The organism is Salinimicrobium gaetbulicola (assembly GCF_042676025.1).
In the GTDB taxonomy this organism is placed as follows: Bacteria; Bacteroidota; Bacteroidia; order Flavobacteriales; family Flavobacteriaceae; genus Salinimicrobium; species Salinimicrobium gaetbulicola.
The window spans coordinates 346029-458913 of sequence record NZ_JBHTJP010000035.1; the positions used below are offsets into that span (position 1 = coordinate 346029).

Here is a 112885-nt window from a genome sequence, read left to right on the forward strand (position 1 = left end):
AGGAGTTTAGATCAGGATAATATTTAAATTCATATTCGACTCCCAGCTTTTCATTCACAAGGTTCCATGATGAAATGCTGAGACCGTCAAAATTGCCATTTTTTCGCATTACAAAAGGTGGTGCCTCTGTCACTCCTATGACCAGTTTTTTAGCACTTGCCTTCGTGGTGTCCTGTGCCGGGGAATTTAAACTGAAAAATGCGACGATAAGGAGAAGGAATACCTGCTTCATGAATTGAATTTTAAAGTTTAGGACCAAACCTACGAAATGTCAGAAAAAGATCTGGTATGGGGAGGGGAAAGCGATTTTTTCTGCCTTCCTTTATTTATAAGGGTATTTATATGAGAAGAGAATTTTTTATTTTATATTTTTGAATATTACAAAGTAATGAGTTAATATAAAGGTGATTCGGAAAATTCTCCCTATCCTTATGACCTGATTAGGCGGATATTAGTATGACGAAAAAAATACTTTACATTTTTCTTGCAGTATCACTAAGTATGGGAGTTTATGGTTTTCCTGTCCAGGAACCGCCCCAACCGGGGACTAAATCACATAATGGTGCTGCTGGGCCTAATCCTTGTGGCCGTCCCGATCGTGGACAGGGAGTTCCTCCTCCTGTAGGTCTTTGTTTGCCTATCAATGATTACTTATTGCCTCTTTTGATCATGGGAATTGTTCTTGGTGCCTGGAAAGTGAGGCCTTTGGCTAAAAAGGAAAGCTGATTTAACGAAGGGCGTTTCTCACAAGAATATCGATGAAATACACAATATAATCGTTAAAATGCACTTTTAACTTTTTTAACTCAAAAATTCACCATACTTTTCCGACGTTATGGTGAAGCTGAAAAATGTACTATTTGGGGTCTTTTTACTACTTAGTAGTGAGGCGTTCTGTGCAGACCCGCCTGCTCCTGCTATGATGAGTTCTGGTCCCCCTCCTCCTGTGGGGCTTCCACTTCCTATAGATGATTATCTTCCAATCCTTATAATTGCCGGAATTCTTTTAGGGAGTTTTTACTTTCAGAGATCGAGAAAGCTTAGCTGATATTTAACTCGGTAAGACGCTTGACGTATTTTCCTACAACATCAAACTCAAGATTAACAATGGTTCCCTTTTGAATGATCTTGAAATTTGTGTTCTCAAATGTGTAAGGGATGATCGCTACACTAAACTCATTTCGTTTTGAGTTCACCACCGTCAAACTTACCCCGTTGATGGTGATAGATCCTTTTTCAATGGTGATGTTCTGAAGCATTGGATCATATTCAAATGTAAATTCCCAGCTTCCATTATTTTCTATCACGTTGTTGCACACAGCAGTCTGATCCACATGCCCCTGTACGATATGACCGTCCAGTCTAGCACCCAATTTCATGCCTCGCTCCAGGTTAATCAGGTCGCCTACTTGCAGTTGCCCTAAATTTGTCTTTGAAAGTGTTTCTTGGATTGCGGTAACCGTATAGGTATTATCCTCAATATTTACTACCGTAAGACAAACTCCGTTATGGGCTACACTTTGATCTATTTTCAGCTCGGGGGCCAATTTTGCCTCTACGGTAATATTAAGGTTATCACCTGTTCTTTCCAGTCCTTTAATTTCCCCCAGTTCTTCTACGATGCCTGTAAACATTTTACTTTATATTGGTTACCTTTGTGGGTCTAAAATTAAAATAAAAACGGGGAACGCTTATGAAGTCAGCCGAAAAAATAAAAGTAGGAATCAGTATTGGAGATCTTAACGGGATTGGGAGCGAGATTGTGTTGAAGACCTTTGAGGATTCAAGGATGCTCGATTTCTGTACCCCGGTGATCTTTGCCTCGGCTAAGACGGTGTCTTTCCTTAAGAAGAAATACAATATTGATATGTTCATCCAGGGGGTGGAAGAAGCTTCTCAGGCTATTGACGCAAAAGTAAATGTGGTGAATATCTGGAAAGAGAATGTTTCCATTAATTTTGGGGAAGAAGATAAAAAAGTAGGGGAATACGCTTTTAAATCCCTGCAGGCCGCTACCCAGGCCTTGAAAAATGGGGAGATAGATGTATTGGTTACCGCACCTATTAATAAACATACCATACAAAGTGAGGATTTCAAGTTTCCGGGTCATACAGATTACCTGGCACAGGAACTTAATGGGGAAAGCCTCATGTTCATGATCACCGACACCCTCAAAGTGGGATTACTTACAGATCACGTCGCGGTGAAAGATGTTGCGCAAAACATCACTCCGGAACTTATCGAGAAAAAGGTCAATATCATTTACAAGACTTTAAAACAGGATTTCAGAGTGCAGGAGCCAAAAATTGCCGTTTTGGGAATCAATCCTCATAGTGGTGACAATGGCGTAATTGGAAAGGAAGATGAGGAGGTGATGAAGCCTACTTTAGAGAAAATGAGAAACTCCGGAAAACTGGTTTTTGGGCCATATTCTGCAGACAGCTTTTTTGGCAGCGGGAATTATAAGAACTTTGACGCTATTGTTGCGGCATACCATGACCAGGGACTTATTCCCTTCAAGACCCTTTCTTTTGGAAGCGGAGTGAACTTTACCGCAGGACTTGATAAGGTAAGAACGTCTCCAGATCATGGAACGGCTTATGAGATCGCGGGCAAGAACGAGGCAGACCATCACTCTTTCAAAGAAGCTGTTTTTAAGGCAATTGACATTTTTAGAAACCGTGAGGAATATATGGAACTAACCAGTAACGTGCTTAAAAAGCAAAGCAAAAAGATATAAACAAAAATTTGTTTATAAAGAAGTTACAATTCATTAATTTTTATATCTTTGCACCCGCCTTATCCTGAGGGGTAAGCACTCGAAACTGATGATGAAATGAGGAAACTAAAGGAGTTTACGATCCCATTCGTGGGGTTAAAACTAGGACAGCACCGGTTTGAGTTCAGTATTGATAATAGGTTCTTTGAACATTTTGAATATGATGAATTTAATAGTGCCGATATCAAGGTAGACCTTCTTTTAGAGAAGAAAACTACTATGATGGAGCTCACTTTTAAAGCATCGGGAACGGTAAACATTCAGTGTGATCTTACAGATGAACCTTATGACCAGCCAATTCAAAGCGAATTGTTTCTGGTTGTAAAGTTCGGAGAAGAATACAACGATGATAATGAGGAGTTGCTTATTCTTCCGCATGGAGAATATGAAGTAAATGTGCAACAGTATATTTACGAACTTATTGTTTTATCTGTACCCTCAAAAAGAGTTCACCCGGGGGTTGAAGATGGAACCCTTCGGTCCGAAGTCCTAGAAAAGCTGGAAGAATTAAGTCCGGGAGAGAAAGAAGTAAAAGAAGAAGAGGATATTGATCCTCGTTGGAACAAATTGAAAAATTTATTAAACGATAAATAATACGCAGCCATGGCACATCCTAAGAGAAAGATCTCAAAAACGAGAAGAGATAAAAGAAGAACGCATTATAAAGCTTCTGTTCCGCAAATAGCGACAGATCCTACTACAGGAGAAGCTCATTTGTACCACAGAGCTCACTGGCACGAAGGTAAATTATACTACCGCGGGCAGGTATTAATTGACAACACAGAAGAAGTAGAAGCTTAGTAATTAAGAGCTTTGAAAATTATACAAAACTCTCACATTGTGAGAGTTTTTTGTTTTAAGTTGATAAAGTGCTAAAAACACCTTAATTTGCACCGCTGTAAAATGAAGTTTTGGCATATTCTGATTTTCAGGTGATGTTAAGCTTTTGATTACCAAGGGCATAAAATCCTTTTTTATGAATAAAAGAACAGCAGCAATTACAGCTGTAGGCGCATATGTACCTGAGTTTGTATTATCCAATAAGGTCCTTGAGACCATGGTGGATACTAATGATGAATGGATCACCTCGAGAACGGGGATCAAAGAGCGCAGAATCCTTAAAGACCCTAATAAAGGAACTTCTTTTCTTGCAATAAAAGCAGCTGAAGACCTTATTGAAAAAGCCAATATTGATCCGGCCGAAATTGACCTGGTGATCATGGCTACTGCTACGCCCGATCTTCCCGTGGCGGCAACTGGTGTTTATGTGGCTACCCAAATTGGGGCCGTAAATGCCTTTTCTTATGACCTGCAGGCGGCTTGTTCCAGTTTTCTATACGGAATGTCAACAGCTGCCGCTTACATAGAATCTGGGAGATACAAAAAAGTACTTTTAATAGGAGCCGATAAGATGTCTTCTATTATTGATTATACAGACAGGACTACCTGTATCATTTTTGGAGACGGTGCCGGCGCTGTTCTCTTTGAACCTAATGAAGAAGGTTTAGGATTACAGGATGAGATCCTTAAAAGTGATGGAGCCGGAAGAGAATTCCTGAAGATCACGGCCGGTGGTTCTATACTTCCTGCTACCGCTCAAACCGTTGCTGATAAACAACATTTTGTTCACCAGGACGGAAAAACAGTTTTCAAATTTGCAGTTTCAAATATGGCCGATGTGAGTGCCAAAATAATGGAACGCAATGATCTTACTAATGAAGACGTAGATTGGTTGGTACCACATCAGGCCAACAGACGTATTATCGATGCTACTTCCAATCGTATGGGCCTTGAAGAATCCAAGGTACTTATGAACATTCAACGCTATGGAAATACCACTTCGGCCACTTTGCCGTTATTATTAAGTGATTTTGAAAAGCAGTTGAAAAAAGGAGATAATCTTATTTTTGCTTCATTTGGAGGAGGGTTCACCTGGGGCTCTGTCTATCTGAAATGGGCATATAATTCTTAAAAAAAACACACCCAACACTTAACATTATGGATTTAAAAGAAATTCAAAATCTAATTAAATTCGTGGCCAAGTCCGGCGCCAGTGAAGTAAAACTGGAAATGGACGATGTGAAGATCACTATTAAAACAGGATCTGAAGACAAAGAGACCACGATCGTTCAGCAGGTTCCTATGGGAGGAATGCATGCGCAGCCGCAAATGCCGCAGCAGTCACAGCAGCAACAGGCTCCCGCAGCTCAGCCTGAAACTCCTTCTGCAGGAGAAGACAAATCTGCTGATGACAATTCGAAATACATCACTGTGAAGTCTCCAATTATTGGAACTTTCTATAGAAAACCTTCCCCGGATAAAGATGCGTTCGTAGAAGTGGGAGATTCTATAAAGACCGGAGATGTACTTTGTGTGATCGAAGCAATGAAACTTTTCAACGAGATTGAAAGTGAAGTTTCAGGAAAGATCGTAAAAGTATTGGCTGATGACTCTTCTCCTGTAGAGTTTGACCAGCCGTTATTCTTAGTAGATCCATCTTAATCTAATAATACCCAACAACAGCTGTAAGAAGTTTTACCCTACAGCCAAAACTATACAGGTATGTTCAAAAAAATACTAATTGCCAACAGGGGTGAGATCGCCTTGCGCGTTATTCGCACCTGTAAGGAAATGGGCATAAAGACCGTGGCGGTATACTCTACTGCCGATGCCGAGAGTTTACACGTTCGGTTCGCCGATGAAGCCGTGTGTATTGGCCCTGCTCCCAGCAACCTTTCGTATCTTAAGATCTCCAATATAATCGCCGCAGCAGAGATCACCAATGCAGACGCGATCCACCCGGGTTACGGATTCCTGGCAGAAAATGCCAAGTTCTCCAAGATCTGTGCTGAGCATGACATCAAGTTTATTGGTGCCAGCCCAGATATGATCGATAAAATGGGAGATAAGGCAACCGCTAAGGCAACCATGAAAGCTGCCGGTGTACCTTGTGTTCCCGGGTCTGAAGGAATTCTTGAATCATATGAACAGGCAGAGAAGATCGCTGTCGATATGGGATTCCCGGTAATGTTGAAAGCAACTGCCGGTGGTGGTGGAAAAGGAATGCGTGCCGTTTGGAAGAAAGAGAACCTTCGTGCCGCATGGGATTCTGCCCGCCAGGAAGCCGCTGCTGCCTTTGGTAACGACGGGATGTACATGGAGAAACTTATTGAAGAGCCGCGCCATATCGAGATCCAGGTAGTTGGGGACAGCTCAGGAAAGGCATGTCACCTTTCAGAAAGAGATTGCTCTGTTCAACGTCGTCACCAGAAACTTACAGAAGAAACACCATCTCCATTCATGACCGATAAGCTTCGGAAAGAAATGGGAGACGCGGCCGTGAAAGCAGCCGAATATATCAAATATGAAGGAGCGGGAACCGTGGAATTCCTTGTTGACAAGCACAGGAACTTCTACTTCATGGAAATGAACACTCGTATCCAGGTAGAGCACCCAATCACCGAACAGGTAATTGATTATGACCTCATCAGGGAACAAATTTTAGTCGCTGCAGGAATTCCAATTTCAGGAAAGAACTATTTCCCGCAGTTGCATTCCATAGAGTGTCGCATCAACGCAGAAGATCCTTACAATGACTTCAGGCCGTCACCGGGAAGGATCACCAACCTTCACGCGCCGGGAGGTCATGGAGTAAGAATTGACACCCATGTTTACAGCGGTTATGTAATTCCGCCAAACTATGACTCGATGATCGCCAAATTGATCACCACTGCGCAAACCCGTGAAGAGGCCATCAGTAAAATGAAGCGCGCCCTTGACGAGTTCGTGATCGAAGGTGTGAAGACCACTATTCCTTTCCACAGACAATTGATGGATGAGCCCGATTATGTAAGCGGGAACTATACCACCAAATTCATGGAAGACTTCAAGATGAAACCCATCGAAGAGAATTAATACAGGAGCCCCTTTTAAAAGGGGCTTTTTTTATGTCTTTTTTTTTGGGCGTTGCCCTACTTCGGCTGCGCCTTTAGTAGTGCCGGGCTATTCGTTTCTAGTTTTTAAAAGCGGCTGCTTTTAAAAAGCTATCCCCTGCTATCCCTAACGCATAAATTCCTAATTTAGGGCGGTAAGAAAACTAACTTATATATATGAATTTTTCCTTCTGGGAGCAGGACACCTGGTTTAATAATATAGATTTTACGATCATAGGAAGTGGAATCACAGGACTTAACTGTGCCTGGAGATTGAAACAACGCTTTCCGGCTGCGAAGGTTCTTGTGTTGGAACGCGGATTGTTGCCCAATGGAGCCAGCACTAAAAATGCTGGATTTGCCTGCTTCGGAAGCCTAAGCGAGATCCTGGATGACCTGAATTCCCATTCCGAAGAAGAAGTGGTGGAGCTGGTGGAAAAGCGTGTAAAAGGCCTGGAAATGCTTCGGAAGAATTTGGGAGATACCAACATTGGATTTCATAAGTTCGGGGGGTACGAACTCTTTACACACCAGGATAAAGAACTGTTTCTGGAATGCGTTTCAAAAATGGCTGCTGTGAACAGGCTTTTGAAGCCGGTTTTCAAAGAGGAGGTGTTCAGCCTGCAGCCAAATAAATTCGGATTTAAGCAAATTGGCCCGCAATTGATCTTCAATAAATTTGAGGGACAATTAGATACCGGGAAGATGATGAGCACCCTTTTGCATAAAGTACAAAGTTGCCGGGTGAAGATCCTGAACAATACGGAGGTCATCGGGTTTTCTGAAACTGGTACTTCCGTAGAAGTAAAGACAGAGAACTTTAGTTTTAAAACAAATAAACTGCTGATCGCGACCAACGGTTTCGCTTCGCAGTTGGGACTTTCAGAAGTAAATCCCGCCAGGGCCCAGGTTTTGATCACCAAACCTATTGAAAACCTTGAACTCAAGGGCACTTTTCACCTGGATAAAGGGTATTACTACTTCAGAAATGTGAATGACAGAATCCTTTTTGGCGGTGGCCGAAACCTTGATTTCAAGGCAGAGGAAACTACAGAACTTGAGTTGACAGAACTTATTCAGGACAAACTGGAAGAATTGCTTCAAGCTACCATCCTTCCGGGTAAAGACGTGAAGATAGAACACCGCTGGAGCGGGATCATGGGCGTGGGAGCTCAAAAGAAACCTGTTCTAAAACAGATTTCAGAAAATGTATTTTGCGGCGTTCGCCTGGGGGGAATGGGCGTTGCTATTGGAAGCCAGGTTGGTAGAGAACTGGCAGATCTTATTGATTGATATATGATAAAAAAACTATTCCGGTTTATATTTAAGATAATAGGCTGGTTCCTGCTGATAAGCTTTTTGTTGGTGCTGATCTACAAATGGCTGCCGGTGCCTTATACACCGTTGATGGCAATCAGGTACTTTGAACATCCCGAAGAAAAGCTCAGGCATGACTGGGTGCCCATGGAAAAGATCTCCCAAAACCTTCAACTGGCGGTTATTGGAAGTGAAGACCAAAACTTCCTGAACCATAACGGATTCGATTACAAGGCGATTCAAAAAGCGATAGAATCAAATAATAAAGGAAAACGAACCCGCGGTGCAAGTACGATTTCTCAGCAAACAGCCAAAAATGTGTTCTTATGGCCGCAAAGGAATTGGTTTCGAAAGGGGATGGAGGTGTACTTCACCTTTTTGATCGAACTTACCTGGAGTAAGGAGCGTATCCTTGAGGTGTATCTCAACAGCATTGAAATGGGGAAAGGCATTTATGGAGCTGAAGCTGCGGCACAGGCCTGGTTTGGAAAAAGTGCTGCGAAACTTAGTCCGCATGAGGCTGCAGCAATTGCCGCGATCCTTCCGAACCCAAGAGAATATCGTGCAAACCCGGCCAGTAATTATATTCAGCAGCGAAAGTCCTGGATCGTCAGACAAATGTATAATCTTGGAAAATTGAAATTCTAATGGAGAAGAAACAGCTTTTATGGGATGCCTGCATGAATTATGTGGAAGAACGGATCAGGAGGATAGAAACTGCGATCAAGGATCTGGAAGACGCGCTCAAGCTGGAGACCAAATGCTCCATGGGTGACAAATATGAGACCGGAAGGGCCATGTTGCATCTTGAATTCGAAAAGCTTTCTGGACAGCATGAAGAATACAGAAAGCTCAAGAAGACCCTCAGAATGATCGAACCTAAAAAAGTATTCGAAACTGTTAGTTTCGGGGCAGCAATTAATACTGACGGACCAAACTATTTCATATCTATTCCGGCGGGAGAGATCAAGCTCAGAGATGAAGTTTTCTACGCTGTGGGAGCGAGTGCTCCTATCGCTAGGGCTTTAAGCGGGAAGAAATCGGGTGAATCGGTTACATTTAATGGAAAAGCGATCTTTATAAAATCTGTTTTTTAATTACTGATTTTGCTGTTACCGCAGGCGTTTGGTAAAAAGTTCTTCCGGAATATCCAGGCTAACAATACTTCCAATTTTTAAAGCCTCAGGATGTTCGAATAGCAGAAATTCCTTTCCAACTTGCGCTTCAGTTAAATAATGACTCCCTCGGAAAAAAGAATTTGTGACCACCCCTTCAAATCCTATATCTTCTGATAACTTAATTTCATGTGGATAGATCACCAGCTTTTTGCGACGATCAACATCGGGAATGAACTGGTCTGCCGGTAATTCATTCACCTCTCCAAAAAGGGAAGCCACATAGGCGTTTTTGGGATTCTTGTACAACTGCTCGGGGCTTCCTTTCGCGATGATTCTCCCGGCTTTCATGGCCAGGGTCGTGTCGGCATAAGAAAGCGCATCTGTACTGTCATGGGTGGCGATTATGACCGTAATATTATTTTTCTTTAGATAAGAAAAGAGATTTCTACGAAGCTTATTCTTTCTGAAGTGATCAATATGGCTGAAAGGTTCGTCCAGCAATAATACTTCCGGAGGCTTGGCAAGCACTCTTGCCAGTGCTACCCGCTGTTGCTGGCCACCACTCAGAAATTTGGCCTTTACCTTGGCGAATTTCTGCATCTCGACCAATTCCAGTAATTCACTTACCCGTTGCTGTTTCTTGCGGGGATACATATTGGAGAGATGCTTCCCGATATTTTCGGCTACGGTAAGCGGTGGCATAAGGTCAAAATCCTGAGTTAGGTATTTCATAAATTCCTCTCCCGGGACCAGGTTGAAGTTGGGTCCCAGCAATTGCTTGTCATCCCAGAAGATCCTTCCGTCTACATGATGTAGTCCATAAATGGATTGTAGTAACGTACTTTTTCCGGAGCCACTTGCCCCGATGATCGAAACATTTTCACCTTTTTGAATAGAAAAACTAAGGTTCCTTAAAATTGGTTTTTCGGTGTACCCGAAGGAGAGATTCCTGACCCGTAACATAACTGGCGGTTTAGTTCTTACAAAATTAAAGTTTAGAAAATGAAAAAGCCTTCCGAAGAAGGCTTTTTTATAGAATATTTTGAAGGTTTGTTATTGTACCTCCTTTGAATTAGGTAACGCTTCAAAACCCATGTTATACAAAGTGAATCCAAAGATATCTGCATACTGCTCAATGGTCTTGCTCACAGGAGTACCCGCGCCGTGTCCGGCATTGGTCTCGATCCTGATCAATACTGGGTTGTCACCGGTTTGCTTATCCTGAAGCTCGGCAGCGAACTTGAATGAATGTGCAGGCACCACGCGATCATCGTGATCACCTGTGGTAACCATGGTCGCTGGATATTCCACTTCTTCCTTCACATTGTGAACAGGAGAATAACCTTTAAGGTATTGGAACATTTCTTCGTTATCCTGTGCGGTACCATAATCGTAAGCCCATCCTGCACCCGCAGTAAAGGTGTGGTAACGCAACATGTCAAGCACACCTACCGCAGGTAAGGCGACTTTCATAAGTTCAGGTCTTTGGGTCATGGTAGCACCAACTAACAAACCTCCGTTAGAACCACCGCGAATAGCAAGGTAATCGCTGGAGGTGTAATTGTTGTCGATAAGATATTCAGCTGCAGCAATGAAATCGTCAAAAACATTTTGCTTTTGAAGCTTGGTTCCCGCATCGTGCCATTCTTTTCCATACTCTCCACCCCCGCGTAGGTTTGGAACCGCATAAATACCTCCCTGTTCCATCCAAACAGCATTCGCGATGCTGAAAGATGGCGTAAGGCTAATGTTGAATCCGCCGTAACCGTAAAGAATGGTCGGGTTTTTCCCGTTCATTTCAAGACCTTTTTTGTGCGTAATAATCATTGGAACTTTTGTCCCATCCTTAGAGGTAAAGAAAACTTGTTCGCTGGTGTACTCCTCCGGATTAAAATCGATAGCCGGTTTATTGTACAGTTCAGAAGTACCTTCTTCGATCTGGTATTTGTAAATACTTCCCGGAGTTACGTAGTTCGTAAAGCTGTAGTATAGTTCTGTTTCTTCTTTTTTAGCGCTGAATCCTCCTGCAGATCCTACTCCCGGAAGTTCTACTTCTCTAACCATCTTACCATCGTAGTCGTACTGCATCACTTTTGATACGGCATCGATCATGTACTCGGTAAAGAAATAGCCACCTGCGGTAGACGGGCTAAGTACATTCTCTGTTTCAGGAATGAATTCCTCCCAGTTTTCTGGTGTTGGATTAGCAGCATCAACCGTTACGATCTTGCGGTTTGGCGCATCCAGGTTTGTTACTATATACAATTTGGAACCTACATTTTCGATCACAAAACTGTCTGATTTCTCGTGATCAAGAATGGTCACCAATTCAGAATTTTCCTTTGTAAGGTCCATCATGAACAATTTTCCTCCTGAAGTTGAATTTCTGGCAGAAATGAACAGGTAATTGTTGTCTTCGGAAACGCTTCCTCCTACATATCTGTGTTTTTGGTCAGCAGTACCACCGAAGACAAGTTTGTCTTCATCCTGGCTGGTGCCCAGCTCATGATAGTACAACTTATGCTGATCTGTCTTGGCAGAAAGTTCACTTCCTTCAGGCTTGTCATAGCTTGAATAGTAGAAACCTTCATTCCCTTTCCAGGAAAGTCCGCTGAATTTGACATTCTGGATGGTGTCTTCTTTGATCTCTCTGGATTCGGCATCCATAACGATCACCTTTCTCCAGTCACTTCCGCCTTCAGAAATGCTGTAGGCCACCATTTTTCCATTTTCAGAAAAGTTCATACCTCCCAAAGAAGTAGTTCCATCCTCGCTGAACTTGTTGGGATCAAGGAAAACTTCCGGCGTGTCATTTTCAGATTTCTTACGGTAGAGAACGTATTGGTTCTGCAACCCGTCGTTTTTGTAGAAATAAATATAGTCCCCTTCTTTAAACGGAGCGCCGATCTTCTCGTAGTTCCATAGTTCAGAAAGGCGATTTTTAAGCTCCTCTCTAAAAGGGATATTTTCAAGGTATCCGAAAGTGACCTCATTCTGGGCTTTTACCCAGGCTTCGGTTTCGGCACTACGGTCGTCCTCCAGCCAGCGGTACGGGTCTTTGACATCGGTTCCGAAGTAAGTATCGACGGTATCCACTTTTTTAGTTTCAGGATATTCCAATGATGTTGTGTTTTTTGTTGTTTGACTTCCGCAGGAAACAAGAGCTCCGGCTGCGAAAAGACTCATAATTATTCTTTTCATTAGTGAGTGTTTTGTGAAGAACCTAAAAGTAAATAAATTCTTTCAAATTATGAACCCACCCCAATAAATAAAGCCGCCCATAAAAGGCGGCTTATATTTGTCATTTTCTGAAGCTTACACCAGCTTGTTCTCAATAAGATATTCTGCGATTTGCACGGCATTTGTAGCAGCCCCTTTCCGAAGGTTGTCTGCCACGATCCACATATTCAGGGAATTTGGCTGTGAAAGATCCCTGCGGATCCTTCCGACGAACACATCATCCTTACCTTCTGCGTAGATAGGCATAGGATAAGTATTCACATCAAGGTTGTCCTGCACGGTAATTCCCGGGAAATCGCTCAATAATCTTCGCAGCTCATTGATCTCGAAGTCATTTTCAAAAGTGATGTTCACGGCTTCGCTGTGTCCGCCAACCACGGGAATACGAATCGCAGTAGCGGTTACCGCAACCGTATCATCCTGCAAGATCTTTTTGGTTTCATTGGTGAGCTTCATTTCTTCCTTGGTGTAGCCGTTCTCCTCAAAAACATCGCAATGCGGGATCGCGTTTCTGTGAATTGGGTATGGATATGCCATTTCTCCCTGCTCACCTTTATATTCGTTTTCCAGTTGCTGAACAGCTTTCACGCCTGTACCGGTAATAGATTGATATGTGGAAACTACTACCCGTTTTATCTTATATTTCTTGTGAAGTGGTGAAAGAGCCATCACCATTTGAATGGTGGAACAGTTAGGATTGGCAATGATCTTATCTTCGGAAGTCAGTTCGGAAGCATTGATCTCAGGAACCACTAACTTATTGTTCGGGTTCATTCTCCAGGCCGAAGAATTATCGATCACCGTGGTGCCGGCTTCAGCAAATTTAGGAGCCCACTCCAGGGAAGTATCTCCTCCTGCCGAAAAAAGGGCAATATCAGGTCTGGCTGAAACTGCCTCCTCCATGCTTACCACTTCATATTCCTTTCCTTGAAATTCAAGCTTTGTTCCAACAGATCTTTCTGAAGCCACCGGAATTAATTCGGTAAGCGGGAAGTTCCTTTCTGCCAGTACTTTTAACATAACCTGCCCTACCATCCCGGTAGCGCCAACTACTGCAACTTTCATATGAATATTTTTAATTCCGTCTGTATAAAGGACGGGTTTTTCTATTGTTTGAATGGATGTATCAAGAAGCGTTCCCTGATTTCCAGTGGCAAAGGTATTGTACTGGTATTAATTAAAAGAAGACGATTATCATAAAAGTTATAGGAATAAATAATTTATAACCACTTTGTACAATTTGTTAAAAATGGAGCATTAGAAAAAAAGACCCCGCCTTTTGAGCGGGGTTTTATTATTAAAATATGTAGCGTAGCGGTTACTACGAGCGTTAATTCATTTTCAATACCTGAATTTCAGGTCCAACAAAAATAAGGAATTAAGATAAACTGGGACTAAACGTTGTTTTGTTTCTTCAGTTCATCCCTTATTTCCGTAAGTAACTGTTCCTGGGAAGGGCCTTTTGGTTCTACCAGTTTAGGAGCTTCTTTTTCTTTCTTGGTCTTTTCATAAGCGCGTAGCACCAGGAAAATAAAGAAAGCGACAATTATAAAATAAATGATCGCCTGGATGACATTTCCGTAAGTGATCACTGCCGCTTCGGCTTCTTTTGCCGCATCTAAAGTGTCATAATGAGTGCCGTCAAGAGAAATGAATTTTTGGGAGAAATCTACCCCTCCCGTAATCACCCCAATGAGGGGCATGATAATATCGGCCACCACAGATGAAACGATCTTATTGAAAGCAGCTCCCACAACAACTGCTGTTGCCAAAGCAATGATATCTCCCTTTAAAAGGAAAGACTTGAAATCCTTTATGAATCCCATATTATAAAGTGTTGGTTAGTTGATTAAATGTAGGTATTAATTTTCAACTATCACTCTTTTAACTCTTTGTGAGATACCTGTGATCAATTCGTAGGAAATAGTATTTCCTTTTTCAGCGAATTTGGTGGCATGTTGAGGTCCGCCGAATATGATGACTTCGTCTCCTTCCTCGCAGTCAATTCCGGTGATGTCGATCATTAGCATGTCCATACAAACATTCCCGATAATAGGTGCGTAGGATCCGTTCACGATCACCCCTGCACGGCCGTTACCATATTGCCTGTTGATCCCGTCAGCATGCCCAATGGGAAGAGTGGCGGTCTTTGTGGGTTTCATTGCTTTAAAAGCCCTGTTATATCCTACCGTCTCGCCTTTTTCTATTTTATGGATCTGGGAAATTATGGTTTTAAGAGTACCTATTGGTTTCAGCTTGCTGTCTTCCAGGGCTTCATTTCCAAAACCGTAAAGTCCTATTCCCGATCTCACCATATCAAAAGCAGCTTCAGGGTAATTGATTAGTCCGGAGGTGTTACAAATATGGAGCAAGGGACGATAACCGAGTTCGTCAAATAATTTAAGGGCTATCCTTTTGAAAGTGTGGATCTGCATGAGGGTGAATTCCCGTTCTTTCCAGTCTTCGCTCGCGGCGAGATGTGAAAAGAAAGTTGCGGCCTTAATGCTTTCGGTTCCTTTCAAATAATCACGAACCATGTCAGTCTCAGTTTCAGAAAAACCTAGCCTGTTTAAGCCTGTATTAAATTTAAGGTGGACGGGATAATTCTTTTGTTTCAGCTTTTCAGCGGTTGCAATAAATTCCCTAAGAACATATTCGCTATAAAGACTGGGTTCGAGACAGTTTTCGATCAGGTCTTCAAAATTGTAAGATTGCGGGTGTAATACCAGGATTGGAAGTTCGATCCCTGCTTTTCGAAGGGTGATCCCTTCCGAAGTATAAGCCACAGCAAGATAGTCGGCACCAAGATCCACCAGTTTTTTCGCGATACCTACCACATCACTCCCATAACCGTAAGCTTTCACCACTGCCATGAACTTAACGCTCTGGTCTACTTTAGAGCGCAAATAGCGATAATTGTGCTCGAGGGCATTAAGATCTATTTCAAGTACGGTCTCCCTGGCTTTCGGCATGCTCACTGCGTTTTTCTGCATTTAATTCTTCCGGCTCGGTAACTTCAAAATTCTTTAATTTTTCCTTCAGGCGGGCTTTGTAATAAGCTGCACGACTCAGTGGCTCATACTCTTCGGTTTCCCCGAGCATGACCAGGTCTTCATTTGATGTCTTACGGTAACTGTATTGCGCGAGGTTTCCGGTGCGTGTACAGACTGCGTGTACCTTGGTGACATATTCGGCAGTGGCCATTAAATTTGGCATTGGTCCAAAAGGATTTCCTTTAAAATCCATGTCCAGTCCGGCTACGATCACCCTGATCCCTTTGTTGGCGAGATCATTGCAAACGGTCACGATCTCATCATCGAAGAACTGAGCTTCATCAATCCCAATGACATCGCAATCATCTGCCAGCAACCTGATATTAGCTGCTGCCGGTACGGGGGTGGAACGAATTTCATTCGAGTCGTGGGAGACCACCATTTCCTCATTATACCTGGTGTCTATGGCAGGTTTGAAGATCTCCACTTTCTGTTTGGCAAATTTGGCGCGTTTGAGTCTGCGAATCAGCTCCTCGGTCTTTCCGGAGAACATCGAACCGCATATAACCTCTATCCACCCAAATTGCTCCTTGTGATTTACTGTATTTTCGAGAAACATTTTGTATTTTTCAAGACCAAAAAAGCGAACTTCGCTTTTTTATAAAGGTGGTACAAATTTATCAAAAATACAACCGCAATTAATTCCTAAGCATGAAAGTTATGAAAAAGCAATTGACAGAGGAACTGGTAGCTTTGGCCGAAAAAATAACACTTCTAAAGGAAAAGAAGGAGGTTGCTACGGGCGAGTTAAAGAAGCATGCCCGCAACTTATACGAGAAGCTTACGCTGCTTGAATTTACTGAGAAAAGCATCTTTTCTTCGGAAAAAGAATCCAATCCGGAGGTGGTGAAAACTGCCGTTAAAGTGACAGCTTCCGCAAACGGCACCCCAAAAAAATCTCCTGAAAAGCAGGAAGAGGATAAATATGCTCCCACGGGAATGGAGTACAATTCTTCCGAAGCTATTACGGAACCAAATACTGAGAAGATAAAGGATATCGTGGCTCAAATGCCGCCTGAAACCCAACAGGTAGATGACTTATTTGCCAACATTGAGCCTGAAAAATATCAAAAGAACGATATGGGAAATATTGGCGGGGTTCATTATGATCACCTTCCCAAATTTGAACCGTTAAGTCAAAGCAGCGACTCTCAACAGGATAAACCGAAATCTTTGAATGACCGATTAAAAAAGGGAATTCATATTGGTGTCAATGATAGACATGCCTTCATAAAACACCTTTTTGAAGGAAGCGCTACCGATTATAACCGGGTGCTTTCTCAATTGAATACTATTAAATCTAAAGAAGAAGCTTTCAATTTCGTTGCCAACATGGTGAAACCCGATTACAATAACTGGGAAGGAAAAGAGGAATATGAAACCCGATTTTTAGCCATTGTTGAAAACAAATTTGAATAACCGTCCATGTCAAAACTTTATCTGGTGCCAACTCCCATTGGCAACCTCGAAGACATCACCTTTAGAGCTATCAGGGTTTTAAAAGAAGTTGATCTTATCCTTGCGGAAGATACCCGCAACAGCGGAAAGCTCCTGAAACATTTTGAGATCAATACCCACATGCAGAGCCACCATATGCATAATGAGCATAAAACGGTGGAAGGTATTGTGCGTCAAATTCAGAACGGGAAGACCGTAGCTTTGATAAGTGATGCGGGAACCCCGGCCATTAGTGATCCCGGCTTCTTACTTACCCGTGCCTGTGTGGAAGCGGGCATAGAAGTAGACTGCCTGCCCGGGGCTACGGCTTTTGTTCCGGCCCTTGTGAACAGCGGATTGCCAAACGATAAATTCGTTTTCGAAGGTTTTCTTCCGGTCAAAAAAGGACGTCAGACGAGGCTGCAATTCCTGGCGGAAGAAACCAGGACTATCATATTATATGAGTCACCACATAAGCTGTTGAAGACCCTTGCCCAGTTTGTGGAGTACTTTGGAGAAGACAGGCCTGTTTCGGTTTCCAGGGAGATCACAAAGCTTCACGAAGAAACGGTTCGTGGCACCGCAGCCGAGGTCCTCGCTCACTTTGAAGCTAAACCTCCAAAAGGAGAAATAGTGATAGTAGTAGGTGGTAAAAAAAATTAGCACCTCTCGAATACTAACTTCTTAAAAAGCAGAATTTTCCTCATTTCTTACTTTTTCATCTTTTTGTAAGTGAAAAATTAACCCAAAACAATCTTACTTTTGGCAAAAAATACTTCCATGCGCTGGACCCTGAAACCCAAACCAAATCCTGAGACCGCAAGTCACCTTGCTGAGGTCCTGGGTGTTGAAAAGCCGATTGCGTCCTTACTGGCTCAGCGGGGAATAAGCACTTTTGAGGAAGCTAAAAAATTCTTCAGGCCTTCTTTGAAAGATCTTCATGATCCTTTTCTCATGAAGGATATGGACCTGGCCATCGACCGGCTGGAAAAGGCTATTTCAGAAGGGGAAAATATAATGGTATACGGGGATTATGATGTGGATGGAACCACCAGTGTGGCGCTAGTATATTCCTATCTGAAATCTTTTTACCCGAATGTCGCCTCTTATATTCCCGATCGTTATGATGAAGGGTATGGGGTCTCCTATAAGGGGATAGATTTTGCTTCAGATAATGATATCACTTTGATCATCGCTCTTGACTGCGGAATAAAGGCCATTGAAAAGGTAGATTATGCTAAAGAAAAAGGAGTTGATTTTATAATTTGTGACCACCACAGGCCCGGTGCCGAGATCCCGAAAGCCGTAGCTGTACTGGATCCAAAAAGAGAGGATTGCGGTTACCCTTATAAAGAATTGTGCGGATGCGGTGTTGGTTTTAAATTGTTGCAGGCTTATGCGGAAAGAAAACAGGAAAAATTTGAAACCCTGCTTCCTTACCTGGATCTGGTTGCGACAGCGATAGCTGCCGATATTGTCCCTATCACCGGAGAGAATCGAATTTTGGCCTATCACGGACTTCGGGTCATAAATGCCGCCCCAAGGGCCGGGTTTAAAGCCATTTTGGAACAGGTCAAAAAGCAAACCATTACAATAACCGATGTGGTTTTTATCATTGCTCCAAGGATCAACGCAGCAGGAAGAATGAAGCACGGCTTGCATGCCGTCAATCTCCTCACCGAAGAGAATGAGGAAAGAGCGAAGATCGCAGCTTCAGAGATCGAAGTTTATAATTCAGATAGGCGGGATGCAGATAAAGCCATTACTCTTGAGGCGCTTAACCAGATAGAGGAGTTAAATGAGCAGGAAAGGCTTACCACAGTAGTATACCAGGAGAACTGGCATAAAGGGGTGATCGGGATCGTAGCTTCACGTTTAACGGAAACCTATTACAGGCCGACCTTAGTATTTACTCGAAGTGGCGAGAAACTGGCTGCTTCGGCAAGATCTGTAAAAGGTTTTGATGTTTATGATGCCCTGGAAGGATGTAGTGAATACATCGAGCAATTCGGCGGTCATAAATATGCGGCAGGACTAACCTTGCTGGAGGTACAGTATGAGAATTTCAAAAGAAAATTCGAGGAAGTGGTGGCCTCAACTATTGATAAGCATCTGTTGACTCCGGAAATATCTATAGATGCAGAAATTGATCTCAAAGAGATCACCCCGAAGTTTTACAGGATATTGCAGCAATTTGCTCCTTTCGGCCCCGGGAATATGAGTCCGGTTTTCATGGCAAAAGGATTAAGAGATACTGGTTATGCTAAATGTGTGGGTGCCGATCAAACTCATTTAAAATGTCGCTTTCAGCAGAAAAACTCTAAGCTAAGTTTTGGAGCTATTGGATTTGGATTAGGTGAAAAATGCGACCAATTATCTAATGGGCAGCCCGTTAGAGCGGCTTTCGCGATCGAAGAAAATGAATTCAATGGCAATATTAGTTTACAATTGAAATTGAAAGATATTGAGGTGGAGTAATATTATTTTATAAACCTGATTTCCAGTTTTTTAATAGGAAAAGTTTCTACGGGTTTTCCGCACTTATTTTATTATCGGTCTCTTTAACTAATATCCTCGTAGTTGGTCTAAAAAAGTTTTTGGAAGCTGAATGTTTACATATATTAGCAGAGCCATAACATAAGTAGGTTAAGTTCATGGTAGATTTGGGGCAAAAAAAGGTGGAGCTTTCCACCTTTTTTTATGCGGTATCGTCAACGAAACAGGAGAAAATAAAAAAGCTGTGAAAATCATTTTTCACAGCTTTTTCTATATAAGAGAATGTACGCTAATTATTTAGCCTGAGCATATCTTTTTGAAACTTCATCCCAGTTGATCACATTGAAGAACGCTTCAATATAAGCCGGTCTCTGGTTCTGATACTTTAGGTAGTAAGCGTGCTCCCACACATCCATTCCAAGGATTGGAGTTCCTCCGCATCCTACACCCGGCATTAATGGGTTATCCTGGTTGGCAGAAGAACAAACTTCTACTTTACCTCCTTCATGAACACAAAGCCATGCCCATCCTGATCCAAACTGAGTTGCACCTGCTTTAGAGAACTCATCTTTAAAAGATTCGAAAGAACCGTAAGCCTTGTCAATTGCTGCTAATAATTCCCCATCTGGTTTTCCACCACCTTCAGGAGACATGATCTCCCAGTACAGGTTGTGGTTGTAATAACCTCCACCGTTGTTACGAACGGCTTTATTTTGCATATCAAGGTTATGAAGGATATTCTCGATGGTCTTACCTTCAAGATCGGTTCCCTTAACCGCGTCGTTCAACTTGCTGGTATAACCCGCATGGTGTTTATCGTGATGGATCTCCATTGTTCTAGCGTCAATGTGAGGTTCCAGTGCATCAAATGCATATTTTAAATTAGGTAACTCAAAAGCCATAATGTTTTCTTTTTAGTTGTTATTACTTTAATCAACCCCAAATTTAGTCATTCAAAGATTTATTAGAAATTATAATGTGTTATAAAATCCTTAAAGCTATTGGTTTTTTGACATATTTTTCCAACATATAGAAAATGATTTAAGGAACTCCTTGAAAATAAGGCAATTTATTACGCATTTTCCTTTTTACCTAAAAACCAATTTTTACAGTTGCATTTCCTATTTTAGTAAAAAATTTCATTGAAAAAATCCAACTCCTTTACCATTTATAACGCTTCGGCAGGATCTGGAAAAACCTTTACCCTGGTGAAGGAATACCTTATTCTTTTACTTACTGCCCAAAACAAGGACAGTTATAAACATATTCTGGCCATCACCTTTACCAACAAGGCCGTCGCCGAAATGAAATCCCGGATCATTGAAAGCCTTCATTTACTTTCTGAAGAAAACCAAACTTCAAAAGCTATTAGCCTTCTGAAAATATTGGTTGATGAAACCGGTTTATCTGCGGAAGAGATCAGGGTGAAAAGTAAGGCCATCCTCAAGAGTATCATCAACAACTACGCAGCCTTTGAAGTTTCAACCATAGATGGATTTACTCACCGGGTTTTGCGCACCTTCGCTAAAGACCTTGACCTGCCGCTTAATTTTGAGGTGGAACTTAATACAGAGGAAGTGCTTACCGAAGCTGTGGACCGTCTTATAAATAAAGCCGGGGAAGATGAAAAACTTACCAAAGTACTGGTGAGTTTCGTGCTAGGAAAAACAGATGAGGATAAGAGCTGGGATATTTCAAGAGACCTGTTGAGCATCGCCGGATTATTGACCAAAGAAACGAGCAGGCCGTTTCTGGAACTGCTGAAAAATAAAAGCCTGGAAGATTTTCAGCAACTGGCCAATGTTCTGAAAACTGAAAAAAAGGCGAATGAGGAATCCTGTGTGGCTTTGGCTGAATCCTTTTTTGAACTAATACAGAGCAGGGGTATTGAAGATACTGATTTTACAAGAGCTTCATGCCCTAAGTTCTTCCGAAAGACAGCTGACAAGGATTTCTCTCAAAAATTGGATAATCAATGGCAATTAAATATCGAAACCCAGAACCTGTATGCTAAGAGCCTTGACGCTGGGAAAAAGGATATTCTGGACGAGTTGCAGCCACAAATTGCAAACATGTTCCATGAAGTAGAGAACAATATCCTGAGACTTCAATTTTTGCAGGCGATAGAAAAGAACCTGGTACCATTGTCGTTATTGAGCGCCATTCAAAATGAGGTGGAAGAAATTAAGAAAGAGAACTCGGTAGTACTGATCTCAGATTTTAACGCTACCATCGGGAAGGCGGTGAAAGATCAGCCTGCTCCATTTATATATGAACGGCTTGGAGAAAGATACAGGCACTACTTCATTGATGAATTTCAGGATACTTCAGAATTGCAGTGGGAGAATTTAATTCCTCTGGTTGATCACACGCTTTCCGGAGGAAATCTTTCCGAAGAAACTGGGAGCCTTACCCTTGTAGGTGATGCCAAGCAATCCATTTACAGGTGGCGTGGCGGAAAAGCTGAGCAGTTCATGGAACTTTGTTCACAAAAGAATCCTTTTAATATTGAAGAAAAGCAGTTGGTGGTGCTGCCGAAGAATTACCGTAGCGCGCAGCACATCGTTAATTTCAATAATTCATTTTTCAATTTTTCAGCCTCGGTTTTTGAAAGTTCAGAACACAGGGATCTTTTCGAAAACTGCGATCAGGAGCCGGTTAGCGATCTGGAAGGATATGTGAACATATCGTTTATCGAGGCCGATAAGGTGGAAGAAGAAATGGAAGCTTACCCGCAACGGGTTTTAGAGATTGTCAAGGATCTGGATTCACAGGATATTCCTAAAAGCAGTATTTGTATTCTCACCAGAAAACGGAAGGAGAGTGTTGCGGTTGCAAATTTCCTTAGTGAAAATGGCATTTCGGTGATCTCTGCGGAAAGCCTATTGCTAAGCAGATCTCCGGAAGTATTGTTCATAAATTCAGTGCTTGCCTGCGGACTTGATACTAGCGATCAGGACCTGAAGTTTGGGATCCTGGATTTTCTGTTGAAGGGAAAAGTGGAAGTAGATCATGATTACCTTTTTATTAAGGACCGGCTGAACCTGGAGGGCCAGGCTTTCTTTGATTCCCTGAAACCTTTCGGGATTGATTTCAATATTGACCGGCTGAATGCACTTTCTGTCTATGAGGGAGCCGAATACATAATAAGAAGTTTTGGGCTCATTAAAGATTCCAACGCGTACCTGCAGTTTTATCTGGATTTTGTATACGAGACCTCGCATTCTAAAGGCTACGGAATTTTTGATTTTCTCGAACTCTGGGATCGAAAAAAAGATTCCCTCAGTATTATAGTTCCGGAAGGAGAAGATGCGGTGCAGATCATGACCATACATAAAGCAAAGGGGCTGGAGTTTCCGGTAGTCATATTTCCTTTTGCTAATAGTCCGATAAAAGATACAGCACGGGAGTCATTTTGGATGAATCTGCCTGAGAGTTTGCAATCTCAAATAAATGTAGCTTATCTCCAGGCTTCAGAAAAGATGAAGAATTGGGAAGGTGAGGCACCCTCTTTATATGAAGAACTTTGTTTCAACAGTCAGCTGGATGCCCTAAACGTGCTGTATGTGGCTTTAACGCGACCCGTGCAGCGACTGTATGTTATTTCGAAACTTGAAATTGATAAAAAAGGAAATGAGAATTTAAATAAGTTTTCGGGCCTCTTCATTTCTTATTTAAAACATCTGGGAAAATGGGATGGAAGCACCGAGTATGAAATAGGAAATGGGCAGGAACCTTTAGAAATTGAGTCTGCAACCGGAAATTCGCTGGAACAGGAAACCTTCTTTTCTTCTCCAACAGAAGCAAACGGGATCTCAATTATTACCAGATCTGGCATGTTGTGGGATTCAAAACAGGAAGCCGCCATCGAAAAAGGTAAATTGGTGCATGAACTTTTCGCCCGTATCAATTCTGAAAAGGATGTGCAGCAAGTGCTTTTAGAAGCGCGTGAAGAAGGCCTTTTTAAAGATCAGGAAGAAGAGGAGATCGAAAAGGTCATTTTAGAGGTGGTTCGTCACCCTGAGCTGCATCATTATTTCACGGAAGGGGTGAAGAACTATAATGAAAGAGACATGATCTCCGGATCGGGAGAAATACTACGACCCGACAGGCTGAACTTTCAGAATAACACTGTGAGTATAATAGATTATAAAACGGGAGCAGAAGACCGGAAGCATGCCGAACAGATAAACTCATATGCCCTGGTTCTGGAAGAAATGGGATATGAGATTGATAAAAAAGTATTGATTTATCTAAATGAACGTCCCGCAATAAAGAATGTTTAAAAGAAATGTAATTTTGTAAAAAATCAACAAATATGTACGGAGCTATAAAAGATCACCTGAATAAGGAAATAGAACAAATAAAGGAAGATGGCCTTTTTAAAAAGGAACGAATTATTACTTCTCCTCAAGGGGCAGAGATCACTATTGAAGGAGGAAAGAAAGTAATCAACTTCTGCGCGAACAATTATCTTGGTTTGTCCTCGCATCCTGAAGTAATACAGGCTGCAAAGGATACTATGGATACCCATGGATTTGGGATGTCAAGTGTGCGTTTCATTTGCGGTACTCAGGATATTCATAAAAACCTGGAAAAGACCATCGCCGATTTCTACGGAACCGAAGATACCATTCTATATGCGGCGGCTTTTGATGCTAATGGGGGAGTATTTGAACCTCTCTTGTCTAAAGAAGACGCGATCATTTCAGATTCTTTGAACCACGCGTCTATCATTGACGGGGTAAGGTTGTGTAAAGCGGCCAGATACCGTTATGAGAACAATAATATGGAGGATCTGGAAGCTCAATTGAAACAGGCAAACGAAGATGGTGCGCGTTTCAAGATCGTGGTTACTGACGGTGTTTTCTCAATGGATGGTCTGGTAGCGCCTTTAGATAAGATCTGTGACCTTGCTGAAAAATATGACGCTTTGGTAATGATCGACGAATGTCATGCCACCGGATTCATTGGAGAGCAGGGAATTGGAACGCTGGAGGAGAAAAATGTTCTTGGAAGGATCGACATTATTACAGGTACCCTTGGAAAAGCCCTTGGTGGCGCCATGGGAGGTTATACTACCGGAAAGAAAGAGATTATAGAATTATTACGTCAAAGATCTCGGCCTTATTTATTTTCAAATTCCCTTGCCCCGGCAATTGTGGGGGCTTCTATCAAGGTATTTGAAATGATCTCGAAAGATGATACGCTCAGAAATAAAGTAAAGGAAAACACCAAATACTTTAAGAAAGGTATGGAGGATGCGGGATTTGATATTATTGACGGAGATTCTGCGATTGTTCCTGTGATGTTATATGACGCTAAATTATCTCAGACCATGGCAGATAAACTTTTGGATGAAGGTATTTATGTCATAGGTTTCTTTTATCCGGTGGTTCCAAAAGGAAAAGCCCGTATAAGAGTTCAATTGTCTGCAGCTCACACCAGGGAGCATTTAGATAAAGCTATTGCCGCCTTTACCAAGGTAGGAAAAGAGCTGGAAGTTGTTTAAAATCAGTATTATTTGTAGTTGAAATTGAAAAAAAAACCTCCTTTTTGGAGGTTTTTTTAGCTTATATCCGGGAGGTTCGTTTATGTGAGCGAATTCCTACTTCGACATATGGTTTTACTGGGCTTAGCAATTTCGAGATTCCTGAATTTTTAGCAAAATTTTAAATAAAAACCGCAGTTTTTTTTCATATATATCCCCTCATAACGCCAGTGTTTATAGACTTATTAAGAAAACTTTATTATATTGGCCTTTGTTAATAATATTTAACCGTATACTTTTGTTTTAACTAACTAATTAAAATTAAACTCTTCAATATGAAACATCTTAACAGATTTTTATTAGCTACATTATGCATTTTGAGCTTTAGCACCATGCAGGCTCAGGATGAAAACAACCCTTGGGCGATCTCCCTGGGAGTTAATGCGGTTGACCTGTATCCAACCGGAGAAGGTGACGGTGGTGACGCCATCAGTAGTACCTATTATAACGAATTTTTCAACGCCACAGATCACTGGAACATTTTACCGGCTCTTTCAAGAATTTCTGTAGCCCGTTATATTGGAAGTGGTTTTAATTTTGAATTAGCTGGATCTTTAAATCAGATCGATAAGATTGGAGATGCTCCAGCAAATGATTTAAGTTATTATGGCCTTGATGGTACTTTTAACTACAGCTTCAGAAGCCTTACCGGAGACGGATGGTTGGATCCTGTAGTTGGAGCAGGTGCTGGATATACTTGGGTTGATGACGAAGGTGGTGCAACTTTAAACGGTACAGCCGGATTCAATATCTGGTTCTCTGATAACCTTGCATTCAACGTACAACTTGGATACAAGCATTCTTTTGATCAAGACCAACTTCCTAAGCACTGGCAACATACTGCCGGTCTTAAATTTGCCTTCGGAGGTAAAGATACTGACGGTGACGGGATCTATGATAAAGATGACGAGTGTCCTGAAGTTCCTGGTCTAGCTGAATTCAACGGTTGTCCAGACTCTGACGGTGACGGAATCGAAGATCGTAACGATGAGTGTCCTAACGAAGCTGGTTTAGCTGAGTTCAACGGATGTCCTGATACTGACGGTGACGGTGTTGCTGATCCTAAAGATGAATGTCCTACTGTAGCCGGTCTTAAAGAAATGAACGGTTGTCCTGATGCTGACGGTGACGGAGTAAAAGACAGCGATGACGAATGTCCAAACGAGGCAGGTCCTGCTGAGAACAACGGATGTCCATGGCAAGATAAAGACGGTGACGGAGTACTTGACAAAGATGACGAGTGTCCTGAAGTAGCTGGAACTGCTGCTAACAACGGATGTCCTGAGCCTACTGTTGAAGTTATCGAGGAATTGAACGAGTATTCAAGAACTATCCTTTTTGATCTTAACAAAGCAACTATCCGTAAGGAATCTGAAGAAACTCTTCAGTCTATCGCTGATATCATGAAAGAATACCCACAAACTATCTTCCACATTGAAGGACATACAGATAGTACAGGTAGCGCTTCTTACAACGAAAAACTTTCAAGAGAAAGAGCTGCGTCTGTAAGACAGTGGTTGATTGGTGCTGGTATTCCAGAAAAGAGAATGACTTCTGAAGGTTACGGTGAAACTCAACCTATTGCTTCTAACAACACTGCTAAAGGAAGACAAGAAAACAGAAGAGTTGAGATCTCTTTGGATAAGGACAGAGAAATGAAAGAAACTGAGCAAGACACTACTGATATGTAGAAAAAGAAAAATAAATTCTTTCAAAAAACGCTCCGATTCGTCGGGGCGTTTTTTATTTTTAGGGCATGACATCATTTATCAATCAGGTTTTAACTGACATCCTTGCACGTCCAACGTCCATTTCGGATTATACTTTTATTCTACCCAGTAAAAGAGCGGGATCCTTCTTGATCCATGAACTGGGAAGATTGTCGAAATCACCCGCCTTTGCTCCGAAAATACTAAGCATTGAAGATTTCGCTGAAGAGATCGCCGGATTAAAATCGGTTGATAATGTTACCGCCCTGTTCGAATTTTACAGTGCCTATAAAAAGTGTACTCCGGCAGAGCAAACAGAAAACTTTGATACTTTCGCTTCCTGGGCGCAGATCCTGTTATACGACTTCAATGAAATTGATCGATACCTTATAGATTATAAATCTTTTTTTGGGTACCTGGCAAACATTCAGGAAGTGAACCACTGGTCCCTGAATGACGAGAAAACTCCGCTCATGGAGAATTATCTCACTTTCTGGAATAAACTTCCGGAATATTACGAACAACTTCAGGAGCAGTTACAAAAGAAAGACTTGGCCTATCAAGGAATGGTCTACCGTAGAGCTTCAGAAAGGATCTCAGATTATATTCTGAAGAATGAAAGTCAGCATATTTTTATTGGTTTCAATGCCTTAAATAATGCCGAACAGGAGATCTTCCAGAGAATGCTCGAAGCAGAACAGGCTGAAGTGTTCTGGGACGCCGATGAATCCTTCTTTAAGGACGAACAACACGATGTTTCCCTGTTTCTTAGGAATTACCTCAAGACCTGGCCTTTTTACCGGGAAAAGCCTTTTAAAAAGGTTTCCGCAGAATTTCAAAAGGAGAAGAACATCAAAATGGTGGGAATCCCTAAAAATATTGGGCAGGCTAAATATGTGGGGGAATTACTTTCCAAGATGCCGCCCGAAGAGATTCAAAGAACCGCTGTGGTGCTGGGCGATGAAAGCCTGCTATTGCCGGTATTGAATTCCCTGCCTCCCAATATTGATGAGGTGAACGTGACCATGGGATTTGCTTTGAAAAATGCTCCGGTAACTTTCCTTTTTGAACACCTGTTAAAAATGCATTCCTCTCCTCAGGGAGATTGGTATTTCAAAGATATTACCGCCATTATAAATCACCCGGTCATACAAAAGATCACCCGGCGTGCTTCCGGAAGTCTTTCTGAAAAGATCAAAAAAGACAATCTGATATATGTTTCTTCGGAAACTATTTTACAACAGGCTTCAGAAAATACAAAACGACTCTATGAACTGTGTTTCGAAGACTGGGGTAATGATCCTCGCAAAGCCGTCGACCAATTGCAGGAACTTGTCTATTTCCTTAAAAGTGGCTTAGATCCTGAAAAAGATAAGATCACCCTGGAGTTTTTATACCAAATACATCTTTTATTCAACAAGCTGAACAATCTCTTGTTAGAATACAAGCATATTAGTTCCATAAAATCACTCTTTACAATTTATAAAGACCTAGTTTCTGCTCATACGGTAGACTTTAGAGGAAAGCCTTTTTCAGGATTGCAGCTTATGGGGGTTCTGGAATCCAGGGTTTTGGATTTTCGGAATGTCATTTTGCTTTCAGTGAACGAAGGAGTGCTACCGGCGGGAAAAAGCAGCAATTCCTTTGTGCCTTTCGATCTTAAAAGCGCTTATAATTTACCGACTTTTAAGGAGAAGGATGCGATCTATTCTTACCATTTTCACCATCTCCTCCAGCGGGCCACGAACGTTCATTTGATCTATAATACGGAAAGTGACGGACTGAATGCAGGGGAAAAAAGCCGTTTTTTGCTGCAGCTTGAAATGGAGAAGCAACCACTTCATAATATTGAAAGTTATACGGTCATCCCGAAAGTTCCTGCAATTACCGGCGAACTGAAAGTTATTCCTAAGACTCCAGAAGTGCTTGAACGCATAAAGGAACTAGCTTACCGCGGATTTTCACCATCTGCCCTTACTACTTACATTAGGAATCCTCTTGATTTTTACAAGCAGTATATACTTGGAATTAAGGAGCGGGATGAAGTGGAGGAAACCGTAGCCTACAATACCCTGGGGACCGTGGTCCATGATGCCCTGGAAACTTTTTATAAAGGCTGGGAGGGGAAAGAGATCAGGCTGGAAGACCTTGAAAAAGCCGTTCAGGATGTCCCTTCTGAAATCAAAAAACAATTTAGGGAACATTACACTTCCGCTCCTTTGAAAAATGGGAAAAACCTGCTGATTTACGAGGTAGCAAAAAGATATGTAAATAATTTTCTGAAAACCGAGATCAGGAATATTCAAAAAGGTAATTCCATAAGGATCCTTCAGGTCGAGAATAAATTGACTTGTCCTTTTCCTGTTGAGGAGCTTCCTTTTCCGGTTAACCTGAAAGGAACCGTAGACCGGGTTGACTCATTGAATGGTAAGGTCAGGATCATTGATTACAAGACCGGAAAAGTGGAACAGAATAAGGTTGAAATTGTAGATTGGGAGGACATCAGTTCAGATTATGACAAGTATAGTAAACCGTTTCAGATTCTGATGTATGCATGTTTGTTAGATCATCATCAGCCTATTTCTGAACCGGTTGAAGCAGGAATCATTTCCTTTAAAAATCTGCAGAACGGATTTTTAAAATTCTCCAAAAAGGATAAAAGTGGCAGGGGAGCAGTGAAAAATTCAGATATTACAAAAGATTTACTCGAAGATTATAAAATTGAACTTAAGAAATTGATCGTAGAGATCTGTGATCCTAACATTCCTTTTGAGGAAAAAGAAATAAAACAAAACGCATGGTAGTCAGAAAGTATTTAAACAATCCGCTAAAAGGAAAACATGGAAGACCGGTCATAACCGATGTTTTTTATTCAGATGAAGGAGAGAATAAACCTATTTTGATCTTCTGCCACGGGTATAAAGGATTTAAAGATTGGGGCGCCTGGAATTTAATGGCTGAAGAATATGCCAAGAGAGGATTTTTGTTCGTGAAGTTCAATTTTGCTTTTAACGGCGGAACTTTGGAAGAGCCAATTGATTTCCCCGATCTGGATGCTTTCGGAGAGAACACTTATACCAAAGAATTGGATGATCTGGAGGTTTTATTGGATTGGATGTTTTCTGAAGAATTTCCCTATTCTAACATTGCAGACCTGTCTAATATTGGATTGATGGGGCATTCACGCGGTGGTGGAGTCGTGGTCATTAAGGCTGAGGAAGATCGCCGTATTAAAAAGCTGATTACCCTTGCCGCGGTAAGTGATTTCGGAGATCGTTTTCCACAGGGAGAAGAATTAGCCGGCTGGCAGCAAAAGGGGATCGCTTACATTGAAAACACCCGTACCAAGCAACAAATGCCTCATCTCTTTGATTTTTATGAAGATTTCAAAGCCAATGAAGAACGGTTGACCATTTCCAGGGCTGCTAAGGCCTTAAGGATTCCAACCCTTATTATTCACGGCACGCAGGATGAAACGGTTGCTCTTGAAGATGCTTACGATCTCAAAAAATGGATAAATGATTCGGAATTAATTCTTCTGGAAGGTAGTGACCATGTGTTTGATATTTCCCATCCCTGGGACAAAGATCGTATGAGTCCTGCGATGAACAAGATCGTAGAAAAGACATGTGAGTTTCTGGAAAATTAACGGGAATTATAAACTTCCTATCACAAACCCACCGGTCGCCGCGGCAATCAACCCTAAGATCCAGGTAAGGGTTTTGTCCTTGGGCTTTTTAGCTTTTTCAACTTCAAGCTGGACCTTTAATAGATCGTAGTTTTGGGTAAGAAGTGAATTCTGTTGCTCCAGATTTTCTACCAATTCCTTTAGGTCAGCGACTTGTAGCTTGTATTCTTCTATCACAAGGTGTTGGGCTTGAAGGGCAGATTCCAGTTTCTCCACCTGTCGTTTGGCTTTAATTGCTTCTTTCGCCTGTCCGGGACTTATCTGGATAGTACTTTGCGAATAGGAAAGCGATGCTGTCAAGATCGCGCAAAGTATCAATATTTGCTTCATTTGGGTTGGTTTTTAAAAGGGAATCCACATAAACCAGCAGTTCATCAATTTTCTGATCACGAGAAAGAATTCTTTTTCTGCCTTTATCTTGTTGGTATTTCAGGCTGTCGATAATGTGGAAATTTTCAGCTTTCAGCTTTTCAATATCTTTTTCAAAGATTTCGAGACTTGCTTCCAGGGATTCACTTCTTTCATTTGCCAGGTAGAGTGAATATCCCAGTATGCCGGTGACCGTTATTAAGAAAATGATAACCCCTGAGAGTATCAGAAGCCATTTTTGAAGAGTCAGGTTGAACATAATTTGTAGTGACTTTGACTATCAGGCAAATTAGTGAAATTTTACAGAATAATCCTACAATCCATAAAGAGCTATAATTGAGGGAAATCTTGAGGATGGGGTAAATTATGCGGAATAACAACCCTTCGAGGGAAGGTGGATCTTTTTTGAGTTTTTTTAGGAGATTGCTCTTTCTGTAACCTGGAAATGTTCAGAAATAAAAAAAACCACTGCTTTCACAGTGGTTTTGGTGGAGAATATCGGAGTCGAACCGATGACCTTTTGGCTGCCAGCCAAACGCTCTAGCCAGCTGAGCTAATCCCCCTTCCGGCGCTGATTGTAAAAATCAACGGGGCAAATGTAACTAATTTATTTATACGAGTAAAGAGATTATTTTGTTCTGTAAAAAATTATTTTTGTGCTTCTCAAACCATTAAATGATACGAAAAGCCACTCCCGCCGATCTTGATGCAATCAAACAATTGACAGAATCTTGCGCAAAAGCGCTTCAGGAAAAAGGCATTTTTCAATGGAATGAATCATATCCTTCCAGGGAGCGACTGGCAAAAGACATTGACCTGGGAGAACTGTTCGTATATGAAGAAACTTCAGAGGTTGTAGGGATCATAGTCCTCACCCCGGTCATGGACGAGGAATACATTCCTATTAAATGGTTGACCTCAAACAAGAACAACCTTTACGTTCACAGGCTGGCGACTCATCCCGTGGTTTGGGGAAATGGTTACGGTCAAAAATTGATGGATTATGCGGAAGCTTTCGCTTCTGAAAATAAATACCAATCAGTGAGACTGGATACTTTCAGCCAGAATCAACGGAATCAGAAATTTTATGAAAGCAGGGACTACAAAAGGCTTGGAAACATCTATTTTCCGAAACAAAGCGAGCATCCCTTCTATTGTTACGAAAAAGTATTAGCCTGATATGTCCAGAGTTTCATTTAAAGATATCAACAAGATCGCGATTCCGGCCATCATAGCGGGGATCGCCGAACCTCTTATTTCTTTAACCGATATCGCTGTGATAGGAAACGTGGATCGTGACCCTGTGGAAGCGCTCGCGGCAGCCGGGATAGTGGGATCTTTCCTTTCGGCCATTATCTGGATCCTGGCACAGACCAAAACGGCAATTTCTGCCCTGGTTTCCCAACATTTAGGAGCAAGCAGGTTGCATGCGGTTAAGACCCTTGTTCCGCAGGCTATTTATTTTAACCTGCTGTTGAGTCTTTTGATCTACGTGGTGACGGCCTATTTCGCGGCAGCCATTTTCCGGGCTTACAATGCTGAAGGTCTTGTCCTTAACTATGCAGCCGATTATTACCAGATCAGGGCTCTAGGTTACCCGTTGACCCTGGTCACTTTTGCTCTTTTTGGAGTATTCAGAGGTTTGCAGAACACCTTGTGGGCCATGAAATGCAGTTTGACGGGAGCTTTTTTAAATGTCGGCCTGGATTACCTGCTCGTTTACGGAATTGATGGATTGATCCCAGCCATGCACTTGAAAGGTGCAGCAATCGCAAGTGTACTGTCACAATCGGTCATGCTTTTAATGGCCCTGTACTTTTTCTTTAAAAAGACGCCTTTCGGGCTCAGGTTAAGTTTCAATATCAATCCACAAATGCGTGGCCTTTTGTTGATGAGCGCTAACCTTTTTGTGCGCACCACAGCCCTCAATTTCGCCATTTACCTGGCTAATGCCTACGCTACAGGTTATGGTAAGAACTACATCGCCGCTCAGAGTATTCTCATGAATATCTGGCTGTTCTTTTCCTTTTTCATTGACGGGTACGCGAATGCTGGAAATGCCATTTCCGGAAGGTTGCTGGGTGCGAAAGATTACAAGCGATTGTGGAATCTCAGCATCGATATCAGTAAATACGCCATTATCATTGCCATGACCTTGATTGGTATATGCAGTCTGTTCTATGAGGAAATTGGAGCACTATTCACTAAAGAAACGTCGGTTTTGGTGCTGTATTCTTCGGTTTTCTGGATGGTACTCTTCATGCAGCCCGTCAACGCAATTGCTTTTATGTTCGACGGAATCTTTAAAGGTCTGGGTGAAGCAAAATATCTTCGGAATGTGTTGCTCTTTGCCACTTTCCTCGGATTCACTCCTGCGCTTCTTATAGGAGATTACTTCGGATGGAAGCTCTATGCTATATGGTTTGCTTTCTTTGTTTGGATGCTCATCCGAAGCAGTGCTCTGGTGATCAAATTCCGAAGAAAATACCTGCATCAATAAGTCGGAGGTTTTACCGCTTTGATTTTGCGTTCTAAAGTGTAACTTTACAGAAACGCTTATTTTATGACGACTACCCGAGAGGACGGAAGCCTGTATACTAATATTGACAACGGAATCGCAACGGTTGAATTTGGCCATCCTGCCAGTAATTCATTCCCCGCGGTATTACTTGAAAGACTTGAGAAGGAATTTGATAAGCTGTCAGAAGATGACTCGGTTAAGGTGATCGTCCTAAAATCTGAAGGCGATAAGGCTTTTTGCGCGGGTGCCTCTTTTGATGAACTACTGGCAGTTGAAAATATGGAACAGGGGAAAGTGTTCTTTTCCGGTTTTGCCAAGGTGATCAACGCCATGCGAAAATGTAAGAAACTGGTAGTTGGGAGAATTCACGGGAAGACTGTGGGTGGCGGAGTAGGCCTTGCTGCTGCGTGTGACTATTGTTTTGCTACAGAACAGGCGGCAATAAAATTATCTGAATTAAGCATTGGAATAGGTCCTTTTGTAATAGCCCCTGCGGTAGAACGAAAAATGGGAGTCGCGGCACTGGCCGAATTGACACTGGCTGCACATGATTGGAAGAATGCCTATTGGGCGCAGGAAAAAGGCCTGTATGCCCGGGTTTTTGAGAAGACCGATGAGATGGACAAGGAGTTACAATTTTTCACCGAAAAACTTGCAGGATATAATCCTGAAGCCTTGTTTGAAATGAAAAAAGCTCTTTGGGAAGGAACAGAGCACTGGAGCACACTTTTATCTGAAAGAGCTGCTGTTTCGGGTGAACTGGTTCTTTCAGAATTCACCAAAAATGCATTAGCAAAATTTAAAAAGTAACATATGAGTTTTTTATTGATTCAAGCCACCGAAGAAGCTTCCAAATCCACAGCTTACCAAATAGGATATAATATTGGTTATTTTGTTGGGTCTCATTTTTATGAAACCCTCGCAGCAGCTGTAATTATTGCGGCAACGATCATTTATTTTGCCTTTTTCAGAAAAAAAAGAAGAAGCATTGAAGATTAAAAAATTTAAAGGGAATGTATATGCAACAGGAACATCTGCCTAAGGACAAACCTGCCACCCGGGAGGAAGAATGGGGATATTCCCTGGAAAACTTTCTTGAAGGTAATTGGGAATATATCCTGGCTATCATCTTTGTGCTTGCTGTTTTCCTCTATGCCAGATATAGCTGGAGAAAAAGGCATCAAAAATAATGCAAAAAGGTGTACCAATAGACGACCAGACTTTTGACTTGTTAAGGTTTTTAAGTGGTCATGGATGGTGGCTGTTGATCGCAATCGCCCTGGTATTTCTTGTTATCTACAAGAAGGTGAAAGATAAGTGATCATCGTGTCTTCAACCAGCCTGTAATACTTAGTCTTTCGGTTTTGACGGGTTTTACCTCGTGCTCTAAGATCTGACTTTCAAAGATCACCACGCGACCCGGAAAAGGGTAAATCGTAGTTTCTACTTCATTGCCGTTCTCGTTCTTGTAAATAACAAGCTCGCCCCCATATTCAGGTTTCCAGTCCTGCTCGTTGAGGTAACAAACCAGGGAAAGTTTACGTCTGTCGTCATTCTGGAAAGTGTCCAGGTGGCGTTTGTAGAAGGTTCCCTCGGGATATAAAGCGTAATGGAACTCTTTATGAAGGATCCCTAAATAACAGGTGCGGTTAAGGTATTCTACAAAGTCATTTATCTTTCTAAAGAAGGTCTTTTCAGCTTCTCTAGCTTCAGATTCGTTGAGCCACAAAATAAAATCTCCACGGATCGATTTTTCAATCAATTCGTTCGTGCGGTTTCCAATGGCTGCCTTTTTGAAATTATCCTCTTCAAATTTTTCCCAGAGAGAGTTTCTCAACTGGGCCACTTCAGGCAGATCAAAGAAATCTTCAATTATAGAATACTGCTTTTCGAGCAGGTCTGATATGATTTTTTCGTAAACCGGAACTTCTACAATTTCTACCATTATATTTTTTAAAAGCCCACAAATGTATATTGAAATCGAATACGTTGAGCGATTTTTTTTCGTTCAAAAGTTAATTTTTCAAGTGACTTTTTTGAGGTTTTCCGGAGGAATGAGGCCAACAAAAAACCCGTATCTTTGCAAAAATTTGTTTTATGGGTTTAATCAGGATCACCAAGAAGTTTTCATTTGAAACCGGCCATGCGCTGTATGGATATGACGGAAAATGTAAGAATGTGCACGGGCACAGTTATAAACTGGACGTAACTGTGATTGGAGAACCCATTTCTGATAAGAAAAATGTCAAGTTAGGAATGGTGATCGATTTTGGAGACCTTAAGAAGATCGTGAAACAGGAAGTTGTAGATGTGTTTGATCACGCTACGGTCTTCAATAAGAATACTCCCCATGTGGATTTAGCAAAGGAACTGGAAGACAGAGGTCACACGGTGATCCTGGTAGATTACCAGCCAACCAGTGAAAACATGATCCAGGATTTCGCAGCTAAGATCCAAAAAAGGCTTCCAAAGCATATTAAGTTATTCTCCTTGAGATTACAGGAGACTGAGACTTCTTATGCTGAATGGTATGCTTCAGATAATCGCTAGGCTTTTTTTGCTTTTCCCGGGTATCCGAAGATAAAGTTGTTCGCAACTCCCAATTCCCCCGGCAAGATAACATGACCCGCATCTTTGTAGATACGAAACTCTACTCTGGCATTTTTATTCTTCAGGATCTCGGCGGTTTGCTCCACCCTTTCTAGCGGGACATGCGAATCGGGGTCGCTGGTGCCAAGATAGATTGGGGTTTCCTGAAAGTCGGTAATATAATTTCCGGTATTGATATTCTTTCCGATCAACCCTCCTATGATCGCGATTATTCCACCGTATTTTTTAGCATTTCGGGTTGCATATTCCAGCGCCAGGCATGCACCCTGGGAAAATCCGAAGAAATAGATGTTCTCTGAAGGGATTCCCTGTTTATTTAAATCCAGCTCTAAGTCATGCAACAATTCTAACGCTGAATCTAGCCAGGGTTGGTTTTGCTCGTCAGGCGCCATAAATGAAAGCGGGTACCAACTGTTATTATAGGCCTGTGGTGCTACCAATGCAAACTCTTCATCTATTTTAAGATGATCTGCCAGACCCAGAATATCTTCAGCAAATCCACCTCTTCCGTGGATCATTACCAGGACTTTTTTTGCTTTTTCAACCGAAGTTCCGGCATATTTGAAGTTTTTCTCGTGAAGCATCATTTAAATTTTAATGGGTTAGTTTGTACGGGCTTGACAGCCTTTTCGATCAGATCTCTCTTGGGCTCATATTGAGGTGGAAGTTTTAATTCCTCTCCAAGCTTGTCAGGAGCTTCATCCACATCAAATCCCGGCTTGGCGGTAGCAACTTCAAAAAGTACTCCGCCTGGTTCCCTGAAGTAAATGGACTTAAAATATTGACGATCTAAGGTCATGGTAGGTTGTAGTCCTTGCTTGAAGATCTTTTCCCTCACTTTAGCCTGAGTATCCTTATCGGGAGTATTAAAGGCGATGTGATGAACCGTTCCGCCACCACCAATGCCCTTAGATGCGTTCGGGGTTGCGAGGATATCAATGTAATTTCCCGGTGAGTCTGTAGCTGCAAATCTAAACCTGTTACCTTTTTCAGCGATCAGCTTATGGTCCATAACCTCGGTGAGTAAACCTCCCGTGCGCTCATAGCCGTCCTGCCAGATCTCTACACCGTAAAATCCTTTTATTGAATGCTCAAGAGGAATTGCACCATATGAAAATCCTTTTCGGGTATCATTTTCACTGAATACCAGTTCCAGACCCAGTCCGTCAGGATCTTCAAAAGATATGACCACTTCTCCATTAAATCTTTCCTGGGCAGGTTTATGAGTTATGTTGTATTTTTTCAGGCGTTCTTCCCAATAGGAAATTGAAGCGTAGGGTACAGAAAAGCTGGTGACATTGAGCATTCCTTTACCGTGTTTTCCTTGGATGATACCTTCATAAGGAAAAAAGGTTAAGATGGAACCGGGAGAACCGGTCTCATCCCCGTAATAGAAATGGTAAACATCTGGGGCATCAAAATTGACCGTTTTTTTCACCATCCTCAATCCCAGAATTCCTGTGTAGAAATCAATGTTTTGCTGAGGTTCACCTGCAAGTGCAGTGATGTGATGGATCCCCGAAATCAATTTTTCCATAGCCTTGTTTTTTCTAAAGATACAGCTCTTTGTCAAAAATTCAAAGATGGCGGTTAGCCACTAAAAGATCAGTTTTAAGGGTAGTGTTTTATCTTAGAATATTTTAACTATATCTTTACGGCAAATTTGTACAATGGAAATTCCTCAAGGGAAAAAGATCTATTTTTCAAGCGATAATCATTTAGGCGCGCCTACCGCGGAAGAAAGCAAACCCCGTGAAGAGAAATTCGTGGCCTGGCTGGATCACGTGAGCGAAGACGCTGCGGCTATTTTTTTGCTGGGAGATCTTTTTGATTTCTGGTTCGAGTACAAACATGTAGTTCCTAAAGGCTTCGTTCGTGTACTGGGGAAACTCGCTCAACTGAGAGACCGCGGAATTCCCATCTATTTTTTCGTAGGGAATCATGACCTGTGGATGAATGATTACTTTGAAAGGGAACTTAATATTCCGGTTTTTCACAAACCGAAAGAATTTGTCTTTAATAATAAAAAATTCCTGATTGGTCACGGCGACGGGCTGGGTCCCGGAGATAAAGGTTATAAATGCATGAAAAAAGTGTTTACAAATCCTTTTGCGAAATGGCTTTACAGGTGGTTGCATCCTGATATTGGTGTTCCCCTGGCGCAGTATTTTTCAGTAAAGAACAAGGCGATTTCCGGGGACGAAGATGTAGAGTTCCTGGGAGAGGAAAAGGAATGGCTGGTACAGTACTGCAGACGTAAACTTGAATCAACCCACTTCGATTATTTCGTATTCGGTCACAGGCATCTGCCATTGAACATCAAATTGACGGAAAGGTCTACCTATATTAATTTAGGAGACTGGATCAACTACTACACTTACGGAGAATTTGACGGGAAGGAACTTCAGCTGAAGGAATGGTAATTCTTTGAACTTGAATACTATCATTTTTCGACTTTAAGATACCTTTTTTGGTGACTACAGGAATTGTGGAATTCTTCGGTCATAAAATCTTTTAAAAAACAGGATATTTTTAACCTCTTAAACTTCAATCGTTTTCGCGGGTTTAATGTTAATTAGTTTCAGCTTTTCACTGATATATATCATAAATAGGGGCTTTGTGTAGGGATACCTTTATAGGGCAAATAGGAATTTCATTTTTCACCTATACAAGTTCATATCATGAAAAACCTCCTTATTCCCTTCGATTTTTCTGAAGTAGCCAAAAATGCTTTAGATTACGCAGTAAAATTTTCCGAGCCCGATCCGTCAATTACAATACATCTACTTCACGTTTCTGATGGAAGTATAACTAATAAAGAGATCAACGACAGATTTGAAGAAGTTCTGGCAAAATATAAGTCACACTTATATCCAAGGCTCTATCCCTTTGTGAAGAAAGGAAAGTTGATTCCTACTATTTTAGAAATGCAGGAGGAATTAAACGTTGACCTGGTTATCATGGGTACCAGTGGTGCCGAATTGGATGAAGAAGATCTGGTAACCCGTACCTCTTTATTTGTTCAAGCGGCAGATCTACCAATTTTGGTGATCCCTGAAAAACATAAAAAATTCAGATTAGACACTATTATTCTTTCCCTGGGCCAGGAGGAGATCGCAGACAGGTCTCCGCTTTATAAGTTGTTGGAAGTTTCAAGGAAGTTTCAGGCAAAAGTACATGTTCTTACTGTACAGAACACGCCAGTCCTTGTGGCTCATTCTGAAGTGGATGAAAGCAATGAAAACACCCTTCAATATTTCCTTGATATGTTCTATTCGCATCACTCCTTTACTGAAAATGAAGATATAGAAAAAGGTATTCTAGGGTATATAAAAAAGAATGACATGGATATGTTGGCGATCATGCCAAGGACGCACCTTAAGAACGGTGAAGCCTCGCAGGGCCGTCTGACACATTATTTAACACTTCACACAGAGGTTCCGTTACTCGTTCTAAACTAAAAGAATAGCAAAAATCTGTACTTAGATGAAAATCTCTCTAAGACGTTACGCCAACCTAATTGATTATCATCATAAAGTGCCTATAGGCTTATCTAAAAATTTAAATCTCAGGGTCAAAACCGTTAAAAAGCGGTTTTGCCTGTAAATAAATCAGCTAACATGAAACCTACTCATATTGAACATATAGGAATAGCAGTAAAGGATCTTGAATCTTCCATCCAGTTTTATGAAGAGAAAATGGGACTGTTCTGTTATCGGGTAGAAGAAGTGCCGGAACAAAAAGTGAAAACCGCCTTTTTTAAAATTGGTCAGACAAAAATAGAATTACTTGAATCAACTTCCCCCGATGGTCCCGTTGGAAAATTTGTAGAAAAGCATGGAGAAGGTTTACACCACCTCGCTTTTGCCGTTGAAGATCTTCAGGAAAATCTAGCAGAACTGGAAGAAAAGGAAGTGGGGCTTATAGATCGTACGCCAAGGATTGGTGCGGAAAGTTTGAATATAGCCTTTCTTCATCCAAAATCAACTTTTGGGGTATTAACCGAATTGTGCGAACAAACTAAATAATTACCTAATTCAGGACAGGATAAAGTCAATGAATTGATAAGTAAGCGGGAAGCCGCACGGTTAGGAGGAGGTCAAAAAAGAATTGATGCCCAGCACGAAAAGGGAAAATTAACTGCCGGAGGACTCATTTTCGCTAAGGTGATGAACCTGTTCCTTAGAAAGAACAATAAGATAAACCCACTTATTGGTGCTGCCTGAGTTTCGGCGGTGCCTGATAGTGCCAGAGTTGTTCAGGTAGAAGGTATTAAAAGTGATCCTTCCAATCATTTATTGATGCATGCAATGGCTCCGAATGTAAGTGGTGTGATAGGCTCTGCGGTGGCCGCAGGTATTATGATGAGTTTCCTGAGTTAGAAAAGTATGGAAAATAAAAAAGGTGGATAGCTCCACCTTTTTTGCCCCAAATCTACCATGAACTTAACCTACTTATGTTATGGCTTAGCTAAGGTAAATAATAATATGAGTCTGGCATATACTTTTAGATTAAGTGCATAAATAATAGTTAAACTACACTTCTAAAATATTAACTGTCAGAAAATCAGTGTTATATTAATAAGCCCGGTCTGTATTACCTTCGTAGAAATTCATAAAGGCCCTGTTAACCACCCTGTTACCTCCAGGGGTGGGGTAGTTTCCAGTGAAATACCAGTCCCCTAAATTATGAGGGCACGCCTTATGCAAATTCTCAACTGTCTGGTAAATGATTTTGACCTCTGCCTTTACACTTTCCTCACTTAAAAGTTCAGCGATCTTATCTGATATTTGCTGATCTGTAAAGGGTTCATAGATCTCTTTTACGAAGTTTTGAACTTCCTTATCGTCAAGATCCACCTGCTTTTTACATTTTTCGTAGACTTCTTCTATAATATCATATTTGCCGTTCTCTTTAAGCAACTCCAGGGTCGCCTGGAAAGCTACCAGGTTTTCAAGACGGGCCATATCAATACCATAACAGTCTGGATAACGGATTTGGGGAGCAGAGGATACCACTACAATTTTCTTAGGATTGGTGCGGTCCAGCATTTTAATGATACTCTTTTTAAGAGTTGTTCCCCTTACTATACTGTCGTCGATGATCACCAGGCTGTCTTCAGGTTTTACAACACCATATGTAACGTCGTAAACGTGAGCTACCAGATCATCCCGACTGCTGTCTTCAGTGATGAATGTTCTTAATTTCGCATCTTTGATAGCGATCTTTTCGGTGCGAAGACGGTGTGCAAGTATTTCCTGTAAGCGGGCATCGGTAAGGGTTTCCTTTTCAGCGAGGATGGCTTCATTCTTTTGCTTGTTCAGCTCATCCTGGGCCGCTTCCACCATTCCGTAGAAAGAGGTTTCGGCAGTATTGGGAATAAAGGAGAAAACCGTGTTGATGGTATCGTGATTGATGGCCTTCAATACTTCAGGCATCAACAATTTCCCCAGGTTCTTACGTTCCTGATAGATCTCAGCGTCACTTCCGCGGGAGAAATAGATGCGTTCAAAAGAACAGGCCTTTCGTTCTAAGGGCTTAAGTATCTGTTTAATGCGAACCTCGCCACTTTTCTTAGTAATAATAGCATGTCCCGGAGGAAGCTCCTGAACGGCATCAAAAGCAACATTGAAAACGGTTTGAATTACCGGTCTTTCCGAAGCGACTACTACCACTTCATCATCCTGGTAATAATAAGCGGGCCTTATTCCTGCAGGGTCTCTAAGCACGAATGAATCTCCGTGTCCAAGAAGTCCTGCCATGGCATAACCCCCGTCCCAGTTTTTAGAAGACTTTTTTAGGATCTTTCCTACATTTAATTGTTCGGCAATTATTGGAGAGGCTTCTACTTTAGTGTAGCCTTCCTTTTTAAGTTTTTTGTACAACTTTCTAACCTCGTCATCCAGGAAATGACCGATCTTTTCCATTACGGTTACCGTATCGGCTTTTTCTTTAGGATGCTGCCCAAGTTCGACCAGGTTGTTGAAAAGCTGGTGCACGTTTGTCATATTGAAGTTTCCGGCAACAATAAGGTTCCTGTGCATCCAGTTGTTCTGGCGAAGGAACGGGTGAACGCTTTCCACGCTATTCTTTCCGAATGTACCGTAGCGCACGTGACCCAAAAATAATTCCCCTAAATAAGGAATATGCTTTTTTTGTAGAGCCACATCATTGGCATAATCCGGATTTGCTTTCATCTCCTCATTGATGCGGGCATTGATCTGGGCGAAAATATCCTGGATGGGCTGGGCGGCATTGGATCGAACCCTGCTAATGTAGCGATCTCCCGGCTGAGTGTTCAATTTGATGCTGGCAAAACCCGCACCGTCCTGACCACGGTTGTGCTGTTTCTCCATCATCAGGTACATTTTATTCACTCCGTAAAATGCGGTACCGTATTTCTCCTTATAATATTCAAGGGGCTTGAGAAGCCTGATCTGTGCGATCCCACATTCATGTTTTAAAGCGTCACTCATATTTTTTAACTTCCTTAGGGTATTACTTTCAAAAAGTTGGTCACAAAAAAAGCCCTGAAATTACAGGGCGTTGTTTTAAGTCAAATTTATCTGGAACTGCGTAAGAGCTCTAAACTCCTCCAGCCGCTCATGAACATCGTCTTTACTTAGATCCTGCATTCTCTCTGTGCCAAATTTCTCTACACAGAATGAAGCAAGATTCGAGCCATATATTACAGCGTTCTTCATGTTCTCAAATGATATGTCACCGGTATGTGCAAGGTATCCTGTGAAACCACCTGCAAAGGTATCGCCAGCACCGGTTGGATCAAACACTTCTTCTAATGGTAAGGCCGGAGCAAAGAAGATCTTTTCATCATGGAATAATAAAGCACCATGTTCCCCTTTTTTGATCACCACATATTTTGGTCCCATTTCAGCGATCTTGCGAGCCGCTTTCACTAATGAGTATTCGTTGGTCAATTGACGGGCTTCTTCATCATTGATGGTCAATGCATCTACTTTAGCGATCACTTTCATAAGATCGTCCCAGGTGTTGTCCATCCAGAAGTTCATGGTATCTAAAACCACCAGTTTAGGGCGCTCAATTTGTTCCAACACGCTAAGTTGTACCAGCGGGTGTAAGTTACCAAGCATTACGATATCTGGAGATTTGAAATCTTCAGGCACCACCGGATTAAAATCAGCTAGAACATTGAGTTGGGTATCCAGGGTGTCCCTGGAGTTAAGGTCGTTGTGATATTTACCGCTCCAGAAGAAAGTTTTTCCTCCCTTTACGATCTCGGTTCCTGTTACATCGATATTCCGGTTCTTTAATAGATCAAGGTATTCCTGTGGAAAGTCTTCCCCTACTACCGATACGATTGAACTATCAATATTAAATTGTGAAGCAGAAAGACCTATATATGTCGCTGCTCCACCTAAAATTTTATCTGTTTTACCAAAAGGGGTTTCAATCGCATCAAAAGCCACCGTGCCCACTATCAATAACTTACTCATAGTATTTTTTAAGAATGAGGTGCAAATATACGGTTTTGTTTTTCAAGCCATAAACTAAGCATGTAAAAAACAGTGGTTTAAAAAAGCCCTTTTTCCTGGTCTTCAAATCCGGTGTCAATTCGCAGGCGCTTTCCTTTAGAAGCTTCTACCGCCAGTTGATCGCATCTTTCGTTTTGAGGATGGTCGTTATGACCTTTTATCCATTTGAATTTTACCTTGTGCTTTCGATATTCCTTCAGAAATTCTATCCACAGATCGGTATTTTTGCGATCCTTGAAACCTTTTTTTTCCCAGCCAAAGACCCAGCCTTTCTCTACGGCATCTGCCACATATTTAGAGTCGGTAAAGACCACGGCTTTCGTATCGAGGTTTTTAAGCTTTTTAAGGGCGACGATCACAGCTAGCAATTCCATGCGGTTATTGGTGGTGTGTTTAAAGCCTTCGGAAAATTCCTTTTTATAAGGTTTTCCTACCCATTCCATTACGATACCATAACCTCCGGGCCCCGGGTTTCCTCTTGCGGCACCGTCTGTATATATATGAACCTTTGGATCAGTCATTCTTCTTCGGGAATAATAGGTTTTCGATCACCTTCGGAAAATGTTCATATTCCAGCTGATGTATCTTTTGCGCGACCTCCTCTGCTGAATCATTCTCATCTATAGGAGTGGTGGCCTGAAAGATGATCTCACCCTCGTCATATTTCTCATTGACAAAGTGGATGCTGATCCCAGTTTCTAATTCTTTATTTTCAAGTACGGCACGGTGTACATTCATTCCGTACATTCCTTTTCCGCCATACTTCGGAAGAAGGGCAGGATGAAGATTGATCACTTTATTCGGAAATTCTTTCAGAATAGTATCGGGAAAGATCCACAGGAATCCGGCCAGCACGATGATGTCTGGCTTCATGTCTAATAAAACATTAAGGATCTTGTTGGAATTGTAAAGCGCATCCCGGTCAAAGAAAAGGGCTTTCACATGATGATCATGGGCTTTCCTAAGGACTTTAGCGCCTTTTTTATTGGAAAAAACCGCTTCCACTTCCGCTTTTTCAGACTCCTTAAAGTATTTTATGATGTTTTCGGCGTTTGTTCCTGAACCGGAAGCAAATATGACGATCTTCTTTTTCGCGGATTTTTTTGAAGTCAGCAATGTGGCGGTGTTAACAATTATTAGGAGGTAAAATTAAATGCTTTCATTGAAAATTACGTAATTTACCTTCACATTTTTAAAGTAAAAACAGGTTTTAAAATAAAGTTTTTTATTTTTGCCACTTAATTAAAATTAAAAACACAAGTTATGTCAGACATTGCATCAAGAGTAAAAGCGATTATCGTTGACAAATTAGGAGTTGACGAGAACGAAGTAGTAAATGAAGCTAGCTTCACCAACGACTTGGGCGCTGATTCATTAGACACTGTAGAGTTGATCATGGAATTCGAAAAAGAATTTGATATCCAGATTCCAGATGACCAGGCAGAAAACATTGCTACAGTAGGCCAGGCAATTTCTTATATTGAAGACGCAAAAAAATAAAAAGTAACACACCCTTATGGAGTTAAAGCGAGTTGTAGTAACTGGATTAGGAGCCCTCACCCCCATTGGTAACAATATTCAAGAATATTGGGACGGATTAAAAAACGGGAAGAGCGGTTCGGCACCTATTACATATTTTGATACGGAAAAGTTCAAAACTAAATTCGCTTGTGAGATCAAAAACTTTAACGCCGAAGATTTCTTCGACCGTAAAGAGGCCAGAAAATTAGACAAATTCGCCCAGTATGCTATCGTAGCCTCAGATGAGGCTATTAAAGACTCGGGAATTGATCTGGATAAGGTTGACAAACTTAGGGTAGGTGTTATCTGGGGAGCAGGAATTGGAGGACTTGAAACTTTCCAGGATGAAGTTCTTTCATATGGAAAAGGAGATGGTACTCCTAGGTTCAATCCTTTCTTTATCCCTAAGATGATCGCAGATATCGCCCCAGGGCATATCTCTATCCGCCACGGATTTATGGGGCCGAACTATACAACAGTTTCGGCTTGTGCTTCCGCAGCAAACGCATTGATTGATGCTTTGAACTACATTAGGTTGGGTCACAGCGATATCATTGTTTCAGGAGGATCTGAAGCGGCAGTAGCTCCGGCGGGAATGGGAGGTTTTAATGCTATGCATGCCCTTTCTACTCGTAACGAAAGTCCTGAGACTGCTTCCAGACCATTTGATGCAACCCGCGACGGATTTGTACTTGGTGAAGGTGCCGGTTCTCTTATTCTTGAAGAATATGAGCATGCCAAAGCACGCGGAGCTAAGATCTATGCTGAAGTAGTAGGAGGTGGATTGTCTTCGGATGCTTATCACATGACCGCACCACATCCTGAAGGGATTGGGGTAGTAGCCGTGATGCAGAACTGTCTAAAGAACGCTGGTCTAAAGCCTGAAGATGTTGACGCGATCAACACCCACGGTACATCAACTCCGCTGGGAGACGTTGCCGAGCTGAAAGCTATCAAAAAAGTTTTCGGGGAGCATGCTAAGAATATCAATATAAACTCAACTAAGTCCATGACCGGACATTTATTGGGTGCTGCCGGTGCAGTAGAAGCCATTGCCGCCATACTTTCTATGGAGCATGGTATCGTACCACCGACCATCAACCATGAAACACCAGACGAGAATATTAATCCTGAGTTGAACCTTACTCTTAACAAGGCGCAACCGCGCGATGTTAAAGTAGCTATGAGCAACACCTTTGGTTTTGGAGGTCATAACGCCTGTGTCCTGTTTAAAAAACTGGATGAGTAAACTTTTCCATGAGTGTTATTAGAAACATATTAAATTCCCGCTCTTTTAGAGGCGGGAATTTTTTTATGGAGTTAACTAAAATAATGGGGTTCAAGCCACGGAACATTTCCCATTATAAAAAGGCATTTACCCATCGTTCTCTCAACAAAAAAGATGAGGAAGGAAATGCTGTCAATTTCGAACGAATGGAATTCCTTGGTGACGCTATGCTAAGTGCGGTGATCGCCTCTCATTTGTTCAAAGAAGTTCCCGGAGGAAATGAAGGCTATCTTACCAAAATGCGATCAAAGATCGTGAGCCGGAAACACCTTAATGAACTGGGAAGAGACCTTGACCTTATAAAATACATTCAGACCAACATCCCAACTGACCAGTTTGGGGGCAACATACATGGAAATCTTTTTGAAGCTTTAATTGGTGCCATCTACCTAGATAGAGGTTACCGTTATTGCCGCAAATTCATTTTTGAAAGAGTAATTGTTCCTTATGTAGATATTGAACAGTTGGAAGGGACCGTCATCAGTTATAAAGGACTACTGATAGAATGGTGTCAAAAGGAAAAAAAGGACTTCAGTTTTGAAATTTATGAAGATACAGGAGTTGATGAGCAGAAACATTTTGCCGTAAAATTAAGGATAGATGACCGGGTGGTTGCTAAAGCGAGAGCTACCTCAAAGAAAAAAGGTGAAGAGAAGGCATCAAAACGGGCATATTATGCACTCCAAAATAAAATAGAGCCATCTTAAAGGATTTCTTGAAACTATAACGTTTTCGTAAATTATTCCTAAAAATCCAGCCAAAAAACTTAGTTTTCTACTGTACAATCTTTATCTTTAACCTCCGATGAAAAGATAAGTATGCCGGCGTATAAACTGGTTTTAGATGAAGTTTTTGAGGAGTCATATAAGCTTATAGCGATCCATTGTTCGGTAGAAGAATATAAGTTGGCTTTCCTCTTAAATAAATATTTAAATCTAAAGCTCGCCAGGTCACGAAAGGATATTGATTTTCAAATTGAAGGGATGCGTATTCTTTTTGCTCTCTACACTTATGAAGATCAATTAAAGTATTGCACCTTTAGCCTGGTCAGTAATGTTTCCAAAGCCGAATTTAAATCAAATGCGAATTCAAATTCGTTGTTTGGAATCAAAGAGACGACTTTTAAAAAGAGTTATTTGCTGCCTGAATTTAAAAAGGTAGATTTTTTCCTGAAGATAGAAGAAGAAATAGAAGGTGTTTCTGAAAAGCTTCTTCTGGAAAAGATAAAAGAGATCCCCCAGGTATCATTGGCATATTCTATTGAAGCTCATCAAATAAAATCAAAGGAAAATTTAATTTTTGACTAGATGCCAAATACAAAAAAGACCAAAATAGTAGCAACTCTCGGCCCTGCAACGAGTACTAAGGAGGTTTTAAAAAATATGATGCAGGCGGGAGTAAATGTTTTTAGAATAAACTTTTCTCACGCAAACTATGATGATGTAAAGCAACGTATCAACATGATTCGTGAGCTGAATGAAGAGCATGGTTTTTCAACAGCTATTCTTGCTGACCTTCAAGGTCCTAAACTAAGGGTCGGAAAAATGAAGGAAGAAGTGGTAGTTTCTGAAGGAGATGAGATCACTTTCGTAACCGGAGAGGAATTCGAAGGAACTTCAGAAAGAGTTTACATGAACTACGACCAGTTCCCTAAAGATGTAAAAGCCGGAGAAAGAATCTTGCTTGACGATGGGAAACTTATCTTCGAGGTTGTAAAGACCAATAAAGAAGATGAAGTTCTTGCTAAGGTAGTTCAGGGAGGACCGTTGAGATCCAAAAAAGGGGTCAACCTTCCTAATACCAATATCTCACTTCCGGCGCTTACTGAAAAAGATGTCGAAGATGCTATTTTCGCGGTAAGTCAAAATGTTGACTGGATCGCGCTTTCTTTCGTAAGACACAGCGAAGATCTTATCGAACTTCAAAACCTTATCAAGGAACATACAGATCATAAAATTCCAATCATCGCTAAGATCGAAAAACCGGAAGGTGTTGAGAATATCGACAAGATCGTAGCGTATTGTGACGGACTTATGGTTGCGCGTGGTGACCTTGGTGTGGAGATCCCTGCACAAGAAGTTCCCCTTATTCAAAAGCAATTGGTTCTTAAAGCCAAGAAAGCGAGAATTCCTGTTATCATCGCTACTCAAATGATGGAGACCATGATCACCAGCCTTACGCCTACAAGAGCAGAGGTGAATGATGTGGCAAACTCTGTTATGGACGGTGCAGATGCTGTGATGTTGAGTGGAGAAACTTCTGTAGGGAAGTATCCGGTACAAGTTATCGAGAAGATGTGCCAGATCATTATGAGTGTTGAAACTTCACCTCTTATTAAAGTTCCGCATGAACCACCACACGTGCGTACAAAACGTTATATCACTAAAGCGATCTGTTATCACGCTGCCGATATGGCTAATGAGATCAAAGCTCAGGCGATCTGTACTTTGACCAATAGTGGATACACCGCTTTCCAGATCTCTGCATGGAGACCTGAATCTAACATTCTTGTGTTTACCTCAAATAAGAGAATCGTGAACCAGCTGAGTCTGTTGTGGGGAGTTCGTGCTTTCTATTACGATAAAATGGTGAGTACAGATGAGACGATCGATGATGTGAACAGAATCGCACTGGAAAACAAGTTCGTTGAAAAAGGAGATTTCATTATCAACCTTGCTGCTATGCCTATCACAGAAAGAGGTATGGTGAACACACTACGTGTTTCTGAAATACACTAAGAAATTTCATAAATATTGAATGAAAGCCATCGGAATTTCCGGTGGCTTTTTTTATAGATCAAATTTCAGTTGTACAGCGATCTCTTTTTTATCGCCTTTTTCAGCCTCCTTATCAGTATTTAGGTTGGAAAGAGAGATGCCTAAAAGCCTGACCGAATTCTTCATTTTTTCCTGGTATAGCAACTCCTTGGCGGTTTCCATTATAAGATCCTTTGAAGAAATAAAGTAATTCAAGGTTTTGCTGCGCGTTTGCAAGGTAAAATCACTGTACTTGATTTTCAGGGTTACCGTTTTTCCTGCAACTTTACTTTTTGCAAGTCGGCGTTCAATTTCTTCGGAAATATTTTCAAGCCTTTCCAGCATAAATACTTCGGAAGAGATATTCTCCTCAAAAGTGCGTTCAGCACCCAGGGATTTTCGAATTCGTGAAGGCTTTACCTCGCTCAAATGTATTCCCCTAACCACATTGAAATAATATTCCCCGCTCTTTCCGAAGTGTTCGTTGAGGAATTCGAGTGGCTTCTCTTTAAGATCTTTTCCGGTAAAAATTCCAAGGCGGTACATTTTATCAGCAGTTACCTTTCCAACTCCATAGAATTTCCTGATCTCAAGAGCTTCTAGAAACTCCTCGACCTCTTCAGGGTTGACTGTCTTTTGTCCGTTTGGCTTGTTGTAATCACTGGCGACCTTGGCAATGAACTTATTGATAGAAATGCCTGCTGAAGCTGTTAAGCCTGTTTTATCCAGGATCTTTTGCCTGATCTCTTTCGCGATGAGCGAAGCACTGGGATTTCCTTTTTTGTTCTCTGTGACATCCAGGTAGGCTTCATCCAGGGAAAGCGGTTCTACCAGATCTGTATATTCCAGGAAGATTGCGCGTATGCGGTTAGAAAGTTCGCGGTACCGGTCAAATCGGGGTTTGACAAAAATAAGTTCGGGGCAATTGCGCTTAGCGATCACGCTGCTCATCGCGCTTCTTACTCCAAACTTTCGGGCTTCATAACTGGCTGCAGATACTACGCCTCTTTGGGAACTTCCGCCCACCGCTACAGGTTTTCCTCGTAGTTCGGGGTTATCGAGCTGTTCCACAGAGGCATAGAAGGCATCCATGTCTACGTGAATAATTTTTCGCTTTTTTGCCCCTTCCATTCCGCAAATTTAAGGAATCTTCCGCTTGGCTTTCAGAAGTAGTCCTTCAGATTGACATTTGAAATGAGCCATAAATCAACTACCTTGAATGATCTAAAAATTGTAATTATGAAAACAGCCATAATCCTTGGTGCTACCGGATTGACCGGTGGCCTGGTGCTTGAAAAGTTGCTGAAAGATAGGCGATATGATTCCGTTAAGCTGTTCTCCAGAAGTACTGCGGGAATCAACCACCCCAAGATCGAGGAACATCTTATTGACCTTTTTGAGCTAGAGAAATATGCCGAATCGTTCACTGCAGATGAGGTATATTGCAACATTGGCACGACTAAATCTAAAACACCCAATGAGGATGTGTATCGAAAGATCGATTATGGGATTCCCGTTGCGGCTGCAAAACTGGCCAAAAAGAATAATATCGAAAAGTTCCTGGTGATCTCTGCTTTGGGAGCAGATGCTGACAGCAAGATGTTCTATAATAAGACCAAAGGAGAAATGGAAAGAGATGTTTTAAAGGCCGAAGTTCCGGAAACCTATATCTTTCAACCCTCATTGATAGCAGGAGATCGAAAAGAAAAACGCATTTTTGAAGCCTTTGGTAAACACGTTATGAAAGTGCTGAATTATTTGATGGTTGGACCACTTAAAAAGTACCAAAGCATTCACCCGGAAACCATCGCTAAAGCAATGATCATTGTGGCCAACGAAGGTTATCAAAAAAAGAAGATCGAATCAGACGAAATTAAACAAATAGCAAAGCAGGAGTAATGCAGGAAATTGAACGCAAGTTTCTTTTAAAGTCCACAGTAAACTTTAAAAAAGAGGCCCGTAAAAATACCAGGATCGTCCAGGGCTATCTCAACTCTAATCCTGAAAGGACTGTAAGGGTAAGAATTAAAGGAGAAAAGGCATTTTTGACGATCAAAGGAATATCAAACGAGAGCGGATTATCGAGATTTGAGTGGGAAAAGGAGATCCCGGTCTCCGAAGCCGAAACTTTACTGCCTCTCTGCGAACCCGGTGTGATCGAAAAAGTTCGTTACGAGGTCCCGGTTGGGAAGCATATTTTCGAGGTCGATGAATTCTTCGGTAGTAACGACGGACTAATCCTGGCAGAGGTAGAACTCTCTACTGAAGAAGAAGAATTTGAAAAGCCGGTGTGGTTGGGTGAAGAGGTCACAGGGAGAAAGGAGTTCTATAATTCCTACTTAAGTAAGCATCCGTTTAAAAATAAATGACATGAGAAAACTTACATTTTTGATACTTCTACTTCTGGCAGGGTTGGTTTCCTGTAAACAGGAAACGGAAAGAGGAATACCGGGACCGGCAGAAGTCGCGGTTGAAAGTCCTGATACTCTATCAACTCCTGAAGAACAAGCGGAAAAACTTAAATCTAAGGGTCACCAGATCTTCTTTTATAAAGACGGCGATACAACTTATTTAATGCAGCAGTATTATGTTGTTTTTCTGAAATCTGGTAAGAACCGAAGCCAGGATTCTACCGAGGCTGCAGAACTTCAAAAACAACACCTGGCACATTTCACCAAAATGGCGGAAGAAGGTTATTTAAGCCTGGTAGGACCTTTTGAAAGCGAAGGAGATATTCGCGGTATTGCCATCTATAATACTCCCACTGAAGAAATGGCCGACAGTCTGGCAAGGCTTGATCCTATGGTGGCAGCCGGCAGGCTGGAAGTGGAGATACATCCCTGGTGGGCTGCAAAAGGTGGAAAACTTAAATAAAAAAGCAGCTTTTTCAGAAAGAAGAAAGCTGCTGAAAGTGAGTTTTTTAAGATCTTATTTTCCGTAGATCCCGATCTCGAGCTCTCCGTTTTTATTCATTTTAGCACGGTACATTCCGGCGGTATTGAATTCCATCGCGACATTTCCGTCGTGATCGATAGCGATGATGCCACCGTCACCTCCCAATGCGGGGATCTTTTCCTGAATCACGAGTTTCGCGGCTTCTTCAAGACTGAGTCCTTTGTATTCCATCAATGCCGAAATATCATGGGCTACCATTCCGCGAATGAAAAATTCTCCCCATCCGGTACTTGAGACCGCGCAAGTGGCATTATTCGCATAGGTTCCGGCTCCAATGATCGGCGCGTCACCAATACGTCCCCATCGCTTGTTTGTCATTCCTCCGGTAGAAGTCCCTGCGGCCAGATTTCCATTCTTATCTAGAGCGGCACAACCTACCGTTCCAAATTTTGAGTCCTTTATGAAAGGGTCCATAAAAGCGGTCTTTCCATCATGGTCTAATTCGGTTTTTTCTTTTTCGCGAATGCGTTGCAAGCTTTTATAGCGACTTTCAGTATAGAAATACTGTGGATCTACCAGTTCAATACCCTGTTCCTTGGCAAAGGTTTCAGCGCCTTCCCCGCCAAGCATTACATGATCTGAATTCACCATTACTTCGTAGGCGAGATCGATAGGATTTTTGACCGTTTTAACTCCGGCGACAGCGCCTGCATTCAGTGTTTCACCATCCATGATCGAAGCGTCCAGCTCGTTGGTGCCGGCATTGGTAAAGACCGCGCCTTTCCCGGCGTTGAACAATGGAGAATCTTCCATAACATTGATAGTGCGTTGTACAGCTTCCAAAGCCGTACCTCCTTTGGCCAGGATCTCATGCCCTGTTCTTATAGCCTCTTCCAGTTTTGCCTTGTAGGCCTGTTCAAGGGAATCGGTCATGTTTTCTTTTAAAATAGTGCCGGCACCGCCGTGAATCACGATCCCAAAGTTCGGGATGCTGTCAACTTCTTCGGCAGTAGAAATGGATTCCTTCGATTTTTCTTCGGATTGATTATTGCAGCCAATAAGACATATGACGCTTAAAAAGAGAAACAGTTTTTTCATTTTCGGAAGTTTAGAGCAGAAAGTTAGGAAAAATTTTAGTCTGTCCTTTATTTATCATACTTCCGAAGAAAATGCTAAACCTTCAATTCTTCCGTTAAGCAAAAGATTCCGTAAATTTAAGCTTTTAAAAAACGTATAAAATGCCGGTACTTAAACCTTTTAATTTAAATAAATGGGTGGAACAGAACAGAGATCTGTTGAAACCGCCTGTGGGCAACAAAAGTCTTTATCCCGCTTCTGAAGATTATATCGTGATGGTAGTGGGTGGCCCTAATGACCGGAAGGATTATCATTATAACGAAACCGAAGAGCTTTTTTACCAGCTGGAAGGAAATATCAAAGTACATGTACAGGTAGACGGGGAAAAGCAAACCATGGAACTTGGTCCCGGGGATATGTATCTTCACCCCGCGAAAGTGCCTCATTCGCCTGAGCGGTCTGCCGGGTCAATAGGGATTGTGGTGGAACGAAAAAGAACAGAGTTGGATGCCAAAGACGGCTTGCTGTGGTTCTGTGAAAACTGCAATAACAAGTTATATGAAGTGTATTTCCCGCTAAATGATATTGAGAATGATTTCCAGAAACATTTTGAGCATTTCTACAACAGTGAAGAGTTGCGAACCTGTAACAAATGCGGGACAGTGATGGAAAAGAAATAGCAGCTCAAAGGATTGTGATGAAAGGCTGAAGGCTTTCCGTCTTTAATTTTTTATATTCGCAATCATCCAAACAAATTTTTAATAAAACAAACAACAACAATGAGTTCAATAGCTGAAAAATTCGGAATTGATAAAGCGCTTAAGGAATTGGGCGTTCAAGATATAAATAATGGTACTTCTACCGGGAACGATTGGTTTTCTTCGGGAGAAGTGATCGAATCTTATTCTCCGGTTGACGGGGCGTTGATAGGAAAAGTGAAATCAACTACCCGTGAAGACTACGAGAAGGTGATCGAGACTGCTTCCAAAGCGTTCAAGACCTGGAGAACCATGCCTGCTCCACAGAGAGGGGAGATCGTTCGTAAGTTTAATGATGAGTTGAGAAGGCTGAAGGAACCTCTTGGGAAACTGGTTTCCTACGAAATGGGAAAATCGTACCAGGAAGGTTTAGGGGAAGTTCAGGAAATGATCGATATCTGTGATTTTGCCGTGGGTCTTTCCCGACAGTTACACGGGTTGACCATGCACTCTGAGCGTCCCGGACACAGAATGTATGAGCAATACCATCCGCTTGGGATCGTAGGTGTAATTTCTGCCTTCAACTTCCCGGTTGCCGTTTGGTCATGGAATACCGCCCTTGCATGGGTATGTGGGGATGTATGTGTGTGGAAAGGTTCAGAGAAGACTCCGCTTACTTCAGTAGCCTGTCAAAATATCGCTGCGAGAGTATTTGCTGAAAACGGGCTTCCGGAAGGAATTTCCTGTTTGATCACCGGAGATTACAGAGTAGGAGAAATGCTAACTAAAGATGAGCGTGTGCCTTTGATCTCTGCTACCGGATCAACTAGAATGGGGAAGATCGTTGCCCAGAATGTAGCTGCTCGTTTAGGAAAATCATTACTTGAATTAGGAGGAAATAACGCCATTATCGTCACTCCAGATGCCAATATCAAGAATACCGTGATCGGAGCTGTTTTTGGAGCTGTAGGTACCTGCGGACAACGTTGTACTTCTACCCGAAGATTGATCGTACACGAAGATGTGTATGAGAAGGTAAAAGAAGCAGTTGTTGACGCTTACAAACAATTGAGAATTGGAAATCCATTAGACGAAAATAATCACGTAGGTCCGCTTATTGACAAGGATTCTGTGAAGAACTACCAGGCCGCTTTAGATAAAGTGGTTGAGGAAGGCGGAAAGATCCTTGTAGAAGGAGGCGTTCTTGAAGGAGAAGGTTATGAAAGCGGATGTTATGTGAAACCTGCTATTGCCGAAGCTCAAAATCACTTTGAGATCGTACAGCACGAGACTTTCGCACCTGTATTATACCTAATGAAATACAGCGGGGACGTGGAAAACGCATTAGAACTTCAAAATGGAGTAAGACAAGGTCTTTCTTCTGCAATAATGACAAACAACCTGCGTGAGGCTGAAAGGTTCCTTTCTACCGAAGGATCTGACTGCGGAATTGCCAATGTGAACATTGGAACATCAGGAGCTGAGATCGGTGGAGCCTTTGGAGGTGAGAAAGAAACCGGTGGCGGAAGAGAATCAGGATCTGATGCCTGGAAGGTTTATATGCGTCGTCAAACCAATACCATCAACTACACTACCGAGTTGCCATTGGCACAGGGGATCAAGTTCGATCTTTAATTTGTAGAAAATAATTAATTGTAAAAAACCCGCTTCGAGAGAGGCGGGTTTTTTATTTGTAAAAAAAGTCCACCTGTAGGGATGGCGGACTTTTAAAGATAGTTTGTGAAAATTACCCTTGAAGAACTTCCGTTCGTTTAGTCTTTATTTCATAATCAAGATATCCTTCTTTTCCGGGAGTGTAAAAAGTATCCTGATCCCAGTCTGATAAAGGTACATCCTGTTCAAATCTTTCTACCAGGTCTGGATTGGAAATATACGGTTTACCAAATGCTACCAAATCGGCATTGCCAGCAGCTAGCACTTTATTTCCGCTTTCCTGATCAAATCCGGCATTAATTATCAATGTACCATCATACATTGGTCTGTACCTTTTTGCAATCTCCGTTTCTGCGTATGGTATGTCAGAAACATCATTAAACGGTTCTGAAAGGTGCAAATAAGCCAGATCGTAGTCATTCAATTTTTTAATAATATAATCGAATGTTGGGATCGTCTCTTCGTCCATGGTCATTCCAAAAATGCCATTTAACGAAGGGTTCAAACGCAATCCGATTTTATGTTCGGGCATAACCTCTTTGATAGCATCGATGACCTCAAATAATATTTTCGCACGGTTCTCAATACTTCCGCCATACTCATCAGTTCGATGATTGGAGGTGCCATTAAAAAATTGATGCAGGAGGTATCCATTTGAAGAATGGATTTCCACTCCGTCAAAGCCTGCTTCCATAGAATTTTTGGCAGCATTCTTATAATCCTCGATAGTTTGTTTGATCTCCTCAATGCTCATTGCTTTTGGAGTAACAGTATCTTTAAATCCTTCAGGCGTATAAGACTTTTCACCAGGATTTATCGCAGAAGGTGCTACGGGCAGATCCCCGTTATGAAAATCAGGGTGAGACATTCTTCCCACATGCCATAACTGAATAAATATTTTTCCGTCTGCCTCATGTACTTTTTGAGTAACCTCTTTCCAACCTTCAACCTGTTCCCTGGAATAAATTCCCGGGGTATTGATGTAGCCTACAGCTTGTTTTGAAATTTGAGAACCTTCAGTAATGATCAGGCCGGCACTCGCTCTTTGTTTGTAATACTCTCCGTGTAAATCACCGGTCGCTTTATTTTCCTCATTACTCGCTCTACTTCGGGTCATGGGAGCCATTACTACCCGGTTTGATAGAGTTAGTGTTCCTTTACTATATGGTTTTAATAATGCTTGCTTATCGCTCATTGTAATTGTTTTTATTCATATTTTGATTTCGAACTTTCACCTGAAAATCGAATTCAACAAATTTAAGGAAGAAGTCAAGCGTTTCTCCTTGATGTATGTTAAGCGGAAGGGTTAAAAATGGTTAAACTACGATAATTCTTTTCGAATTCTGCTTAGGCTTTCCGGCTGTAAACCCAGGTAATTGGCTATGTGGTAATTTGCAATTCTCTTTTCGATCTGGGGATAAGTATTGCAAAATTCAAGGTAACGTTCTTTTCCTGTTTTCTGAAGAGTAGAAAGCACCCTAGAGCGTAATGCAACAAAAGCATTGGTGGTTTTGATTCTGAAGAAACGCTCGAACTTTGGAATTCTTATGAAAAGTTCCTCTAAAACCCCTTTTTCAAGTCCTAGTAATTTAGAATCTTCAATGGCTTCTACATGTAGTGTTGTGGGATTTCCGCTGAAAAAAGATTCAAAATCACTGATCCACCAATCTTCGATCGCGAATTGAATGATATGTTCTTCCCCGGCTTCATCCATATAAAAGGCCTTAAGGCAGCCTTGAATGACGTAGTATTCTGAAGTTACAGCTTTCCCGGGTTCAATTAAATACTCTCCTTTGGAAATCAATTTTTGAGATAGTAAACTGGTGAACTCATCTTTTTCCGATGCAGTCAGGTTGATATCTGTAGAAACATGTTTTAAAATCTTCTGGTACACGAGTATTTTCTTTTTATAGAAGCTGACAGTGAAAATACAAATCTTATGGATCATGAGAACATTAAATCCCAATTTAGTAAAGGATATGTAAATGTAAGAAACGCCTTCAAAAGCCTTATTGTCAGCAACTTATTTTTAGTTTATGAATTTTAAGTGGTATCTTTAATAGTGTTCGGGACATAAAATGAATTGCTTTTTAACTTAAAAATGAAGTGCTATGAAAAAGAGTGTATTGTTTTTAGCAGCTCTATTCCTGATCCTATTTTCATGTAAAGACCGCGAAAAAGATCAAGAGGATACCGTTGCATCTGAAGATCAATCTAATTACGAAGTCGCATCTGACAGGTATTCAGATCTAAGTGACGAAGCTCTGAACCGTATGGAAAGTCTGGACTTCGATTCCTGGGGAGAAATGCTGGCAGACAACGTGGAATATTATTTCCCTGATGGTGATGCTGATACCCGCACAATCCTCAGTGGAAAGCAAGAAGTGATAGACTGGTGGAAAAATTGGAAAAAGAACACCGGAATTGATAAAATGACCTTTACAGACCGGGTACATATTCCCGTTAAGGCCAACACCAAACTTAATTATTCAGGATTGACCGGGGTTATCGTGATTTCATATTTTTCCAATGAGATGATCTATAACGGGCAACCGGCCAATGTGCGCACAAATGTAGCGGTACACTACACCAAAGACAGTCTGATCGACCGATTTTACACATATTATGACAGGACCCCGATACTTAAGGTGGTGAACGCTAATGTTCTGGATATAGTGGTTAAAAGAGATTCGGTTCAGGAGGATACGAATTAAAGACTTTAAATTTTCCTGTTTTTTAGAGGTAATTTGCTGGTGAACCTTGAAAAGATCACCAGTTTTTTCTTGGTATTTATAAAAAAAACACCTGTTAAGAGGATGGAAGCTGCCAATATGGATTGAGTGGTGATCTGTTCGTTCAAGAAATACCATCCTAGTAACATTGCGATCACAGGATTTACATAGGTTGAAGTCGCTACTTTTTCCGGAGAAACCACTTTCAACAAGTAATTGAAAGAAGTAAATGCGACAATACTTCCGAAGATGACCAAAAGGATCATTGATAGCTGGGTGCGACCACTCCAAATATCAGGGGAACTCCATTCTTCATTGAATAGCAGACTTGCTATTCCTAACATGATCCCCGCCGTGAACATTTGGTAGGCAGTATTTACAAAGTGATTAGTAGGGAGATTGGAGCGACCAACGAATAGACTGCCAAATGACCAGCTAATCAAACAAGCGAAGATCATGGTGATCCCCAGGTAAAAGTTCTCATTGGACACGATCTCATTCTGACTTACCAAAAGATAAATTCCTGAAATTCCCAGTGCTACTCCTACCATTGACATGGGCAGGATCTTTTTTCCGTCAAGAAGATATAGCAGTACCAGCACTACGAGCGGTTGCGCTGAAATGACTAAGGCAGCGATACCCGTATCAATAAATTTTAAAGCCCATACCGAGATCCCATTTCCAAAAGCCAGAAAAAGAAATCCGGCGATCATGGTATTCAGAAATTGTTTCCGGGTGATCTTTAAGCTTTTCCCTAATATTTTGGCAAGAATAAAGATCAGGATTCCGGCGGTCATAAAACGAATGGAAGCAAGCATGAACGGGGGTAATTCGGTTACCGCCACTTTATTCAGAAGGTAGGTGGATCCCCAAATAAAATAGATCGAGAAGAAAGCCAAAACGATGAAAAGGGGATTCCTGGGAGAACTCATAATTGATGATTATAGAAGCTGCAATATTAGGAATAAACTTTTTAGCTTGTAATTATTTCTTCAGACGACCAATTCTATTGTTCACAATTTATTCGTTGATTTTTGGTATTTTATAAGTGGAATTAAGGCTATGAAAATGAATGTTTTAAGAAAGGATTTGGTAGTGCTTTTTTTTATGTTGCTATCTGTGATTTTTTGTTTTTCCCAAAATAAAATGAGTGTTCAAAAAGGTAGAAATAGTACTCTTTTTCTCTGCGGTGATGTAATGTTAGGACGGGGAATTGACCAGGCTTTTCAAAAGTCGGTTAACTCAACATTATATGAATCTTATGTAAAGGATGCCGGGGCTTACATTCAGCTTGCTGAAAGGGAAAATGGGGAGATCGAACTGCCGGTTAGCTACAAATACATATGGGGAGACGCCCTAAAAGTTTGGAAGGAACTACAACCAGACCTAAAATTGATCAATCTTGAAACTAGTATTACTACAAACGATGACCCGTGGGAGGGGAAAGGGATTCATTACCGGATGCATCCGGAAAATATCAAGGCTCTCAAAACTGCAGGAATAAACCACTGCAGTCTTGCAAATAATCATATAATGGACTGGGGGAGACCAGGTCTGGAAGAAACCCTTCAAACGCTTCGGAATGCGGGAATCAATTATTCAGGAGCAGGACAAAACCAGGACCTTGCGAAAAAACCTTCCATTTTGCATGCCGGGAGTGATCGTGTGTTGGTATTCTCTTTTGGCGCCCGAAGCAGTGGAATCCCGTCTTCCTGGGCAGCAGAGAAAAATAGATCGGGACTAAATTATATAGAAAGAATTGATGTCGAATTGATCTCCAGGATAAAGGAAAACATACGCTCCCATAAAAAGGAAGGTGATATTGTGATCTTTTCCATTCACTGGGGTGGTAATTGGGGATATGATATTCCGAAGAGTCATAGACAATTTGCTCATAAGCTGATAGATGAAGGGGATGTGGATCTCATTTTTGGTCATTCTTCGCATCATCCATTGGGGATAGAAGTTTACAAGAATAAACTGATCATTTACGGAGCAGGAGATTTTTTTAATGACTATGAAGGAATCAGTGGGATGGAGCAGTTTAGAGGTGAATTGAGCCTGATGTATTTTCCGGAAATAGAATCAAGTACCGGAAATTTGAAATCTCTTAAATTGGTTCCCATGGAAATAAAAAAATTTCAATTGCATAAAGCCCGGAAAAAGGATATCCAATGGTTGAAAAAGGTGTTAGACAGGGAAGGTAGCGAGTTGGGAACACATGTTATTCTGGAAAAGGATAAAAGCTTCAGCCTAAAATGGTGAAAATCTTGAGAGGTTTAATTAATATTGAAGTTCAAAATATTAAACATGAAATATTTACTGCAAGGACAGGAGACTGAAAGACTGAAATTTCGCCTTCTTGTAAAAAGCGATTTTGAAGACTGGCTGCCATTATTCAGGGAAGAAAAAGTAGCGGAATTTCTCGCTTTTGATACTTCCCTGTCGGCAACGGAATTATGTGAAGCTTGGTTTCAGAAGATATTTCACAGGTATGAGAATGATCTTGGAGGAATGAACGTATTGGAAGATAAAATTACCGGAAAATTGGTTGGGCAATGCGGCTTGCTGGTTCAGGAAGTTGAAGGCGAAAGCAGACTTGAAATCGGATATTCCATTTTACCTGAATTCTGGGGACATGGTTTTGCTTCCGAAGCTGCTCAAAAGTGTAAAAATTATGCCTTTGAAAACGGTTTTTCAGAATCGTTGATCTCTATGGTGCATGTAGATAATATTGCTTCGGAAAAAGTCGCGCGAAAGAATGGGATGCAGCTGGAAAAAACCTTGCCCGATTATAAAGGATGTCCGGCCAATATTTTCAAGATAGAAAAGAAAGAATGGGATTTTCAAAAATCGACTTGAGAACTATGTAAATAAACCGCCCCCTTCAACATAAAAATTAAAGATTATGGAAAGCAAAAAATGGCCTCGGTTATCTTTTGAGGAGGGGAAAGAAACGTATGACACAGTCCATTTATGGACCCAGATCGTCGGAAAAATTAAGTTGGAATCCCTGCCATGGGTTAATCATTCCTGGCATGTGGCGTTGCAGGTCACACCAACCGGACTTACTACGGGGGATCTTCCCTCTGCAAAGAAAAACTTTAAGATCGACCTTGACTTTATTGATCACAGGCTGAACATTTTCACCTCTAAAAAAGAGGAGAAGACCTTCAGTCTTTTGGATCTCTCGGTCGCAGAATTTTATAAGAAATTAACCGGCGATCTAAATAAACTGGAGATAGAGATAAAGATCCATAAGGTCCCCAATGAAATTAGTGATCCCATAGCTTTTGACCTCGATGACAGCCATGCCACTTATAGTCCAAAGGTTGCGGTTGCTTTCCAATATGCTTTATTGAAAGTGAATAAGGTATTTAATGAATTTAGAGCTGAATTTATCGGAAAGGCAAGTCCTGTGCATTTTTTCTGGGGTAGTTTTGACCTGGCTGCATCAAGATTTTCAGGAAGGAAAGCGCCAGTACACCCAGGGGGATTTCCAAACCTGCCGGACCGGGTTGCAAGGGAAGCCTATTCGCATGAAGTTTGCAGTTGTGGATTCTGGCAGGGAAATGACTCCGTCCCATTTGCGGCATTCTATTGCTACATTTACCCGCAACCTTCAGGTTTTGAGTCGGCAAGTGTGCAGCCTGAAAAAGCTTATTTTCACAAGGAACTGGGAGAATTTATTTTACCCTATTCCGAAGTTCAAAGTGCGGAAGACCCGGAACAAATGCTATTGGAGTTTCTACATAGTACCTACAGCGCTGCGGCCGATCTTGCGAAATGGAACAGGGAAGACCTGGAAAAGCAGGAATAAAGCATTTAAATAACAATAAAAAACCCCGCTAACTGCGGGGTTTTTTCTTTTTTGATCCTGATTATTATAAGGTTCCATTAGCGCCAACCCAGGCAAACTGGTGGCGGTCTTGCGGTACTTTTATTCTCTCTGCGATCTTTGTCATACGATCAGGTAACTTCATAAGATAATCCCGTGCTTTTTCAGCCCTATCGGTTAATGAGTTCATCTTATCGATCTCCCAGAAGTCATTTAATTTTTGCAAAATTTCGATATAATCCTGGGTGGTATAAACTCCTAATCTTTGAGCTGCATTTGAAAAGTTCTCAAAGGCTTCCCCGATTCCCTGGCCAGATTCTCTAATGAATTGCGCAGGCATAACGATCTTTTTCTTCATCATATCCTCAAAAGCCAGCATCATTTCGCTAGGATCGTATTCAAAAATGGTCTTTACGAATTCCCTGTAAGCCAGGTGGTGACGCATTTCATCTCCCGCAATGATATTACACATTTTGGCAAGCATCTTATTTCCCTTTTTTCGGGCCAGCTGGCCAACACGCTTGTGGGATATATTTGTTGCCAATTCCTGAAAACTGGTATAAATGAAGTTACGGTAAGGATCCCTTCCGGTTCCAATATCGAAACCGTCGTTGATCAAATACTGGGTCGTTTTTTCGACCTCCTTCATATCTACCCTTCCGGAGAGATATAGATATTTGTTAAGGGTGTCTCCATGACGGTTCTCTTCCCCTGTCCAATGACGGATCCATTTAGCCCATCCATTCTGCATTCCTTTTTGCTGGCCGTGTTGTTCCACCCCTTCCATATCCATCAACCATGATTCGTATGTGGGCAGGGCTTCTTCGGTAACCATATCGGCAACTAAAACCACCCAAAAATCATAACCTAATTCCTTGGCTTCCTCCCTGATCTGGGTAACCTCATCAAAAAAACCTTCGTCTTGAGAGTTCGGCAAAAGATCTGTTGGCTGCCATATATCCTCAACGGGGATAAGGTATTTATCTACAAAGGAGTCTATAGATTTCTCTACAGTTTTCATCACTTCTAGTCTGATATTCTCTAAAGCCATAATATGTATTCTATAAGTTACTTACCTCAATAACTAAACCAACCTGGTTTCCAGGGTAATCTACAAATGTAAAAAGATATGGGAGGTAGCAATTAAAAAATAATCTTAATTTCTTCCGTTTTCATCAGGATATAAAGTCCAAACCTCATCACTTTGATAAACTTCTTTAGAATTTATATCCATAAGGGAGAGCTTACCTTTAAAGGCAGCTCCTGTGTCCATGTTGTAAACATTCGCCGCTTTGTGAGGTTTGGTGCTGCCAATTCGGGTTACGGGAGTGTGGCCAATGAAGATCTCATTGAAGAGTTCCAGTCTTCTGGGATATCCAATTTCCCCAGGTTGTAAGCTGGGATCTACGCAAACTGCCAGCTCCCATAAAGTTCGGTCCCAGTAGAAGGGTGTTGGCGTATATTCCTGAGCGGGGCCTTTAAGATTGGTGAATCCTGCATGAACAAAAAGTCGTTCTTCCTTATCTATGTAATAATTGACCATCTGCTCATAAAACTCAATATGTTCTGCTTTTTGATCTTCTGAAAATTTGCGGTATGCGTCAATACTTGTCTGGCCGCCATGCTGCAACCATTGATCATTCATTTCGCCAGATTTTAACCAACGATGGGCCAGGTCATCGTGATTTCCTCTTAAAAAAATACAGGTATTTTGCTTCGCAAGATCGATCAGGTAACTTACTACGTTGGCCGAATCACTCCACCCGTCAACATAGTCTCCCAAAAAGATGATTTCATCTTCAGGGGTTACTTTCGCTCTTTCCAACAACTGAACAAGTGCTTTCAAACCTCCGTGTATATCTCCTATTACCAGCGTTCTGTCCATATTATTCATATTTTACTTTTCTCAGGATCCTCATGGTTTCTTTGTACTGTTGATAGCCCCTGGAGTTATGGTTCTTTAATTCTTCCCGGGCTTCTTCAAGGCGTTCCATGGCATCCTGGAAACCGTTAAAATAACAAATTAGATAGGTCGCAGGCATATTCAAGAGATCTTTTTCCTCATTGGAGGTAAGGGGGAGTTGCGCTTTTAGTTTTTTCGTTAGGGCAATGTTCGCATTGTATATGTGATACAGAGTTTTCTTTTCGAACTGCGGGGGTTCAAAAAGAAGCTTTGTGGTCATTTCATAAGTAGCGTTATTCCTGAAATTTATCTCCACCTCTTCCAGAGGGTAATATTTATATTTTTGATTCAAGCCCAACCTTACATATTCCAGGATCTTAAATTGATCGGAAGTTATGCTAATACTCACCTCATCTAATTCAGAATAGAACAGTTTTACTTGTTCATTTATTAGGGCGATATCTACTCTTGAGTAATAAATATCGTCTTTAACCACCTTTTTCTTGCCAGACCAACATACTACAAAATACTCTTTGAAGACCTTGTAAGTAGGGTTGATATCTTCGTGTTTTCTGAAAAAATCAAAGACTCCGTCGAGAGTCATCTCCACATTGTTTTGGGAATGTGTCTCTATAGAAGTGACCACTTCCTCATTTCCTATTTCAGGGGATCGTGCAAATTCAGCAGGAATACTAATGCTGCCTTCCCTGTAGAATACTGTTCCTGCAGAATATTTCCAGATATTCTTTCTCAGGGAACAGGTTCTCCCTTTTGAGGGTCTTATGCTCACCAACCCCACCACCAGGTCATCGGGCAAATGCGGGAAAGGTATATTTTCGTAAGAAACCAAAGGCGGGTTCAAAAGATAAGCATTAACCAGATTCTGGATCTTGCTGTCATCGAAGAAATCTACTCCGGCTATACTGTTGTCCTCATCTTCAACCCCTATCACGATGTAAGAGTTATTTGCCGGGTTGGAATTTGCCAGTGCGCAAACATGCTTTAGAAATTTCGCTTTTCCTTCTTTTTCCCCAAGATTGATCTGTCGTTTTTTATCATAAAAGCTGTTTTCGCTGTTATGCGCAAGCAGGTTTTTAATCAGTAAACGTTTGTTGATCATGGGGGAAAACTATTTTAACACTATTCTTTGTGAACGATGGTAGAGCTCGCCTGCGCAGTTGGCAATACCAGCAAGTCTGCGATGTTCACGTGAGATGGGCGGGTGACCATGAAGCGGATAATATCTGCGATATCTTCCGGTTTTAAAGGTTGGTAACCCTGATAAACTGATTTCGCCCTTTCAGAATCACCTTTAAAACGCACCTCACTAAAAGCAGTTTCAACGAGCCCGGGGTTTATGGCACCAACCCGAATACCTTTTTCATTAAGGTCTATTCGCATTCCCTTATTTATGGCGTCTACTGCATGTTTGCTGGCGCTGTAAACATTCCCGTTTGGGTACACTTCCTTTCCGGCGATAGAACCAATATTGATAATATGGCCATCCTTTCGCTCTGCCATCTGCGGAATGATCATCTTACTCACATATAATAGCCCTTTCACATTAATATCGATCATGGCGTCCCAGTCATCCAGGTTACCGGTTTGAATTGGGTCAAGCCCGTGCGCGTTTCCTGCATTATTGACAAGGATATCTATTTTTTGAAAATCTGAAGGCAGGCTTCCAATCGCATTTTTGACAGCTTCTTTATTTCTCACATCAAATTGCAACGAGAGAACTTTGACTTCTTCTCCAAGCTCCTTTTGTAATTTCTCTAAAGCTTCTTTTCGCCTTCCGCAGATTATGAGGTTAAATCCTTCTTTTGCAAACGCTTCCGCGGTGGCTTTTCCAATTCCGCTGGTAGCTCCTGTGATCAATGCTGTTTTGGTCATATTATTATGCTGTGATTTCTAATTTCTTCGGAAGGTTTTTCCAATCTTCCTCTATGATCTTTTTATGTTGCGCCTTTACGGCGGAATCTATAAGTGCTATTGTATTTCCTTTTATAACCGGATGAAAATGTGCCGGATGTTGCAGGAACCAGGCCAGGACCAGCTCCCGGCCAGAAAGCTCATATTTGCTGCTTATTTCGTCTAGCTTTTTTCCGAATTGATCTATCTCCATCAAATGGATCCATACCATTTCTGTAAGGTCTTCGGAAGAAGCCATTTTCAAAGTTAAGGTTTTCATTGAAGCCGGCGTAATTTTCCAGTCAGTGAGATTTGCCCGTACCGCTTCCATCTTTATTTGCTGAGGTTGTGAAGTGAAATTGTCATCATAGATGCCCGTTTCGTGGATCTTTCCTTGCGAAATAAGTCTTTCGATCGCCGGAACAGTGACCTCAGAAGGAGCCTTGAGATCAAGGAAAAACAGGTCTAAATAATCGGTTTTTAGATGATCCAGTATTTCTTCTACCTGCTCAACCAGGTCATCAGGTGAATTTGGAACCCCGGTCATCCCGGCTAATAATTGAATTTCATCCCTGCTAAGTCCACTTTCACTCAAAGCCGTTCCCAGGGAATTTTCTGTTAAAGTCTCACGGTTCGGTCCCAAGGCCAGGAAGGAGGTCATATCTCTTTCCACACTGTGTTGAAAGAGCCTGATCTTGTCTCCGTAGCTTTCATGCTCCCAGTAAGTTAAACCTTGAATGATGCGGGAATAGGATTTTTTTTGTCTCATAATTTAAAAGTAAGAAACAAATCTCCATGTATGGAAAAGCCCGTTGTTAAAGCGAATGGAAGTAAAGTTAAAAAAAGTTAAAGTCAGTTTATCGATAAATTAAAACCTTTAATCGAACGTTATTAAGCCTAAACACAAAAACCCTTTTTATGAAAAAGACCAAATTATTTTTAATGACCTTGATCGTTGCAGCCGGATTTGTAAGTTGTAGTGATGATGATGATTCAAACAATCCTGAAGGAACCGCACAGGTAGCCGTTAAATTGACCGATGCACCAGGAGATTATCAGGAAGTGAATGTAGAGGTCATAGATGTCATGATCAAAACCGATGCTGAAGGAGAAGCCGTCGCAGGCGATGCAGAAGCAGAAACCGAGGAAGAAGGCTGGGTAAGCTTAGGTGTGGAACCTCAAACTATCAACTTATTGGAGCTTACCGGAGGTAACACTCTATTCTTAGGTGAAACTGAGCTTGCTGCCGGAAACCTTCAGGAAATGAGGTTAATCCTGGGAGATAACAATAACATAGTTGTTGGTGGTCAAACTTTGGTTCTTGACACTCCAAGCGCACAGCAGTCTGGTCTTAAATTGAAGGTAGACCAGGAATTAGTTGCCGATACCTATTATTCCTTCATCCTTGACTTTGATGTAGATCAGTCTGTAGTTGCTCAAGGAAATGGCGGTTATAGCCTTAAACCGGTTCTTAGACTAGCCGTTGAAGAAGATGCCGGATCTATTGCGGGAACGGTGACACCTTCTACAGACCAGGTTGTGGTTAAAGCTGAGAGCGCAGATGTGACTACCACTGCCTATGTAAATGCCGAAGGAAGATTTCAGTTACACGGCCTAAAGCCGGGAACTTATTTGGTGACAGTTACGCCTTCTGAAGCATCAGGTCTTGAAGTAAAAACAATCAATAATGTTGAGGTGAAGCAAGGAGAGGTGACCGAATTAGAACCTGTCCTACTTGATACCACGGAAGAAACTTCTACCGGAGAATAATCCTGTAATTGTTAAAACGTTAATTATCAGTAATAAAGGCAGCGGAGAACCCGCTGCCTTTTTCTTTTAACTTTTTTTTAACAAATTATGGTGGAATATTTGAAGGAATTTGCCCCGTTGAACACGGATGATTATCTTCACATTCCAAAAATTTGACTTAAATGCAAGAAACAAACAGCTCAATAGACATTGCAAGTATCAATGAAAAAATAGAGCGCGAAAGTGCTTTTGTTGATATACTTTCCGCCGAAATGAAAAAGGTCATTGTTGGCCAGAAACACATGGTGGAGCGTTTATTAATCGGACTTTTGGGACAGGGACATATACTTCTGGAAGGGGTTCCCGGTCTTGCAAAGACTCTTGCTATAAACACCCTTTCCAAAGCGGTTCACGGAAGTTTTAGCCGAATCCAGTTTACGCCAGATCTTTTACCGGCAGATGTTGTGGGTACGCTAATCTATAACATGAAGCTGAATGACTTCAGTATCAAGAAAGGACCCATTTTCGCCAATTTTGTGCTGGCTGATGAGATCAACAGGGCTCCGGCCAAAGTACAGTCTGCCTTACTGGAAGCCATGCAGGAAAAGCAGGTTACCATTGGGGAAGAGACATTTGTACTGGACAAGCCGTTCCTTGTAATGGCTACCCAGAACCCGGTTGAGCAGGAAGGAACATACCCGTTGCCTGAAGCGCAGGTTGACCGTTTTATGCTGAAGACCGTGATCGAATATCCGCAAATGAGTGAAGAGCAGATGATCATCCGCGCGAATCTAAAAGGAGCTTTTGAAGAAGTGAAACCGGTAGTGAGCATAGAGCAGATTCTAAGAGCTCAGCAAGCGGTGCGTGAGGTTTATATGGATGAAAAGATCGAAAAATACATTCTTGATATTGTTTTCGCTACCCGTTTTCCTGAAAAATATAATCTTGAAACATTAAAGCCGCTTATAAGTTTTGGTGCTTCTCCCCGTGGAAGTATCAACCTGGCCATTGCTGCTAAATGCTACGCCTTTATCAAGAGACGTGGTTATGTGGTGCCCGAAGATGTGCGTGCCGTGGTTCATGACGTACTGCGTCACAGAATTGGGATCACCTACGAGGCTGAGGCTGAAAATGTGACTTCAGAAGATATTATCAATAAGATCGTTAATGAGATTGAAGTCCCTTAACAATGACCAATTATAAGTTGTCAATTATCAGTGAAAGCTCATAATTGCAAGCAAAATTTATTGTTAATTGTTCATTGCCAATTGAATAATGGATACTAAGGAACTACTAAAAAAAGTACGAAAAATTGAGATCAAGACCCGCCGATTGAGTGATCATATCTTTGGTGGGGAGTATCATTCTACTTTTAAAGGTAGGGGGATGACTTTCAGCGAGGTGCGCCAATACCAGTTTGGGGATGATGTTCGTAATATTGACTGGAACGTTACCGCCCGTTATTCTGAACCTTTCGTCAAAGTCTTTGAGGAAGAACGGGAACTTACCATGATGCTGGTGGTTGATGTATCGGGTTCGGGTCTCTTCGGAACACGAAACGGTTTCAAAAAAGATATTATCACGGAAATTGCCGCTACTTTGGCATTTTCGGCTACCCAGAACAATGACAAGATAGGACTCATTCTGTTCTCTGATGCCATTGAACTCTATATTCCACCGAAAAAAGGAAGATCTCACGTACTCAGGATCATTCGGGAGCTGCTCGAATTTGAACCTAAGAGTCAGAAAACCGATATTTCCGAAGCTCTTAGTTTTCTTTCAAAAGTGATGAAAAAGAAGGCGATTGTTTTTGTGCTTTCAGATTTTATGGCCGAAAATTATCAACGTACCCTAAAGATCACCAGTGGTCGCCATGACGTCACCGGAATTAGAGTTTTTGATGCTAAGGAAGAGGAAATACCTAATCTTGGAATGGTAAATATGCTGGATGAGGAAACCGGAAAGACCATTTTGGTTGATACTTCCTCGAAGAGCGTTAGAAATGGCTATGCGAAATATTACAGGGAACGTCAGGAATATTTCCGCGAAAGTTTCCGAAAAAGCGGTGCGGGAAATTTGAGTACCCGTGTCGATGAAAGTTATGTGAAAAAATTATTGGGCTACTTCAAAATGAGAGCCTAGTTGTATTTATAAGAACAGTAAAGAAATGAACCATCATATTTCAGATAAAAAAGAAAGGATTCCGGCCCAGAACGGCCGTTTCATCTTTTATCTTTTATTCATTTTCTCATTTCTTTTTTCCCTGTCTACTGAAGCTCAAAAAGTGACTTCAGAGGTTGATACCGCCTCGATCAGACTGGGGGAACAAATTAAATACCGAATTGAAGTTGAAACCGATTCTTCAGATCTGGTGGTATTTCCGGAAGGACAAACCTTCACACCATTGGAAATGGTCGAATCTTTCCCCATTGACACCAACAGGATCCAGGAGCGTTTCAAATTGATCAAGGAATATTCTTTGACGCAGTGGGATTCCGGAAGTTATACCATCCCGCGACAACGCTTGGTCATCAATGAAAGACCTGTGTTTACCGATTCGGTTTTAATACAAGTTGCCGACGTAGCGGTTGACACTACCAAACAAAAAATGTTTCCTATAAAACCTTCGGTAGAAGTCCCTTCGGGGTTTTCAGTACCTGTGTGGTTATGGTGGTTGATAGGAATACTCCTGATCATCCTCATAGGAGTCCTGTTTTATTTCCGAAGAAGGAGAAAAAAGGCTGAAGCCGCTAAAAAATTGCCGCCATATGAACAGGCGATCTTCGAACTGCAGCAGCTTGACAATTCCCATTTGTTGGAACAGCGGGAGATAAAGGAATATTATTCCCAGCTTTCGGCGGCGGTGCGACGTTACCTTGACGGGGAAGTTTATGATCACGCTATGGAGAGTACTACCGGCGAGTTGATCGAATATTTGCAACAAGAGAAGGAAACCGGACATTTGAATCTTTCTGAAGAGACCATTTTGAAACTGAGAACTATTTTGGAAAGGGCCGATCTTGCAAAATTTGCCGGTTCAAGACCTGATGTGATCACAGCCAGGGAAGACCGAAGCAGTGTGGAACATGTCATCAAAGACACCAAAGCTTCCATACCACAGCCTTCCGAAGAAGACCTGTTGAAGGATCAGGAATACAAGGCAAAACTGGAGCAAAAAAAGAAGGTGAGAAAGATCATTTTAGGAGTGGTTATTTTTGTGCTTCTGATTGGTGCAGGTACCGCTTACGTTATTTCCACTAAAGGCTTTGATTACTTCAGGGACACTTATTTCGGAAATGAGAGCAAGGAAATGCTGGAAGGGGATTGGATCAGGAGTGAGTACGGATCTCCCGCGGTGGCGGTCACGACTCCGCAGGTACTTACCCGGGTTATCAATGATTCCGTTTCAAACAACGCCGGAAAACAAACTTTTAGAGCAGGTAGCCTGGCATCAAATCTTTATGTTGATCTGAAAACCCGCCCGGTGGGTCAGGATTTCAAGCTGGAATCTGCAATTGAGGAGGTTTATAATTACCTTGAAAAAAATGGCGCCCGAAATATCATTACCAAGCAGGAAGATATTACCACCCTAAATGGAGCTAAAGGCCTCCGTATCTTCGGAACCATGGGACTGGAATGGAAAAATGACAGGCTCCTTCAAAAGGAATATACTATCCTGAATTTTGCTGAAGGTGGCGGATATCAACAAATTGTCGTGATCTGGAATGAAGGAGACACCTATGCCGAAGAGATCGCAAACCGAATAATGGATTCTGTTGAACTTAGAAACGCTGAAAATTAATGTTTGAGAATTTGATCTTTGAAGACCCTCAGTTTTTCTGGCTTTTGCTGCTTATTCCGCTGGCTGTGGCCTGGTATATTTGGCAAAGGAACCGGCAAACGGCCGTATTGAGGATTTCCAGCATTCAGGGATTTAAAGCGAACCCGGGAATTTTGGGAAAACTTCGGCCTGTATTGTTCTTTTTAAGGTTGCTGGTCCTTTCACTTGTTATTACTGCGTTGGCCAGACCCAGATCTGTTGATGTATCGACCAGGTCGAGCAGTACTTTGGGGATAGACATCGTGATGGCCATTGATGTTTCAGCCAGTATGCTTGCAAGAGACCTTGAACCAAATAGACTGGAAGCGACTAAAAATGTGGCGGCAGATTTTATTAAAAATCGGCCGGGTGACCGCATTGGATTAGTAGTGTATGCGGGAGAAAGTTTTACAAAGACTCCCATTACCAGTGATAAAAGCATTGTTTTGAGTTCGCTGGAAGATGTGAAATACAATAATGTGCTGGAAAATGGAACCGCAATTGGGATGGGTCTGGCAACAGCCGTAAACAGACTAAAAGACAGCAAGGCAGAGAGCAAGGTGATCATTCTGCTTACAGACGGGATGAATAATGCCGGTTTTATTGAGCCTAAGATTGCAAGTGAACTGGCGTTGGAATACGGTATTAAAACATATACGATTGGAGTAGGTAGCAATGGAACCGCCCTTTCTCCAATTGCGATAAGGCCAGATGGTTCTTTTCAATACGGAAGGGTGCCTGTGGAGATCGATGAGGATCTATTGAAGGAGATAGCCCAGGATACTGGTGGAAAATACTTTAGGGCGACCAATAATGAAAAACTGGAGGAGATCTATGAAGAGATCGATTCCCTGGAAAAAACCGAGATCGAAGAATTCAAATTCTATAATTATGAAGAGAAATTCAGGCCGCTTATTTTGCTGGCAGGTTTTTTACTCATTTTTGAAGTATTGTTGAGGTTTACCTTTTTCAGAAGTTTTATTTAAAAATGAACGGAATGTTCTTATTAGAAGACAAGACATATTTCTGGTTATTACTGGTGATCCCGGTACTGGTGCTGCTGTTTGCGCTTCTGGTGTTCTGGAAGAAGAGGACCCAGAATAAATTTGCAGATAAGGAACTGCTCAGGAAATTAAGTCCTGACAGATCCTTGGGGAAATCGATCCTTAAGCTGGTGACTATTTCTCTTGGCATTGCCTGCCTTGTCATTGCCCTGGTAAATCCCAAATTTGGCACAAAATTGGAAACGGTAAAAAGAGAAGGTGTTGATGTGGTTTTCGCGCTTGATGTTTCCAAAAGTATGCTGGCAGAGGATATTGCGCCAAACAGGCTTGAGAAATCAAAGCAGCTGGTAACCCAGATCATCAATAATCTTGCGAGCGATCGGGTAGGGATCATTGCCTATGCAGGTAGTGCTTTTCCGCAACTGCCAATTACGACAGATTATGCGGCTGCCAAAATGTTCCTTCAGGCGATGAATACAGACATGGTTTCATCGCAGGGAACGGCCATTAGAGATGCGATCGAGCTGGCTACTACTTATTTCAATGACCAGGATCAAACCAACAGGATCGTATTTTTGATCAGTGATGGGGAAGATCACGAAGGGCAAGCCGCAGATATTGCCAAAGAAGCAGCCCGCGAAGGCATCAGGATCGTTACTATTGGGGTGGGAACTCCCAAAGGTGGTCCGATTCCAAACAAGAGAAACGGAATTATTCAGAGTTATAAAAAAGACAATAACGGGGAAACCGTGATAACACGGTTGAACCCTCAAACTTTACAGGAGATCGCTTCCGCAGCAAATGGAGAATATATCAGCGGCACCTCTACGACAGAGGTCGTTGAGAAAGTAACAGAGATCCTTCAGAATATGGATAAAAAGGAATTTGAATCGCAACAAATAGCCGAATACAAGAGCCAGTTCCAATGGTTCCTTGGACTGGGGTTGTTCTTTTTGATCCTGGATATCCTTTTCCTGGAACGCCAGACATCATGGCTGAAAAGATTAAATTTGTTCAACGAGGAAAAGTAGCAGATAGAAAAAATGGAAAGACTGTTGAAAATAGCATTTTTGGGAATCCTTTTTTTAGGGTTTATTCCGCTTTCTGCGCAGGAAGATCCTGAAAAATCGGCTCGTTTAGCTAAGAAATATATGCAGCAGGCTGAAGAAGCCCTCGAAGAAAATGACCTAGCTAATGCTGAAGCCTATTATCGTCAGGCCATAGCCAAGGATCCTTCTAATGCAGCTGCCCGGTATAACCTGGGAAACCTTTATTACAACAATGAAATTACCGGGGAAGCAGTGGAGCGTCATACGCAGTCTGCAAAAGTAGCCGAAGAGAAACCGCTGAAGCATGATTCCTTTCACAATCAGGGGAATTCCTTTATGAAACAAAAGAAGTATAAAGAAGCGGTCGAAGCTTATAAGAATTCTCTTAGAAACAATCCCAATGATGAAGAAACCCGTTACAATTATGCTCTCGCCAAAAAGCTTTTAGAAGAAGAGAAAAAAGGCGGCGGGGAAGATGATAAGGACCAGCAGAAGAAGGATCAGCAAGATCAAAAACAAGATCAGCAAAAGGATAAAGAGGAGCAGGAAGGCGATCAGGGTGAGAAAGAACAAAATGAGGACGGCAAGCCTGAAGAGAAAGATAAAGGTGGTGAAAAGGATAAAAAAGAGGGTGATGATGAGAAAGATGATAAAGGAAAACCTCAGGATAAAGACAAGCAAAAGGATCAGGGAGATAAATCAAAAGAGGAGCAGCCCAAGCAGCCACAACCCAGACCAGGTCAGCTTTCTCCCCAACAAGTAAAGAACCTGCTGGAAGCAATGGGGAATGAAGAAAAGAAAGTTCAGGAAAAAATAAACGCCGAAAAGGTGAAAGGCTCTCCAACAAAAGCAGAAAAAGACTGGTAATAACAGTAAATCAATAATGAAAAGTAAAATTCTATTTTTAGCGTTTTTTCTAATGATCTCGGACTTTGCCGTTGCACAGGTGCAGTTTGAAGCAAAGGCCAGTAAGACGAAACTGGGCGTTAATGAGCGCCTGCGGGTAGATTTTACCATGAACGAGGATGGGGATAATTTTAATCCGCCTTCCTTTTCAAATTTTACAGTGGTAGGTGGTCCTAATCAGGCGGTGAGCAATAGCTGGGTTAACGGGAAAAGAAGCTACTCCAAAACCTACAGTTATTTCCTGGCTCCCAAAAAACGAGGAAAGTTCACGATTGGCCAGGCAGAGATCACCATCGAAGAAAATGTCTATAAAACGACTCCTTTGGAGATCGAAGTGACAGCTGCCGTTGATGAGCCTACCGACGGCAATAATTCTGAATTTGTAGCATCTGAGAACCTGCATCTGGTGGCTGAGATCTCGAACACAAATCCCTATTTGAACGAAGCGATCACGGTGGTTTATAAACTCTATGTAAGTCCGCGTATCAATGTTAGTGACTGGCGCCAGATCGACAATCCAAAATTCAGTGATTTCTGGAGTCAGAATATTGACATGCAGCGCCTTCAGGTTGAAAATGGTGAATATGAGGGGGAACCATACCGGTATGTAGTGCTTCGGAAAACCGTTTTATACCCTCAAAAGACCGGTAAACTCAATATTGAGCCGTTGACCCTGGCGGTGTCTGTAGAGGTGCCAACCGAGAGAAGGGATATCTTCGGAAACCGCTTTTATGAGACAGTTGATAAAACCGTTGCTGCCGGAAACCGCACGATCAATGTGAAGCCGCTTCCACAGGAAGGAAAACCTGAAGGATTTACCGGAGCAGTTGGAAAAAACCTGATTTTTAAGGTGAACGTCGATAAAAGAGAATTGAACGCAACCGAGTCTCTGGAGGCAGAAGTACAGGTAAGCGGCCGGGGAAATTTGAAACTTTTTGATCTTCCGCCATTGACCGTCCCGGCTTCTATGGAAAAATATGAACCGGAGTATGCCGAAGATGTTAAAACGAATTTGAACGGAATGCAGGGAAGCATTTCTAATACATATACCTTGGTGCCGCAAACAAAGGGTAAATACCCGATTCCACCCGTTTCATTTTCTTATTTTGACCTCGCCTCAGAATCCTATAAAACGCTTACTTCAGAAGAGATCCTGATCGACGTTCAAAGGGGGCCTGCCAAAGGAGTTGCTTCAAATGCAGGTTCTGGTCCGGTACAGCAGCAAATTCCTGCTATTACCAGTCAATTCAGGTATATCAAGCTTAAGACCAGTCTGAAACCGCTTGGAGAATCTGCTTTCATAGGATCTCCGCTATTCTGGAGCCTTTTCGCTTTACCGTTGATGCTTATCCCGCTGGCGATCATTTTCGGAAATAAACGCAAAGCTATGGCCGGAGATGTGAGAGGGAATCGTGTAAGAAAGGCAGATAAACTTGCAAGGAAATATCTTTCCGCAGCTAAAAGGAACCTGGGAGACCAGAAGAAATTCTATGAATCTCTTGAAAGGGCTTTACATAACTATTTGAAGGCAAAACTACATATTCAAACCAGCGAAATGAGCAAGGAGCGTATTCAGGACCTGTTGATCTCTAACGGTGTATCTTCAGAGACTGTAACTGATTTCGTGAAATTGCTCGAAAGCTGTGAATTTGCCCGTTATACCCCGGCATCTTCCGTAGCAATGCATCAGGACTACGATAAAGCAGTAGAAGTAATTTCTGAAATTGATAAGCAGGTATGAAAAAGTTGATCTTTATATTTTTCTTGTTCGTTGCTCATTTGGGAACGGCTCAAAATGAGGAGCTTTTTGAAAGAGCTAATCAGGCCTATGCCGATGCAAATTATGATGAGGCTGTGCAGATGTACACAGACATTCTGGAGAATGGAGAGACTTCTGCGGCTCTGCATTATAATCTTGGGAATGCACATTACAAATTGAATAATGTTGCGCCAAGCATCTATCATTATGAAAAAGCCTTATTGCTGGCTCCTGGAGATAAAGATGTCACTAACAACCTGAAGTTTGCCAGGAAAATGGCAATTGATGCCATAGAAGAACCTTCCGAAGAAGGTTTTTACGGAATTTTTTCAAGTGTAACTTCGGTATTTAGCCCGACTACCTGGGCCTGGATCGGGATTATTAGTATGCTCATGTTTGTAGTGTTCTTCCTTGGATATTATTTCAGCGGAAAAGTGCTTTTTAAAAGGATTTTATTTATCGCCGGGCTGGTTTTTCTTTTTCTTGCGGTATCCTCTACGGTAGTAGGACTGTTAAAACAAAACCTTCTTGAGAACAGGTCTTATGCGATCATCTTTGCTGAAGAAGTGGAGGTCAAAAGTGAACCTAACGTAAGAAGTTCTGAAGTATTCTTATTACATGAAGGCGCGAAAGTGAAAGTCACCGAAGATTTCCAGGGTTGGACTGAAATAGAACTACCTAACGGAAGCCAGGGTTGGATAAGATCTAAAGAGTTAAAACTGTTGTAGCGACAAGTATTTCTTTGGTCACAATCTTAATAAGTGCTATTTTTGCCGCTTATGAAAAGTATCGCCCTTATTTTATCCATCATTTTTATGAGCTTCGTGGCCGGTCCTACGGTTGTGGCGCTTATTGATGATACGGTCGATATGTCATTCGCATTTACTGCCAACGAGGAAGAAAATTCCTCTAAGAACTTGTTGTCCTTTGAATCCCTTATTGAGGAGACTTATTCCAACCATGAGAGTATTCAGTACCTAAGAACACATTCTTCACAGCGGTTCTCCTATCAGGAAGGTGGTCATCAGGTCTACCTGGAAGTACTCTCCCCTCCGCCTCGAAACATTTAAATTTTTCGTTTTTTAGAGATCCGCGTTTTCCGGGGCTGTCGTTATATGGCTCATGGTACGTACTTATTTTCAGCGAGCCAATCGCTGCCTGATCTCATTTCACAGTATTTATTTTTTAATTATTGACGGGTTATTTCAACCTGTCCAAAAACGTAATTTTTATGTTCAAGCATATCAAAAAAGATTTGCCTGCCAGTATTGTAGTATTTTTTGTTGCCCTTCCCCTGTGTCTCGGTATCGCCCTTGCCAGTGGTGCACCTTTGTTTTCGGGGTTAATCGCTGGTATTGTCGGAGGAATCGTTGTAGGTGCACTAAGTAAATCCAGTCTTGGTGTTAGTGGTCCCGCAGCAGGATTGGCAGCTATTGTACTTGCGGCTATTGCCAGTTTAGGAAGTTACCAGGATTTTCTTTTAGCAGTGGTATTATCTGGAGCTATTCAAATTTTATTTGGAGTTTTAAAAGCAGGAATTATTGGTTATTATTTTCCTTCATCGGTAATTAAGGGAATGCTTACCGGGATTGGAATTATAATTATTCTAAAGCAAATCCCACATTTTTTCGGCTATACAGATAGTCCCATTGGAGACTGGAATTTCTTTCAATTAGATGGTGAAAATACGTTTTCTGCCCTCGGAAATATTTTCAATTACATTAGTCCCGGTTCTACCTTAATTGCCTTATTTGCGATGGGGATCCTTATTTTATGGGATTCAGTTCTTTCCAAAAAGGGCAAAATATTTAAATTGATCCAGGGCCCACTAGTTGCGGTGGCAGTTGGGATAATCTTCAATGTGATTAGCCAGAGTTTTGATAGCCTGTCTATTGCTCCGGGATTGCTTGTTAATGTTCCGGTACCGGATAGTTTTGATTCCTTTATTGGGCAGTTTACATTTCCTTCTTTCCGCATGATAGGGAACATGGAAATTTGGGTAACCGCGTTTACATTAGCCTTAGTTGCCAGTTTGGAAACCCTTTTATGTGTAGAAGCCACAGATAAACTGGATCCTCATAAAAGAACCACGCCTACTAACAGGGAATTATTCGCCCAGGGAACAGGGAATGTGGTTTCTGGATTGATTGGAGGATTGCCAATCACTCAGGTGATCGTGAGGAGTTCTGCTAACATTCAGTCTGGTGGACAAACCAAACTTTCTGCGATTTTACACGGTGGATTACTATTGATATCAGTTATCATTATCCCAAAAGTTTTGAACCTTATTCCATTATCAGTTTTAGCTGCAATTTTATTCCTTGTAGGTTATAAACTTGCTAAACCACAGCTTTTTGTACAGATGTATAAGGCCGGATGGAAACAATCTGTTCCTTTCTTTGTTACCGTAACAGGGATCATTTTTGGAGACCTCCTCATAGGAATAACCCTGGGTCTACTAGTAGGAATATGTGTTATACTTATTAAGAGCTACCAGAACTCTTACTTCCTTCACAAAGAAGATGTGGCAGATGGAAGTAAGACCGTAAAAATGACCCTGGCTGAAGAGGTAACATTTATTAATAAAGGAGCTATTATTAAAGAGCTTAACAAACTCGAGGATAATTCTTATCTTATTATGGATGTGACGAAAACTCATTATCTTGATAACGACATCGTAGAAATACTGGATGATTTCAAAGTAAAAGCTGAAGAAAAGAATATCAATATAAAGATCATTTCTGAAAGAGGTATAGTTGAAAACCCGGAAAGTTATCAGCAATTTTTTAATAAACCGAAAACTGCTTAATATGCAGGTGTCTAAAAATGCCGCATACAATCGTTTTTAAACCTAAATAGATAAACTATGATTAAAGATATAATTAACAAGGAAAAACAAGATTCATTAACCCCTGAAAAAGTACTTAACGACCTTATGGCCGGAAATGAAAGATTTACAGGGAATAAAATGAATGAAAGGGATTACTCCAGTCAAATAGCTCAAACTAGCGGAGGGCAATGGCCTCAGGCAGTTGTGTTGAGCTGTATCGATTCGAGGGTGCCGGTAGAGACGATCTTTGACCAGGGAATCGGGGATATATTTGTCGCCAGGGTAGCCGGTAACTTTGAAAATACAGATATCCTTGGAAGTATGGAATATTCATGCAAAGTGGCAGGAAGTAAATTAGTATTTGTACTGGGTCATGAAGCATGTGGGGCAGTGAAAGCGGCCTGTGATCATGTAGAACTGGGAAATATCACCCACCTTTTAAGTAACATTGCTCCGGCTGTTGATAAAACAAAAACAGAGGGAGAAAGGAGTTCGAAAAATGACTCTTTCGTGGCAGATGTTATCGAGAACAATGTGAAGATGACCATGGACAGGATCAGGGAGAAAAGTCCTATTCTAAATGAAATGGAAGCCAACGGTGAAATAAAGATCCTAGGAGGAGTTTATTCTATTTCTTCTGGAAAAGTAAGCTTATTGTAAAAGTTTTTTCTTCAGTAAAAGACTAGCATTTTGAAAAGACCGGTAGAGTGATCCTCTGCCGGTTTTTTTATTTGAGGTTGGAATCATTTTCAGAAGTTTCTTCTTCTTTCTCTTCGGAAGGAGTCTTGAAAATATCCCCTTCTCTTACTTCATCCAGAATAGCCGGTAGAAATAAAGGCGCAAATGCTCTAACAGGCTCGTATAACAGGGAGTCTTCTCTGGTGTCTTCATCTACCGTGAATAGCCCGAAATTTGTGAGGAACATGAAAAAGAGGCTGGCTAAAAATGCCATTTTCAGGGTTCCGAAAACTCCTCCCAATATGCGGTTAACTAGACCTAAAGCTAGTAGGCTGGCCATTTTAGTAAGGACCTTCCCAAGCAGGGAAATAAGCAAGACCACAATAAAGAAGGTACTTGCAAATGCTATGATGGAGAGATATTTCTCGTCCCAGTCAAAGAACAGTTCCCAAAAGTCAAATGCGTAATGAGAGAAATGAATGGCTGCGTAGATACCGGCGATCAAAGCCACCAGGCCGGCCAATTCTGATAAAAACCCCTTAAAAATTCCTCTTACAAGTCCCAGGAGCAGAAAGATGCAAAGGATAAGATCAACAATATTCATGGACTCAAAGATAGTAATTTCCCGTACTTAGTAAGTATCTTTGCAGCATGTCAAGAGATGAACAATTAAAACAACGTTGGGAGCAGGTAGAAGAGAAGCTTTCCGGTCAGTTTGCTGACGGGGAAAAGCTAGAGCTTGATGCCATTATATATCTAATAGGATTGCAGGAACTGGGCCAGGTGCACAGAAAATTCAAGAAAGACCATAAACTGGATCTTATGCATATCGCTATATGCCGATTGCTCGAGCCATATGGTTATTATGAGTTTGAATTCTTTGATGATGAGGGCTGGCCACATTATAAGGTTGTGGAGCAACTTCCGCAGTTAAAAGCAGGGGAACAGGCCGTTTTAATGAAAGAAGCCATCGTGCAGTACTTTCTGGAAAAAGAATATATTAAGTAGCAAATAAAACTCTTTAAGTAGGCCTCCTTATAAGTCGAATAAAACGCCGGGGAGTTAAAGAGCGAATACCGTATTATTTTTTTAAATTTGCGCTTCCTAAAGAATAGGGATTATGATAGAAAAAATTGGGGACTATATTTCTGAAATTGAAGCCTTCAAGGCTAAAACAAAAGAAGAAGTAGAAGATTTTCGTATAAAGTATTTGGGTAAAAAAGGTATTTTGAACCAGTATTTCGCTGAATTCAAAAACGTACCGAATGAGCAAAAGAAAGAGTTTGGTCAGAAGGTAAATACCCTGAAAAATGCTGCTACTGAAAAAGTAAATCAGCTTAAAGAGGAACTCGAAAGCAAGGAGGAGGAAAAAGGTATCTACGGAGACCTTTCCCGCCCGGGAGAGCCTGTTGAGATTGGTTCGCGCCACCCTATTTCTATTGTGAAGAACCAGATCATAGAGATCTTTTCTAATATCGGATTCAATGTTTCTGAAGGACCTGAGATCGAGGATGACTGGCACAATTTTACCGCGTTGAACCTTCCGGAGTATCACCCGGCTCGTGATATGCAGGATACTTTCTTTATCCAGACGAACCCTGATGTGTTATTGCGTACGCATACATCATCTGTTCAGGTGCGTTATATGGAAGAGAATAAACCGCCGATCAGGACCATTTCTCCCGGAAGAGTTTTCAGGAATGAGGCGATATCTGCCCGTTCACACTGTATCTTCCACCAGGTGGAAGGTCTTTATATTGACAAGGATGTGTCTTTCGCCGACCTTAAGCAGACTTTATTGTATTTTACCAAGCAGTTATTCGGAAAGTCCAAGATAAGGCTACGTCCTTCTTATTTCCCGTTTACAGAGCCTAGTGCCGAAGTTGACATCTATTGGGGACTTGAAACCGAAACCGATTACCGAATTACAAAAGGTACCGGATGGTTGGAGATCATGGGCTGCGGAATGGTTGACCCGAACGTTCTTCGTAACTGTAATATCGATCCTGCAGAATATTCAGGATTTGCTTTTGGAATGGGAATCGAAAGAATCGCCATGCTCCTGTACCAAATTGGAGACATTCGTATGTTCTATGAGAACGACATGCGTTTCCTTGAACAGTTTAAATCTTCTATATGAAAAATACCGGCCTGATAATCCTTGGAATTATTGCCGTTGCGGTGATCATACTTCTGGTGGCCATAAAGGTGATTAAATTCACGATAGGGGTTATTTTGCTGGGCATCGCTGCCTTGATCCTTTGGTTGTTCTGGAAATGGGCTAAGCATAAGATCGGTGACTAATGAAAAAGGATATTGATATTCCCGAAGTTGAGGGAGTGTATGTAGCGGCAGTACTTGAAAAGAATGATGATTTCCAGTCTATGGATTGGAACGCTTATTTGATCAATGATCGGGAGACACCTGTTGATACTGTGTTGATCGTGACCCGGGGCTATGACGACAAAGATGTCACTTCTACCATGCGGCATACCATTAAGGAGCTTCCGCCAAAATCTTTCGCGAAAGTTGAATTTTTACAGGAGGATGTTCTAAAGCTGAACAATGAGTTCTCTGTATCTTTTTTCGCTGACGGAAAAATGTATCATAAAAAATACGTGTTCCGAAAGAATACCATTAATGAAAAGGCACTTCAGGAACTTCCTGTAATGACTAAAAAAGGAGTTTTACTGAAGTAGTTCCTATTTTTTCAATACGTTTTCATAGGTCGAGATCCATTCTTGCGGACTCATTTTGGTCGCCAACTTGCCGATCAGCTCATAAGGTATTTCCTCCATTTTCTTGAACCTGATGCAACTTTTACCAATTTTCTGTTGGAGTATTTCGGATATTCAGTAGTGAACCATTCCAGCAATTCGGGCTTGGCGTAAAGCCCCATATGGTAAAGGGCCACGTAGTTCTTTTGCGAGGCCAGGTTGATGAACGGCAGCGGTTGTGATGAATCGACGTGGTATCCTGCGGGATACAGGCTGTGAGGTATATGATAGCTGAGCATACCATATCCCATTCCTTCTTCAAATCCTTCCGGAAGATTGTGGAGTAACACTTCCCGCAATTTACTTACGGCAGTTTTTCGCTCTTCGGGCAGAGAGTCGAGATACTTCTCAGGATCTTTTTCCGAAGATTGCATGTTTAATCAAGTTTATCGGCCAGCTTCCTGAAAACCTTCTTAGGTTCCTTGCCCTGATAAAGAATATCGTAAACAGCCTTAATAATAGGTGTTTTTGCACCTGTTTTTTGAACGATCTTATAAGCACTGTCTGTCGCATAATAGCCTTCAGCGACCATGCTCATTTCCATTTGAGCGCTTTTTACGGTATAACCTTTCCCGATCATGTTCCCAAACATCCTGTTTCGGCTGAAAACCGAATAACCGGTTACCAGAAGGTCCCCCAGATAAGCAGAATCGTTGATGTTCCGCTTCATTTTATGCACCTTCTTAATGAATTTCTTCATTTCCCGAATGGCATTGCTCATCAAAACGCTCTGGAAGTTATCTCCGTACCCTAATCCGTGAGCGATACCTGCCGCAATGGCATAGATGTTCTTCAGCATCGCGGCATATTCGGTTCCAATGATGTCATCACTGGTTTTACAGGTGATGTAATCACTGCTGAGGTTGTTGGCCACCAGTTTTGCCTTTTCCTCATCGGCACAGGCAATAGTGAGATAAGAAAGCCTTTCCAAAGCCACCTCTTCAGCGTGACAAGGTCCTGTAATAACTCCAATCGAGTCGTAAGGAATATCATAGGTCTTGTGAAAATGTTCTCCAACAATGAGGCTGCTTTCCGGCACGATTCCTTTGATGGCTGAAAAGATGATCTTTCCGTCAAGTGATTCGGTAAGGTTGTCCAGTTCACGTTTCAAAAATGCCGAAGGAATAGCGAATATCAACACGTCTGCTTCCTTGACGATCTTATTGATGTCATTGCTTAGGTGGAGTTGATTCACGTCAAACTCTACCGAGCTTAAGTAATTAGGATTATGCTCCTGTTTTTTAATATGTTCGATGGCATACACGCTTCGCATATACCAGCTGACTTCGTCAAGATTTTCACACAACATTTTTACGATAGCCGTTGCCCAGCTACCTCCACCCAATACGGCGAATTTTGGCGATGATTCCATAGAGAGAATTTTTCTGCCCCCAAAAATAAGAAAATAATAAGGTTGTAGGGGAAAGCCTGAGAAAAGTTAAGAAGAAATGTTTAAGTTTTGAGTTTAAACTTTAACATTCAAAATTTTAATAACAGGTACGATAGCCCGTAAATGTGCGTTATTAAAACAGAAAGATTATTTATTAGAAGAGTTTAATCTTTTTGGTTGGTTAGTTAGGAAATTGCTTCTGAAAATCGTTTTTGGAAGCAATTTTTTTATCTGTAAAAGTTCATCTCGTCAATATACTCCCACACAGGCGCAGGGAGCAGTGCCCTTACATCTTTCCCCTCTTTTATGGCCTGCCTTATGAAGGTGGACGAGATCTCAATCCTGGGGGCGTCAATATGGGTGATCTTTGGATGATCTTTAAAAATTTCATCTACCTGTCCTTCAGAAAAGCGTGGATAAACGATGATGTTGTGACGTTCCAAGATGATCTCGTAATTCTTCCATTTTGGAAAACTCTTCAGGTTATCTTCCCCCATGATTAAAGAGAAATCATAATCAGGATACTTTTCTTCAAGATGTGTCAGCGTGTACATCGTGTAATTTGGCTGCGGAAGATTGAATTCTATATCACTGGGCTTTAGTCCGGGAAAATCCTCGCACAACCTCCAGACCATCTCAAACCTGTGATGGTTGTTAAGTAAACTGCTTTTCTTTTTAAGAGGGTTATGTGGAGTAACGACCAGCCAAACCTCGTCCAGTTCTGAATATTGATACAGGTGATTGGCAAGAATAAGATGGCCAATATGAATAGGGTTAAAAGTGCCGAAAAAGAGACCGATCTTTTTTTTCACTATATCGCTTTTTTATCTGCTTCCACAAAGTCTGAGACCAAAGTATACGCCTCTTCCAAAGCCGTATTCAGGTCATTGTTTATGATGATATGATCGAATTGCGGTGCTGTTGCTAATTCAATAGAAGCCTTAGCTACTCGCATGTTGATCTTGTCTGGTGATTCTGTCTGGCGTTTTTTCAAGCGAATTTTTAGCTCCTCAATACTTGGTGGTTTTACAAAAACTGCCAGGGTTTTTTCCGGATAGATATTTTTGATATCAAGTCCGCCAACCACATCAATGTCAAAGATCACATTCTTGCCTTTCGCCCAGATGCGTTCCACTTCACTTTTCAAAGTACCGTAAAAATTGTCGCGGTATACCTCTTCCCACTCCAAAAATTCGTCGTTCTTGATCTTTTTCTTAAAGTCTTCCAGGCTTAAAAAGTAATAATCCTTACCATGTACTTCATTCCCTCTTGGTTCCCGCGAGGTTGCTGAAATTGAAAAATCCAGCTTTAATTCTTCCTGTGCCAATAGATAGCGTACAATAGTTGTTTTTCCTGATCCTGATGGCGCTGAAAAGACAATTAATTTCCCGTCTGACATTAAAGTACGTTTAAAAGTTGCTCTTTGATCTTCTCAAGTTCATCCTTCATTTGAACAACTAACTGTTGCATAGGGGCGTGATTTGATTTGCTTCCTATGGTATTGATCTCACGGCCCATTTCCTGAGAAATGAATGCAAGCTTCTTTCCATTGGAATCTGCAGAAGCAAGGGTTTTCAGGAAGTAATCCATGTGGTTCTCCAGGCGCACTTTTTCTTCGGTAATGTCAAATTTTTCTATGTAATAGACCAGTTCCTGTTCGAAACGGTTCTCATCGACATTTTCTTTTAGATCTGCGATCCCTTTTTGAAGGCGCTCACGAACTCCGGCAATTCTTTCAGGATCCATTTCAATTACCTTTTTCAAAAGATCCTGTATGTTAGTCGCTCGCTGGCTTAATTCATCTTCCAAAACCTTCCCTTCTGCCGAACGAAAATCATTGATCTCACTCAGGGCTTCTTCCACTGCTGCTTCAATAGCCTTGAATTCTGCTTCATCGATCTCTTCCCGTTCCGTTTTAAGGGCGTCAGGCATTCTGACAGCCATTTTTAGAAGCTCAGTTTCGTCTCCGGAAACAATTCCGCGAAGCTGTTCCATATATTTTTTAACCACAGCCGGGTTGACCGAAGCCGTAGTTTCCTCGCCTGTTATTTCAACATAGACTGAAAAATCAACTTTACCCCGGGTAAGGGATTTAGAGATGGTATTTCGTAAAATAAGTTCCTTCTCGCGATATTGTGATGGTATGCGCGCATTCAGGTCCAGATTCTTACTGTTTAGGGATTTGATCTCTACGGTGATCTTTTTGGAAGGAAGTTGCACGATGCTCTTCCCGAAACCGGTCATTGACTGAATCATGAGTGATTTTTATGGTTGGGCAAAGATAATGAATTATGTAGCAGGGCAAAACTCCCTACTTCCTATTTTGCATAACCACAAGAGTATCTTCAGGTCATCTAATAGTGGTTAGATTGGCATGCCGGGCCACCATAATATTGAACACTCCATAGCCAATTAGTCCAAGCGCTGTAATCCCTAGAAGGATCGAGCCGTAAGAGAAACTCAGCATGTACTGTAATGCTCCTTCTGTTCCCTTGTATACCTGCGCATTATGCTGAAGGATAACCATTACGAGAAAGTAAGAGATGATGCCAAAAACCAGTCCTCGGGCAGAATATCCCAGCCTGCCAGATTTTCGGATAAAATCGTATTCATGTTTGATATCTGGATAATTATCGATCTTCTTCATGAATTTACCTGAATAGGCCAGTTTAAACTGCCAGACCGCCTGAGCTGCAATGATAGCGGCCAGAACCCAAATAGCCATTTTTCCCCAGTCATTCGCTAGTAACTCTCCCAGAGCCGCTTTTTGTTGGGTGCTGTTTTCTGATGGCCCGCCTCCGCCTTCCCCCATTAGATACTTTATCAAAGGTTTAGCAAAGGAATAGGCGATAATTCCATAGAAGATGGCAGAATAGAAATAACGAAACCTGGTGAAACCATCTTTCCAGTCTTTAGATTTTTTATTTGGTTTTCCTGGTCTCACCAGCATTTGATAGATTCGCCAAAGGGAATAAGCTATCAAACCTAAAGCAACGATACCACCCAGGATTTTACCTAAGGGGAGCTCCAGAAGAAAATTCACTACCCCGTCTGTACTGGTGATATCCCCACCTAAACCAAAGGCAGCCATAAAGGTTAAAGCTCCTATAAGGACATATACTACGCCTTTGGTAAAAAAACCAGCAGAACGGATCTTGGCCACGTGGCCCTCATCTGGATTCACAGTCATAGATCTTTTTTGATCTAATTTAAAGGGAATATGACCTATATTTTCCTTCCCAATCAATATTTAACCTGTTTTTAGGATTTTTAAACCTGGAGGTGCTTTTCTAGAAATTCCATGGTCCTTTTTTCGTGGTAAAATTCCGGGCCGGGAAGTACAAATCCTACATGGCCACCGTATTCGGGGATTTCCAAATTCAGAAATTCTGAGTTTTCAGCCTCCTTTATTGGGTATGCAGAATTAGACAGAAAGCTGTCATCCTTAGAGCTTATAATAAGAGTTGGTATTTTGATGTTCTCGAGGAATTGGCGACTGCTGTTTTTCTCGTAATAATCGGCGGCATTTTCAAATCCGTGCGCTTTGGAGGTGTAGAGTTCATCAATGTCATTTAAGGAGGAGCAGGCCTCCACTTCCTTTTTGCTAAGTTTCTCCGGAAATTTTTTCGCCCTGGCGAGAAGTACTTGCTTTAGTTTGAGTTCAAAGCGTTTTGAATAGATGAAATTGCGAGTACGATTGATCTCTCCAAGGGAACCGGCCAGGTCGCAGGGAACCGAAACCGCAACGGCGGTCTTTACCTCTTTTGGAACATTTCTGTCCTCACCTAAATATTTCAGCAGAATATTTCCACCCAGACTGAATCCTACCAGGGCAATGCTGTCATATTTTTCCATTTTTTTGATGTGATAAATCACTTCTGCCAGGTCCTGGGACGAGCCGCCGTGGTAACTCTTGAAATATTTGTTCAACTCCTCACTGCAGCCTCTTAAGTTAATAGATACCGTATCCCAACCTTTCTTATTGAGGATTCTGGTCATGCCCTTCATGTAAGGCCTGTCGGAACTTCCGGCAAGACCGTGCAATAAAATTGCGACTTTTCCATTATTAGCGTCAGCGGTTTTACTCCAATCAAGATCGAGAAAATCCTCATCGCTTAAGATGATCCTTTCACGGACATACGGCGATAATTTTACAGTTCGCAATGTGGCCGCATAGATCGTGTTTAAATCTGCAGATCTATAGATGCCTGATGGCTTATATGTTGACTTTATTAATGGCATTGTGAAAAATGAAAACTTAAATTTAAGCAAAAGAGTTATGCGTGCATAATAAAATTTAGATAATTTTGTCCCAAAATAATACTATGTATCAGAAGAAATTTGAGATTCGTTGGAGCGATATTGACGCCAACCGTCACCTGGCAAACACTGCCTATATAAACTTTATGAGCCATACCAGAATGGGTTTTTTAATGGAGAATGGTTTTGGGCAGCAGGAGATGGCTATGCATAATTTAGGTCCGGTCGTGTTCTACGAACATATTTACTATTTCAAAGAAGTTTTTGCAGGAAAACCTGTAACGGTGACCCTTCAGTTAAAGGGAATTTCTGAGGACGGAATGTATTTTGAGTTCGAGCATGATTTTTATGATCACAAAGGCCGAAATTTTGCGAGCTGTGAAATGATGGGTGCATGGATTGACTTAAAAGAGCGAAAACTTACCAAGCTTCCGGATGAAATGTATGAAAAACTTAATAAGCTTTCGCATACAGAGGATTTCAGGATTCTCACAAAAGAGGACACGCGAAAATTCGGAAAAAGACCAAAGTCAAGCCAGAATATTAATGAATTGGTTTAGGTTTACGGGTCACCATATAGACACCGGAAAAAACCAATACCGCTGCCAGCACTTTTAAAAGGTTCAGTGAATCTGCGCCCGTGAATATCGCATAAACAATGGCGATCAACGGTTGTAAATAAATGAACGCGCTGATAGTGGCTGCACTTAGTTCCCTAAGCGCAAACACATTCAGTAAATAAGTAAGGAAAGTGGTTCCTAACACTACAAATGCCATTCTTAGAATAGCATGAGACGGTAAAGATCTCCAGTCAACTGCCATGAACTCGTTTAGGGTGATTGGCAGGTTGATTATGACAGCAAATAGAAACAGCCATTTCATAAGAGTGAACGGATGGTATTTCGCAGTAAGTGGTTTGACCAGAATAAGGTACAAACCATATGATAAGGCATTGATGATCACAAGTATATTCCCCAACGGGATATTTGGAGCATCTGCCGTAGAGCTCTTACTAAAGAATACCAGTGTTAATGCTCCCGCCAAACCCGTTATGATCCCTGCAGTTTTTAACAGTGTAATTCGTTCTTTAATAAGAAAGGCGGCTAGTATAAGCACCAGGATTGGCGAAATAGTAATGATCACCGAACTGTTTATGGGAGTAGTGAGGCTGAGCCCTTTAAAGAAAAGCAGCATATTGATCACCATTCCAAAGATCGTGCAACCTAATAAGCGTGGCCAGTCACTGGTCGCGATCTTTTCCTTGGGTCCCCAAAAACTAATGATCCAGAACAGGATAGCGGCTCCAAGCACTCTTAATAAAATGAATCCGAACGGCTCAATGTAGATAGGCATTAGGCCTTTAGCTACTGTATGATTTATTCCGTAAATGGTACTGGCCCCGGTCGCAGCCAGGATCGCCAGCAGCCTTTTATTCATGGATTGATTTTTTTGCCGCCTCAACGGTTTTCTTGGAGTTGCCTATGAAGATCTCGTTTTCATTTACGATCACCGGTCTTTTCAAAAAAGTATAATGTTCTAAAAGCAGTGTTTTGTAATCTTCTTCTGAAAGTTGCTTATTCTTAAGATCTCTCTCCTTATACAACCTTGCCCGTTTGCTGAACAACTTTTCATAATTGCCAGATAGTTTTTTGAGAGACTCGATCTCTTCCTCTTTCAAAGGTTCCTTTTTAATGTCCTGAAGGGTAAATTCCCCGGGTGCGTCCAATTCTTTAAGAATGCGCTTGCACGTGTCACAGGTGGAAAGGTAGTAGATCTTCTTCATTCCTTTTTTTTGCAAAACTATTCAAACTTTAGAAATTGCCTCGCTTCGTCCAAAGGTATTTCCAAATAAAAATCCCCCTCAGCATAAGGAGCGATCTCATAGATATTATATGCAAGGATGACTTTGTCTTCAGAAAAACCAATATTTGAAGGTAGCTGAAAAGTGTCATTTTCAAACCAGAATCCTGTGCTGTTGATATTCTCTCCTGCTGGAATCTCAAACTCACTTCGGAACTTTTCTTCGGCGAAGCCTTTGAAATCCTCCGTAAAAATATCTTTCCAGGTAAGCTCTTCCCCGGTCTTTGGATCAAAATTTAAAAAAGTGATGCTTTTATAACCATGGGCTCCCCCGCTGAAAATTTCGGCGGTTATGCCGATACAGATCAGGTTATCTGTCTTTTTGTAAATACTTTCATTGACATAAGCTTCCCATGCCGGTTCTTCGGAAAAGCTTTCGGAAGCTTTCAGGTAGTCTGAAATGAAAATTTCTGCGAGTGCCTCGAGATTTTCAATGCCCGGATTTTCTTCCGAAGCGATCAGGCTGATGACCTCTTCCTCTAGTACTTTATTTATTTCTTCCGAAATATTTTCAGGACCTTTGGCCTTTATTACTTCCAAAGATATGATCGTGCAGTCATAATCGTCCGTATCGCAATTTTGTCCGGCTTTTTTAGTGAGACTTTTCTTTTCAAATCTAAGCGGAAGTTCTTTCGGTTTTTTTTCGTCCTGACAAGATGATAGAATAAGGCAAATCACTAGGATCCGAAGGATGTGATGGGTCATGAGTACTGGAATGTTAAACTGTTCTGAAAGGTACGGGCTATTTTGAGAATGCCCAAAGCGAACGTTACATTTGTATCTTAAAAAAGTTTTAAAAGATGAAGTTCAATACCAAGACAATTCACGGAGGGCTGGAAAATGTAGATCCGGCTTATGGATCGGTCATGCCGCCTATATATCAAACAACTACTTATAAGCAAAGTACGCCGGGAGGACATAAGGGGTTTGAATATTCACGAAGCGGTAATCCAACCCGTGCAGCGTTGGAAAATGCTCTGGCCAGCATTGAAAATGGGAAATTCGGTTTGGCTTTTGGATCGGGACTCGCTGCCATCGATGCCGTATTGAAACTTTTTAAACCGGGGGACGAGATCGTTTCTACAAATGACCTTTACGGAGGTTCTTATCGGTTATTTACCAGGATCTTTGAAAATATGGGTATTAAGTTCCACTTTGTGCCCATGGGTGATACTTCCGGGATCGAGGAGCATATTAATGAGAACACGAAAATGATCTGGGTGGAGACTCCTACCAACCCAATGATGAATATTATCGACATTGAGTCGGTTTCAAAAATTGCTAAAAAGCATAATATTCTCCTGGCTGTTGATAATACGTTTGCAACTGCTTATCTACAGCAGCCATTAGAAATGGGTGCTGATATCGTGATGCACAGCGCGACAAAATACCTGGGCGGTCACAGTGATGTGGTGATGGGGAGTCTTGTAGTAAAAGATAAGGCTTTGGCTGAAAAACTATATTTCATTCAGAATGCCAGTGGAGCGATTTGCGGACCAATGGACAGTTTTTTAGTGCTTAGAGGATTAAAAACCCTTCATGTTAGAATGCAGCGGCATTGTGAAAATGGGGCAGCTGTAGCAAACTTCCTAAAATCACATCCAAGGGTTGATAAGGTTTACTGGCCTGGATTTGAGGATCACCCAAACCATGAGATCGCCAAAAAGCAAATGAATGGATTTGGCGGTATGATCTCATTTACCACTGCTGAAGGAACGTTGGAAAGCGCTGTAAAAGTGGTGGAAAACCTGAAAGTTTTCACCCTGGCCGAATCTCTGGGAGGTGTAGAATCTCTGGCGGGACATCCTGCGAGTATGACCCATGCTTCCATTCCGAAGGAAGAGAGAGCAAAAACTGGGGTAGTAGACTCGCTAATCCGTTTAAGTGTTGGAATTGAAGACGAGGAAGACCTTATGGATGATCTGAAGCAGGCGTTGGGTTAAGGACCTAATTAAGCTTGCTTAAGTAAGCTTTTAAAAATGACATTTTTCACAACCTTTTAGGTTAGAAGTTGAGGTAATAAATGTAGCCTAAATTGAACCAGAACATCATATCATTGAACTTATCCTGAGGATTATTGTGGTCTAGTCCATCGATCCAGTCAGTATCGTAATATCTCCATTGAAAATTAGCGACCAGGTCACTGGATGGCGCCAGTTTATAACGGGTTCCTATACCTAATACCATAGACCAGGTTGAACCCCGTTCCTGGCTTACTCCTCCCACAAAAGTGCGGAATAGATTGTCTTCCAGCGGGCCTAAGGTTGAATAGGTGTAAGGTTTGTAGTCTACAAAATTGAACCCCAAGCTAACAAAAGGCGCAATAGGATAGGCATACGCGGTATAATCACGGATACTAAATGGGTAGTATTCCAGGTGTGCGCCTAGCTCCGTGACTTTGGTTGATCCCACCATTCCTCTTAAAAGGCGACCGGCATCAGTTTTCTGTCGGGATAGTTCTCCAAAGTGGTGTAATTCTCCCCAATGGTAGTCCAGCTCTGCCCGTATCCTGAAATGATCATTGAAATAAGTGTCCTGGGTATAACAATTACAGTCTGCGCGATAGGCGAAATTCACATAGTAAACAATACCAATTCCCATTCCGGTATTTGAAGTGTTGGTTTCCATGTTGTAACGTAAACCATAGTCGGTATAATAAGCTACTGGTCCTGCTACAATCCCAATCTCCTGCCCCAGTAATCCAACCTGTGCAAATGAGGTTGCATTTCCGAACAAAACAAGAAGAATTAGTGCCTGCAAGGATTTGTAGATGTATGCCATAAAGAATTTCGCTTCTAAACAAATATATAAATTAATAACCCAAGAATGTCTGAATTATTGCCCCCTCAGAAATACTGGAAAATTAAAAGGAATATAAAAATTATAAGGCCTCTTTTTTGAAGAAAATGTATATTTGCGCTGAATCGTAAAAAACGTTTTCGTTAAAATTAATTTAGCCGAAACCATGGAAAAAAATGTACAAGAATTCCTAGATACCGTTTCTAAAAGAAATAGCCATGAACCTGAGTTTTTACAGGCTGTTCATGAAGTTGCAGAAACTGTAATTCCGTTTATTGAAAAAAATAAAAAATACCAGAACAAGAAGTTATTAGAACGCATGGTAGAGCCTGAAAGGGTGATCATGTTTCGTGTGCCATGGATTGATGACAATGGTGACGTTCAGGTGAACCGCGGATTCCGTATTCAGATGAACTCTGCTATCGGGCCATATAAAGGTGGTCTTCGTTTTCACCCGTCAGTTAACCTGAGTATCCTTAAATTCCTTGCTTTTGAACAGGTGTTTAAGAACAGTCTTACAACCCTGCCAATGGGTGGTGGAAAAGGTGGATCTGATTTTGACCCAAAAGGAAAGTCAGACAACGAAGTGATGAAATTCTGTCAGAGCTTTATGACCGAGCTTCAGCGTCATATTGGTGCCGATACTGATGTACCTGCGGGAGACATTGGAGTAGGTGGTCGTGAGATCGGATTCCTTTATGGACAATACAAGCGCTTAAGAAATGAATTCACCGGGGTTTTGACCGGAAAAGGTCTTTCTTACGGAGGTTCTCTTATTCGTCCTGAAGCTACCGGTTATGGTAACGTTTATTTCGCTGAGAACATGTTGAAAACAAAGGGAGATTCTATCAAAGGAAAAACAGTTGTTATCTCAGGTTCCGGAAACGTTGCCCAGTTTGCCGCTGAAAAAGTGACTCAGCTTGGAGGTAAAGTTATTACCATGTCAGATTCTTCAGGATATATTCTTGATGAAGAGGGAATCCATTCAGATAAACTTGAGTTCGTAATGGAGCTTAAGAACGAGAAGCGTGGAAGAATTAAAGAATATCTGGACAAATATCCGAATGCTAAATACTTCGAAGGGGAAACTCCATGGAATGTAAAATGTGATATCGCTCTTCCTTGTGCGACACAAAACGAACTGGAAGAGAAAGACGCAAAAGCTCTTGTGAGCAACGGATGTATCTGTGTGGGTGAAGGTGCGAACATGCCTTGTACTCCAGAAGCTATCGCGGTATTCCAGGATGCGAAGATCCTTTTCTCTCCGGGGAAAGCATCAAACGCAGGAGGAGTTGCGACTTCAGGTCTGGAAATGTCTCAAAACTCTATGAGGTATAACTGGACTTCCGAAGAAGTTGATGCCAAACTTAAGCAGATCATGGATGATATCCACGGTCAATGTGTGAAGTACGGTACTAATGAAAACGGGTATGTTGATTATGTAAAAGGTGCGAACATCGCCGGTTTCGTTAAAGTTGCCGATGCTATGCTAGCTCAGGGAGTGGTTTAATCCAATCCTCTAAATATTTGGAAAGGTCGCATTTAGCGGCCTTTTCTTTTTTATGCCATCCTGTTAAATATTGTATTTTTGAATCCCTTTTAAAAGGAGATATTTGATCCATAAATGCTGATAACCACAAAAGGAATTGTTTTTAGTGCCCTAAAGTATGGGGAAGCCGACCTTATCGTGAAATGTTTCACTGAAAAGAGTGGGTTGAAAACGTATCTTTTAAGGGGAGTATTAAAATCCAAAAAAGGTAAATTGAAGGCGTCTCTTTTTCAGCCGCTCACACAGTTGGAGATCGTGGCGAACCATAAGGATAAAGGTACGCTGGAATATATGAGAGAGGCAAAGCTGTTTCAGCCTTATCAAAGTCTTCACACTAATGTTCTAAAATCTACCGTGGTGATGTTCCTTTCTGAAGTGCTGCGGAATGCTGTAAAGGAAGAAGAGCCCAACGAATCCCTTTTTGAATTCCTGGAAACGAGCTTAACATGGTTTGATATGCATGATAAAACAGCAAATTTTCATCTGTTCTTTCTTCTTAAGCTTACAAAATATCTTGGCTTTTATCCGGATGACACTTTCAGGGGAGAACCAATCTTCAATTTACTGGACGGTACCTTTCAAACTGTAGAAACCAATGACGATTGCATTTCTGATGAGAATGTTGAGGTTCTGAAACAGCTGTTGGGCACAGACTTTGATAGCCTATCGACCATAAAACTTAACCAAACGAACCGCTCCAGATTCTTATTAATGCTGTTGAATTATTATGAAATTCATTTGCAGGGCTTTAAAAAGCCAAAATCTTTGACGGTCTTAAACGAAATTTACAATTAATGCGCTTTCTCTTCAGTTTTATCTTCCTTCTTTGTGCAGCAAATTCATGGGCTCAGAAAATTACTGTGATCGACAAAGAATCGAGACAACCTGTTTTTAATGTTGCCATTTTCAATAAGGATAAAAGTAAAAGCACCCTCACCAATTTTGACGGGAAGGCAGATCTTTCGGTTTTTTCATCCAGTGAAATCCTGTTTTTCAGACATGTTTCTCACTTGGAGTTTCATACTACAAAGAGGCAGATATATCAAAGAAATAACCTCGTAGCCCTGGAGCCGAATGAAAATAAATTGGAAGAGGTAGTACTTTCTGTAGCGAAGTTTGAACAGCAAAAAAGGGAACTGCCGCAGAAGGTGATATCTTTTAATCAAAAAGATATATTGACCGCTTCGCCTCAAACCTCCGCCGATCTTTTGGAGAGTACCGGGCAGGTATTCGTTCAAAAAAGTCAGCAGGGAGGTGGAAGTCCTATGATAAGAGGGTTTGCAACGAACCGTTTGTTGATCACTGTTGATGGAGTAAGGATGAATAATGCCATTTTTCGCGGAGGGAACTTACAAAATGTGATTTCTATTGATCCTTTGGCGGTTGAACGAACTGAAGTAGTGATGGGACCCGGATCTGTGATCTTTGGAAGTGATGCCATTGGAGGAGTGATGAACTTTTACACCTTATCACCCGGTTTTTCGATGGTGAAGGGCGGTTCAATTTCGGGTAAGGCCTACGCGAGGTATTCTACTGCCAACGAAGAAAAAACCGGCCATGTGGACTTTTCTTTCGCAAGAGAAGATTGGGCGATCCTTTCCAGTATCAGTTACTCTGATTTTGGAGATATGAAAATGGGAAGTCATGGTCCGGAGGAGTATTTACGTCCCGAATATGTGGTACAAAGAGATGGCCAGGACGTTGTGATTCCAAATGAAGATCCTCGTGTGCAGGTTCCTTCTGGTTATGAACAACTCAATTTGCTTCAGAAATTCAGATATAGGCCTACGCGGGAATGGGATTTCAACCTGGGGGTGATCTATACTACAACCACCGATTTTCCAAGATACGACAGGCTTTACAGAAAACGAAACGGTCAATTGAGAGCTGCGGAATGGTATTACGGTCCTCAAAATTGGTTGATGACAAACTTCAATGTGGATAAGGCCGGGAACGGCAGGGTGTATGACGATGCTAAATTTTCGATCGCGTACCAGCTTTTTGAGGAGAGCAGGAATGATCGTGATTTTCAGGAGGATATTCTTTTTGAGACTGACGAAAGAGTTGATGCATGGTCTGGAAACCTGGATTTTGAAAAGGAATTTTTTGGCAGTTCTTTGTTCTACGGAGTAGAATACATTTTTAACAAGGTAAATTCCGAAGGAAAAGAAACCAATATAAGAACCGGGGAATCAGATCCCGCGAGTTCGAGGTATCCTGATGGAGCAACCTGGCGATCTATGGCTGCTTATAGTAGTTTTAAATGGAAATTATCACCTTCGGTCAATCTTCAGACGGGTGCGAGGTACAGTCATATCTTAATGAACGCAGAATTTGATGAAAACACCTATGATTTTCCATTTTCTGATGCCGATATCAACACAGGTGCCCTGACCGGAAATGTTGGGTTAAACTGGCAACAAAATGAGGTTATTGGCTGGCAGTTAAATCTTTCCACGGCATTCAGAGCCCCAAATGTTGATGATGTAGGAAAGATCTTTGATTCAGCTCCCGGGATGGTTGTGGTGCCAAATCCAGATCTGAAACCTGAAACTGCATACAATGCCGAACTGGGTACGCGTCTCAACTTTGATAATATTGTAAGAATTGAGATAGCCGGTTACTATACCCTTTTAGACGATGCAATGGTAAGAAGGGATTTTGATCTTGATGGTCGCACAATGGTCGATTACCAGGGAGAACCCAGTCGCGTTCAGGCTATTCAGAATTCAGCTAAAGCTGAAGTTTACGGAATTGAAGCCGGAACGCATGTTCGTTTTACGGAGCACCTTCGGTTTAAATCAAACATCAGCGTAAATAAGGGAGAGGAAGAACAGGATGATGGCACTCGTGCCCCGCTTCGTCATGCGGCACCTTTATTTGGAAGTGCCCACCTGGTGTGGGATAATGAAAAATTGATGCTGGACGCTTTTGTTGATTATAACGGGGAGATCGAAAACTCAGATCTGGCTCCGGGAGAAAGCGATAAAGCTTACCTGTATGCGATCAATGCTGACGGAAACCCGTATTCTCCAGAGTGGTACACTTTAAATTTCACCGCCCGGTATCAGCTAAGTGAAGCTTTACTGGCTACAGCTTCTGTAGAAAATATTACAGATCAGCGTTACAGGACCTATTCTTCGGGAATTGCCGCAGCCGGAAGAAACCTGATCCTTGCACTGCAATATCGGTTTTAAAAACCTTAAATTTTAAGTGGTGCAGAGGCATTAAATTTCAAATCTTTTGATCATCAACAGGTTTTCCCATTTTAAACCCTACTATTTATCAAAAATCATTATTTTCGCGAATCTATCTGAAAGAACGAAGTAATGAGCGCAAAGTTCCCTGAATATAAAGGACTTGACCTGCCAAAAGTCGCTGAAGAAATTCTCGGTTTTTGGAAGGAAAACGATGTTTTTGAAAAAAGTATAACTTCCAGAGAAGGGAAGGAACCATTCGTGTTTTTCGAAGGGCCTCCTTCTGCGAACGGTCTGCCTGGTATTCACCACGTGATGGCCCGTGCTATAAAAGATATCTTTTGCCGGTTCAAGACCCAGAAAGGTTACCAGGTAAAACGTAAAGCAGGATGGGATACCCATGGTCTTCCAATTGAGCTGGGCGTTGAAAAAGAACTTGGAATTACCAAGGAAGATATCGGGACCAAAATTAGCGTTGAGGATTATAACGATGCCTGTAGAAATGCGGTGATGCGTTATACCGATGTCTGGAATGACCTTACTGAAAAAATGGGTTATTGGGTAGATATGGAAGATCCATATATCACCTACAAGTCCAAATACATGGAAAGTGTATGGTGGTTGCTATCTCAGATCTATAATAAAGGCCTGATCTATAAAGGCTATACCATTCAGCCTTATTCTCCTAAAGCAGGAACCGGTTTAAGTTCTCACGAGCTTAACCAGCCGGGAACGTATCAGGATGTGACCGACACTACGGTTACAGCGATGTTCAAGGCTAAAAAAGACTCCCTTCCAGATTTCCTTTCAGAGAAAGAAGGGTCTGTCTATTTTATTGCCTGGACAACCACTCCATGGACACTTCCCTCCAACACCGCACTTACCGTTGGACCTAAGATAGATTATGTTACTGTAAAGACTTACAATCAATATACTTTCGAGCCAATTACAATTGTAGTGGCTAAGAACCTGGTTGATCAGCAATTTGACAAGAAGTTCAAAAAGACCGAAAATGAAGAGGTTTTAGCAGCTTATACTCAAGGGGATAAAATTCCATATTTGGTGGAAGAAAGTTTCCTCGGAAAAGATCTTGTGGGAATAAAGTATGAACAATTATTGCCATATGCCCAGCCATATGAGTCACCGGAAAATGCTTTTAGAGTGATCTCAGGAGATTTCGTTACTACTGAAGATGGTACCGGGATCGTACATACGGCTCCAACTTTTGGTGCAGATGATGCCATGGTGGCAAAACAGGCAACTCCTGAAGTTCCGCCGTTACTCGTAAAGGACGATAATGGCAACCTTGTTCCCCTTGTGGACTTGCAAGGAAGGTTCAGGCCTCAAATGGGTGAATTCGCCGGGAAGTATGTCAAAAATGAATATTACGACGAGGGTAAGGCTCCAGAAAAATCTGTTGATGTTGAGATAGCCATCAAGCTGAAAGAGGAGAACCGTGCCTTTAAAGTTGAAAAATATGTTCACAGTTATCCAAATTGCTGGAGAACAGATAAACCTATATTATATTATCCGTTAGATTCCTGGTTCATCAAAGTGACCGATGTAAAGGACAGGATGCATGAATTGAACCAGCAGATCAACTGGAAACCAAAATCAACAGGAGAAGGTAGATTTGGTAACTGGCTTGCGAATGCCAATGACTGGAACCTTTCCAGGTCCAGATACTGGGGAATTCCACTTCCTATTTGGAGAACAGAAGATGGTAAAGAAGAAATCATCGTAGGCACTATTGAAGAGCTGAAAGCTGAAATGAAAAAGTCTGTTGAAGCAGGCTTTATGAAAGCTGATCTTTTCGAGGAATTCGAACTCGGAAATCTTAGTGATGAGAATTACGACAAAGTAGATCTTCATAAGAATGTGGTTGACCAGATCGTACTTGTATCAGAATCTGGTAAACCTATGAAGCGCGAGGCAGATCTAATTGATGTTTGGTTTGATTCAGGTTCTATGCCTTATGCCCAGTGGCACTATCCTATGGAAAATGCCGATATGGTTGAGAAAACCTGGAGAAAAGCTGACTTCATAGCAGAAGGTGTGGACCAGACCAGAGGTTGGTTCTATACCCTTCATGCCATTGCGACCATGATCTTTGACGACGTGGCTTATAAAAATGTGGTTTCCAACGGACTTGTCCTTGATAAGAACGGTCAAAAGATGTCGAAGCGTCTTGGTAATGCTGTAGATCCTTTTGAAACCCTTGCGGCTTTTGGCCCAGATGCGACCCGCTGGTACATGATCTCAAATGCCAACCCATGGGATAATTTAAAATTTGATATTGAAGGAATTTCAGAAGTGCGCCGTAAGTTCTTCGGAACACTTTATAACACGTATTCCTTCTTCTCGTTATATGCCAATATTGACAATTTCACCTATTCCGAAGCAGATATTCCATTGGAGGAACGCCCCGAGATAGACAGGTGGATATTGTCTGAGCTGCATACCCTTATTGAAAATGTAGATAAGTTCTATGCAGATTATGAGCCTACTAAAGCAACCCGGGCAATTTCTGAATTCGTACAGGAAAACCTGAGTAACTGGTATGTGCGTCTATGCAGAAGAAGATTCTGGAAAGGGGAGTATGCCCAAGACAAGATCTCGGCTTATCAAACCTTATATACTTGTCTGGAAACTGTAGCGAAACTGGGTGCACCGGTGGCGCCGTTCTTTATGGACAGGCTTTATAAAGATTTGAATAAGGCTACAAATAAAGAGAATTTCGAATCTGTTCATTTGTCAAATTTCCCGAAAGCCAATACCGATTTTATTGACAAAGGGCTTGAAAGACAGATGGAAAAGGCACAGACAGTTTCATCTTTGGTACTTTCTTTGAGAAAGAAAGAAATGATAAAGGTAAGACAACCCTTACAACGTGTAATGATCCCGGTTTTGGATGAACAACAGCGTAAGGAGATCGAAGCGGTGTCTGATTTGATCAAGTCTGAAGTGAATGTGAAGGAACTGGAGCTGATAGATGATGCCTCAGGCATATTAGTAAAGCAGATCAAACCGAATTTCAAGGTTTTAGGTCCGCGTTTTGGAAAAGATATGAAATTCATCACTCAGAAGATAAACGAGTTTACTTCCGATGAAATTCATAAAATTGAGCAGGACGGGCAAATTGAAGTTGAGGTTAATGGGAAAATGCTTACTTTAGAACTTCAGGATGTCGAGATTACCTCTCAGGATATTGAAGGCTGGCTGGTAGCCAACTCCGGAAATATCACGGTAGCTCTGGATATTACCATTTCAGAGGAACTGAAAAAAGAAGGAATTGCGAGAGAACTGGTCAACAGGATCCAGAACATTCGTAAAGATTCCGGTTTTGAGGTAACCGATAAAATTGATGTGACCCTACAGAAGGACGGTACTGTCGAGGAGGCCGTTCAACAAAATATTGAGTATATTAAAAACGAGACTTTGACTGCAAATCTCGACCTTGCGGAAGAAGTTGACAACGGTTTGGAAATTACTTTTGATGAAGTAACTACTAAGTTGTTAATTAAAAAACATTAAGAACTATGTCAACAGAAGTAAAAGAACGTTACAGTGATGCAGAGCTGGCGGAATTTAAGACGTTGATCCTTGCGAAGATCGAAAAGGCTAAGGAGCAATTAGAGCTTTACAAAAGCGCTTACATGAATGACGGAAATAACGGTACCGATGATACCTCTCCTACGTTCAAGGCTTTTGAAGAAGGAAGTGAAACTATGAGTAAGGAAGCGAATTCACAATTGGCTATTCGCCAGGAAAAATTCATTCGTGACCTTAAAAATGCTTTGGTGAGAATTGAAAGCAAGACTTATGGTATTTGTAGGGTGACAGGAAAATTGATCGCCAAAGAGCGTTTGAAACTTGTTCCTCACGCTACACTAAGTATTGAAGCTAAAAATATGCAACGATAATTACTCTCTAATTTATTTGAACGCTCCATTACCAAAGGTTTTGGGGCGTTTTTTGTTTGGTTAAGAATCCATGAAAACGCTGTTATTTCTTCTGACTTTATTCACCGCCACATTAGCTTCTGGGCAAAAAGAGACTATGCAGGTAATGGATGCCGGTAGCCTTAAGGCAATTTCCATTAATAGCGAGGAGATCTACAGGGTTAGTATCTCCACGGCACCCGTGCATTCCATCACTATCAGGTCCAGATCTGATGGTGAATACTTCAATGAGATCAGCCTGGATTCTGAAATTCGAAATAATACCTTATATCTGAAGTCCAGATTTAGAGAAATCCTTCAAAGCGGGTTTGATAAATTGAGTGCTCATAAGGTCTTCGCTATGGAAGTAGAACTAGAGATCCCTGAAGATATGAGTGTCGAGATCATCTCAAACTTAGCTTCGGTTTTCTTAGAGGGGGAATATGATGGGGTTTTGATCCAATTGAGAGCGGGTTCTGCTTACTTAAAAAACTTTGATGGAGATGCCATTATCAACACTTTTGACGGAAATATTGAAGTGCAGGCTAATAATGCCCAATATGAGGTAGAAACTCGTCATGGCAATGTTGTTTTGCCTGATTTGGCGAACGGATCGAATTTTCTCAAACTAACTTCGATTAACGGCAATATTAAGGTTCAGGAAACTAAATAAAAATAGTATTTTTGGGACCGATCCAAAAAAGACCCAATGTCCTTAAAGAAAGCATCTCTACTCATTATCCTGATCCTGATAATTGATCAGGTGTCCAAGTTTTACATCAAGACCAATTTTGCTTTAGGAGATGAGATCAGGGTTTTTGACTGGTTCAGGATCCTTTTTGTGGAGAATGAAGGTATGGCCTGGGGCGCAAAGATCCCTGGAGAGTACGGTAAGATCATTTTAACCAGTTTTAGATTGGTAGCCATAGTGGGGATCGCTTATTGGCTGTGGGATTCTGTTCGAAAGAACAGTGCTACAGAGCTTATAGTGGCTGTTTCCCTGATCTTCGCGGGTGCCTTCGGAAACATTATAGATTCTGTTTTTTACGGAGAGATCTTCTCCCATAGTTATAACCAGATCGCGGCCTTTCTTCCGGAAGAAGGCGGTTACGGTACATTAATGCACGGAAAAGTGGTTGACATGCTTTATTTCCCTTTATGGTCGGGATACCTTCCGGAGTGGATTCCTTTTTGGGGAGGGGACTATTTCACCTTTTTTGAACCTGTATTCAACGTAGCCGATTCAGCAATAACCATTGGGGTTCTGCTATTGATCATTTTTAACAAGAAAGCCTTTTCTCATGAAAAGGAGGAAGAGAAAAAAGAAGCGGTAGGGAATTAAGCTACGTTTCGATCAAAGATCTTTTCAAATTTTTTCATTTCAATCGGCTTGATCAGGTAATCGGTAACCATATTAAAGGATTTGGCACGTTCCAGATCCCTGGGATCAATTGAAGAACTTACCACGTAAAGCGTGATCTTTTTATTGAAGTTGTTCTTTATCTTCACAAACTCTCCCAAAAACTCCCAGCCGTCCATCACGGGCATATTTAGGTCTAAAAAGATAATGTCAGGTAGGCGTTCAGCACTCATATTTTCCAGGATAGGTTTGAAATAATCCAATGCTTCTTTTCCGTTTTTGAAGATGATGAGGTTCTGAGACAGCTTTTTGATCTCAATGATCTTTTTTACAAGGTTTACATAAATCTTGTCATCGTCAATAATGCATGCAAGTTCTACCGGATGCTCCATAATCCCTAGAATTTGATTTTAAATGTGGTGCCAATGTTAACCGTGCTGGTTACAGAAATGCTTCCGCCCATAGTTTCCACTTGATTTTTAGTAATGAACAGGCCTATGCCGTTCGCTTCGGGATGCCTGTGGAAGGTCTTATACATTCCGAACATTTTATCTTTATTCTCGTCCAGATCTATTCCCATGCCATTATCGCTAATTTCCAGGTAAGCATCACCATTTTGTTTGTACGTCTGAATATAGATCACTGGGCGTCTTCCTTTATGCTTGTATTTAATGGCGTTTGTGAGTAAATTAAGTAAAATACTTTCGAGATACTCAGAAATGTAGCTTATTTCGTTCAACTTATCGAATTCGGCGATGATCTCCGCATTTTCCCTTTTTATTAGGGATGAAGTGGAAGCGATCACCCTGTCAAGGGCATCTTTGAATCGAATGGTCTGAGGTTCTTTTTTAAGTATATTCTGCCTGGTTACGATCTCATTTAGGTGCTTAATGGCCTCTTCTAGGTTTCCTGAGATCTCACCTACGTTAGAAAGCAGGTCGCTTTGATCTTCTCCCGGATGAGCTTCACCAAGGAGTTGAGAAACCAGGCTCAAGTTGCTGCTGTGAGAACGTAACTGGTGGGAAATTATATGAGCCAGGTTGAAAAGCCTGGAATTTTGTGTAGCGATAATATCCAATGAATTCTGAAGGTTCAGCTCATTGGTCTTTTGTTCGTCTATATCCTGGTAAACTCCCCGTATTCCAATGATTTCCTGGTCATCGTTGTAAACAGGCTTTCCTGTAGACCTCACCCAGAATTCACGGTTGTGCAGAGTACGCATTTTTATCTCCACCTTAAATGGAATTCCGAATTTAGAACACTTTTTAAACATGTTTTCCACCACCTCATGATGGTCAGGGGCATAAAATCTCAGCTTGTCCTCGGGGTTGGGTTCGTAATCTATTGGGCAGTCGAGGATCTTTTTAGTCACATTGTCCCAGTAAACAGAACCAGTGGTCACATCCAGATACCAACCTCCTGTCGAGGTCATCTCAGCTGTCTCATGATAATAGAAAAAATTCTCTTCTATGGTATATTGATCTCGCTTGGCCTGGTGGATATTTATAAATAAAAGTACGGCAGAATCGGCCAGCCCTTTTTCTCTGCTTTTAAGATTTCGGCATTCGAACCAACGATATTTTCCGTTTTCCAGTTTTAACCGAACCTCTGCTGAAAAAGGCTTTTGGCGAGTAATAAGTGCTTCAAAATGTTCCCTGAAATCATACCTGTAATCATGATGCAGAACGTTGTCCAGGAAATATTCAAATTTATCTTGTCCGGCTTCGGGTTTCCCGATCAGGGAATTAAAATGATCTGACCAGGAGATCTCTTTTGTAAGTAGATTAATTTTCCAGTAAGCAACATCGAAATCTTCAAGTATACTGTTTAACTGGAGGTCGTTTAACATTAAAGTGCTAATTGGTTGGAATAAAAGTAATTGAAAACGTTAAAACTTACAAACTTTTAAAATTATATATTTTTTGAGGGGTGAGGCAGTAGTCTAATGGTATATCTAAAGATGATACCCCTTCGATCTCTTCCTCAGCTTCAAAAAGTGAGATCCCAACTTTTAATACTCCTTCGGGGCATTGAGATAGAAATCGGTCATAAAATCCCTTTCCATAGCCTACACGGTTACCTTTTATGTCAAAAGCCAAAAGCGGTATAAATACAACTTCGATCTTTTGAGGCGGAATTTCAATTCCTTCCACCGGTTCAGGAATTCCCCAGGAATTTTTTTTGATCACCGTGGAATCTGTAAGCAAGTAATTAGTAAGTTCTCCTGAAGTAAAATCTGCCTTCGAAAGCACAATGTTCTTGTCCTTACCCTGCAGAATGTGTAAAATTCCTTGTGTGTCTACTTCTTTCTTTTCAGCAATGCTAAGGAAAATATGGTAATATGAATGGTTCCAGATAGGGAGTTGAAGAGCGTTGTTTGCGATCTCCAGACTTCTTTCCTCTATCTCTTCGGGAGTAGTTTCCTTCCGCAGTTTTTTGTATTTAACCCTCAGTTGATCCTTGTTCATTTTGATCTTTCGCGATTGAAATATGGAAAATGGCATCTCCCTGGTAGACGATAGGAGATTCATTTACATTTATAATATAGCCTTCGTTAGGAGCTTTTACCTTATGGCGTAGTTTTCCGTAGGGATCAGTGATCGTCGCTACATATTCCCCTTTTTCAACGTGTTTTCCGCAAGGGATTTTCACGTGGAGCAGGCCACTGTACTTTGCACGCATCCAGGTGCTGTTCTCTATTAGGATGGTATCGCCTGTGGGATCAGGCACTTCGAATTTCGGCTTCAGCATTTCAAAATGCGCCAGGATCCTCATCACCCCTTCAACCCCATGTTTCGCGACGGTTTTGTCACTATTCATGGATTTTCCGCCTTCAAAGAGCAATACCGGTTTCCCTTGTTTCGCGCAGGTTTCACGGTACGATTTAGTGATGGTTTTGGAAATGATCGTAAAAGGAGCGTTAAAGATACGGGCATAATGCATGGCCATTTCTTCTCCTTTCTTGATCCTAAGTTGTGGAGCGTTATACCTGCTCGCTCCTCCTGTATGAAAGTCCATACAAAAGTCGGCTACCGGCAGGATTTTCTGAACAAATTGGTACGCGAATCGGCTAGCCAGAGATCCGTTTTTTGTTCCCGGAAAGACGCGGTTCAGGTCACGACCGTCAGGGAATTCCCTGGACATATTTAGGAACCCGAAAACATTGATGATCGGGATGCAAATGATCGTTCCTCGCAAGGGTTTATTGATCTCTTTTACGATGATCTGTCTAACTACTTCTACGCCGTTAATTTCATCTCCGTGGATCCCGGCGGTAATAAGAATGACAGGCCCCGGCTTTTTTGAGCGCTCAATTATAATGGGAACGTCAACCGCCGTGGCGGTATATAGTTTAGCCATATTAAAATTGATAGTAGCCCCTTTTCCGGGAGGGATCTTTTTCCCTAAGATATCCAGAACATTGTGTTCATCAATGAATGCCATGGACTATAAGTTTCTTTCTATATACCGAATAATGGTTTTAGCAATGTCTTTTCCTGTTGCGGCTTCAATTCCTTCAAGGCCCGGGGAAGAGTTTACTTCAAGAATTAGCGGTCCTCTGGAACTTTGAAGCATATCTACACCGGCTACTCCCAGCCCCATTGATTTGGCAGCTTTAATAGCGGCAGTTTCTTCCTCGTCTGTAAGCTGGATTACAGATGCAGAGCCACCGCGGTGAAGATTCGACCTGAATTCTCCTTCTTTACCCTGACGTTTCATGGCTCCCACAACGTGTCCGTCCACAACGAGGGCCCTAATATCGGCACCACCTGCTTCTTTGATGAATTCCTGTACGATCACCCTTGCTTGTAGTCCATTAAAGGCTTCAATTACCGATTCGGCTGCATTTTTGGTTTCAGCCAGAACTACCCCCAATCCTTGGGTCCCTTCCAGCAATTTAATGATCAGTGGAGCGCCACCAACGTGATCTATCACTTCGCCTACATCTTTCGAGTAGTTCGTGAAAACGGTCTTAGGAAGGCCAAGACGTGCTCTTGAAAGCACCTGCAGACTTCTTAATTTATCTCTACTTCTTACAAGCGCCTGAGATTCGGTGGTAGAAAAAACGCCCATCATCTCAAACTGACGAACCACCGCAGTTCCGTAGAAAGTAACCGAAGCTCCAATTCTAGGAATTACCGCATCTGCATCTTCAATATGCCTGCCCTTGTAATAGATACTCGGGTTTTTTTTCTCAATAATAAGGTCACATTTAAGCGGGTCAATTACCTCTACCTGGTGATTCCTTTTCTTAGCGGCCTCTACCAGTCGTTGGGTTGAATAAAGGTTGCTATTCCTCGATAAGATCTTTATGTTCATTCTTCTTTTTTCTGATTGTGTGATAGATCGAATAATTCAGTGTCTACTATGTATTTTTTAGTGATGAATTTTCGTCCCAAAAGTACGGGAAATCTCATTTCCTGACGTGTGGTCAAAGAAAGAGAAATTTTATGTGTTTTTCCGAATAAGGTAATGGTAGTCTGAATTTGATATCTCTTCTGTACGATCCCGTTGCTACTCTTAACAAAGACAATATCATAGTCTGTAAACCGGAATTCTTTTCCGTTATAAAGTGGGTGCTCCTCATCTAAAAAAGTACATCTTAAAACACCTTTTTCTTCCACAATATGATCACAATGTATGGAGGAAGTATACGCGCCGGTATCAATTTTTATTGAAATATCTTCGAGATGCAGGCCTGGGAAATCTGCCTTGTCAAAACGTCCGATCGTGATTTTTTTCATACATGCAAGGTACTAAAAGATGATTTGCCAAATCTTAACAAATTCTGAAAAAGCATTTTTCTGAAGTTGAGTGTTTTAAGGAGATCTACTCTAAGAATATTATTATTGAAAAGTCTTTGGTGTGGTTTCCGCGGAAGATCTGAAGATAAACGAAGGGTTAAAAAACATGATTTTTGCGATCGTTCCAAACTTCATCCGAATTAAATAGTTAGGAAAAATTTAACATTTTAGAGCATTGGCTTTTCTCTCCCCCGTTTTTTAATATTTTACCTTTGGAGTAATGAATGACAGTAATGTAGACCTCCAATTAAAGACCCTTCCCGAAAGTCCGGGTGTATATCAATACTTCGATAAGAACGGAAGGATCCTGTATGTTGGGAAGGCTAAAAACCTCAAAAAGAGGGTAACTTCTTACTTCACCAAGAATAATGATAGCCATCGTATTCGGGTGATGGTTAAAAAGATCCATGAGATCCGGCATATTGTTGTTTCATCTGAAACTGATGCCCTGCTTCTTGAAAACAATCTGATCAAGAAACATCAGCCACGATTTAATGTAATGCTGAAGGATGATAAGACCTATCCTTGGATCTGCATCAAAAATGAAAGATTTCCGCGGGTTTTTCCTACCCGAAGACTGGTCAAGGATGGAAGTGAATATTACGGACCTTACACCAGTTTCAAGACGGTAAATACTTTACTGGATCTCATAAAAGGCCTATATCAATTAAGAACTTGTAATTATGACCTTTCTGAAGATAAGATCAGGAATGGGAAATATAAGGTGTGCCTTGAATATCACCTGGGAAATTGTTTAGGACCTTGCGAAGCTCATGAAAGTGAAGCTGACTATTTGGAGAAGATCGAGGCTATACGCCAGATCGTGAAAGGTAATTTTAAAGATTCCCTTCAGCAGTTCAAAAAGCAAATGAAGGAACATGCTGAAAAAATGGAATTCGAGGAGGCTCAAAAAATAAAGAATAAGATCGATGTACTGGAGAACTACCAGGCCAAATCAACGGTAGTGAATCCTAAGATCAATAATGTAGACGTATTCTCCATTGTGAGTGATGAAGGTTATGGCTATGTGAACTTTTTGCAATTATCGCATGGTGCGATCATTCGTTCCCACACAATAGAAATGAAAAAAAAGCTGGGGGAAAGTGACAAAGAACTGTTGGAGCTGGGAATTACAGAGATCCGTCAGCGCTTCAACTCTAGAACCCGCGAGGTATATGTGCCTTTTAAGGTTGAAGTAGGTGAAGAGATCAAAGTGACAGTCCCCAAGCTGGGAGATAAAAAGCAGATCGTGGAACTTTCTACCCGAAATGCTAAATACTTCAGGCAGGAACGATTCAAGCAAATGAAGATAGTAGACCCCGACAGGCATGTGAACCGGATCATGGCGCAAATGAAAGAAGATCTCAGGCTTTCTGAAGAACCCCGTCATATTGAATGTTTTGACAACTCCAATATCCAGGGAACGAATCCGGTGGCGGCATGTGTGGTTTTTAAAAATGGAAAGCCCAGTAAAAAAGATTATCGTAAATTCAATATCAAGACGGTTGAAGGGCCTGATGATTTTGCTTCTATGGAAGAAGTGGTCTTTAGAAGGTATCGCAGGCTGTTGCAGGAAGGCGAACCTTTGCCGCAATTGATCATTGTAGATGGTGGAAAAGGTCAGTTGTCTTCGGGGGTGAAAGCTCTAGAGACTTTGGGGTTGCGAGGAAAGATCGCCATTATTGGGATCGCAAAAAGGCTGGAAGAGATATTTTATCCGGGAGATTCGATTCCATTGTATCTGGATAAGAAATCCGAAACGTTGAAGATCATTCAGCAATTGCGGAATGAGGCGCACCGCTTCGGAATAACTTTTCACCGAAATAAAAGAAGTAGTGCCGCATTAAATACCGAACTTGAAGAAATACCGGGCATCGGAGAAAAAACGGCGGTAGAGTTGCTGAAGAATTTTCGCTCTTTAAAAAGAGTCAAAGAAGCTTCCGAAGAAAGCCTTGCCGGCGTAATTGGCAATTCCAAGGCCGCAATAATTTATAATCATTATCACCCCAAGCCATGAAAAAGATCCTCTTCCTCCTAATATTTTTCTTTACGCTTGGGTCTTATGCCCAGGAAGAGGACCCAAAAGTTGGCCTGGTCCTTAGTGGCGGAGGGGCCAAAGGTTTGGCCCATATTGGTGTTTTAAAGGTGATCGAGGAAGCTGGTATTCGAATAGATTATATTGGAGGAACCAGTATGGGTGCGGTGATTGGGGCCCTTTATGCTTCAGGTTACAGTGCCAGCGAACTGGACAGTATTTTTCATGCTACCAATTTCAATATTTTAATCCAGGATGAACTGCCTCGTAGTGCAAAGACCTTTTACGAGAAGAAGGATGCCGAAAAATATGCCATTACCCTTCCTTTCGATAATTTTGATGTAAGCTTTCCTCCGGCCTTATCAAAAGGGCAAAATGTTTATAACCTAATGTCTAAGCTTACCTTGCATGTACAGGACAGGAAAAGATTTGAAGATCTTCCTATTCCGTTCTTGGCAATGGCTACTGATGTTGAGACTGGAGAAGAAGTTATTTTGGACAGCGGATTCCTTCCGCAGGCAGTTTCGGCAAGTGCGGCGATTCCAACACTTTTCAGTCCGGTTCTGGTAGAGGGCAGACTCTTGACAGATGGCGGTGTTCTTAATAATTATCCTGTCGAAGAGCTGAGAAGCCGTGGCGCCGAGATCATAATTGGAGTAGATGTCCAGGACACGCTTATGGAGCGTAAAGATCTAAACAGTGCTTTTGAGATCCTTACTCAGCTGAGCAATTTCAACACCATCAAAAGCATGCGGGAAAAGATCAAATTGACCGACGTTTATATTGGGCCCGATATTACCCCCTTTAACGTGATGTCTTTCGATAAGGGAAACGAAATAATTCAAGCGGGAGAAATTGCTGCGAAAAAGAAATTAAGCGAACTTCAGGCAGTGGCGGCACTACAGAAACAAAAAGATACACTACACCAAAAACGAATTGCGCCGGTGGATTCCCTTTATATTTCGGATGTGAGAATTGAGGGAAATACCTCTTATCCCCGCGAATATGTCCTGGGGAAACTAAAGTTGAGGTATCCTACGGCTGTTTCGTACAAAGACCTAAGGTGGGGTATAAATAACCTTTCGGCAACCCGGAATTTTAACCGGATAAATTATCAATTGATACCGCTGGATAAAGGGTATGTAATGGTGCTTCAGCTGGAAGAGAACTCTAATAAGATGTTACTTCGACTAGGGGTTCATTATGATAACCTATACAAAAGCGGAGGACTGGTAAATCTTACCCGAAAAAGTCTCCTTCAGTCGAATGACGTGGCCTCACTTGATGTGGTGTTAGGTGATAATTTTAGATATAACTTTCATTACTATTTAGATAAGGGCTATTACTGGAGCCTAGGATTAAGGACCCGGTATAACAGCTTCAGCAAGGATGTGTCCTTTGATTTCGCTAGTGAAAATGCAGTTTTGGAAGTTGATCAAATCAATAACCTGTCTATAGATTACCAGGATTACACACATCAATTTTATGTTGAAACCCTCTTTAAGCAGATCTTTTCTTTGGGAATGGGACTGGAGCATAAGTATCTTGATATTTCTTCGGAAACGATCAGGCCCATGGCAGATGATGCCGGCAATGTCGGTGTCTTCGATCAAAGTAGTTATTACAGCACCTTTGGCTACCTGAAACTTGATAGTTTTGACAACAAGTATTACCCTTCAAAAGGGCTTTATTTTGATGGAGATTTTCATTGGTATATCCATTCTACAGATTTTCAAGAGAATTTTTCTCCTTTTTCAGTGGCCAAAGGAACAGTTGGATACGTTTTTTCACCTTTGCCCAATTTTGTGACCCGTCTTTCTACGGAAGGAGGTTTTAGAATAGGAAGCACCCGAAATAACATTTTTGACTTCTTTTTAGGTGGGTACGGGAATGATTTCATCAATACCTTCGTGCCTTTCTACGGATATGACTTTATTGGTCTTTCTGGAGATAGTTTTACAAAGTTGACCGTTGAATTTGATTATGAATTCCTGACACGCAATCACGTGATACTAACCGGAAATTTCGCGAATATAGAAAATGGTCTGTTTACAGGAGGTGACTGGTTCACCATTCCAGATTATTCTGGTTATGCGATAGGATATGGCCGGGATACTTTCTTGGGTCCTGTGGAAGTCAAATATTCTGTCTCTCCAGAGGTCAAGCGCAGCTATTGGTTTTTTAGTGTAGGCTTCTGGTTTTAGACCTCCTTTAACTGAAAATCCGGCAAAATTTTCAGATATTTGTAGTTAATCAAAAAAAGTAGCGGTTAATTGGATTTTTAACACGCGAAAACGATTTCAATTTAAAAAATTCTTAATAATGCCATTTTATCACAAATTGGGAAAGATCCCTCATAAGCGGCACACGGTATTCAAAAAACCTGATGGCAGTTTATATTATGAGCAGTTGTTCGGGACAATTGGTTTCGACGGAATGTCATCGAATATCTACCACGAACAAAGGCCCACGCAGGTTAAAGAGATCAAGGGGAGCTATAGTGTCAAGCCGAAAATCGCAAAAGAGAACAATATCAAATCATATAGGTTTAAGGGTTTTAATGTAAAGCCAGAACCCGATTATCTTGAGAGCAGAAAAGTGGTTCTGACCAATTCTGATGTTGACATTACTTTGGCTTCTCCGCAAAATCTATCACAGGATTATTTTTATAAGAACGCCGATTCAGATGAGTTGATCTTTATTCACCAGGGTACTGGAAAACTTAGAACTCACCTGGGAAATCTGGATTTTAAATACGGAGATTATTTATTGGTTCCACGGGGAACCATTTATAAGATAGATTTTGACGATGAGGTCAACAGGCTTTTCATTGTTGAGTCACGCCGTCCTATCTATACTCCAAAAAGGTACAGAAACTATTTTGGTCAGTTGTTGGAGCATTCCCCATTTTGTGAGCGCGATATACGTCAGCCTTATGAGTTGGAGACCAACAATGAATCTGGTGACTTCCTTATAAAAGTGAAAAAGCAAGGTGAGATCTTTGATATGGTTTATGCATCTCATCCGTTTGATGTGGTAGGGTATGATGGTTACAATTACCCGTACGCTTTTTCTATTCACGATTTTGAACCTATTACGGGAAGGATACATCAACCGCCACCGGTGCACCAGACCTTTGAAACCGATGCCTTCGTAGTTTGCTCATTCGTTCCGCGGATGTATGATTATCACCCGGAAAGTATTCCGGCGCCTTACAACCATAGTAATATTGACAGTGATGAGGTGTTATATTATGTGGATGGAGATTTTATGAGTAGGAATGATATTGAAAAAGGGCACATTTCACTGCATCCTGCGGGAATTCCGCATGGGCCCCATCCGGGAGCAGTAGAGCGTAGTATTGGTCAAACCGAAACTGAAGAGCTTGCGGTGATGGTAGATACTTTTAAACCATTAATGGTTACTGAAGACGCCATGGAAATAGCCGATGAAAGCTATCATAAATCCTGGTTGGATCATTAAAATGATT

117 protein-coding genes, 1 tRNA gene and 1 pseudogene (1 of these 119 running past the window's edge) are annotated in these 112885 nt (G+C 41.5%); 72 read left to right on the top strand and 47 right to left on the bottom strand.

The window, feature by feature from the left end; translation table 11 throughout:
* Positions 1 to 232 carry the 5' end (the start) of a transporter substrate-binding domain-containing protein gene (locus ACFQ1G_RS10840; protein WP_380739445.1) on the bottom strand. It extends 827 nt beyond the left edge of the window, so 232 of the gene's 1059 nt are visible here — the first part of the coding sequence; the start codon lies at positions 230 to 232; the stop codon falls past the left edge of the window.
* 224 nt (positions 233 to 456) lie between these two features.
* Between ACFQ1G_RS10840 and ACFQ1G_RS10845 the strand changes: the two genes are divergently transcribed.
* Positions 457 to 726: a hypothetical protein gene (locus tag ACFQ1G_RS10845; protein ID WP_380739447.1), complete on the top strand. Its 270-nt coding sequence runs from the start codon at positions 457 to 459 to the stop codon at positions 724 to 726.
* 314 nt (positions 727 to 1040) lie between these two features.
* Here ACFQ1G_RS10845 and ACFQ1G_RS10850 read toward each other — a convergent pair whose 3' ends face one another.
* A complete protein-coding gene (locus tag ACFQ1G_RS10850; protein ID WP_380739449.1) occupies positions 1041 to 1634 on the bottom strand; it encodes a riboflavin synthase in 594 nt (197 codons plus the stop codon).
* Between the two features lie 59 nt (positions 1635 to 1693).
* On the opposite strand from ACFQ1G_RS10850, the gene pdxA reads away from it, so the two are divergent.
* From pdxA to ACFQ1G_RS10895, 9 genes are all read left to right on the top strand, one after another.
* Complete coding sequence (gene pdxA, locus ACFQ1G_RS10855) at positions 1694 to 2740, top strand: 4-hydroxythreonine-4-phosphate dehydrogenase PdxA (protein WP_380739451.1); 1047 nt, start codon at positions 1694 to 1696, stop codon at positions 2738 to 2740.
* Positions 2741 to 2836: 96 nt separating this feature from the next.
* On the top strand, positions 2837 to 3373 hold the full coding sequence (locus tag ACFQ1G_RS10860; RefSeq protein ID WP_380739453.1) for a YceD family protein: 537 nt from the start codon (positions 2837 to 2839) through the stop codon (positions 3371 to 3373).
* 9 nt (positions 3374 to 3382) lie between these two features.
* Positions 3383 to 3580: a 50S ribosomal protein L32 gene (gene rpmF / locus ACFQ1G_RS10865; protein ID WP_029033380.1), complete on the top strand. Its 198-nt coding sequence runs from the start codon at positions 3383 to 3385 to the stop codon at positions 3578 to 3580.
* Between the two features lie 175 nt (positions 3581 to 3755).
* Complete coding sequence (locus ACFQ1G_RS10870) at positions 3756 to 4751, top strand: beta-ketoacyl-ACP synthase III (RefSeq protein ID WP_380739455.1); 996 nt, start codon at positions 3756 to 3758, stop codon at positions 4749 to 4751.
* 26 nt (positions 4752 to 4777) lie between these two features.
* Positions 4778 to 5281, top strand: coding sequence for an acetyl-CoA carboxylase biotin carboxyl carrier protein (gene accB, locus ACFQ1G_RS10875; RefSeq protein WP_380739457.1), 504 nt, complete (start codon positions 4778 to 4780; stop codon positions 5279 to 5281).
* Between the two features lie 60 nt (positions 5282 to 5341).
* A complete protein-coding gene (gene accC, locus ACFQ1G_RS10880) occupies positions 5342 to 6694 on the top strand; it encodes an acetyl-CoA carboxylase biotin carboxylase subunit (RefSeq protein WP_380739459.1) in 1353 nt (450 codons plus the stop codon).
* Between the two features lie 194 nt (positions 6695 to 6888).
* A complete protein-coding gene (locus ACFQ1G_RS10885) occupies positions 6889 to 8004 on the top strand; it encodes an NAD(P)/FAD-dependent oxidoreductase (protein ID WP_380739461.1) in 1116 nt (371 codons plus the stop codon).
* 3 nt (positions 8005 to 8007) lie between these two features.
* On the top strand, positions 8008 to 8676 hold the full coding sequence (gene mtgA, locus ACFQ1G_RS10890) for a monofunctional biosynthetic peptidoglycan transglycosylase (protein ID WP_380739463.1): 669 nt from the start codon (positions 8008 to 8010) through the stop codon (positions 8674 to 8676).
* Positions 8676 to 9125: a transcription elongation factor gene (locus ACFQ1G_RS10895; RefSeq protein ID WP_380739465.1), complete on the top strand. Its 450-nt coding sequence runs from the start codon at positions 8676 to 8678 to the stop codon at positions 9123 to 9125. The genes mtgA and ACFQ1G_RS10895 overlap by 1 nt, the downstream gene beginning before the upstream one ends.
* A 15-nt stretch (positions 9126 to 9140) precedes the next feature.
* Here the strand turns inward: ACFQ1G_RS10895 and ACFQ1G_RS10900 are convergent, their stop codons facing one another.
* From ACFQ1G_RS10900 to ACFQ1G_RS10925, 6 genes are all read right to left on the bottom strand, one after another.
* Positions 9141 to 10109, bottom strand: coding sequence for an ABC transporter ATP-binding protein (locus tag ACFQ1G_RS10900; RefSeq protein ID WP_380739467.1), 969 nt, complete (start codon positions 10107 to 10109; stop codon positions 9141 to 9143).
* A 90-nt stretch (positions 10110 to 10199) separates the two neighbouring features.
* Entirely contained in the window at positions 10200 to 12347 is a 2148-nt protein-coding gene (locus ACFQ1G_RS10905) for a prolyl oligopeptidase family serine peptidase (protein ID WP_380739468.1), read from the bottom strand.
* A gap of 114 nt (positions 12348 to 12461) precedes the next feature.
* Positions 12462 to 13451 (bottom strand): aspartate-semialdehyde dehydrogenase, encoded by a 990-nt coding sequence (locus ACFQ1G_RS10910; protein WP_380739470.1) that lies wholly within the window; start codon positions 13449 to 13451, stop codon positions 12462 to 12464.
* A gap of 329 nt (positions 13452 to 13780) precedes the next feature.
* Positions 13781 to 14212 (bottom strand): large-conductance mechanosensitive channel protein MscL, encoded by a 432-nt coding sequence (mscL, locus tag ACFQ1G_RS10915; RefSeq protein ID WP_380739472.1) that lies wholly within the window; start codon positions 14210 to 14212, stop codon positions 13781 to 13783.
* Between the two features lie 36 nt (positions 14213 to 14248).
* Positions 14249 to 15358, bottom strand: coding sequence for an alanine racemase (gene alr / locus ACFQ1G_RS10920; RefSeq protein WP_380739474.1), 1110 nt, complete (start codon positions 15356 to 15358; stop codon positions 14249 to 14251).
* Positions 15330 to 15998 carry a thymidine kinase gene (locus ACFQ1G_RS10925; RefSeq protein ID WP_380739476.1) on the bottom strand — a complete coding sequence of 223 codons (669 nt, stop codon included), beginning with the start codon at positions 15996 to 15998 and terminating at the stop codon, positions 15330 to 15332. The genes alr and ACFQ1G_RS10925 overlap by 29 nt, the downstream gene beginning before the upstream one ends.
* 92 nt (positions 15999 to 16090) lie before the next feature.
* On the opposite strand from ACFQ1G_RS10925, the gene ACFQ1G_RS10930 reads away from it, so the two are divergent.
* The 3 genes from ACFQ1G_RS10930 (at position 16091) to recJ (ending at position 19354) form a co-directional block, all read left to right on the top strand.
* Positions 16091 to 16858, top strand: coding sequence for a hypothetical protein (locus ACFQ1G_RS10930; RefSeq protein ID WP_380739478.1), 768 nt, complete (start codon positions 16091 to 16093; stop codon positions 16856 to 16858).
* Between the two features lie 6 nt (positions 16859 to 16864).
* On the top strand, positions 16865 to 17539 hold the full coding sequence (rsmI, locus tag ACFQ1G_RS10935) for a 16S rRNA (cytidine(1402)-2'-O)-methyltransferase (protein ID WP_380739480.1): 675 nt from the start codon (positions 16865 to 16867) through the stop codon (positions 17537 to 17539).
* Between the two features lie 117 nt (positions 17540 to 17656).
* Complete coding sequence (gene recJ / locus ACFQ1G_RS10940; protein ID WP_380740799.1) at positions 17657 to 19354, top strand: single-stranded-DNA-specific exonuclease RecJ; 1698 nt, start codon at positions 17657 to 17659, stop codon at positions 19352 to 19354.
* Positions 19355 to 19665: 311 nt separating this feature from the next.
* On the opposite strand, the gene ACFQ1G_RS10945 is transcribed toward recJ, so the two are convergent.
* Positions 19666 to 20274, bottom strand: coding sequence for a superoxide dismutase (locus ACFQ1G_RS10945; RefSeq protein ID WP_380739481.1), 609 nt, complete (start codon positions 20272 to 20274; stop codon positions 19666 to 19668).
* A gap of 240 nt (positions 20275 to 20514) precedes the next feature.
* Here ACFQ1G_RS10945 and ACFQ1G_RS10950 point away from each other — a divergent pair, with 240 nt between their 5' ends.
* The 5 genes from ACFQ1G_RS10950 (at position 20515) to ACFQ1G_RS10970 (ending at position 30281) form a co-directional block, all read left to right on the top strand.
* Positions 20515 to 23658 carry a UvrD-helicase domain-containing protein gene (locus tag ACFQ1G_RS10950; protein WP_380739483.1) on the top strand — a complete coding sequence of 1048 codons (3144 nt, stop codon included), beginning with the start codon at positions 20515 to 20517 and terminating at the stop codon, positions 23656 to 23658.
* A 32-nt stretch (positions 23659 to 23690) separates the two neighbouring features.
* Positions 23691 to 24884 carry a glycine C-acetyltransferase gene (gene kbl / locus ACFQ1G_RS10955; protein ID WP_380739485.1) on the top strand — a complete coding sequence of 398 codons (1194 nt, stop codon included), beginning with the start codon at positions 23691 to 23693 and terminating at the stop codon, positions 24882 to 24884.
* Between the two features lie 314 nt (positions 24885 to 25198).
* Positions 25199 to 26614, top strand: a complete 1416-nt coding sequence (locus ACFQ1G_RS10960; protein ID WP_380739487.1) for an OmpA family protein — start codon at positions 25199 to 25201, stop codon at positions 26612 to 26614.
* A 65-nt stretch (positions 26615 to 26679) separates the two neighbouring features.
* Positions 26680 to 29436, top strand: a complete 2757-nt coding sequence (locus tag ACFQ1G_RS10965; RefSeq protein WP_380739489.1) for a PD-(D/E)XK nuclease family protein — start codon at positions 26680 to 26682, stop codon at positions 29434 to 29436.
* Positions 29430 to 30281: an alpha/beta hydrolase family protein gene (locus ACFQ1G_RS10970; RefSeq protein ID WP_380739491.1), complete on the top strand. Its 852-nt coding sequence runs from the start codon at positions 29430 to 29432 to the stop codon at positions 30279 to 30281. The genes ACFQ1G_RS10965 and ACFQ1G_RS10970 overlap by 7 nt, the downstream gene beginning before the upstream one ends.
* A gap of 6 nt (positions 30282 to 30287) precedes the next feature.
* Here the strand turns inward: ACFQ1G_RS10970 and ACFQ1G_RS10975 are convergent, their stop codons facing one another.
* The 3 genes from ACFQ1G_RS10975 to ACFQ1G_RS10985 all read right to left on the bottom strand — a co-directional run bounded on the left by ACFQ1G_RS10975 (position 30288) and on the right by ACFQ1G_RS10985 (position 31252).
* Entirely contained in the window at positions 30288 to 30536 is a 249-nt protein-coding gene (locus tag ACFQ1G_RS10975) for a hypothetical protein (RefSeq protein ID WP_380739494.1), read from the bottom strand.
* Positions 30537 to 30549: 13 nt separating this feature from the next.
* Positions 30550 to 30948: a hypothetical protein gene (locus tag ACFQ1G_RS10980; RefSeq protein WP_380739496.1), complete on the bottom strand. Its 399-nt coding sequence runs from the start codon at positions 30946 to 30948 to the stop codon at positions 30550 to 30552.
* 227 nt (positions 30949 to 31175) lie between these two features.
* Positions 31176 to 31252, bottom strand: a tRNA-Ala gene (locus ACFQ1G_RS10985).
* 112 nt (positions 31253 to 31364) lie between these two features.
* Here ACFQ1G_RS10985 and ACFQ1G_RS10990 point away from each other — a divergent pair.
* The 6 genes from ACFQ1G_RS10990 (at position 31365) to ACFQ1G_RS11015 (ending at position 34531) form a co-directional block, all read left to right on the top strand.
* Positions 31365 to 31868: a GNAT family N-acetyltransferase gene (locus tag ACFQ1G_RS10990; RefSeq protein WP_380739498.1), complete on the top strand. Its 504-nt coding sequence runs from the start codon at positions 31365 to 31367 to the stop codon at positions 31866 to 31868.
* A 1-nt stretch (position 31869) separates the two neighbouring features.
* Positions 31870 to 33189, top strand: a complete 1320-nt coding sequence (locus ACFQ1G_RS10995) for an MATE family efflux transporter (RefSeq protein ID WP_380739500.1) — start codon at positions 31870 to 31872, stop codon at positions 33187 to 33189.
* Between the two features lie 63 nt (positions 33190 to 33252).
* Positions 33253 to 34020: an enoyl-CoA hydratase/isomerase family protein gene (locus ACFQ1G_RS11000; RefSeq protein ID WP_380739502.1), complete on the top strand. Its 768-nt coding sequence runs from the start codon at positions 33253 to 33255 to the stop codon at positions 34018 to 34020.
* Positions 34021 to 34023: 3 nt separating this feature from the next.
* Positions 34024 to 34209, top strand: a complete 186-nt coding sequence (locus ACFQ1G_RS11005) for a hypothetical protein (RefSeq protein ID WP_380739504.1) — start codon at positions 34024 to 34026, stop codon at positions 34207 to 34209.
* Positions 34210 to 34223: 14 nt separating this feature from the next.
* A complete protein-coding gene (locus ACFQ1G_RS11010) occupies positions 34224 to 34400 on the top strand; it encodes a hypothetical protein (RefSeq protein WP_380739506.1) in 177 nt (58 codons plus the stop codon).
* The gene (locus ACFQ1G_RS11015; protein WP_380739508.1) at positions 34400 to 34531 is read left to right on the top strand and encodes a hypothetical protein; all 132 of its coding nucleotides are present in this window, start codon (positions 34400 to 34402) and stop codon (positions 34529 to 34531) included. Before ACFQ1G_RS11010 ends, ACFQ1G_RS11015 begins: the two co-directional genes overlap by 1 nt.
* Here ACFQ1G_RS11015 and ACFQ1G_RS11020 read toward each other — a convergent pair whose 3' ends face one another.
* Positions 34532 to 35155, bottom strand: a complete 624-nt coding sequence (locus ACFQ1G_RS11020; RefSeq protein WP_380739510.1) for a 2OG-Fe(II) oxygenase — start codon at positions 35153 to 35155, stop codon at positions 34532 to 34534.
* 152 nt (positions 35156 to 35307) lie between these two features.
* Between ACFQ1G_RS11020 and ACFQ1G_RS11025 the strand changes: the two genes are divergently transcribed.
* Entirely contained in the window at positions 35308 to 35760 is a 453-nt protein-coding gene (locus ACFQ1G_RS11025) for a 6-pyruvoyl trahydropterin synthase family protein (RefSeq protein WP_380739512.1), read from the top strand.
* Here the strand turns inward: ACFQ1G_RS11025 and ACFQ1G_RS11030 are convergent.
* On the bottom strand, positions 35757 to 36404 hold the full coding sequence (locus ACFQ1G_RS11030; RefSeq protein WP_380739513.1) for an alpha/beta hydrolase: 648 nt from the start codon (positions 36402 to 36404) through the stop codon (positions 35757 to 35759). The genes ACFQ1G_RS11025 and ACFQ1G_RS11030 overlap by 4 nt on opposite strands.
* Positions 36404 to 37357: a ring-cleaving dioxygenase gene (locus tag ACFQ1G_RS11035; RefSeq protein ID WP_380739515.1), complete on the bottom strand. Its 954-nt coding sequence runs from the start codon at positions 37355 to 37357 to the stop codon at positions 36404 to 36406. The genes ACFQ1G_RS11030 and ACFQ1G_RS11035 overlap by 1 nt, the downstream gene beginning before the upstream one ends.
* Before the next feature lie 133 nt (positions 37358 to 37490).
* Here ACFQ1G_RS11035 and ACFQ1G_RS11040 point away from each other — a divergent pair, with 133 nt between their 5' ends.
* From ACFQ1G_RS11040 to ACFQ1G_RS11060, 5 genes are all read left to right on the top strand, one after another.
* Positions 37491 to 38243, top strand: a complete 753-nt coding sequence (locus ACFQ1G_RS11040) for a UDP-2,3-diacylglucosamine diphosphatase (RefSeq protein ID WP_380739517.1) — start codon at positions 37491 to 37493, stop codon at positions 38241 to 38243.
* Positions 38244 to 38501: 258 nt separating this feature from the next.
* Complete coding sequence (locus ACFQ1G_RS11045) at positions 38502 to 39281, top strand: universal stress protein (RefSeq protein ID WP_380739519.1); 780 nt, start codon at positions 38502 to 38504, stop codon at positions 39279 to 39281.
* Positions 39282 to 39440: 159 nt separating this feature from the next.
* The gene (gene mce / locus ACFQ1G_RS11050; protein WP_380739521.1) at positions 39441 to 39848 is read left to right on the top strand and encodes a methylmalonyl-CoA epimerase; all 408 of its coding nucleotides are present in this window, start codon (positions 39441 to 39443) and stop codon (positions 39846 to 39848) included.
* 33 nt (positions 39849 to 39881) lie between these two features.
* Positions 39882 to 40046: a hypothetical protein gene (locus ACFQ1G_RS11055; RefSeq protein WP_380739523.1), complete on the top strand. Its 165-nt coding sequence runs from the start codon at positions 39882 to 39884 to the stop codon at positions 40044 to 40046.
* A 9-nt stretch (positions 40047 to 40055) separates the two neighbouring features.
* Complete coding sequence (locus tag ACFQ1G_RS11060; RefSeq protein ID WP_380739525.1) at positions 40056 to 40202, top strand: sodium ion-translocating decarboxylase subunit beta; 147 nt, start codon at positions 40056 to 40058, stop codon at positions 40200 to 40202.
* Positions 40203 to 40397: 195 nt separating this feature from the next.
* Here ACFQ1G_RS11060 and ACFQ1G_RS11065 read toward each other — a convergent pair whose 3' ends face one another.
* The 4 genes from ACFQ1G_RS11065 to purN form a co-directional block, all read right to left on the bottom strand.
* Entirely contained in the window at positions 40398 to 42296 is a 1899-nt protein-coding gene (locus tag ACFQ1G_RS11065) for an amidophosphoribosyltransferase (RefSeq protein WP_380739527.1), read from the bottom strand.
* A gap of 75 nt (positions 42297 to 42371) precedes the next feature.
* Positions 42372 to 43295 carry a PfkB family carbohydrate kinase gene (locus tag ACFQ1G_RS11070; RefSeq protein WP_380739529.1) on the bottom strand — a complete coding sequence of 308 codons (924 nt, stop codon included), beginning with the start codon at positions 43293 to 43295 and terminating at the stop codon, positions 42372 to 42374.
* A gap of 77 nt (positions 43296 to 43372) precedes the next feature.
* Complete coding sequence (gene rnhA, locus ACFQ1G_RS11075) at positions 43373 to 43855, bottom strand: ribonuclease HI (protein ID WP_380739531.1); 483 nt, start codon at positions 43853 to 43855, stop codon at positions 43373 to 43375.
* Positions 43848 to 44450 carry a phosphoribosylglycinamide formyltransferase gene (gene purN, locus ACFQ1G_RS11080; protein WP_380739533.1) on the bottom strand — a complete coding sequence of 201 codons (603 nt, stop codon included), beginning with the start codon at positions 44448 to 44450 and terminating at the stop codon, positions 43848 to 43850. The genes rnhA and purN overlap by 8 nt, the downstream gene beginning before the upstream one ends.
* 147 nt (positions 44451 to 44597) lie before the next feature.
* Between purN and ACFQ1G_RS11085 the strand changes: the two genes are divergently transcribed.
* The 5 genes from ACFQ1G_RS11085 to pyk all read left to right on the top strand — a co-directional run bounded on the left by ACFQ1G_RS11085 (position 44598) and on the right by pyk (position 48881).
* Positions 44598 to 44834, top strand: coding sequence for an acyl carrier protein (locus ACFQ1G_RS11085; protein ID WP_013069791.1), 237 nt, complete (start codon positions 44598 to 44600; stop codon positions 44832 to 44834).
* A gap of 16 nt (positions 44835 to 44850) precedes the next feature.
* Positions 44851 to 46104, top strand: coding sequence for a beta-ketoacyl-ACP synthase II (gene fabF / locus ACFQ1G_RS11090; protein WP_380739535.1), 1254 nt, complete (start codon positions 44851 to 44853; stop codon positions 46102 to 46104).
* 8 nt (positions 46105 to 46112) lie between these two features.
* Positions 46113 to 46850, top strand: coding sequence for a ribonuclease III (gene rnc / locus ACFQ1G_RS11095; protein WP_380739537.1), 738 nt, complete (start codon positions 46113 to 46115; stop codon positions 46848 to 46850).
* 111 nt (positions 46851 to 46961) lie between these two features.
* Positions 46962 to 47450, top strand: a complete 489-nt coding sequence (locus tag ACFQ1G_RS11100; RefSeq protein WP_380739539.1) for an IPExxxVDY family protein — start codon at positions 46962 to 46964, stop codon at positions 47448 to 47450.
* The gene (gene pyk / locus ACFQ1G_RS11105) at positions 47451 to 48881 is read left to right on the top strand and encodes a pyruvate kinase (protein ID WP_380739540.1); all 1431 of its coding nucleotides are present in this window, start codon (positions 47451 to 47453) and stop codon (positions 48879 to 48881) included.
* Between the two features lie 51 nt (positions 48882 to 48932).
* Here the strand turns inward: pyk and dinB are convergent, their stop codons facing one another.
* A complete protein-coding gene (gene dinB, locus ACFQ1G_RS11110; RefSeq protein WP_380739541.1) occupies positions 48933 to 50030 on the bottom strand; it encodes a DNA polymerase IV in 1098 nt (365 codons plus the stop codon).
* Between the two features lie 108 nt (positions 50031 to 50138).
* Here dinB and ACFQ1G_RS11115 point away from each other — a divergent pair, with 108 nt between their 5' ends.
* The 3 genes from ACFQ1G_RS11115 to ACFQ1G_RS11125 are packed head-to-tail and all read left to right on the top strand — an operon-like array spanning position 50139 to position 51773.
* On the top strand, positions 50139 to 50798 hold the full coding sequence (locus tag ACFQ1G_RS11115) for an NAD(P)H-binding protein (protein WP_380739543.1): 660 nt from the start codon (positions 50139 to 50141) through the stop codon (positions 50796 to 50798).
* Complete coding sequence (locus ACFQ1G_RS11120; RefSeq protein WP_380739545.1) at positions 50798 to 51268, top strand: CYTH domain-containing protein; 471 nt, start codon at positions 50798 to 50800, stop codon at positions 51266 to 51268. Before ACFQ1G_RS11115 ends, ACFQ1G_RS11120 begins: the two co-directional genes overlap by 1 nt.
* Before the next feature lies 1 nt (position 51269).
* On the top strand, positions 51270 to 51773 hold the full coding sequence (locus ACFQ1G_RS11125; protein ID WP_380739547.1) for a YciI family protein: 504 nt from the start codon (positions 51270 to 51272) through the stop codon (positions 51771 to 51773).
* Positions 51774 to 51827: 54 nt separating this feature from the next.
* On the opposite strand, the gene ACFQ1G_RS11130 is transcribed toward ACFQ1G_RS11125, so the two are convergent.
* The gene (locus ACFQ1G_RS11130; RefSeq protein WP_380739549.1) at positions 51828 to 52892 is read right to left on the bottom strand and encodes an isoaspartyl peptidase/L-asparaginase family protein; all 1065 of its coding nucleotides are present in this window, start codon (positions 52890 to 52892) and stop codon (positions 51828 to 51830) included.
* Between the two features lie 140 nt (positions 52893 to 53032).
* On the opposite strand from ACFQ1G_RS11130, the gene ACFQ1G_RS11135 reads away from it, so the two are divergent.
* Complete coding sequence (locus ACFQ1G_RS11135) at positions 53033 to 53551, top strand: 3-hydroxyanthranilate 3,4-dioxygenase (RefSeq protein ID WP_380739551.1); 519 nt, start codon at positions 53033 to 53035, stop codon at positions 53549 to 53551.
* A gap of 99 nt (positions 53552 to 53650) precedes the next feature.
* Complete coding sequence (amaB, locus tag ACFQ1G_RS11140; RefSeq protein ID WP_380739553.1) at positions 53651 to 55204, top strand: L-piperidine-6-carboxylate dehydrogenase; 1554 nt, start codon at positions 53651 to 53653, stop codon at positions 55202 to 55204.
* Positions 55205 to 55316: 112 nt separating this feature from the next.
* Here amaB and ACFQ1G_RS11145 read toward each other — a convergent pair whose 3' ends face one another.
* Both ACFQ1G_RS11145 and ACFQ1G_RS11150 read right to left on the bottom strand, forming a co-directional pair.
* Positions 55317 to 56438 carry an alkene reductase gene (locus ACFQ1G_RS11145; protein ID WP_380739555.1) on the bottom strand — a complete coding sequence of 374 codons (1122 nt, stop codon included), beginning with the start codon at positions 56436 to 56438 and terminating at the stop codon, positions 55317 to 55319.
* 126 nt (positions 56439 to 56564) lie between these two features.
* Positions 56565 to 57137 carry a Crp/Fnr family transcriptional regulator gene (locus tag ACFQ1G_RS11150; RefSeq protein WP_380739557.1) on the bottom strand — a complete coding sequence of 191 codons (573 nt, stop codon included), beginning with the start codon at positions 57135 to 57137 and terminating at the stop codon, positions 56565 to 56567.
* A 217-nt stretch (positions 57138 to 57354) separates the two neighbouring features.
* Here ACFQ1G_RS11150 and ACFQ1G_RS11155 point away from each other — a divergent pair, with 217 nt between their 5' ends.
* Positions 57355 to 57957, top strand: coding sequence for a nuclear transport factor 2 family protein (locus ACFQ1G_RS11155; RefSeq protein WP_380739559.1), 603 nt, complete (start codon positions 57355 to 57357; stop codon positions 57955 to 57957).
* A gap of 5 nt (positions 57958 to 57962) precedes the next feature.
* Here the strand turns inward: ACFQ1G_RS11155 and ACFQ1G_RS11160 are convergent, their stop codons facing one another.
* Positions 57963 to 58907: an EamA family transporter gene (locus tag ACFQ1G_RS11160; protein WP_380739561.1), complete on the bottom strand. Its 945-nt coding sequence runs from the start codon at positions 58905 to 58907 to the stop codon at positions 57963 to 57965.
* 214 nt (positions 58908 to 59121) lie between these two features.
* Between ACFQ1G_RS11160 and ACFQ1G_RS11165 the strand changes: the two genes are divergently transcribed.
* The 3 genes from ACFQ1G_RS11165 to ACFQ1G_RS11175 are packed head-to-tail and all read left to right on the top strand — an operon-like array spanning position 59122 to position 61795.
* A complete protein-coding gene (locus tag ACFQ1G_RS11165) occupies positions 59122 to 60240 on the top strand; it encodes a CapA family protein (protein ID WP_380739563.1) in 1119 nt (372 codons plus the stop codon).
* 45 nt (positions 60241 to 60285) lie between these two features.
* Positions 60286 to 60837 (top strand): GNAT family N-acetyltransferase, encoded by a 552-nt coding sequence (locus tag ACFQ1G_RS11170; protein WP_380739565.1) that lies wholly within the window; start codon positions 60286 to 60288, stop codon positions 60835 to 60837.
* Between the two features lie 46 nt (positions 60838 to 60883).
* Entirely contained in the window at positions 60884 to 61795 is a 912-nt protein-coding gene (locus ACFQ1G_RS11175; protein ID WP_380739567.1) for a DUF5996 family protein, read from the top strand.
* Between the two features lie 64 nt (positions 61796 to 61859).
* Here the strand turns inward: ACFQ1G_RS11175 and ACFQ1G_RS11180 are convergent, their stop codons facing one another.
* From ACFQ1G_RS11180 to ACFQ1G_RS11200, 5 genes are all read right to left on the bottom strand, one after another.
* Positions 61860 to 62864, bottom strand: a complete 1005-nt coding sequence (locus tag ACFQ1G_RS11180; protein ID WP_380739569.1) for an acyl-ACP desaturase — start codon at positions 62862 to 62864, stop codon at positions 61860 to 61862.
* Between the two features lie 105 nt (positions 62865 to 62969).
* The gene (locus tag ACFQ1G_RS11185) at positions 62970 to 63698 is read right to left on the bottom strand and encodes a metallophosphoesterase family protein (RefSeq protein WP_380739571.1); all 729 of its coding nucleotides are present in this window, start codon (positions 63696 to 63698) and stop codon (positions 62970 to 62972) included.
* A 1-nt stretch (position 63699) separates the two neighbouring features.
* Positions 63700 to 64836 (bottom strand): ATP-binding protein, encoded by a 1137-nt coding sequence (locus tag ACFQ1G_RS11190; RefSeq protein ID WP_380739573.1) that lies wholly within the window; start codon positions 64834 to 64836, stop codon positions 63700 to 63702.
* A 20-nt stretch (positions 64837 to 64856) separates the two neighbouring features.
* Entirely contained in the window at positions 64857 to 65609 is a 753-nt protein-coding gene (locus tag ACFQ1G_RS11195) for an SDR family NAD(P)-dependent oxidoreductase (RefSeq protein ID WP_380739575.1), read from the bottom strand.
* 4 nt (positions 65610 to 65613) lie between these two features.
* Complete coding sequence (locus tag ACFQ1G_RS11200) at positions 65614 to 66396, bottom strand: aldo/keto reductase (protein WP_380739577.1); 783 nt, start codon at positions 66394 to 66396, stop codon at positions 65614 to 65616.
* Between the two features lie 149 nt (positions 66397 to 66545).
* On the opposite strand from ACFQ1G_RS11200, the gene ACFQ1G_RS11205 reads away from it, so the two are divergent.
* From ACFQ1G_RS11205 to ACFQ1G_RS11260, 12 genes are all read left to right on the top strand, one after another.
* On the top strand, positions 66546 to 67397 hold the full coding sequence (locus ACFQ1G_RS11205; RefSeq protein WP_380739579.1) for a DUF4382 domain-containing protein: 852 nt from the start codon (positions 66546 to 66548) through the stop codon (positions 67395 to 67397).
* 161 nt (positions 67398 to 67558) lie between these two features.
* On the top strand, positions 67559 to 68563 hold the full coding sequence (locus ACFQ1G_RS11210) for an AAA family ATPase (RefSeq protein ID WP_380739581.1): 1005 nt from the start codon (positions 67559 to 67561) through the stop codon (positions 68561 to 68563).
* 88 nt (positions 68564 to 68651) lie between these two features.
* On the top strand, positions 68652 to 69518 hold the full coding sequence (locus tag ACFQ1G_RS11215) for a DUF58 domain-containing protein (protein ID WP_380739583.1): 867 nt from the start codon (positions 68652 to 68654) through the stop codon (positions 69516 to 69518).
* Between the two features lie 25 nt (positions 69519 to 69543).
* On the top strand, positions 69544 to 71178 hold the full coding sequence (locus tag ACFQ1G_RS11220; protein ID WP_380739584.1) for a DUF4381 family protein: 1635 nt from the start codon (positions 69544 to 69546) through the stop codon (positions 71176 to 71178).
* On the top strand, positions 71178 to 72182 hold the full coding sequence (locus tag ACFQ1G_RS11225; protein ID WP_380739586.1) for a vWA domain-containing protein: 1005 nt from the start codon (positions 71178 to 71180) through the stop codon (positions 72180 to 72182). The genes ACFQ1G_RS11220 and ACFQ1G_RS11225 overlap by 1 nt, the downstream gene beginning before the upstream one ends.
* An 11-nt stretch (positions 72183 to 72193) precedes the next feature.
* On the top strand, positions 72194 to 73231 hold the full coding sequence (locus tag ACFQ1G_RS11230; protein WP_380739588.1) for a VWA domain-containing protein: 1038 nt from the start codon (positions 72194 to 72196) through the stop codon (positions 73229 to 73231).
* A gap of 12 nt (positions 73232 to 73243) precedes the next feature.
* On the top strand, positions 73244 to 74116 hold the full coding sequence (locus ACFQ1G_RS11235) for a tetratricopeptide repeat protein (protein ID WP_380739590.1): 873 nt from the start codon (positions 73244 to 73246) through the stop codon (positions 74114 to 74116).
* A gap of 16 nt (positions 74117 to 74132) precedes the next feature.
* Complete coding sequence (locus tag ACFQ1G_RS11240) at positions 74133 to 75896, top strand: BatD family protein (protein WP_380739592.1); 1764 nt, start codon at positions 74133 to 74135, stop codon at positions 75894 to 75896.
* Positions 75893 to 76642, top strand: a complete 750-nt coding sequence (locus ACFQ1G_RS11245; RefSeq protein WP_380739593.1) for a tetratricopeptide repeat protein — start codon at positions 75893 to 75895, stop codon at positions 76640 to 76642. Before ACFQ1G_RS11240 ends, ACFQ1G_RS11245 begins: the two co-directional genes overlap by 4 nt.
* 51 nt (positions 76643 to 76693) lie before the next feature.
* On the top strand, positions 76694 to 76984 hold the full coding sequence (locus ACFQ1G_RS11250) for a hypothetical protein (RefSeq protein ID WP_380739595.1): 291 nt from the start codon (positions 76694 to 76696) through the stop codon (positions 76982 to 76984).
* Positions 76985 to 77145: 161 nt separating this feature from the next.
* Positions 77146 to 78723, top strand: coding sequence for a SulP family inorganic anion transporter (locus ACFQ1G_RS11255; RefSeq protein WP_380739597.1), 1578 nt, complete (start codon positions 77146 to 77148; stop codon positions 78721 to 78723).
* 57 nt (positions 78724 to 78780) lie between these two features.
* The gene (locus ACFQ1G_RS11260) at positions 78781 to 79404 is read left to right on the top strand and encodes a carbonic anhydrase family protein (protein WP_380739599.1); all 624 of its coding nucleotides are present in this window, start codon (positions 78781 to 78783) and stop codon (positions 79402 to 79404) included.
* Between the two features lie 67 nt (positions 79405 to 79471).
* On the opposite strand, the gene ACFQ1G_RS11265 is transcribed toward ACFQ1G_RS11260, so the two are convergent.
* Positions 79472 to 80026, bottom strand: coding sequence for a CvpA family protein (locus ACFQ1G_RS11265; protein ID WP_380739601.1), 555 nt, complete (start codon positions 80024 to 80026; stop codon positions 79472 to 79474).
* Between the two features lie 47 nt (positions 80027 to 80073).
* On the opposite strand from ACFQ1G_RS11265, the gene ACFQ1G_RS11270 reads away from it, so the two are divergent.
* The 4 genes from ACFQ1G_RS11270 (at position 80074) to ACFQ1G_RS11285 (ending at position 82121) form a co-directional block, all read left to right on the top strand.
* Positions 80074 to 80430 (top strand): hypothetical protein, encoded by a 357-nt coding sequence (locus ACFQ1G_RS11270; RefSeq protein ID WP_380739603.1) that lies wholly within the window; start codon positions 80074 to 80076, stop codon positions 80428 to 80430.
* Between the two features lie 112 nt (positions 80431 to 80542).
* A complete protein-coding gene (gene pheS / locus ACFQ1G_RS11275) occupies positions 80543 to 81562 on the top strand; it encodes a phenylalanine--tRNA ligase subunit alpha (protein WP_380739605.1) in 1020 nt (339 codons plus the stop codon).
* Positions 81559 to 81726, top strand: a complete 168-nt coding sequence (locus ACFQ1G_RS11280; RefSeq protein ID WP_380739607.1) for a hypothetical protein — start codon at positions 81559 to 81561, stop codon at positions 81724 to 81726. Before pheS ends, ACFQ1G_RS11280 begins: the two co-directional genes overlap by 4 nt.
* The gene (locus ACFQ1G_RS11285) at positions 81726 to 82121 is read left to right on the top strand and encodes a hypothetical protein (RefSeq protein ID WP_380739609.1); all 396 of its coding nucleotides are present in this window, start codon (positions 81726 to 81728) and stop codon (positions 82119 to 82121) included. Before ACFQ1G_RS11280 ends, ACFQ1G_RS11285 begins: the two co-directional genes overlap by 1 nt.
* A 3-nt stretch (positions 82122 to 82124) precedes the next feature.
* Here the strand turns inward: ACFQ1G_RS11285 and ACFQ1G_RS11290 are convergent.
* The 7 genes and pseudogenes from ACFQ1G_RS11290 to ACFQ1G_RS11320 all read right to left on the bottom strand — a co-directional run bounded on the left by ACFQ1G_RS11290 (position 82125) and on the right by ACFQ1G_RS11320 (position 87831).
* Positions 82125 to 82573 (bottom strand): annotated as a pseudogene (locus ACFQ1G_RS11290) (DUF1801 domain-containing protein).
* 2 nt (positions 82574 to 82575) lie between these two features.
* The gene (locus ACFQ1G_RS11295; protein ID WP_380739611.1) at positions 82576 to 83571 is read right to left on the bottom strand and encodes an NAD(P)H-dependent glycerol-3-phosphate dehydrogenase; all 996 of its coding nucleotides are present in this window, start codon (positions 83569 to 83571) and stop codon (positions 82576 to 82578) included.
* A gap of 245 nt (positions 83572 to 83816) precedes the next feature.
* Complete coding sequence (gene nadD, locus ACFQ1G_RS11300) at positions 83817 to 84401, bottom strand: nicotinate (nicotinamide) nucleotide adenylyltransferase (protein ID WP_380739613.1); 585 nt, start codon at positions 84399 to 84401, stop codon at positions 83817 to 83819.
* Positions 84401 to 84988, bottom strand: a complete 588-nt coding sequence (gmk, locus tag ACFQ1G_RS11305; RefSeq protein ID WP_380739615.1) for a guanylate kinase — start codon at positions 84986 to 84988, stop codon at positions 84401 to 84403. The genes nadD and gmk overlap by 1 nt, the downstream gene beginning before the upstream one ends.
* Positions 84988 to 85845, bottom strand: coding sequence for a YicC/YloC family endoribonuclease (locus ACFQ1G_RS11310; protein ID WP_380739617.1), 858 nt, complete (start codon positions 85843 to 85845; stop codon positions 84988 to 84990). The genes gmk and ACFQ1G_RS11310 overlap by 1 nt, the downstream gene beginning before the upstream one ends.
* A gap of 94 nt (positions 85846 to 85939) precedes the next feature.
* Complete coding sequence (locus ACFQ1G_RS11315) at positions 85940 to 86779, bottom strand: DUF1206 domain-containing protein (protein ID WP_380739619.1); 840 nt, start codon at positions 86777 to 86779, stop codon at positions 85940 to 85942.
* Between the two features lie 80 nt (positions 86780 to 86859).
* A complete protein-coding gene (locus ACFQ1G_RS11320; protein ID WP_380739621.1) occupies positions 86860 to 87831 on the bottom strand; it encodes a YheT family hydrolase in 972 nt (323 codons plus the stop codon).
* Positions 87832 to 87914: 83 nt separating this feature from the next.
* Between ACFQ1G_RS11320 and ACFQ1G_RS11325 the strand changes: the two genes are divergently transcribed.
* Positions 87915 to 88409 (top strand): acyl-CoA thioesterase, encoded by a 495-nt coding sequence (locus ACFQ1G_RS11325; protein WP_380739623.1) that lies wholly within the window; start codon positions 87915 to 87917, stop codon positions 88407 to 88409.
* Here the strand turns inward: ACFQ1G_RS11325 and ACFQ1G_RS11330 are convergent.
* Genes ACFQ1G_RS11330 through ACFQ1G_RS11340 form a run of 3 tightly spaced genes read right to left on the bottom strand, consistent with a single transcriptional unit; the run spans position 88393 to position 90414 of the window.
* Positions 88393 to 89286, bottom strand: coding sequence for a DMT family transporter (locus ACFQ1G_RS11330; RefSeq protein WP_380739624.1), 894 nt, complete (start codon positions 89284 to 89286; stop codon positions 88393 to 88395). The genes ACFQ1G_RS11325 and ACFQ1G_RS11330 overlap by 17 nt on opposite strands.
* Positions 89279 to 89632: an arsenate reductase family protein gene (locus ACFQ1G_RS11335; RefSeq protein WP_380739626.1), complete on the bottom strand. Its 354-nt coding sequence runs from the start codon at positions 89630 to 89632 to the stop codon at positions 89279 to 89281. The genes ACFQ1G_RS11330 and ACFQ1G_RS11335 overlap by 8 nt, the downstream gene beginning before the upstream one ends.
* 17 nt (positions 89633 to 89649) lie before the next feature.
* Positions 89650 to 90414, bottom strand: a complete 765-nt coding sequence (locus ACFQ1G_RS11340; protein ID WP_380739627.1) for a DUF3298 and DUF4163 domain-containing protein — start codon at positions 90412 to 90414, stop codon at positions 89650 to 89652.
* A gap of 95 nt (positions 90415 to 90509) precedes the next feature.
* Here ACFQ1G_RS11340 and ACFQ1G_RS11345 point away from each other — a divergent pair, with 95 nt between their 5' ends.
* Positions 90510 to 91652, top strand: coding sequence for a cystathionine gamma-synthase (locus tag ACFQ1G_RS11345; RefSeq protein ID WP_380739629.1), 1143 nt, complete (start codon positions 90510 to 90512; stop codon positions 91650 to 91652).
* 61 nt (positions 91653 to 91713) lie between these two features.
* On the opposite strand, the gene ACFQ1G_RS11350 is transcribed toward ACFQ1G_RS11345, so the two are convergent.
* A complete protein-coding gene (locus tag ACFQ1G_RS11350; protein ID WP_380739631.1) occupies positions 91714 to 92490 on the bottom strand; it encodes a THC0290_0291 family protein in 777 nt (258 codons plus the stop codon).
* Between the two features lie 184 nt (positions 92491 to 92674).
* On the opposite strand from ACFQ1G_RS11350, the gene gdhA reads away from it, so the two are divergent.
* The 7 genes from gdhA to ACFQ1G_RS11385 all read left to right on the top strand — a co-directional run bounded on the left by gdhA (position 92675) and on the right by ACFQ1G_RS11385 (position 102537).
* Positions 92675 to 94018, top strand: coding sequence for an NADP-specific glutamate dehydrogenase (gene gdhA / locus ACFQ1G_RS11355; RefSeq protein WP_380739633.1), 1344 nt, complete (start codon positions 92675 to 92677; stop codon positions 94016 to 94018).
* Positions 94019 to 94132: 114 nt separating this feature from the next.
* The gene (gene recO / locus ACFQ1G_RS11360) at positions 94133 to 94852 is read left to right on the top strand and encodes a DNA repair protein RecO (RefSeq protein WP_380739635.1); all 720 of its coding nucleotides are present in this window, start codon (positions 94133 to 94135) and stop codon (positions 94850 to 94852) included.
* Positions 94852 to 97254 carry a TonB-dependent receptor gene (locus ACFQ1G_RS11365; RefSeq protein WP_380739637.1) on the top strand — a complete coding sequence of 801 codons (2403 nt, stop codon included), beginning with the start codon at positions 94852 to 94854 and terminating at the stop codon, positions 97252 to 97254. Before recO ends, ACFQ1G_RS11365 begins: the two co-directional genes overlap by 1 nt.
* A gap of 132 nt (positions 97255 to 97386) precedes the next feature.
* Entirely contained in the window at positions 97387 to 100788 is a 3402-nt protein-coding gene (ileS, locus tag ACFQ1G_RS11370; RefSeq protein ID WP_380739638.1) for an isoleucine--tRNA ligase, read from the top strand.
* Between the two features lie 5 nt (positions 100789 to 100793).
* Complete coding sequence (locus ACFQ1G_RS11375) at positions 100794 to 101177, top strand: TraR/DksA family transcriptional regulator (protein ID WP_029038142.1); 384 nt, start codon at positions 100794 to 100796, stop codon at positions 101175 to 101177.
* 70 nt (positions 101178 to 101247) lie between these two features.
* Entirely contained in the window at positions 101248 to 101868 is a 621-nt protein-coding gene (locus ACFQ1G_RS11380) for a hypothetical protein (protein ID WP_380739641.1), read from the top strand.
* A 36-nt stretch (positions 101869 to 101904) separates the two neighbouring features.
* Positions 101905 to 102537 carry a lipoprotein signal peptidase gene (locus ACFQ1G_RS11385; protein ID WP_380739643.1) on the top strand — a complete coding sequence of 211 codons (633 nt, stop codon included), beginning with the start codon at positions 101905 to 101907 and terminating at the stop codon, positions 102535 to 102537.
* Here the strand turns inward: ACFQ1G_RS11385 and ACFQ1G_RS11390 are convergent.
* The 6 genes from ACFQ1G_RS11390 to ACFQ1G_RS11415 are packed head-to-tail and all read right to left on the bottom strand — an operon-like array spanning position 102534 to position 107300.
* The gene (locus tag ACFQ1G_RS11390) at positions 102534 to 102947 is read right to left on the bottom strand and encodes a response regulator (protein ID WP_380739645.1); all 414 of its coding nucleotides are present in this window, start codon (positions 102945 to 102947) and stop codon (positions 102534 to 102536) included. The two genes, ACFQ1G_RS11385 and ACFQ1G_RS11390, sit on opposite strands and share 4 nt — an antisense overlap.
* Before the next feature lie 5 nt (positions 102948 to 102952).
* A complete protein-coding gene (locus ACFQ1G_RS11395) occupies positions 102953 to 104404 on the bottom strand; it encodes a PAS domain-containing sensor histidine kinase (RefSeq protein WP_380739647.1) in 1452 nt (483 codons plus the stop codon).
* 46 nt (positions 104405 to 104450) lie between these two features.
* A complete protein-coding gene (locus ACFQ1G_RS11400) occupies positions 104451 to 105023 on the bottom strand; it encodes a 5-formyltetrahydrofolate cyclo-ligase (RefSeq protein ID WP_380739649.1) in 573 nt (190 codons plus the stop codon).
* Positions 104998 to 105999, bottom strand: coding sequence for a succinylglutamate desuccinylase/aspartoacylase family protein (locus ACFQ1G_RS11405; RefSeq protein ID WP_380739650.1), 1002 nt, complete (start codon positions 105997 to 105999; stop codon positions 104998 to 105000). Before ACFQ1G_RS11405 ends, ACFQ1G_RS11400 begins: the two co-directional genes overlap by 26 nt.
* Positions 106000 to 106002: 3 nt before the next feature.
* The gene (gene rimK, locus ACFQ1G_RS11410; protein WP_380739652.1) at positions 106003 to 106875 is read right to left on the bottom strand and encodes a 30S ribosomal protein S6--L-glutamate ligase; all 873 of its coding nucleotides are present in this window, start codon (positions 106873 to 106875) and stop codon (positions 106003 to 106005) included.
* Complete coding sequence (locus ACFQ1G_RS11415; RefSeq protein ID WP_380739654.1) at positions 106872 to 107300, bottom strand: ATP-dependent zinc protease family protein; 429 nt, start codon at positions 107298 to 107300, stop codon at positions 106872 to 106874. Before ACFQ1G_RS11415 ends, rimK begins: the two co-directional genes overlap by 4 nt.
* Positions 107301 to 107580: 280 nt before the next feature.
* Between ACFQ1G_RS11415 and uvrC the strand changes: the two genes are divergently transcribed.
* The 3 genes from uvrC (at position 107581) to ACFQ1G_RS11430 (ending at position 112878) form a co-directional block, all read left to right on the top strand.
* Positions 107581 to 109377, top strand: coding sequence for an excinuclease ABC subunit UvrC (gene uvrC / locus ACFQ1G_RS11420; RefSeq protein ID WP_380739656.1), 1797 nt, complete (start codon positions 107581 to 107583; stop codon positions 109375 to 109377).
* A complete protein-coding gene (locus ACFQ1G_RS11425) occupies positions 109374 to 111599 on the top strand; it encodes a patatin-like phospholipase family protein (RefSeq protein ID WP_380739658.1) in 2226 nt (741 codons plus the stop codon). Before uvrC ends, ACFQ1G_RS11425 begins: the two co-directional genes overlap by 4 nt.
* Before the next feature lie 118 nt (positions 111600 to 111717).
* Positions 111718 to 112878 (top strand): homogentisate 1,2-dioxygenase, encoded by a 1161-nt coding sequence (locus ACFQ1G_RS11430; RefSeq protein WP_380739660.1) that lies wholly within the window; start codon positions 111718 to 111720, stop codon positions 112876 to 112878.
* The last annotated feature ends 7 nt before the right edge of the window (positions 112879 to 112885 follow it).

Excerpts from the sequence above, each read along its gene's own strand:
- mce (WP_380739521.1), top strand. The coding sequence starts at position 39,441 with ATGAAACCTACTCATATTGAACATATAGGAATAGCAGTAAAGGATCTT.
- ACFQ1G_RS11200 (WP_380739577.1), bottom strand. The coding sequence starts at position 66,396 with ATGAGACAAAAAAAATCCTATTCCCGCATCATTCAAGGTTTAACTTAC.
- ACFQ1G_RS11155 (WP_380739559.1), top strand. The coding sequence starts at position 57,355 with ATGAAAAAGAGTGTATTGTTTTTAGCAGCTCTATTCCTGATCCTATTT.
- dinB (WP_380739541.1), bottom strand. The coding sequence starts at position 50,030 with ATGGAAGGGGCAAAAAAGCGAAAAATTATTCACGTAGACATGGATGCC.
- ACFQ1G_RS11295 (WP_380739611.1), bottom strand. The coding sequence starts at position 83,571 with ATGGAATCATCGCCAAAATTCGCCGTATTGGGTGGAGGTAGCTGGGCA.
- pyk (WP_380739540.1), top strand. The coding sequence starts at position 47,451 with ATGCCAAATACAAAAAAGACCAAAATAGTAGCAACTCTCGGCCCTGCA.
- rsmI (WP_380739480.1), top strand. The coding sequence starts at position 16,865 with ATGTCAAAACTTTATCTGGTGCCAACTCCCATTGGCAACCTCGAAGAC.
- ACFQ1G_RS11390 (WP_380739645.1), bottom strand. The coding sequence starts at position 102,947 with ATGGAGCATCCGGTAGAACTTGCATGCATTATTGACGATGACAAGATT.
- ACFQ1G_RS10965 (WP_380739489.1), top strand. The coding sequence starts at position 26,680 with ATGACATCATTTATCAATCAGGTTTTAACTGACATCCTTGCACGTCCA.
- ACFQ1G_RS11115 (WP_380739543.1), top strand. The coding sequence starts at position 50,139 with ATGAAAACAGCCATAATCCTTGGTGCTACCGGATTGACCGGTGGCCTG.
- ACFQ1G_RS11010 (WP_380739506.1), top strand. The coding sequence starts at position 34,224 with ATGTATATGCAACAGGAACATCTGCCTAAGGACAAACCTGCCACCCGG.
- ACFQ1G_RS11065 (WP_380739527.1), bottom strand. The coding sequence starts at position 42,296 with ATGAGTGACGCTTTAAAACATGAATGTGGGATCGCACAGATCAGGCTT.
- recO (WP_380739635.1), top strand. The coding sequence starts at position 94,133 with ATGCTGATAACCACAAAAGGAATTGTTTTTAGTGCCCTAAAGTATGGG.
- ACFQ1G_RS10990 (WP_380739498.1), top strand. The coding sequence starts at position 31,365 with ATGATACGAAAAGCCACTCCCGCCGATCTTGATGCAATCAAACAATTG.
- rnc (WP_380739537.1), top strand. The coding sequence starts at position 46,113 with ATGAGTGTTATTAGAAACATATTAAATTCCCGCTCTTTTAGAGGCGGG.
- ACFQ1G_RS11005 (WP_380739504.1), top strand. The coding sequence starts at position 34,024 with ATGAGTTTTTTATTGATTCAAGCCACCGAAGAAGCTTCCAAATCCACA.
- ACFQ1G_RS10910 (WP_380739470.1), bottom strand. The coding sequence starts at position 13,451 with ATGAAAGTTGCAGTAGTTGGCGCTACCGGGATGGTAGGGCAGGTTATG.
- ACFQ1G_RS11160 (WP_380739561.1), bottom strand. The coding sequence starts at position 58,907 with ATGAGTTCTCCCAGGAATCCCCTTTTCATCGTTTTGGCTTTCTTCTCG.
- ACFQ1G_RS11375 (WP_029038142.1), top strand. The coding sequence starts at position 100,794 with ATGTCAACAGAAGTAAAAGAACGTTACAGTGATGCAGAGCTGGCGGAA.
- ACFQ1G_RS10885 (WP_380739461.1), top strand. The coding sequence starts at position 6,889 with ATGAATTTTTCCTTCTGGGAGCAGGACACCTGGTTTAATAATATAGAT.
- ACFQ1G_RS11020 (WP_380739510.1), bottom strand. The coding sequence starts at position 35,155 with ATGGTAGAAATTGTAGAAGTTCCGGTTTACGAAAAAATCATATCAGAC.
- ACFQ1G_RS11100 (WP_380739539.1), top strand. The coding sequence starts at position 46,962 with ATGCCGGCGTATAAACTGGTTTTAGATGAAGTTTTTGAGGAGTCATAT.
- ACFQ1G_RS11325 (WP_380739623.1), top strand. The coding sequence starts at position 87,915 with ATGTATCAGAAGAAATTTGAGATTCGTTGGAGCGATATTGACGCCAAC.
- ACFQ1G_RS10945 (WP_380739481.1), bottom strand. The coding sequence starts at position 20,274 with ATGGCTTTTGAGTTACCTAATTTAAAATATGCATTTGATGCACTGGAA.
- ACFQ1G_RS10980 (WP_380739496.1), bottom strand. The coding sequence starts at position 30,948 with ATGTTCAACCTGACTCTTCAAAAATGGCTTCTGATACTCTCAGGGGTT.
- ACFQ1G_RS11350 (WP_380739631.1), bottom strand. The coding sequence starts at position 92,490 with ATGGCATACATCTACAAATCCTTGCAGGCACTAATTCTTCTTGTTTTG.
- ACFQ1G_RS11035 (WP_380739515.1), bottom strand. The coding sequence starts at position 37,357 with ATGGAAAAATTGATTTCGGGGATCCATCACATCACTGCACTTGCAGGT.
- ACFQ1G_RS11430 (WP_380739660.1), top strand. The coding sequence starts at position 111,718 with ATGCCATTTTATCACAAATTGGGAAAGATCCCTCATAAGCGGCACACG.
- ACFQ1G_RS11165 (WP_380739563.1), top strand. The coding sequence starts at position 59,122 with ATGAGTGTTCAAAAAGGTAGAAATAGTACTCTTTTTCTCTGCGGTGAT.
- ACFQ1G_RS11340 (WP_380739627.1), bottom strand. The coding sequence starts at position 90,414 with ATGACCCATCACATCCTTCGGATCCTAGTGATTTGCCTTATTCTATCA.
- ACFQ1G_RS11085 (WP_013069791.1), top strand. The coding sequence starts at position 44,598 with ATGTCAGACATTGCATCAAGAGTAAAAGCGATTATCGTTGACAAATTA.
- ACFQ1G_RS11125 (WP_380739547.1), top strand. The coding sequence starts at position 51,270 with ATGAGAAAACTTACATTTTTGATACTTCTACTTCTGGCAGGGTTGGTT.
- rnhA (WP_380739531.1), bottom strand. The coding sequence starts at position 43,855 with ATGACTGATCCAAAGGTTCATATATATACAGACGGTGCCGCAAGAGGA.
- ACFQ1G_RS11170 (WP_380739565.1), top strand. The coding sequence starts at position 60,286 with ATGAAATATTTACTGCAAGGACAGGAGACTGAAAGACTGAAATTTCGC.
- ACFQ1G_RS10895 (WP_380739465.1), top strand. The coding sequence starts at position 8,676 with ATGGAGAAGAAACAGCTTTTATGGGATGCCTGCATGAATTATGTGGAA.
- uvrC (WP_380739656.1), top strand. The coding sequence starts at position 107,581 with ATGAATGACAGTAATGTAGACCTCCAATTAAAGACCCTTCCCGAAAGT.
- ACFQ1G_RS11415 (WP_380739654.1), bottom strand. The coding sequence starts at position 107,300 with ATGAAAAAAATCACGATCGGACGTTTTGACAAGGCAGATTTCCCAGGC.
- gdhA (WP_380739633.1), top strand. The coding sequence starts at position 92,675 with ATGGAAAAAAATGTACAAGAATTCCTAGATACCGTTTCTAAAAGAAAT.
- ACFQ1G_RS11185 (WP_380739571.1), bottom strand. The coding sequence starts at position 63,698 with ATGGACAGAACGCTGGTAATAGGAGATATACACGGAGGTTTGAAAGCA.
- rpmF (WP_029033380.1), top strand. The coding sequence starts at position 3,383 with ATGGCACATCCTAAGAGAAAGATCTCAAAAACGAGAAGAGATAAAAGA.
- ACFQ1G_RS11265 (WP_380739601.1), bottom strand. The coding sequence starts at position 80,026 with ATGAATATTGTTGATCTTATCCTTTGCATCTTTCTGCTCCTGGGACTT.
- ACFQ1G_RS11400 (WP_380739649.1), bottom strand. The coding sequence starts at position 105,023 with ATGAACAAGGATCAACTGAGGGTTAAATACAAAAAACTGCGGAAGGAA.
- ACFQ1G_RS11405 (WP_380739650.1), bottom strand. The coding sequence starts at position 105,999 with ATGGCATTCATTGATGAACACAATGTTCTGGATATCTTAGGGAAAAAG.
- accB (WP_380739457.1), top strand. The coding sequence starts at position 4,778 with ATGGATTTAAAAGAAATTCAAAATCTAATTAAATTCGTGGCCAAGTCC.
- ACFQ1G_RS10900 (WP_380739467.1), bottom strand. The coding sequence starts at position 10,109 with ATGTTACGGGTCAGGAATCTCTCCTTCGGGTACACCGAAAAACCAATT.
- ACFQ1G_RS11255 (WP_380739597.1), top strand. The coding sequence starts at position 77,146 with ATGTTCAAGCATATCAAAAAAGATTTGCCTGCCAGTATTGTAGTATTT.
- ACFQ1G_RS10925 (WP_380739476.1), bottom strand. The coding sequence starts at position 15,998 with ATGTTTCTCGAAAATACAGTAAATCACAAGGAGCAATTTGGGTGGATA.
- mtgA (WP_380739463.1), top strand. The coding sequence starts at position 8,008 with ATGATAAAAAAACTATTCCGGTTTATATTTAAGATAATAGGCTGGTTC.
- pdxA (WP_380739451.1), top strand. The coding sequence starts at position 1,694 with ATGAAGTCAGCCGAAAAAATAAAAGTAGGAATCAGTATTGGAGATCTT.
- ACFQ1G_RS11040 (WP_380739517.1), top strand. The coding sequence starts at position 37,491 with ATGGAAATTCCTCAAGGGAAAAAGATCTATTTTTCAAGCGATAATCAT.
- ACFQ1G_RS11280 (WP_380739607.1), top strand. The coding sequence starts at position 81,559 with ATGAAAAATACCGGCCTGATAATCCTTGGAATTATTGCCGTTGCGGTG.
- ACFQ1G_RS11130 (WP_380739549.1), bottom strand. The coding sequence starts at position 52,892 with ATGAAAAAACTGTTTCTCTTTTTAAGCGTCATATGTCTTATTGGCTGC.
- ACFQ1G_RS11120 (WP_380739545.1), top strand. The coding sequence starts at position 50,798 with ATGCAGGAAATTGAACGCAAGTTTCTTTTAAAGTCCACAGTAAACTTT.
- ACFQ1G_RS11230 (WP_380739588.1), top strand. The coding sequence starts at position 72,194 with ATGTTCTTATTAGAAGACAAGACATATTTCTGGTTATTACTGGTGATC.
- kbl (WP_380739485.1), top strand. The coding sequence starts at position 23,691 with ATGTACGGAGCTATAAAAGATCACCTGAATAAGGAAATAGAACAAATA.
- ACFQ1G_RS11205 (WP_380739579.1), top strand. The coding sequence starts at position 66,546 with ATGAAAAAGACCAAATTATTTTTAATGACCTTGATCGTTGCAGCCGGA.
- mscL (WP_380739472.1), bottom strand. The coding sequence starts at position 14,212 with ATGGGATTCATAAAGGATTTCAAGTCTTTCCTTTTAAAGGGAGATATC.
- ACFQ1G_RS11220 (WP_380739584.1), top strand. The coding sequence starts at position 69,544 with ATGAACCATCATATTTCAGATAAAAAAGAAAGGATTCCGGCCCAGAAC.
- ACFQ1G_RS11310 (WP_380739617.1), bottom strand. The coding sequence starts at position 85,845 with ATGATTCAGTCAATGACCGGTTTCGGGAAGAGCATCGTGCAACTTCCT.
- ACFQ1G_RS11180 (WP_380739569.1), bottom strand. The coding sequence starts at position 62,864 with ATGGCTTTAGAGAATATCAGACTAGAAGTGATGAAAACTGTAGAGAAA.
- ACFQ1G_RS10860 (WP_380739453.1), top strand. The coding sequence starts at position 2,837 with ATGAGGAAACTAAAGGAGTTTACGATCCCATTCGTGGGGTTAAAACTA.
- ACFQ1G_RS11070 (WP_380739529.1), bottom strand. The coding sequence starts at position 43,295 with ATGAGTAAGTTATTGATAGTGGGCACGGTGGCTTTTGATGCGATTGAA.
- ACFQ1G_RS11195 (WP_380739575.1), bottom strand. The coding sequence starts at position 65,609 with ATGACCAAAACAGCATTGATCACAGGAGCTACCAGCGGAATTGGAAAA.
- ACFQ1G_RS11380 (WP_380739641.1), top strand. The coding sequence starts at position 101,248 with ATGAAAACGCTGTTATTTCTTCTGACTTTATTCACCGCCACATTAGCT.
- ACFQ1G_RS11235 (WP_380739590.1), top strand. The coding sequence starts at position 73,244 with ATGGAAAGACTGTTGAAAATAGCATTTTTGGGAATCCTTTTTTTAGGG.
- ACFQ1G_RS11145 (WP_380739555.1), bottom strand. The coding sequence starts at position 56,438 with ATGAGCGATAAGCAAGCATTATTAAAACCATATAGTAAAGGAACACTA.
- ACFQ1G_RS11210 (WP_380739581.1), top strand. The coding sequence starts at position 67,559 with ATGCAAGAAACAAACAGCTCAATAGACATTGCAAGTATCAATGAAAAA.
- amaB (WP_380739553.1), top strand. The coding sequence starts at position 53,651 with ATGAGTTCAATAGCTGAAAAATTCGGAATTGATAAAGCGCTTAAGGAA.
- ACFQ1G_RS10870 (WP_380739455.1), top strand. The coding sequence starts at position 3,756 with ATGAATAAAAGAACAGCAGCAATTACAGCTGTAGGCGCATATGTACCT.
- ACFQ1G_RS10995 (WP_380739500.1), top strand. The coding sequence starts at position 31,870 with ATGTCCAGAGTTTCATTTAAAGATATCAACAAGATCGCGATTCCGGCC.
- ACFQ1G_RS10970 (WP_380739491.1), top strand. The coding sequence starts at position 29,430 with ATGGTAGTCAGAAAGTATTTAAACAATCCGCTAAAAGGAAAACATGGA.
- ACFQ1G_RS11015 (WP_380739508.1), top strand. The coding sequence starts at position 34,400 with ATGCAAAAAGGTGTACCAATAGACGACCAGACTTTTGACTTGTTAAGG.
- ACFQ1G_RS11045 (WP_380739519.1), top strand. The coding sequence starts at position 38,502 with ATGAAAAACCTCCTTATTCCCTTCGATTTTTCTGAAGTAGCCAAAAAT.
- rimK (WP_380739652.1), bottom strand. The coding sequence starts at position 106,875 with ATGAACATAAAGATCTTATCGAGGAATAGCAACCTTTATTCAACCCAA.
- ACFQ1G_RS11135 (WP_380739551.1), top strand. The coding sequence starts at position 53,033 with ATGCCGGTACTTAAACCTTTTAATTTAAATAAATGGGTGGAACAGAAC.
- ACFQ1G_RS11225 (WP_380739586.1), top strand. The coding sequence starts at position 71,178 with ATGTTTGAGAATTTGATCTTTGAAGACCCTCAGTTTTTCTGGCTTTTG.
- gmk (WP_380739615.1), bottom strand. The coding sequence starts at position 84,988 with ATGTCAGACGGGAAATTAATTGTCTTTTCAGCGCCATCAGGATCAGGA.
- accC (WP_380739459.1), top strand. The coding sequence starts at position 5,342 with ATGTTCAAAAAAATACTAATTGCCAACAGGGGTGAGATCGCCTTGCGC.
- ACFQ1G_RS11260 (WP_380739599.1), top strand. The coding sequence starts at position 78,781 with ATGATTAAAGATATAATTAACAAGGAAAAACAAGATTCATTAACCCCT.
- ACFQ1G_RS11175 (WP_380739567.1), top strand. The coding sequence starts at position 60,884 with ATGGAAAGCAAAAAATGGCCTCGGTTATCTTTTGAGGAGGGGAAAGAA.
- ACFQ1G_RS11330 (WP_380739624.1), bottom strand. The coding sequence starts at position 89,286 with ATGAATAAAAGGCTGCTGGCGATCCTGGCTGCGACCGGGGCCAGTACC.
- ACFQ1G_RS11365 (WP_380739637.1), top strand. The coding sequence starts at position 94,852 with ATGCGCTTTCTCTTCAGTTTTATCTTCCTTCTTTGTGCAGCAAATTCA.
- fabF (WP_380739535.1), top strand. The coding sequence starts at position 44,851 with ATGGAGTTAAAGCGAGTTGTAGTAACTGGATTAGGAGCCCTCACCCCC.
- ACFQ1G_RS11240 (WP_380739592.1), top strand. The coding sequence starts at position 74,133 with ATGAAAAGTAAAATTCTATTTTTAGCGTTTTTTCTAATGATCTCGGAC.
- ACFQ1G_RS11335 (WP_380739626.1), bottom strand. The coding sequence starts at position 89,632 with ATGAAGAAGATCTACTACCTTTCCACCTGTGACACGTGCAAGCGCATT.
- ACFQ1G_RS11250 (WP_380739595.1), top strand. The coding sequence starts at position 76,694 with ATGAAAAGTATCGCCCTTATTTTATCCATCATTTTTATGAGCTTCGTG.
- ACFQ1G_RS11425 (WP_380739658.1), top strand. The coding sequence starts at position 109,374 with ATGAAAAAGATCCTCTTCCTCCTAATATTTTTCTTTACGCTTGGGTCT.
- ACFQ1G_RS11285 (WP_380739609.1), top strand. The coding sequence starts at position 81,726 with ATGAAAAAGGATATTGATATTCCCGAAGTTGAGGGAGTGTATGTAGCG.
- ACFQ1G_RS11320 (WP_380739621.1), bottom strand. The coding sequence starts at position 87,831 with ATGCCATTAATAAAGTCAACATATAAGCCATCAGGCATCTATAGATCT.
- ACFQ1G_RS11385 (WP_380739643.1), top strand. The coding sequence starts at position 101,905 with ATGTCCTTAAAGAAAGCATCTCTACTCATTATCCTGATCCTGATAATT.
- ACFQ1G_RS11245 (WP_380739593.1), top strand. The coding sequence starts at position 75,893 with ATGAAAAAGTTGATCTTTATATTTTTCTTGTTCGTTGCTCATTTGGGA.
- ACFQ1G_RS11345 (WP_380739629.1), top strand. The coding sequence starts at position 90,510 with ATGAAGTTCAATACCAAGACAATTCACGGAGGGCTGGAAAATGTAGAT.
- ACFQ1G_RS10850 (WP_380739449.1), bottom strand. The coding sequence starts at position 1,634 with ATGTTTACAGGCATCGTAGAAGAACTGGGGGAAATTAAAGGACTGGAA.
- ACFQ1G_RS11215 (WP_380739583.1), top strand. The coding sequence starts at position 68,652 with ATGGATACTAAGGAACTACTAAAAAAAGTACGAAAAATTGAGATCAAG.
- ACFQ1G_RS11395 (WP_380739647.1), bottom strand. The coding sequence starts at position 104,404 with ATGTTAAACGACCTCCAGTTAAACAGTATACTTGAAGATTTCGATGTT.
- ACFQ1G_RS10960 (WP_380739487.1), top strand. The coding sequence starts at position 25,199 with ATGAAACATCTTAACAGATTTTTATTAGCTACATTATGCATTTTGAGC.
- ACFQ1G_RS11030 (WP_380739513.1), bottom strand. The coding sequence starts at position 36,404 with ATGCTTCACGAGAAAAACTTCAAATATGCCGGAACTTCGGTTGAAAAA.
- ACFQ1G_RS11270 (WP_380739603.1), top strand. The coding sequence starts at position 80,074 with ATGTCAAGAGATGAACAATTAAAACAACGTTGGGAGCAGGTAGAAGAG.
- ileS (WP_380739638.1), top strand. The coding sequence starts at position 97,387 with ATGAGCGCAAAGTTCCCTGAATATAAAGGACTTGACCTGCCAAAAGTC.
- ACFQ1G_RS11190 (WP_380739573.1), bottom strand. The coding sequence starts at position 64,836 with ATGATCAACAAACGTTTACTGATTAAAAACCTGCTTGCGCATAACAGC.
- ACFQ1G_RS11000 (WP_380739502.1), top strand. The coding sequence starts at position 33,253 with ATGACGACTACCCGAGAGGACGGAAGCCTGTATACTAATATTGACAAC.
- ACFQ1G_RS10930 (WP_380739478.1), top strand. The coding sequence starts at position 16,091 with ATGAAAGTTATGAAAAAGCAATTGACAGAGGAACTGGTAGCTTTGGCC.
- ACFQ1G_RS11315 (WP_380739619.1), bottom strand. The coding sequence starts at position 86,779 with ATGACTGTGAATCCAGATGAGGGCCACGTGGCCAAGATCCGTTCTGCT.
- pheS (WP_380739605.1), top strand. The coding sequence starts at position 80,543 with ATGATAGAAAAAATTGGGGACTATATTTCTGAAATTGAAGCCTTCAAG.
- recJ (WP_380740799.1), top strand. The coding sequence starts at position 17,657 with ATGCGCTGGACCCTGAAACCCAAACCAAATCCTGAGACCGCAAGTCAC.
- ACFQ1G_RS10845 (WP_380739447.1), top strand. The coding sequence starts at position 457 with ATGACGAAAAAAATACTTTACATTTTTCTTGCAGTATCACTAAGTATG.
- ACFQ1G_RS11025 (WP_380739512.1), top strand. The coding sequence starts at position 35,308 with ATGGGTTTAATCAGGATCACCAAGAAGTTTTCATTTGAAACCGGCCAT.
- ACFQ1G_RS10905 (WP_380739468.1), bottom strand. The coding sequence starts at position 12,347 with ATGAAAAGAATAATTATGAGTCTTTTCGCAGCCGGAGCTCTTGTTTCC.
- alr (WP_380739474.1), bottom strand. The coding sequence starts at position 15,358 with ATGCCGAAAGCCAGGGAGACCGTACTTGAAATAGATCTTAATGCCCTC.